Origin of the sequence: Streptomyces violaceoruber (assembly GCF_033406955.1) — a bacterium.
Lineage (GTDB): Bacteria > Actinomycetota > Actinomycetes > Streptomycetales > Streptomycetaceae > Streptomyces > Streptomyces violaceoruber.
The window spans coordinates 2,517,407-2,632,749 of the sequence record NZ_CP137734.1 but is presented as its reverse complement, the minus strand read 5'-3'; the positions used below and the strand labels follow the sequence as shown (position 1 = coordinate 2,632,749).

Sequence of the window (115,343 nt, the reverse complement as noted above, 5' to 3'; positions counted from 1 at the left end):
GCGCGCATGCGCGGGTCCTTGGCGTACTCCGCGTACATGTAGTCGCGTTCCTCGTCGGTGACCATCTCCAGGGTCAGCTCGTCGTGGTTGCGCAGGAAGATGCCCCACTGGCAGCCGGACGGGATGGCCGGGGTCTTGGCGAGGATTTCGGAGACCGGGTAGCGGGACTCCCTTCTGACCGCCATGAAGATGCGGGGCATGACGGGGAAGTGGAAGGCCATGTGGCACTCGTCGCCGCCCGCCGCGTAGTCGCCGAAGTAGTCGACCACGTCCTCCGGCCACTGGTTGGCCTCGGCCAGCACCACCGTGTCCGGGTACTGCGCGTCGATCTCCTTGCGCACCCGCTTCAGGAAGTCGTGCGTGCGCGGGAGGTTCTCGCAGTTGGTGCCCTCCTCTTGGTAGAGGTACGGCACCGCGTCCAGCCGGAACCCGTCGATGCCCAGGTCCAGCCAGAACTTCAGCGCGGAGATCATCTCCTCCTGCACGACCGGGTTCTCGTAGTTGAGGTCCGGCTGGTGGGAGAAGAACCGGTGCCAGTAGTACTGCTTGCGCACCGGGTCGTAGGTCCAGTTGGACGCCTCGGTGTCGACGAAGATGATCCGCGCGTCCTGGAACTGCTTGTCGTCGTCGGCCCAGACGTAGTAGTCGCCGTAGGGGCCGTCCGGGTTCTTGCGGGACTCCTGGAACCACGGGTGCTGGTCGCTGGTGTGGTTCATGACGAAGTCGATGATCACGCGCATGCCGCGCTGGTGTGCCGCGTCCACGAACTCCACGAAGTCGGCCAGGTCGCCGAACTCCGGCAGCACGGCGGTGTAGTCGGAGACGTCGTAACCGCCGTCGCGCAGCGGTGACTTGAAGAAGGGCGGGAGCCACAGGCAGTCCACGCCGAGCCATTGCAGGTAGTCCAGCTTGGCGGTCAGGCCCTTGAGATCACCGATGCCGTCGCCGTTGCTGTCCTGGAAGGAGCGGACGAGGACCTCGTAGAAGACGGCTCGTTTGAACCAGTCCGGGTCCCGGTCCTTGGCGGGGGTGTCCTCGAAGGTGTCCGGCACGGGCTCGTTGACGATCATGTGGTGTGTGACCCTCCGATCTGCGGGTGGGACGGTCGCAGAACCGTGCAGACGTGCGCGGGCGTACGGCCCGGCTCCAGGCGCACATAGTTGGCCCTGCCCCAGTGGTAGGTCTCGCCGGTCAGCTCGTCGCGTACCGGCACCGACTCGTGCCAGTCCAGGCCGAGTTGCGGCATGTCCAACGAGACCGTCGCCTCCTGGGTGTGGCGGGGGTCGAGGTTCACGACCACCAGAACCGTGTTCGACCCCTGCCGCTTCGAGTAGGCGATCACCTCTTCCTTGTCCGTGGGGTGGAAGTGCAGATCGCGCAGTTGGCGCAGAGCCGGGTTCTCGCGCCGGATGGTGTTGAGGCGGGTGACGAGGGGGGCGATGGTGGTGCCCTCGCGGGCGGCGCGGGTCCAGTCGCGGGGTTTGAGCTGGTACTTCTCGCTGTCGAGGTATTCCTCGCTGCCCTCGCGCAGGGGGGTGTTCTCGCAGAGTTCGTAGCCGCTGTAGATGCCCCAGGTGGGGGAGAGGGTGGCGGCGAGGACGGCGCGGACCTCGAAGGCGGGGCGGCCGCCGTGCTGGAGGTAGGCGTGCAGGATGTCGGGGGTGTTGGCGAACAGGTTGGGCCGCATGTACGCCGCCGCCTCGCCGGACAGCTCCTCCAGGTACTCGGTCAGTTCCTGCTTGGTGTTGCGCCAGGTGAAGTAGGTGTAGGACTGCTGGAAGCCGATCTGGGCGAGGGTGGCCATCATGGCGGGGCGGGTGAAGGCCTCGGCCAGGAAGATGACGTCGGGGTCCGTGCCGTTGATGTCGGCGATGACGCGTTCCCAGAAGGCGACGGGTTTGGTGTGGGGGTTGTCGACGCGGAAGATGCGCACGCCGTGGTCCATCCAGTGGCGCAGGATGCGGACGGTTTCGGTGGCGAGGCCGTCGGGGTCGGCGTCGAAGGCGATGGGGTAGATGTCCTGGTATTTCTTGGGCGGGTTCTCGGCGTGGGCGATGGTGCCGTCGGGGCGGTGGTGGAACCACTCGGGGTGTTTGTGGACCCAGGGGTGGTCGGGGGAGCACTGGAGGGCGAAGTCGAGGGCGATCTCCAGGCCGTGTCGGGCGGCTTCGGTGACGAAGTGGTCGAAGTCGTCGAGGGTGCCCAGGGCGGGGTGGATGCTGTCGTGGCCGCCTTCGGGGGAGCCGATGGCCCAGGGGACGCCGACGTCGTCACCGGTGGCGGAGAGGGTGTTGTTGCGGCCTTTGCGGTGAGTGGTGCCGATGGGGTGGATCGGGGGGAGGTAGACGACGTCGAAGCCCATGGCGGCGATGGCGGGCAGCCGGCGGGCGGCGGTGCGGAAGGTGCCGTGCGGGGTGTGGGGGGTGCCTTCGGAGCGGGGGAAGAACTCGTACCAGGCGCCGTAGAGGGCGCGTTCGCGTTCGACGAGCAGGGGGAGGGGGTCGGAGGAGGTGACCAGGTCCCGCAGCGGGTGGCGGGCCAGGACCGCGTCCACCTGAGGCGTCAACGCCGCCGCCAGCCTGGACGCGGCCGGCCTGCTCTCGTCCCGCAGCGCGTCCACGGCGGCCAGCAGTTCACGCCGGTCCTCGCGTCCGGGCACGTCGGCGGCGGCCCGCTCGTACAGCCGGGCGCCCTCCTCCAGGACCAGGTCCGTGTCCAGGCCCGCCGGGATCTTGATCCGGGCGTGGTGCCGCCAGGTGGTGACCGGATCGCCCCACGCCTCCACGGTGTACGACCACGTCCCGGTCTCGCCCGCGGTGACGGTGGCGCCCCAGCGGTCGGTGCCCGGGGCCAGCTCCCGCATCGGCGTCCAGGGGCCCGGCCGGCCCCGCGGATCTCTCAGGACGACGTTGGCCCCCACCGCGTCGTGCCCTTCCCGGAACACGGTGGCGGAGACCTCGAACGACTCACCGGTGACGGCCTTGGCCGGCCTGCGCCCCCGCTGGACGACCGGACGGACGTCCAGGACGGGGATGCGCCCGACGACCGTGGGGCGCTCCGCGGAGGTGGCTGACGAGTGGTGCGTGGCGGGCATGACCGCTCCTGTCCGCGTCAACTGGGTGGGCGGATGACTGCTGGGGAGGTGGGTCCTGCTTGGTGCGTGCGGGGCGTACCGCAGGAGCCTTCCCACACTCTTCCGGTGGGCAATCCGGCACTTTGTTAACTACTCGCGCGTATGTCGACATCACGACACACCACGCGATCTGACCGTCGCTTTCCCGGATGCCGCTCCCGCAATCAGCGTTCGTCGCGACATGTGCAGCTTTCCTTGCGGGCCGAAGCGCCACAAGAAGGCCGAGGGGGAAAGATCCGGCCATATCGACACGCCGTGCGCGTCAGTTCCCGTCCGGCGCATCAGGGCGAAGGCCCCAACAAGGGACACATCGCGCGGTAACGTCGTGAGGGTGAAGGCGATCCGTCGACTGACCGTCCGTCCCGTTCTCCCCGACCCCCTCCGGCCGCTCAGTGATCTGGCCCGCAATCTGCGCTGGTCCTGGCACCCGGAGACCCGCGACCTCTTCCACTCCGTCGACCCCGAGTGCTGGACCGCGTCCGGCGGCGACCCGGTACGGCTGCTCGGCACCGTCCGGCCCGCGCGTCTCGCGGAGCTGGCCGAGGACCGGCGCTTCCTGCGCCGGCTCACCGCGGTGGCCTACGACCTCGACCACTACATGACCGGCGACCGCTGGTACCAGGCCCAGTCCGGCCGACTCCCCGCCGCCGTGGCCTACTTCTCGCCCGAGTTCGGCATCACCGCCGCCCTGCCCCAGTACTCCGGCGGTCTCGGCATCCTGGCCGGCGACCACCTCAAGGCGGCCAGCGACCTGGGGGTGCCGCTCGTCGGCGTGGGCCTGCTCTACCGCCACGGCTACTTCCGCCAGTCCCTCTCCCGGGACGGCTGGCAGCAGGAGCACTACCCCGTCCTCGACCCCCACGAGCTGCCCCTCGCGCCCCTGAAGGAGCGCGACGGCACACCGGCGCACGTCGCCCTCGCGCTGCCCGGCGGCCGGGAGCTGCGGGCCCGCGTCTGGCTGGCCCAGGTCGGCCGGGTGCCGCTGCTGCTGCTCGACTCCGACGTCGAGGAGAACGACCCCGGCGAACGCGGCGTCACCGACCGGCTCTACGGCGGCGGCAGCGAGCACCGGCTCCTCCAGGAGATGCTGCTCGGCATAGGAGGTGTCCGGGCGGTACGGACGTACTGCCGGATCACCGGGCACCCCGCGCCGGAGGTGTTCCACACCAACGAGGGCCACGCCGGCTTCCTCGGCCTGGAGCGCATCGCCGAACTGTGCGACGCGGGTTCGGACTTCGGCTCGGCGCTGGAGGCGGTGCGGGCCGGCACCGTCTTCACCACGCACACTCCGGTCCCGGCCGGCATCGACCGCTTCGACCGCGAGCTGGTCGCCCGCCACTTCGGCCCCGACGCCGAACTCCCGCGCATCGAGGTCGAACGCGTCCTCAGGCTCGGCATGGAGACGTACCCGGGCGGCGAGCCGAACCTGTTCAACATGGCCGTGATGGGTCTCCGGCTCGCCCAGCGCGCCAACGGCGTCTCCGTGCTGCACGGCGGGGTCAGCCGGGGCATGTTCGCCGGGCTGTGGCCGGGCTTCGACGCCGACGAGGTGCCGATCACCTCCGTCACCAACGGCGTGCACGCACCGACCTGGGTGGCCCCCGAGGTGTTCCGGCTCGGCGCCCGGCAGATCGGCGTGCAGCGGGCCGAGGACGCGCTGGCCGTCGGCGGTTCGGACCGCTGGGACTCGGTCGCCGACATCCCCGACCGGGACATCTGGGAGCTGCGCCGCACCCTGCGCGCCCAGCTCGTGGAGGAGGTGCGCGAGCGGCTGCGCGCCTCCTGGCGGCAGCGGGGCGCCGGGACGGCGGAGCTGGGCTGGATCGACGACGCCCTCGACCCGGACGTGCTCACCATCGGCTTCGCGCGGCGCGTCCCGTCGTACAAGCGCCTCACGCTGATGCTGCGGGACCGGGAGCGGCTGACGGAGCTGCTGCTGCATCCCGAGCGGCCGATCCAGATCGTCGTCGCGGGCAAGGCGCACCCGGCGGACGACGGGGGCAAGCGGCTGGTGCAGGAGCTGGTGCGGTTCGCGGACGACGCACGGGTGCGGCACCGCATCGTGTTCCTGCCGGACTACGGCATGGCGATGGCGCAGAAGCTCTACCCGGGCTGCGACATCTGGCTGAACAACCCGCTGCGGCCGCTGGAGGCCTGCGGCACCTCCGGCATGAAGGCGGCGCTCAACGGCTGCCTCAACCTGTCGGTCCTCGACGGCTGGTGGGACGAGTGGTACCAGCCGGACTTCGGCTGGGCGATCCCCACCGCCGACGGCGCCGGCACCGACCCGGACCGGCGCGACGCCATAGAGGCCGACGCCCTCTACGACCTATTGGAACAGCGGATCACCCCGCGCTTCTACGAGCGGGGTGCGAGCGGGCTGCCCGACCGGTGGCTGGAGATGGTGCGCAGGACCCTCAGCCTGCTCGGCCCGAAGGTGCTGGCCGGCCGCATGGTCCGCGAGTACGTCGAGCGGCTCTACACCCCCGCCGCCGAGGCGCACCGTGCGATGGACCCGGACTCCGCGCGGGGGCTCGCCGAGTGGAAGGCGCGGGTGCGGGCGGCCTGGCCCGGGGTGAGCGTCGACCACGTGGAGACCTCCGCCGCCACCGCCAGCGCCGAACTCGGCACCACGCTCGCCCTGCGGGTGCGGGTGAAGCTCGGCGACCTCGCGCCGGAGGACGTGGAGGTGCAGGCGGTCTCCGGCCGGGTGGACTCCGAGGACCGGATCACCGACGCGGCGAGGACGCCGCTGAAACCGGTGGGCGGACCCGACCTGGAGGGCCGCTGGGCCTACGAGGGTCCGCTCGCCCTGGACCGCACCGGCCCCTTCGGCTACACGGTCCGCGTCCTGCCCGCGCACCGGCTGCTGGCCTCCGGTGTGGAGACCGGCCTGGTCGCGGTGCCCTCCGGCGACCTGGTGGAGGCGGCGGGCCTGCTGATGCGGTGACCGGAGCAGCCCGGCGGCAGCGGGCGGTGGCGACGAGGAGGGCTCAGTCCTGCTCGTCGCCACCGCTCAGCCGCCTGAGGACGGTGCCGCACCGGCGGGCGTAGGCGTGCTGGAAGGCGCGGGCCGCCGGTCCGCCGGCCTTGGCGTACCAGGTGGCCGGGCGGCTGAAGGCGTGCACCGTCAGCCAGACCGTCCCGTCACCCGTGCGGTCCACCACGAAGGCCTCCTCGCCGGACTCCGGGTGGCCGGGCAGCGTGCCGTAGGCCCAGCCGGCCCGGCGCGGCTCCTCCAGGGTCCACACCACCCGGCAGGGCGCCTTGATCAGGCCGGCGAGGGTGACGGTGACGTCGACGCCGGGCGCGGCGCGCTCCGCGCCCGCCTCGATGCCGACGCCCATCTCCCGGTGCATCTCCCAGGTCAGCACGGCCTCGGCCGCCCGCCGGAACACCGGTTCGCCCTCCCCGAGGCGGGTGCGTACGTGCATGGGGCGGAAGCCGGGCGGGCAGGCGCCCTGCTCGCGGGTGGCGCCGACGTCGTCGTACGTGAAGGACATGGGCACCAAGGGTAGGGCGGCACCCGGGAACCGCTGGTTCCGGGTGCCGCCGGTCATGTCGGTCGCGGGTCAGCTCACGTTGATCGCGGTCCAGGAGGCGCCCACCGTCTTGTACTCGGTGCTGTCGGCGCCGTACAGGTCGGACGCCGCGCTCAGGGTGGCCGTGCGGGCGTCGGCGTAGTCGGTCGTCGACGTCATGTACTCGGTCAGCGCCTTGTACCAGATCTGCAGGGCCTTGTCGCGGCCGATGCCGGTGACCGTGGAGCCGTCGGAGGTCGGGGAGTCGTAGTCCACCCCGTCGACCGTCCGCGCCCCGCTGCCCTCCGACAGCAGGAAGAAGAAGTGGTTGGCCGGACCGGACGAGTAGTGCACGTCGACGCCGCCGAGACCGGAGTCCCAGTAGTCCTTGGACGCGCCGTCCTTGCTGGGCTCGTCCATGTAGCGCAGCGGGGTGCCGTCGCCGTTGATGTCGATCCGCTCGCCGATGAGGTAGTCGCCCTTGTCGGCGGAGCTGTTCGCGAAGTACTCCACGCCGGTGCCGAAGATGTCCGACGTCGCCTCGTTGAGGCCGCCGGACTCCCCGCTGTAGTTGAGCCCCGCGGTGTTGGAGGTGACGCCGTGGCTCATCTCGTGCCCGGCCACGTCCAGCGAGGTCAGCGGGTTGGTGTTGCCCGTGCCGTCGCCGTAGGTCATGCAGAAGCAGCTGTCCGACCAGAAGGCGTTGACGTAGTTGCTGCCGTAGTGGACGCGGGAGTAGGCGGCCTTGCCGTCGTTCTTGATGCCGCTGCGCCCGAAGCTCTCCTTGTAGAAGTCCCAGGTGACCTGGGCGCCGTAGGCGGCGTCGACGGCGGCGGTCTGGTCCTGCGGGTCGCTGGAGGCGGCGCCGGTGCCCCAGGTGTCGTCGGCGTCGGTGAACAGCGTGCCGGTGCCGGAGGTCTTGCGGGCCAGGTTGTACGTCTTGTGGCCGCCGCGTCCGGTGTCGTAGAGCTGGTACGACGAGCCCGACCGGGTGGTGCCGAGTTCGACCGTGCCCGAGTAGAGGCTCTTGCCGGAGCCGGTCTCGATGCCCTGGTACTCGTACAGCTTGGCGCCGGTGTCGGCGTCGGTGATGACGTGCAGTTCGTTCGGGGTGCCGTCGTCCTGGAGGCCGCCGACCACGGTCTCGTAGGCGAGCACGGGCTTGCCCTGGGCGGCCCAGATCACCTTGCGGGGCGCGGAGTCGGCCGCGGTCTTCGACGACCCGGCGTCCTTGGCGGCGGACAGCGCCTGCTGCTCGGCCTTGGCCGCCTTCACCTTCGGGGTGACGGTGGCCACCTTGACGGCGGCCTCGGTCGCCTTGGTGACGCCTCTGGTGGCGCCGGACTCCGAGCGGTGCACGACGAGGTCGCCGCCGAGGACGGGCAGGCCGTCGTAGGTGCGCTCGTAGCGGGTGTGCACGGAGCCGTCGCGGTCCTTCACCACGTCCTTGACGACCAGCTTCTCCTTGGCGCCGAGGCCCATCTCCCGGGCGGTACCGGCCGCGCCGGCCTGCTGCTCCTGTATGAGCGCGCTGCGGGCGCTGCCCGACAGCAGGACGGGCGCACCCGGAAGCGCCGACGGCGCGGCGCTGTCGGCGGCGGCGTTGCCCGCGGTGAGGCCGGTGGTGAGCATCGCTCCGGCGGCGACCGCGGTGGCGAGGGCCAGAGTGGTGCGCTTGTGGCACGCGAAGAGGGAAGACACACAAGCTCCTTCGGTGGGGGGATCTCCGGACGGCGTGGGGTGTCCGGCCGGTTGCTGCGAAGTTGTGCTGTGGGTGACGGAAGACTGACACCGAAGGCGCGTACATGTCAGGAGGGCGCGATGATGTTGGCCGAAAACCGACGGCTGGGCGTCTGTTGCGGGAATGTGAAGGCCGTGTGACCTCGGTCAAGTGGCAACAAGGCCGGCGTAAGTGCTTGGCAAAAACCGGTAGTCGGCGGCGGACATGGAGAGGGCGCCGCTCCGGAGGATTCGAACCTCCGGAGCGGCGCCCTGACTTGGGGGTGGTGCGTCCGCGGGCCGGCCGGCCTACGGGAAGGTGAGCCGCCAGGCGTCGATGTAGCCGGTGTCCGCCGGGCCCTGGTCCTGGACGCGCAGCTTCCAGGTGCCGTTGGCCGATTCGGAGGAGGCGTTGACCGTGTACGTCTCGTGCACGTCCTCCGCCGGGTCGTAGCCGCTGTTCTTCAGGCGGTACGTCGACCCGTCGGGCGCGACCAGGTCGATCTGCAGGTCACCGCGCCAGGTGTGCTCGATGTCCACGCCCACCTGGAGGTTGCTCGGCGCGTTGCCGGTGCGTCCGGAGACCGTGAGGGACGAGGTCACCGCGGACCCGTAGTCGGGGATGTTCACGTTCGTGGTGCTCTCGAACGTGGTGCCGTCACCGGGGTCGCCGCCACCGGGCCGGGCGCCGACGTTGATGCCCGCCCACGCGTTCGCCACCGCGGTGTACTCGGCGCTGTCCGTGCCGTACAGCTCACCGGCCGCCGCGAGGGTGCCGGTGCGGGCGCCCGCGTAGTTGGTGGTCGACGTGAACTTGGTGGTGAGCGCGCGGAACCAGATCTTCTCCGCCTTGGCGCGGCCTATGCCGGTCACCGGGAGGCCGTCCGAAGTGGGCGAGTTGTACGTGACACCGTTGATGGTCTTGGTGCCGCTGCCCTCGCTGAGCAGGTAGAAGAAGTGGTTGGCCGGGCCGGACGAGTAGTGGACGTCCACCCCGCCGATCCCCGAGTACCAGGAGTCCTTGGACGCGCCGTCCTTGCTCGGCTTGTCCATGTAGCGCAGCGGCGTGCCGTCGCCGTTGATGTCGATCTCCTCGCCGATGAGGTAGTCACCGACGTCCGAGGAGTTGTTGGCGTAGAACTCGACCGCGGTCGCGAAGATGTCGGACGTGGCCTCGTTCAGACCGCCGGACTCGCCGCTGTAGTTGAGCCCCGCGGTGACGGAGGTGACGCCGTGGCTCATCTCGTGCGCGGCCACGTCGATGGACGTCAGCGGGTTGGCGTTGCCGGAGCCGTCGCCGTACGTCATGCAGAAGCAGCTGTCCTGCCAGAAGGCGTTGACGTAGTTGTTGCCGTAGTGGACCCGGGAGTAGGCGCCCACCCCGTCGCCGCGGATGCCCGAGCGGCCGTGCACGTTCTTGTAGTAGTCCCAGGTCAGCGCCGCGCCGTAGTGGGCGTCGGCGGCGGCGGTCTCCGCGTTGGAGGCGCTGCCGTTGCCCCACACGTCGTCGGAGCCCGAGAAGAGCGTCCCGGTGCCGGAGGTGCCGCGGTTGAGGTTGTACGTCTTGTGGTTGCCGCGCGCCGTGTCGGTCAGCGTGTACGACGAACCCGACTGCGCGGTGCCCAGCGTGACCGTGCCGCTGTAGAGGGTGTTGCCGGTGCCGTTCTCGACGCCCTGGTACTCGTACAGCTTGGCGCCGGTGGCGGCGTCGGTGATGACGTGCAGCTCGTTCGGGGTGCCGTCCTCCTGGAGGCCGCCCACGACCGTCTCGTACGCCAGGACCGGAGTGCCGCTCGCCGCCCAGATCACCTTGCGCGGGGCGCGGTCGGCGTCCGGCTGCTCGGCACCGGCGGCCTTCGCGGCGGACACCGCCTGGGACTCCGCCTTGGCGGCGGAGATCTTCGGCGTCACGGTGGCCGGCCTGAGCGCCTTCGCCGTGGCCTTCACGACCTGCTCGGTCTTCCCCGCGTCCGTGGCCACCACGAGGTCGCCGCCGAGGACGGGCAGACCGTCGTAGGTGCGCTCGTAGCGGGTGTGCAGGGTGCCGTCGCGGTCCTTGGCCACGTCCCGGACGACCAGCTTCTCCTTGGCGCCCAGACCCAGTTCGTCGGCGGTCTTCGCCTTGGTGGCGTCGGCGTCGCGGATCAGCTCGGCGCGCTGGGCCGGGCTGAGCCTGACCAGCTCGTTGCCCTTGGCGGGCGACGGGTCGGGGGCCGCGGTGGCGGTGCCGGACTGGACCGCCGTGGCGATCAGCGCGGCGACGCCGGCCAGCGCGACGGCCGCGGCACGGCGGTGCGCGGTACGGCGCGAGGTGTGGGAGGTGGTGTGGGAGGTGCGTCTGTGGGGAGTGCTGCTGCTCAACACTGACTCCTTCTGCGTGGCCACGGGTTGCGCGGCCAGGGGAGACCGGTCGGCGGGTGGCCGGCCGGGCGGAACTGTGCGGTACGCAGAAACCTGGTGCTAGGAGCTGGCCGCGGCACAGCGCTCGTGGGGAAGCTGTGGGGGCACTGTGAAGGGGCCGACGGAAGAGTGGCAGGAGAAAGCGCTACTTGTCAGGAGCGCGTCAGCAAGTTGGCTGGAAATGGTTCGTTGACCGGGCGTTCACGTTCGATAAACGGAATCGTTGCCGTCGCGGTGCGGTTACTGTCCGGTCAGTCAGTAACCGGCGGACGGCTCCCCGTGCCAGGAGCCCCACAGGGCCGCGTACGCCCCGCCCGCCGCCACCAGCTCGTCGTGCGTGCCCAGCTCGGTCAGCAGACCGTCCTCCATCACCGCCACCCGGTCGGCGTCGTGCGCGGTGTGCAGGCGGTGCGCGATGGCGATGACGGTGCGGCCCTTCAGCACGGCGGCCAGCGCCTGCTCCGTGTGCCGGGCCGTCGTCGGGTCCAGCAGGGCCGTGGCCTCGTCCAGGATCAGCGTGTGCGGGTCGGCCAGCACCACCCGGGCCAGGGCGAGCTGCTGGGCCTGCGAGCCGTCCGGGGAGTGCCCCTTCGCGCCCAGCTCGGCGCCCAGGCCCCCGGGCAGCTCCCGCACCCATCCCTCGGCGCCCACCGCGGCGAGCGCCGCCCACAACTCCTCGTCGGCGGCCGCCGGTTCGGCGATCAGGAGATTGTCGCGGACCGTCCCCAGGAACACATGGTGCTCCTGGGTGACCAGCACCACCTGCCGGCGCAGCCGCTCCGGACCCAGGGCGACCACGGGCACCCCGCCCACCGTCACCGAACCCTCCGTCGGCGCGTCGACGCCCGCCAGGAGCCTGCTCAGCGTCGTCTTGCCCGCCCCCGACGGCCCCACGACCGCCAGCCGCTCGCCCGGCCGCACGGTGAGGTCCACTCCGCGCAGCACCTCACCGCCCCGGTCGTAGGCGTACCGCACCCCGGACACGTCGATACGGTCGCCGTCCGGAACCGCCGCCTCGTCCGCCGTCGCCCGCGGGGCCCGCGCCAGCCCCTCCACCCGGGCGAACGAGGCGGCACCGGCCTGCAGTTGCTCGACCCGCATCAGCACCTCGTCGAGCGGCCCCGCCAGCTGCTGGAGATACACGGCGCAGGACACCACCGCGCCGAGGCTCGCCGACCCGTGCGCGTGCAGGACCCCGCCGAGCAGCAGCACGCCCGCCACGGGAAGGACGTAGGAGATGTCCACCGCCGGGAAGAACACACTGCGCAGGAACAGCGTCCGCAACCGGGTGCGCAGCGAGACCTCCAGCGCCCCGCGGTTGGTGGCGACGCGCCGCTCGGCCAGCCCGAACGCCTCGACCGTGCGGGCCCCCGCCACCGTGGCCGCCAGGCTCTCCGCGACGTCGGAGTTGGCCGCGCCCTCGGCGAGGTAGGCCGCCCGCGCCCGGCGCAGGTACCAGCGCAGCGCGATCCAGGACGGAGTCAGCCCCAGCACCCCGACCAGGCCGAGCAGCGGGTCGAGCACGAACACCGAGGCGGTGAGGAACAGTGCCTGCACCGCGTTGACCAGCAGCTCGGGACCGGCGTCGCGCAGCGTCGTGCCGACGGCGGTCACGTCGGCGGTGCCGCGTGTCGTCAGGTCCCCGGACCCCGCCCGCTCCACGACCGACGCGGGCAGCGCCAGCGCCCGTTCCACGTACCGCTCCCGCACCCGGGCGAGGGTCCGCTCCCCGAACCGGTGCCCCACGTACCGTGCCCAGCGGGCCAGCAGCAACTGCGCCAGCGAGCACAGCAGGATGGCGAGGGCCATCCGGTCCACGGCGCCGACCCCGCCCCCGCCGCGCACCTCGTCGACGATCCGGCCCAGCAGCCACGGACCCGCCAGGCCGGCCAGTGCGGCCAGCGCGTTGAGACCGAGGACGACCGCGAAGGACCTCCGGTCGGTGCGCACGAGGCCGGCCGCGGCCCGGCGGACGTCGGCGCCCTCGGCGACGGGCAGCTGTGTCATCGCGCCGGTTCCCCTTCTTCGGCGGCCTCGCCGTCCTCGGCGTCCCGTGCGACCAGAGCTCGGTAACCCGGTTCGGAGTCCAGGAGTTCGCGGTGCGTGCCGGTGGCGGCGACCTTGCCGTCGACCAGGTGGTGCACGACGTCCGCGCGGTCGAGGAGCAGGGGCGAGGTGGCGGCCAGTACGGTCGTACGGCCCTGGCGGGCCGCTCTGAGCCGGTCGGCCACGGTGGCCTCCGTGTGGGCGTCCAGGGCGGAGGTGGGTTCCGCGGCGAGGAGGACTTCCGGGTCGGTCAGAAGGGCGCGGGCGAGTCGGATGCGTTGGCGTTGTCCGCCGGACAGGTCTCGGGCCTGGGCCGCGACCTGGGTCTTCAGGCCGTCCGGGAGGGCGCGGACGATGTCCTCGGCGGCGGCCGCGTTTATGGCTGCGGTGAGATGCGGCGCCTCGTCTGCCCCGGTGGGTTGTTGGCCGGGTGCGGGTGTGGGTGCGTTGTGGCTTGTCGCGCGGTTCCCCGCGCCCCTCGGGTCAGTGTCCGGTACGCCTATCACAGCGCTCAGGGTGCCTGCGAAAAGGTCGGCTTCCGGGTCCGCCACCAGGATGCGTGCCCGTACCTGTGTCAGCGGGATCTCGGTCAGCGGGATGTCCCCCCAGGTCGCGTCCGACGGGGTGTAGCGGCCCAGCCGGTCCAGGATGCCGGTGGCGTCGGACGGGTGGGCCGTGACCAGGGCGGTCAGGCGGCCGGGGGTGATCCGGACGCCCGAGGCCGGGTCGTAGAGCACCGAGGGTTCCGCGGGGGCGTCCCGGATGCCTTCGTCCGGGGCCGGTTCCAGGCCCAGGAAGGCGACGACGCGGCGGGCGGCCACCACGCCGCGGCTGAGCTGGTGGCCCATCTCGATGAGGAACGCCACCGGCCAGCCCAGCGCGACGACGTAGCCGTACACCGACACCAGTTCGCCCACACTGATGTGACCCTGCGCGGCCTGGCGGGCGCCCAGCCAGGTCACCAGGGCCAGGAACAGCACCGGCAGCCCCACCCCGAGGGCCTGGATCCAGCTGGTCACCGCGCCGACCCGGTAGCCCTGCTCGCGCAGTCGGCCCGAGTCCCGGCGGAAGGCGTCCGCGACCAGGCCCTTGCCGCCCAGCCCGTTCAGCACCCGCAGCCCGCCCGCGAGGTCGCCGATCCGCGCGGTCAGGACGGACTGCCGCTCCCGGTACTCCGCCTCCCTGCCCTGGAGCCGTCCCATGAGCGGGCCGAGGAGCACCCCGAGCGCCGGGACCCCGAGCAGCACCACCAGGGCGAGCCGGGGCGACACCGACAGCATCAGTCCGCCGACCGCCGCATAGGCGACGACCGCGCCGACGCCCGGCCCCACGGCCGTCAGGGACGTGCTGATCGTCTGCACGTCGCCCACCCCGATGGTGACGACCTCGCCGGTCCCCACCTGCCCGCGCAGCGCCGCGCCGAGCCGCGTGGCGTGCCCGACGACCACCTTCACCGTGCGGAAGTTGGCATCCATCCGCACCTTCGTCATCGTGCGGTGCCGCATCATGCCCAGCCACGCGTTGACCCCGCCGACGGCGACCATGGCGCCCGTCCAGCCCGCCAGCGCGCCCAGGTCGCCGGGCTCCAGACCGTGGTCGACGGCGCGGGCCATCAGATACGGCGTCGCCGCCAGCAGCACCATCCAGACACTGGCCAGCACCGCCCCCGCCAGGCACCGGGGCCACTGGCGCCTCACCAGCCACGCCAGGTACCGCCAGCCGCCGCGGCGGTCCGGAGCACCGGGGTCCTCGTATGCGTCGATCCTCACGCCAGGCTGTCCCGCCAGGCGCGGTGCAGATCCGCGAACCGGCCCGTACCGGCGATGAGTTCGTCCGGCGCGCCGTCCTCGACGATCCGGCCGTGCTCCATCACCAGCACCCGGTCGGCGATCTCCACGGTGGAGAGCCGGTGCGCGATCACCACCGCCGTACGGCCCTTCAGCACCGTCGTCATCGCCCGCTGCACCGCCCGCTCCCCGGGGATGTCCAGCGAACTGGTCGCCTCGTCCAGGATCAGCACCGCCGGGTCGGCGAGCAGCGCCCGCGCGAACGCCACGAGCTGCCGCTGACCGGCGGAGATACGGCCGCCCCGCTTGCGTACGTCGGTGTCGTAGCCGTCCGGCAGCGCGGCGATGAAGTCGTGGGCGCCGATCGCCTTCGCGGCCCGCTCGATCTCCTCCCGCGTCGCCTCCGGACGGCCGATGGCGATGTTGTCGGCGACCGTGCCGGAGAACAGGAACGCCTCCTGCGTCACCATCACCACCCCGCGCCGCAGTTCGGGCACGGCCAGGTCGCGCAGGTCGGTGCCGTCCAGCAGGACCCGCCCTGCGGAGGGGTCGTAGAACCGGGCGAGCAGCTTGGCCAGCGTCGACTTGCCGGCGCCGGTCGAGCCCACGACGGCGACCGTCTGACCGGCCGGGAGCGTCAGCCCGAAGCGCGGCAGGACCTCACCGCCGGTGCGGTAGCCGAAGCTCACCGAGTCGAAGACGACCTCGCGGCCGGGGTGCTCCGACTCCAGCGGCGGCAGCTCCTTCGGCGCGATCGGCTCCGGCACCGACGGCGTCTGGGCCAGCAGCCCGGCGATCTTCTCCAGCGAGGCGGCCGCCGACTGGTACGAGTTGAGGAACATGCCCAGCCGGTCGATCGGGTCGTACAGCCGGCGCAGGTACAGCACCGCCGCCGCCAGCACCCCGAGCGCCAGCGTGCCGTCCGCGACCCGGTAGGCGCCCCAGAGCACGATGCCCGCGACGGCCGTGTTGGCGACCAGGCGGGAACCGACCACGTAACGCGCCATCTCCAGCAGCGCGTCGCCGTTGGTCCGCTCGTGCCGGTGGTTCAGCACCGCGAAGTCGGCGTCGTTGGCGGCCTCCCGGCGGAAGGCGCGCACCGGCCGGATGCCGTTCATCGTCTCCACGAACTTCACGATCACCGCCGCGATCGCCGTGGACCGCTGCCGGTACACCCGCCCCGCGCGCCGCTGGTAGAGCCGCACCAGCGCGTACAGCGGCACGAACGACGCCACCGCCACGGCGCCCAGGCCCAGGTCCAGCCAGAGCAGCAGCGCGGCGATGTAGACGAAGGACAGGATGACCGTCACCAGCTCCTGGAGCCCCTCGTCGAGCAGCTCGCGCAGGGACTCCACGTCCGTGGTGGAACGCGAGATGAGGCGGCCCGAGGTGTAGCGCTCGTGGAAGTCGACGCTCAGCGCCTGCGCGTGCCGGAAGATGCGCCCGCGCAGGTCGAGCAGCACGTCCTGGCTGACGCGGGCCGCCGCCGCGATGAAGGCGTACTGGAGTCCGCCCGCCGCCAGCGAGCACAGCAGGTAGCCGGCGCCCACCGCGATCAGCGGGCCGTGGTCGTCGTCCCGCAGGGCCGGCACGGCGTGGTCGATGGCGTACGCCACCAGCAGCGGGCCCGCCTGCACGGCCGCCTGCTGGAGCAGCAGGAGGAGGACGGTGAGGGCGACCCGGGCCTTCATGGGCATCAGCAGGGAGCGCAGCAGGGCGCCGGTCGCACCCGGCGGGCTGGGCAGGACGTCCTGGTCGAAGCCGTCGTCGGCGGTGGTGCCGGTCCCCGCCTCGGCCGGGTCCCCGGGCCCGGGGCGCTCCGGCTGTTCCCTGTCCGGCGCGATGGCCGTGGGCGCGGTCATCGGCCGTCTCCTTCCTGGGGCCCCTCGTCGCCCTCGTGCCCGTCGGACCCGGACATCAGATGGGCGTACTCGGGGCTGGTGCGCAGCAGTTCGTGATGGGTGCCGACGGCGGCGATGCGGCCCTCGGACAGCAGGGCGACGCGGTCGGCGAGCAGGACGGTGGAAGGGCGGTGGGCCACGATCAGCGCGGTGGTGTCCGCGAGGACCTGCCGCAGGGCGGCCTCGACGGCGGCCTCCGTGTGCACGTCCAGCGCGGACAGCGGGTCGTCCAGGACGAGGAACCTCGGTCTGCCCACCACGGCCCGCGCGAGCGCGAGGCGCTGACGCTGGCCGCCGGAGAGGCTGAGGCCCTGCTCGCCGACCTGGGTGCCGGTGCCCTGCGGGAGCGCGTGCGCGAAGTCGGCCTGCGCGACGGCGAGCGCGCGGTCCAGCGCCTCGTCGTCGGCGCCCTCACCCGCACCCATCAGCACGTTCTCACCGACGGTGGCCGAGAAGAGGGTGGGCTCCTCGAAGGCCACGGCGACCATCGAGCGCAGCTCCTCGCGGGACAGGGCGGTGATGTCCTCGCCGTCCAGCGTGATCCGGCCCTCGGTCACCTCGTGCAGGCGCGGGACGAGCGCGGTCAGCGTCGTCTTGCCACTGCCGGTGGCACCGACCAGGGCCATGGACTCGCCGGGACGGATGTGCAGGTCGACGTCCGTCAGGAGCGGCGTGGAGTCGGGAGCGGCGTCGGGATACCGGAACCGGACGTGCTCGAAGCGCAGGCCCTGTGGACGAACGGCGTTGGCGCTGACCTCGGGGAGGGGGCGCTGCTCGCTGGACGGTGCCTCCCCCGGTGCCCGGACGGCCTGGGAGGCACCCCCATCGCCCACCCTCCCCCGCTCTCGGCTTCGCTCGAGCGGGGGGACCCCCATCGCCCCGGCGGCACGACCGCCCGCAGCCGGGTCGGCTTCCACCTCCGCGTCCATCACCTCGAAGTACCGGTCCGTGGCCGTCGCCGCCTCCTGGCTCATCGCCAGCAGGAAGCCGATGGACTCCACCGGCCACCGCAGCGCCAGCGCCGTGGACAGGAACGCCACCAGCGTCCCCGCCGACAGCGCCCCGTCCGCCACCTGGACCGCCCCGACCACCAGCGCCGCCCCGATCGCCACCTCGGGCAGCGTCACGATGACCGCCCAGATGGCCGCGAGCAGCCGCGCCTTGCGCAGCTCCGTGCCGCGCAGTGTGTGCGACAGCTCGTGGAAGGCGCGGGCCTGGCTGCGGTGCCGGCCGAAGCCCTTGATGATCCGGATGCCGAGCACGCTCTCCTCGACCACGGTCGTCAGATCCCCGACCTGGTCCTGCGCGCGCCGCGCCACCGCGGAGTACTTCTTCTCGAAGATCCCGCAGGTGATCATCACCGGGATGGCGGGCCCCAGGATGACCAGCCCGAGCGTCCAGTCCTGGACCAGCATGATGCCCACGCCGACCAGGATCGTCACGCCGTTGACCAGCAGGAACGTCAGCGGGAAGGCGAGGAACATGCGGAGCAGCATCAGGTCGGTCGTCCCGCGCGACAGCAACTGCCCCGAGGCCCAGCGGTCGTGGAAGGCCACCGGCAGGCGTTGCAGACGCCGGTAGAGATCCGCCCGCATGCCCGCCTCGACACCCGCCAGCGGCCTGGCCACCAGCCACCGCCGCACACCGAACAGCAGCGCCTCCGCCAGCCCGAGGAGCAGCAGGTACAGCGCCCCGAGCCACACGCCCGCCGGATCACCGTCGGCGACCGGCCCGTCCACCATCCACTTCAGGACCAGCGGGATCACCAGACCCACGCAGGAGGCGAGGATCGCTATGACCGCGGCCGTCCCCAACCGCGCGCGCACCGGTCGCACATAGGGCCACAGCCGCAGCAGGGCACGTACGGTGGAACGCTTCTCGGCGGCGTCCGGGACGGCGTCCGGGGCGGCGTCCGGGACGAGATCCGTGGCGGGTGCAGGTTTCGTGGGCATCAGCAGCGAGCCTACGGTTTGCCACTGACACTGCCCACCGAGTTTTCGGGTCCGCCCGGGGTCGTACGGAAGCCTCGCCGGGGTCGTACCGGCGCATCAACCGATCGGCTGATGCGCCTTCGAGCGCGTCGGCCGATGTGCCGGACCCCGGCCCGCCGGGACGCTGGTGCCATGCCCGTCATCGAAGTCACCGACCTGCGCAAGTCCTACGGGGGCCGCCCCGTCGTCGACGGTGTGTCCTTCGCCGTCGAGGAGGGCGAGATCTTCGGCGTCCTCGGCCCCAACGGCGCCGGCAAGACCACCACCGTCGAGTGCGTCGAGGGACTGCGCGTCCCCGACGCCGGCCGGGTCCGGGTCACCGGCCTCGACCCCGTCGCCGACCACCGGCGGGTCGCCGAGGTCCTCGGCGCCCAGCTCCAGCAGAGCGAACTCCAGCCCAAACTCACCGTCCGCGAGGCGCTGGAGCTGTACGCCGCCTTCTACCCGAAGCCCGCCGACTGGCGCCCGCTCGCCGAGCGGCTCGACCTCGTCCCGATGCTGGACACCCGGTTCGCCAAGCTCTCCGGCGGCCAGAAGCAGCGCCTGTTCATCGCGCTGGCCCTGGTCGGCGACCCGCGCGTCGTCGTCCTGGACGAGCTGACCACCGGTCTCGACCCGCGCGCCCGCCGGGAGACCTGGCAGCTCATCGAGGACATCCGCGCGGGCGGCGTCACCGTCCTGCTGGTCACCCACTTCATGGAGGAGGCCCAGCGGCTGTGCGACCGGATCGCGGTGATCGACCGGGGGCGTATCGCCGCGCTGGACACCCCGGCCGGACTGATCCGGCGCTCGACCGGCGCCACCGTCATCAGCTTCACTCCGTCCGCGCCGCTGGACGAGGCGGACCTGCGCGCGCTGCCGGAGCTGGCCTCCGCCGAGTTCAGGGACGGCCGCGTCACCCTGTCCGGCACCGACGAGACCGTCAACGCCGTCATCACCCTGCTCGCCCGCACCCGCGTCACCGCGCACCAGCTCCGGGTCACCGACACCACGCTGGACGACGCCTTCCTGGACCTGACGGAGGCCACCGCATGACCACCGACGTCTTCGACACCGCCGTACTGAGGACCGAGCTGCGCCTGTTCCGCCGCGAACCCGGCGCGCTGTTCTGGATGCTGGTGTTCCCGACCCTGCTGCTGGCGATCCTCGGTTCCATCCCGTCCTTCCGCGAGGCCGACCCCTCCTTCGGCGGACTGCGCCCGGTCGACGCCTACGTGCCGGTGGCGGTGCTGCTCGGCCTGACCGTCGGCGGCCTCCAGGGCATGCCGCAGGTCCTCACCGGCTACCGGGAGCGGGGCATCCTGCGCCGGATGTCCGCCACCCCGGTGCGCCCGGCGGCGCTGCTGTCCGCCCAGATGGCGGTGTGCGGCGGGGCCGCCCTGGTCTCGGCGCTGCTCGCGCTCGCCGTCGGACGGCTCGCCTTCGACGTGAGCCTGCCCGAGCAGCCCCTCGGCTACCTCCTGGCACTGCTCCTCGCCGTGCTCGCCGCGCTCTCCCTGGGCGCCGTGCTCTCCGCCCTGTCCCGCACCACGAAGATCGCCGGCGCGATCGGGTCGGCCGCGCTGTTCCCGGCGATGTTCTGCGCGGGCGTGTGGCTGCCGGTGCAGGCCATGCCGGACCTGCTGGCCCGGATCGTGGGCTGGACCCCGTTCGGCGCGGCCGCCCAGGCCCTCAACGAGGCCGCGGCGGGCGACTGGCCGGACTGGTCCCACCTGGCGGTCCTGGTGGGCTGGACGGTGCTGCTCACCGCGGCGGCCGCGCGCTGGTTCCGCTGGGAGTGACCGGAGAGACCGGAGAGACCAGAGAGACCGGAGTGAGGGGAGTGAGGGGAGTGAGCGAGGAAGGCGGCCGCGTGTCCGACAATGACGCCATGACGCGGACGGTGGCGGTCGACGAGCGGTGGGCGGCGTTCCACCGCTGGGGCCCGTACGCGCTGCTGGCCGTCGGGACGCTGGTCGCCTGGTCGGCCGCCGACGCCATCGGCATGACGACCGGCGAGCGGCGGGCGAGCGGCGCACTGATCGGCGCGGCCGTCGTGCTGCAACTGTGGTGGAACCGGGCGGCGCGCACCCGCCCCGGGCCGTCCCCGGCCGGCACCTGCTACTACGCCGTCCGCTGGGCCATCGGCTTCGCCCTCACCTGGCTGAACCCGCTGTTCGCCTTCTACGCGGTCGTCGGCTACTTCGGCGCCCAGTACCTGCTGCCCCGCAGGCTGTGCCGGGCCGGGCTGTTCGCCACCGCCGTCACCCTCGCGGGTTCGCAGTCCGGCGGGCTGCCGCCGAACGGGGTCATGGGCTGGGTGCTCTTCGGTGCGATCCTCACCGTCAACAGCATGCTGGTGGCCCTCTTCGCGCACTTCGCCGCGCTGGAGGAGGCCCGCAGCCGCGCCCGCGTCGAGACCATCGCCGAACTGGAGCGCACCAACGCCGCCCTCCAGCAGGCCCTCGACGAGAACGCCGCCCTCCACGCCCAGCTCCTCGTGCAGGCCCGCGAGGCCGGGGTCGCCGACGAGCGCAGGCGGCTGGCCGCCGAGATCCACGACACCCTGGCCCAGGGCCTGACCGGCATCATCGCCCAGCTCCAGGTCGTGGCGGCCGCCCCGGACCCGGCGCTGGGCCGGGAGCACCTGGACCGCGCCCTCGCCCTGGCCCGGCACAGCCTCGGCGAGGCCCGCCGCTCCGTGCACAACCTCTCACCGGTCGCGCTGGCCGAGGACGGACTGCCGGACGCGCTGAAGAAGACGGTGACGGAGTGGGGCGCACGCACCGGCGTCCAGGCCCGGTTCACCGTCACCGGCACCGCCGAGCACCTGCACGACGAGGTCGCCGCCACGCTGCTGCGCATCGCCCAGGAGGCCCTGTCCAACACGGCCCGGCACGCGGCCGCCGACCGGGTGGGCGTCACCCTCTCCTACATGGGCGACGAGGTCACCCTCGACATCCGCGACGACGGCCGGGGCTTCGACCCGCTGACCGCGCGGGAGTGCGGCCCCGGCGGCGGTTTCGGCCTGGACGGCATGCGGGCCCGCGCCGAGCGCATCGCCGGTTCGCTCACCGTCGAGGCGGAACCGGGGCACGGCACCGCCGTCTCGGCTCGCGTACCGTTGGTCCGCCATGACCGATGACGAAGCGACCGCCGCCGCGGTGGCCGACGACGCCGTGATCTCCCTGCTCATCGTCGACGACCACCCCGTGGTCCGCGACGGCCTGCGCGGCATGTTCGAGTCCGCGCCCGGCTTCCGCGTCCTCGGCGAGGCGGCGGGCGGCACCGAGGCGGTGGAACGGGCCGCCGCGCTCGACCCCGACGTGGTCCTCATGGACCTGCGGATGCCGGGCGGTTCGGGCGTGGCCGCCATCCGTGAGCTGACCAGGCGCGGCGCCCGCGCGAGGGTGCTCGTGCTCACCACGTACGACACCGACTCCGACACGCTGCCCGCGATCGAGGCCGGCGCGACCGGCTACCTCCTCAAGGACGCGCCCCGCGACGACCTGTTCACCGCGGTCCGCGCGGCGGCCCAGGGGCGCACGGTGCTGTCCCCGGCGGTCGCCTCCCGCCTGGTCTCCGCCGTCCGCGCCCCGAAGACCCCCGGCGCCGAGCCCCTCTCCGCCCGCGAGCGCGAGGTGCTCGCCCTGGTGGCGCGCGGCACCTCCAACAAGGAGATCGCCCGGGAGCTGTTCATCAGCGAGGCGACCGTGAAGACCCACCTCACCCACCTCTACGCCAAGCTGGGCGTCAACGACCGGGCGGCGGCCGTCGCGACGGCGTACGACCGGGGCATCCTCGGCTGAACGGGCCCGCGCCGCGGCGCCGATGCGCCCCGGTCGGCCGGGCCCGCGCCCTCACCCCGCCCTCAGCAGCAGCACCGTCCGCGCCGGGACCGTGATCTCCGCTCCCGCGGGGTGTGCGGTGCCCGGTGCCTCGCCCTGTTCCTCCTGCCCGGTGTCGACGACCACCTCGTACCGCTCCGCCCACGGGGCGCCCGGCAGGACGAAGCCGGCCGGCTCCCCGCCCGCGTGCAGCACGGCCAGGAAGCTGTCGTCGACGACCGGGTCGCCGTGCTCGTCGCGGCCCGGGATGTCCCGCCCGGACAGGTACATGCCGAGGGTGGCGGCGGGGGCGTACCAGTCCCGCTCCGTCATCTCCGTGCCGCCCGCGGTGAACCAGGCCAGGTCGCGCAGGCCGTCCGCGGAGTGCGCGCGGCCGGAGAAGAAGGCCCGCCGGCGCAGCACCGGGTGCCGGTGGCGCAGGCCGATCAGCCGGGAGGCCAGCGCGAACAGGGGGGCCCACTCCGGGTCGTCCCGCAGGCTCCAGTCCACCCAGCCGGTCTCGTTGTCCTGGCAGTAGGCGTTGTTGCTCCCGCGCTGGGTGCGGCCCATCTCGTCGCCCGCCACCAGCATCGGCACCCCGGTCGACAGCAGCAGCGTGGTCAGCAGGTTGCGGAGCTGGCGCCGCCGCAGCGCGCGGACCTGCGCGTCGTCCGTCTCGCCCTCCGTGCCGCAGTTCCAGGACCGGTTGTCGTCCGTGCCGTCCCGGTTGCCCTCGCCGTTGGCCTCGTTGTGCTTGCGCTCGTACGACACCAGGTCGCGCAGCGTGAAGCCGTCGTGCGCGGTGACGAAGTTGACCGAGGCGTACGGCCTGCGTCCGCCCCACGCGTACAGGTCGCTGGAGCCCGACAGGCGGTAGCCCATCTCCCGGACGTCCGGCAGCGCGTGCCGCCAGAAGTCCCGGACCGCATTGCGGTAGCGGTCGTTCCACTCGGTCCACAGCGGCGGGAAGGCGCCGACCTGGTAGCCGCCCGAGCCCACGTCCCACGGCTCGGCGATCAGCTTCACCCGGCGCAGCACCGGGTCCTGCGCGATCACCGCGAGGAACGGGGAGAGCATGTCGACGTCGTGCATCGAGCGGGCCAGCGCCGCGGCCAGGTCGAAGCGGAAGCCGTCCACGCCCATCTCGGTGACCCAGTACCGCAGCGAGTCGGTGATCAGGCGCAGCACGTGCGGCTGGACCACGTGCAGGGTGTTGCCGCAGCCGGTGTAGTCGGCGTACCGGCGGGCGTCGGGCTGGAGACGGTAGTAGCCGCGGTTGTCGATGCCCTTCAGGGAGAGCGTCGGGCCCAGCTCGCCCGCCTCCGCCGTGTGGTTGTAGACCACGTCGAGGATCACCTCGATGCCGGCCGCGTGCAGCGCGCGCACCATCCGCTTGAACTCGCCGACCTGTTCACCGGTGGTGCCGGAGGCGGCGTAGCCGGCGTGCGGGGCGAAGTAGCCGACCGAGTTGTAGCCCCAGTAGTTTCTCAGGCCGCGCTCCAGCAGATGGCTCTCGTGCGCGAACTGGTGCACCGGCAGCAGCTCCACCGCCGTCACGCCCAGCCGCGTCAGGTGCGCGATCGCCGCCGGGTGGGCGAGGCCCGCGTAGGTGCCGCGCAGCTCGGGCGGGATCTCCGGGTGGAGCTTGGTGAAGCCGCGCACGTGCAGCTCGTAGATGACCGAGTCCGCCCACGGCGTCTTGGGCCGCCGGTCGTCCGACCAGTCGTCGTCGTCATGGACCACGACGCCCTTGGGGACGTGCGGCGCCGAGTCGCGGTCGTCGCGCACGGTGTCCGCGACCCGCTGCTCCGGCCAGTCCCGCACGTGGCCGTACACCTCGGGCGGCAGACCGAAGTCGCCGTCCACGGCGCGGGCGTACGGGTCGAGGAGCAGCTTCGCCGGATTCCAGCGGGCGCCGGTCCACGGGTCCCAGCGGCCGTGCACCCGGTAGCCGTAACGCTGCCCGGGCCGGACGCCCGGCACGAAACCGTGCCAGATCTCGTGCGTCAGCTCGGTCAGCCGCACCCGGCTCTCCCTGGCGCCGGGGCCCGGCCCGTCGAACAGGCACAGCTCGACCGCCTCCGCCCCGCCCGCCCACAGGGCGAAGTTGGTCCCCGCCACCTGGTCCGGGCCGGTCCGGAACCGGGCGCCCAGCGGCACCGGGGTGCCCGGCCGGGCCGGCACGGCGGGCGGCGGAGCGGCGCGCCGCGCACCATTGACCACGACGGCGGGGCGCCCGTCCGCGGCGGCCCGCTCCCCGGGCACCGCCTCCCGCTCGGCTGCGCTGGACACCTGTCGGCCTCCCACGGCTCGTGGAACGACGTCCGGCAGGAGGGCGCACGGCGTCCCGGCCGCTGCTCCCCGTCGCGTCGTCCTCCCCACAGTTCTGCCCACCGGGTGGCTCGCACTCACGTTTCCCCAGGGCCGACCGGTCGTTACGGGTGGATGTGAGGCACGTACACGAGCGCGCACGGCGCGCGGGCGCCGCTCTGGCCGCCCTTCTGACATGGGCAGGACTGCTGGCCGGGGCCACCGGATGCACCTCGGACGGCGGCGGCGTCGGTTCCGGCATCGGCTCGGGCATCGGCGAGATGTTCGGCAAGCAACCCGCCGCCGAGGACGTCATCCGCGTCACCCCCGACGACGGGAGCAAGGCCGTCCGGCCGGACGGGAAGCTGTCGGTGCGGGTGCCCGACGGGCGCCTGGAGTCGGTGCGGGTCGTCCGGTCGCAGGACGCGCAGGAGACCCCGGTGCCCGGCCGGATCTCCGAGGACGGCCTGTCCTGGCGGCCCGACGACGGCCGGCTCGCCCTCGCCGCCAAGTACACCGTCGACGCCGTCGCCCTGGACGGCGGCGGACACCGCTCGGCCCGGCACACCACGTTCACCACCCAGGTCCCCGAGGAGCGCTTCATCGCCTACGTCGCCCCCGAGAACCGCTCGGTCGTCGGCACCGGCATGATCGTCTCGCTGGAGTTCAATCGCGAGATCACCGACCGCGCCGCCGTCGAACGCGCCGTCACGGTCACCGCGGAGCCCGCCGCCGAGATCCGCCCCCACTGGTTCGGCAAGGACCGCCTCGACTTCCGCCCGAAGGCGTACTGGAAGCCCGGCACCGAGGTCACCGTCGACCTGGACCTGCGGGACGTCGAGGGGGCGAAGGGGGTCTACGGGCTCCAGCACAAGAAGGTCGCCTTCACCGTCGGCCGCAGCCAGGTCTCCCGCGTCGACGCGGTCGAGCGGACCATGCAGGTGCGCCGGGACGGCACCCTGCTGGCCACCGTGCCGATCACCGCGGGCGCTCCGACGACGCCCACCTACAACGGCCGGATGGTGATCACCGAGATGCTCGAGGTCACCCGCATGAACAGCCGCACGGTCGGCTTCGGCGGCGAGTACGACATCCCCGACGTCCCGCACGCCATCCGGCTGACCAGCTCGGGCACCTTCCTGCACGGCAACTACTGGGCGCCCGCCGACACCTTCGGCCGGGCCAACGTCAGCCACGGCTGCGTCGGGCTGCGCGACGACAAGGGCGGCGGTTCCGACACCCCGGCGGGCTGGTTCTTCGACCGCAGCCTCATCGGCGACGTCGTCGAGGTGGTCCACAGCAAGGACAGGACGGTGGCCCCCGACAACGGGCTGGGTGGCTGGAACATGAAGTGGAAGGAATGGAAGGCGGGCAGCGCGGTGAAGTGACGCCCGGACGTCCTGCGGCACTCCTTTGGCACCCGGCCGCCAACTCGGTACGGAACGGTGACAATTCACCTGTCCCTCAACCCCCTGGCCTGCGGTTACGATGCGCCGGTGCGCGCGGGCGCACTGGGGCGCGGGCCCGGCCAGGCCCGGCGAGGGGAGAACAAGGTGAACGTGCGTCCGATAGCGGGGGCGGTACTCGGGCTGCTGATGCTGACCGTCACCGCATGCGGTGGGGGCGGCTCGGGCCCGGGGGCCGGGGACGGCAAGGGGGACAAGGCCAAGGACGCCACCGCGGCACAGAGCGAGCAGTCCGAGGCCGTCGTCACCATCGCCCCCGAGAACGGGGCCAAGGCCGTCGACACCAGCGGCGCCCTGAGGATCGGCGCCGCGAAGGGCAGGCTCACCGAGGTCGTCGTCAAGGACGGCAAGGGCACGAAGGTCGACGGGAAGATAACCGGGGACGGCGCCAGTTGGACGCCGTCCACCCACCTGGCCGCCTCCACCACGTACAGCGTGCACGCGGTCGCCAAGGACTCCGAGGGCCGCACGGCCGCCGAGGACTCCCGCTTCACCACCCTGACGCCGAAGAACACCTTCGTCGGCACCTTCACACCGGAGGACGGCTCGAAGGTCGGCGTCGGCATGCCGTTCTCGGTCCGCTTCACCCGGGGCATCACCAACCCGGAGGACGTCGAGAAGGCCATCACCATCAAGACCGAGCCGGCCGTCGAGGTCGAGGGCCACTGGTTCGGCAACGACCGCCTCGACTTCCGGCCGGAGAAGTACTGGAAGGCCGGCACCAAGGTCACCGTCGACCTCAACCTCGACGGCGTCGAGGGCCGCGACGACGTCTACGGCAAGCAGGCCAAGACCGTCTCCTTCACCGTCGGACGCAGCCAGGTCTCCGTCGTGGACGCCAAGAAGCACACGATGCAGGTCGTGCGGGACGGCAAGACCGTCAAGACCGTCCCCGTCACCACCGGCGCGCCCGGCTACGAGACCTGGAACGGCCAGATGGTCATCACCGAGCGCCTCGCGGTGACCCGCATGAACGGCGAGACCGTCGGCTACGGCGGCGAGTACGACATCAAGGACGTGCCGCACGCCATGCGCCTGTCCACCTCCGGCACCTTCATCCACGGCAACTACTGGGGCGGCGACGCCTTCGGCAACCGCAACTCCAGCCACGGCTGCATCGGCCTGCGCGACGTACGCGGCGGCTGGGACAAGGGTGCGCCGGCCCGCTGGTTCTTCGAGAACTCGATCATCGGCGACGTGGTCGTGGTCAAGAACTCCGAGGACGCCACCATCGCCCCCGACAACGGCCTCAACGGCTGGAACATGTCCTGGGAGAAGTGGAAGGCGTGACGGGGGGCCACTGCCACCGCGCGTGAACGCCCGCTAACCTGCGGAGCATGACCGTACATCTCGAAGTCGCCGAGGGCGTCGGCACGCTGCGCCTGGACCGTCCGCCCATGAACGCACTGGACGTCGCCACCCAGGACCGGCTGAAGGAGCTGGCCGAGGAGATCACCCGGCGCGAGGACGTGCGCGCCGTGGTGATCCACGGCGGTGAGAAGGTGTTCGCGGCGGGCGCGGACATCAAGGAGATGCAGGTGATGGACCACGCGGCGATGATCGCGCGGTCCCGCGCCCTGCAGGACTCCTTCACCGCGGTGGCCCGCATTCCCAAGCCGGTGGTCGCGGCGGTGACCGGCTACGCGCTGGGCGGCGGCTGCGAACTCGCCCTGTGCGCCGACTTCCGCATCGCGGGGGAGAACGCCAAGCTGGGCCAGCCCGAGATCCTGCTCGGCCTGATCCCCGGCGCGGGCGGCACCCAGCGGCTGTCCCGGCTGATCGGCCCCTCCAAGGCCAAGGACCTGATCTTCACGGGCCGTCAGGTGAAGGCCGACGAGGCGCTGGCGCTCGGCCTGGTGGACCGGGTGGTCCCGGCCGCCGAGGTGTACGAGCAGGCGCACGCCTGGGCCGCGCGGCTCGCCAAGGGCCCCGCCATCGCACTGCGCGCGGCGAAGGAGGCGATCGACACGGGTCTGGAGACGGACATCGAGACCGGCCTCGCCGTCGAGCGCAACTGGTTCGCGGGCCTGTTCGCCACCGAGGACCGCGAGCGCGGGATGCGCAGCTTCGTGGAAGAGGGCCCCGGCAAGGCCACGTTCCTCTGACACCCCCGCAAGAAGTACAAGTTTCATCCGAAGTCGCGTTGCAGCACGTGCAATTGACGCGATGTCTGATCCGGGTCCCTCGTTGGGGCGGTTTATGGCAGCCTTAACGCACCATTAAGCGCGTCTTGTCGAGGGAGTCCGTCGCTTGTCTCCGGCCGAGCCGTTCGCGCAGGTCAAAGGGGCTGTTTCCGGCCCCGAACTGCCTGTGGCATATGCCGATCGACCGTCGTCCGACCGGGCTCCGGCGGAGGCGTATTCCCCGGGAACGGCCCCGGAGGCCCCCGGGGGCGGCCATGATGGGGGCATGGCGGGGCTGGATGGTACGGAACAGCCGCGGGGAGCCGGACGTGCGACCGCGGCGCGCTGGTCGCCGGCGGTCGAGGACGAGCGCGCGCTCAAGGCGCTGGACCTGTTCGGCAACCCGACGGAGCACGAAGTTCCGTTACCCTCCCGGCCCGAGTCCGCCGCCACCGCCCGCCGGCTGGCCCAGGTCGTCGCCCTGCGTCAGTGGCAGCTCGGCCCCAAGGTCACGGAGGACGCCGTCCTCCTCGTCTCCGAGCTGGTCGGCAACGCCGTACGCCACACCGGTGCCCGGGTCTTCGGCCTGCGCATGCGGCGCCGCCCCGGCTGGATCCGGGTCGAGGTCCGCGACCCCTCCCGGGGGCTGCCCTGTCTGATGCCGGTGCAGGAGACGGACATCAGCGGGCGTGGCCTCTTCCTCGTCGACAAGCTCTCCGACCGGTGGGGCGTCGATCTGCTGCCGCGCGGGAAGACCACGTGGTTCGAGATGCGGGTCCTGGACCGCTGAGGACCCCTCCTCCCATCTGCCGCTGACATCAACCCGGTTCGACGGACACGCCACCTACGGGTGAGAATCCGGAATGCGTCGCTCCGCGGCCGGGATCGTATCCGCATGATCACCACTAGTCTGCGCCGCCGGACCGCCGCCGCGGTCCTGTCGCTCTCCGCCGTCCTCGCCACCACCGCGGCCACCGCCCCCGGTGCCGCCCCGGCACCGTCGGCTGCCCCCGCCAAGGCCGCCCCGGCCTGCCCCCAGTTCGACGACCGGACCAAGGCCGCCGCCGACCGCGGCGTCGACGTCGACCGCATCACGCCCGAGCCGGTCTGGCGCACCACCTGCGGCACCCTCTACCGCAGCGACAGCCGCGGCCCGCAGGTCGTCTTCGAGGAGGGCTTCCACGCCAAGGACGTCCAGAACGGACAGTACGACGTCGAGAAGTACGTCCTGGTCAACCAGCCCTCGCCGTACGTGTCGACGAGCTACGACCACGACCTGTACAAGACCTGGTACAAGTCCGGCTACAACTACTACATCGACGCCCCCGGCGGCATCGACGTCAACAAGACCATCGGCGACACCCACAAGTGGGCCGACCAGGTCGAGGTCGCCTTCCCCGGCGGCATCCAGCGGAAGTACATCATCGGCGTCTGTCCGGTCGACCGGCAGACCAAGACCGAGATCATGAGCGACTGCGAGAGCAACCCGCACTACCAGCCCTGGCACTGACACCGGCCGTCCTGGCTCAGGGGCGCAGGAACAGCGCCTCCGAGCCCACCGGCCGGTAACCCGCCGCCTGGAACGCCCGCAGACTGCGGGCGTTCCCCGCCGAAACCTGCGCCCAGACCACCTCACCCCCGGCCAGCTGCCGCGCCGCCGTCACCAGCCGCCGCCCCAGCCCCCGGTGCCGGGCGCCCTCCGCCACCTCCACGGCGACCTCCAGCCGCCCGCCGACCCCGCGGCCCAGCACCAGCACCCCGCCGTCCGCCGCCCACACCCGCACCCCGTCGCGCCGCCGCCGGGCCGCGACCACCCGGGGATGCCCAGGATCGGCGACCTCCTCCAGCGCCCCCTCCGGGCGTCCGGGCAGCGGCGCCCCGGTCAGCAGCACGTCGATCGTGTCCGTCGCCCGGCCCGTGCGCTCGGCGAAGGCCGCCAGGAACCGGGCGTTCATCGTCGCGGCGAGGGGATCGCAGCCCAGCGACGCCAGCGTCCTGCGTACCCATCCCTCGTCCTCGTCGGTGAAGACCACCGAGTGCGCCGTGAAGGCGATGATCCCCGCGTCCCGGCCGCCGAACTGCGGCACGACGCTCGTGCCGCCGTCCGCCGCGGGGAACACGCCCCGCGCCGCCGCGTCCAGAATCTCCCGCAGGCTCTCCGCCACACCGCGCTCCTTGAGTCTCCACCCACTGGAAGGCCCACACTCCCAGACATGACCGACGACGGCACCGGCCTCATGACCATCGGCGAACTGGCCCGCACCACCGGCCTCACGGTGCGCACCATCCGCTACTGGTCCGACGAGGGCGCCCTGCCCCCGCACGCCCGCTCCGCGGGCGGCTACCGGCTCTACGACGCCGCGTCCGTCGCCCGCCTGGAGCTGATCCGCACCCTGCGCGAACTGGGCCTCGGCCTGGACGCCGTACGCCGTGTGCTGGCCGGCGAGACCACCGTCGCCCAGGTCGCGGCGGCGCACGTGAGCGCGCTGGACGCGCAGATCGCCGCGCTGAGGGTGACCCGGGCCGTGCTGTCGACCGTGGCGCGACGCGGTTCGACCGCCGAGGAGACGACGCTGATGAACAAGCTGGCACGACTGTCCACCACCGAACGCCGCCGGATCATCGAGGACTTCATGGCCGAGGTCTTCGCCGGCATCGACACCGCGGACCCCGACATCCGCACCCGCCTGCGCTTCGCCGCGGCCGACCTGCCCGACGACCCCACGGCGGAGCAGGTGGACGCCTGGGTGGAACTGGCCGAGCTGATCCAGGACCCGGAGTTCCGGGTCACGATGCGCCGGATGATCGAGTTCAACGCGGCGGACCGGGGGCCGGACGTCCCCGCGGGCTCCTCGCTCTGGTTCATGAGCCGCCTGGTGCGGCTCGCGGGCGGCGCGCTGCGCGAGGGCGTCGCACCGGACTCGCCCCGGGCCGCCGGCATCGTGCGCACGCTGATCGGCGACGCCGACCCGGCCGTCGTGCTGGAACGCCTCACCGCGGTGGCCAACGTCCGGCTCGCCCGCTACCGGGAACTGTCGGCGATCGTGAACGGCCTGGAGCCACCCTCCGCGCACGAGGACCAGTTCAGGTGGGTGGTCGCCGCACTGAGCGCTCGGAAGGCCGGTTAATCTGACCTGCGTCAGATGGACCCAATGCACGGAACGAGGGGCGGACCGGTGGCCGACATCGAGGAAGCACGCAAGCAGTTCGAGCGGATCGACACGGACGGTGACGGCCTCATCACCGCGGCCGAGTTCAAGACCGCGCTCGCCCAGGGCGGCGACTGGAACGTCACCGAGTCGGTGGCCGAGGCGATCATCGCCGGCCGCGACCTCGACGGCGACAAGCAGCTGTCGTTCGACGAGTTCTGGGCCCACCTGAACAAGTGACGGCACGGTGCGGGGCGCCCGGCGGTCACCCGGCGGGCGCCCCTTCGCCGTCCGGGCACGTTGCTGCGGAGGAGTGAAAGCCGGACGGCGGCGGAATAGCCCGCCCGGCCCGGAGGTTGCTGCTGCTCAACGGCAGGACACGACCTCCGAAAGGCCAGGCGAGTCAGCATCATGAAGATCGGCATCATCGGCGCGGGCAACATCGGCGGCAACCTCACCCGGCGGCTCACCGCACTCGGACACGACGTCTCCGTCGCCAACTCGCGCGGGCCGCACACGCTCGGCGCACTGGCCGAGGAGACCGGCGCCACCCCGGTAGCGGTGGAGGAGGCGGCGCGGGGCGCCGAGATCGTGGTCGTCACCGTCCCGCTGAAGCGGGTCCCGGACCTGCCGTCCGGCGTCCTGGACGGCGCGGCCGAGGGCGTCGCGGTCATCGACACCGGCAACTACTACCCGCAGCAGCGGGACGGCAGGATCGCGGGCATCGAGGACGAGGGCCTCACCGAGAGCCGCTGGACCGAACGCCACCTCGGCCACCCGGTGATCAAAGCCTTCAACGGCACCTACGCCCAGGACATCCTCGACCGCCCCCGTCCGGCCGGCGCGCCCGACCGCATGGCGCTCCCGGTGGCCGGCGACGACGAGGCGGCCAAGGCGAAGGTCCGCGCCCTGATCGACGAGCTGGGCTTCGACACCGTCGACGCCGGCGGCATCGACGACTCCTGGCGCCAGCAGCCGGACACCCCGGTCTACGGCCTGCGCGAGGGCGTCGACGGCGTCGTCAAGGCGCTGGCGGAGGCGCCCCGGGAGCGGCCCGCGGCCTTCCGGGGCTGACCCCGCCCTCAGGCGCTCTGGGCCCACTCCTTCAGTGCGGCCTTGCTCGCGAAGTCCGCCACGTTGGTGTCGACCGGGTCGTCGGTGTACTGGTGGAAGCGCCACTTGGCCTGGATGCGCGGCTTGCCCGCCGAGACGTAGTCGGCGATCCAGAGCCCGTCACCGGCGTACGAGGTGGTGTCGACGTTCAACCAGAAGTTCCGGTTGCAGTAGAGGACGACCCGGTTGTCCGGCCGCAGCGTCTTCAGCCGCCGGATGAAGCTGTCCTTCTCCGCGTTGCTCGGATGGGTGCCCTCGCCGTTCGTCTCCCAGTCGACGGCGAGGACGTCGCCCTTGCGGTCCGGGGCCTTGGAGACGAAGTACTCGGCCTGGGCGGTGAGGTTGCCCGGCCACAGGAAGTGGTAGAAGCCGACGACGAGTCCGGCGTCGCGGGCCCGCTCCGTCTGGGCCGCGAGTTTGGGGTTGACGTACGAACGGCCCTCCGTCGCCTTCACGAAGACGAAGGAGAGGCCGTCCGTGTCGTAGTTGGCGGACTGGTACGCGCTGACGTCGATGCCACGCAGCATGGGGCCTCCCTGAGGGGCTGTGGGGGGACGGGAGTTGGTTATTCCCCACGATGGCACGGGCGATCCCCGTCGGAAGCGGAAACGTCGACTTCGCTTCGCCGGGGCGCCATTGACGCGCGTAGCGCGGTGCCGCACGCTGGGCTCCGGTTCGAAGGACGACTCGACGGTCGGGAGGCCGGGATGTTCAGACGTGTGTCACGTCTCCTTCTCTCATTTGTCATGCTCATGGCCGGAGCGGTGGTCGGGGTGGGCGCCACCGCCGGCGCCGCGCACGCCGACTCCTGCTACACCTGGAACCGCACCCTCTCCCAGGGATCCTCCGGCAGCGACGTGACGCAGCTCCAGATCCGTGTCGCCGGCTGGGTCACCTCCGGCGAACGGCTCTCCTACGACGGCCAGTACGGTGCCAGGACCGCCGCCGCCGTCAAGAAGTTCCAGGCGGCCTACGGGCTGGGCGCGGACGGCGTCGCCGGCCCCGCGACCTTCAGCAAGATCTACGCGCTCCAGGACGCGGACTGCACGCCCGTCCACTTCACCTACGCCGAGCTCAACAAGTGCAACTCGGACTGGTCGGGCGGCGCGGTCTCCGCCGCCACCGCCAAGTCGAACGCGCTGAAGACCATGTGGAAGCTGGAGGCCATGCGGCACGCCCTCGGCGACGTGCCGATCACCATCTCCAGCGGCTTCCGCTCCCGCGCCTGCAACAGCGCGGTGGGCGGCTCGTCCACCAGCCGCCACCTCTACGGCGACGCCGCCGACCTCACCGGCTCGCCCAGCTTCTGCCGGCTCGCCCAGCAGGCCAGGACCCACGGCTTCTCGGAGATCCTCGGCCCGGGCTACCCCGGCCACAACGACCACACCCACGTGGCCTTCGACCCGTCGCCGTACTGGTCGGCACCCAACTGCGGCATCTGAGCCGCGGGAGCCAGTCCGGCGCGGACCCCGTGCGGGCCCCGTGCGGCCCCTGGATCAGGACACGGACGACGTCGCCGCGGCCGTCCGGGGGTCCTCGCCGGCGGGTGCGGACCCCTGCTCCTCCAGGGAGACGTCCTTGGTCTCCTTGGAGAGCAGGAGGGCGGCCAGCGTCAGCACGGCCATCGCCGAGAGGTACACGCCGACCAGCCACGGCGACCCGTCACCGGCCTCCCACAGCGCCACCGCTATGAAGGGGGCGACGGCCGCGCCGAGGATCGAGCTGACGTTGTACGAGATGCCCGACCCGGTGTAGCGCACACTCGTCGGGAACAGCTCCGGCAGCAGGGCGCCCATCGGGCCGAAGGTCATGCCCATCAGCGTGAAGCCGAGCACCAGCCAGAGCACCACGCCGAGCGTGCCCATGTCGATCAGCGGCACCCAGAGCAGCCCGAAGACCACGATGGCGACGGTGATCCAGACCAGGGTGGCGCGGCGTCCGTACCGGTCGGCGAGCGGGCCGGAGACCAGGGTGAACACGGCGAAGAACAGCACGCCGAAGATCATCATCAGGACGAACGTGGTGTAGCTGTAGCCCAGTCCCGGCACGTCGGCGTCCTTGGCGGCGCGCCCGTAGCTCAGCGAGAACGTGGTCATGAGGTAGAAGAGCACGTACGTCGCCAGCATGATGAACGTGCCCAGGACCAGCTGCTTCCAGTGGCCCTGGACCACGGTGGCCAGCGGAAGCTTCCGCACCTTCCCGGCCTCGCGGGTCCGGGTGAACACCGTCGACTCGACGAGCCGTGAGCGCACCCACAGGCCGATCGCGACCATCACGGCGGAGAACAGGAACGGGATGCGCCAGCCCCAGTTCGCGAAGGCCTCGGACGGCTGCGTGGGGTCGGCACCGCTCTCGGAGGGCAGCAGCGCCCCGATGATCAGGAACAGGCCGTTGCCGATGATGAAGCCGAGCGGCGCGCCGAGTTGGGGGAAGGTCCCCCACAGGGCCCGCTTGCCGCGGGGCGCGTTCTCGGTCGCGACCAGCGCGGCCCCGCTCCACTCGCCGCCGAGCGCGAAGCCCTGGGCGAGCCGCATCAGCACGAGCAGCGCGGTGGCGACCCAGCCGGCCTGCGCGTAGGTGGGCAGTGCGCCGATGAGGAAGGTGGCGATGCCCATGGTGAGCAGCGAGACGACCAGCGTCTTCTTGCGGCCGAGCCGGTCACCGAGGTGCCCGAAGAAGACGGCGCCGATCGGCCGGGCGACCATCGCGGCGCCGAAGACCGCGAACGACGACAGCAGCGCCGTGGTGGGGTCACTGCTCGGGAAGAAGAGCTTCGGGAAGACGAGGACGGCGGCGGTCGCGTAGATGTAGAAGTCGTAGAACTCGATCGTCGTCCCCATGAGGCTGGCGACGAGGACCCGCGACCGGGGATTGACCGGCGTCTGCGGTGCGGGGACGGAAGCTGGTGCGGGCATGGCCAGATCTTTCACGTGCGAAACATGTACTCCGCAACGATCTCAGCCGTCTTGCTTTTCGGAAAGCGGGTGTCACGATGTGAGACACCCGCCTCCTCTCCGACCCGGGGCGCCGCTCAGCACTCGATGATGTTGACCGCGAGCCCGCCCCGCGCCGTCTCCTTGTACTTGACCGACATGTCGGCGCCGGTCTCCTTCATGGTCTTGATGACCTTGTCGAGGGAGACCTTGTGCGAGCCGTCGCCGCGCATCGCCATCCGGGCCGCGGTGACCGCCTTGACCGCGGCCATGCCGTTGCGCTCGATGCAGGGGATCTGGACCAGACCGCCGACGGGGTCGCAGGTGAGGCCGAGGTTGTGCTCCATGCCGATCTCGGCGGCGTTCTCCACCTGCTCCGGGGTGCCGCCGAGAACCTCGGCGAGGGCGCCGGCCGCCATCGAGCAGGCCGAGCCGACCTCGCCCTGGCAGCCGACCTCGGCGCCGGAGATGGAGGCGTTCTCCTTGAAGAGCATGCCGATGGCGCCGGCGGCGAGGAGGAAGCGGACCACGCCGTCCTCGTCGGCGCCGGGCACGAAGTTCACGTAGTAGTGCAGGACCGCGGGGATGATGCCGGCCGCGCCGTTGGTCGGGGCGGTGACGACCCGGCCGCCGGCCGCGTTCTCCTCGTTCACGGCCATCGCGTAGAGCGTGATCCACTCCATGGCCAGGGCCTGCGGGTCGCCCTCGGAGCGCAGCTTGCGCGCGGTGTTCGCGGCGCGGCGGCGGACCTTCAGGCCGCCCGGCAGGATGCCCTCGCGGGTCATGCCGCGCTCCACACACGCACGCATCACGCGCCAGATCTCCAGCAGGCCCTCGCGGATCTCGTCCTCGTCGCGCCAGGCCCGCTCGTTCTCCAGCATCAGGGCGGAGATGGACAGGCCCGTCTCGCGGGCCAGGCGCAGCAGCTCGTCGCCGGTGCGGAAGGGGTACTTCAGGACGGTGTCGTCCAGAACTATGCGGTCGGCGCCGACCGCGTCCTCGTCGACGACGAAGCCGCCGCCGACCGAGTAGTAGGTCTTGGTCAGCACCTCGGCGCCCTCGGCGTCGTACGCCCACAGCGTCATGCCGTTGGCGTGGTAGGGAAGGGCCTTGCGGCGGTGCAGGACCATGTCGTCGTCGTAGGCGAAGGCGATCTCGTGATCGCCGAGGAGGCTGATCCGGCCGGAGGATTTGATCGTCTCGACGCGGTCGTCGGCGCTCTCCACGTCCACCGTGCGCGGTGAGTCGCCCTCCAGGCCGAGCAGCACCGCCTTGGGGGTGCCGTGGCCGTGGCCGGTGGCGCCGAGCGAGCCGTACAGCTCGACGCGGACCGAGGCGACGGAGTCCAGCAGCTCCTCGTTGCGCAGGCGGCGGGCGAACATGCGGGCCGCGCGCATCGGGCCGACCGTGTGCGAGCTCGACGGGCCGATGCCGATCGAGAACAGGTCGAAGACCGAGATGGCCACGGGGACTCCTCAGAACGGGGGTGGTGCAGAGGGTGGGGCACTCCGGGTGGGGCGACGGGCCGCTTGTGGCGGACGCGGCGCCCCACCCGGAGGTGTGGTGTCTACTTGTTCAGACCCGGGTACAGCGGGTGCTTGTCGGCCAGGGTCTTCACCCGGGCCTTGAGGGCCTCCGCGTCGTAGGACGGCTTCAGCGCCTCGGCGATCACGTCCGCGACCTCGGCGAAGTCCTCGGCGGTGAAGCCGCGGGTCGCCAGGGCCGGCGTACCGATGCGCAGACCGGAGGTCACCATCGGCGGGCGCGGGTCGTTCGGGACGGCGTTGCGGTTGACCGTGATGCCGACCTCGTGGAGGCGGTCCTCGGCCTGCTGTCCGTCCAGCTCGGAGTCGCGCAGGTCCACCAGGACCAGGTGGACGTCCGTGCCGCCGGTCAGGACGGAGACGCCCGCGGCCTTCGCGTCGTCCCGCACCAGGCGCTCGGCCAGGATGCGGGCACCCTCCAGCGTACGGCCCTGGCGCTCCTTGAAGTCCTCGCTCGCGGCGACCTTGAAGGCGACGGCCTTGGCGGCCACCACGTGCTCCAGCGGGCCACCCTGCTGACCGGGGAAGACGGCGGAGTTGATCTTCTTGGCCAGCTCGGCCGTGGAGAGGATCACACCGCCGCGCGGACCGCCCAGCGTCTTGTGGGTGGTCGTGGTGACGACGTGGGCGTGCGGGACCGGGTTCGGGTGCAGGCCCGCCGCGACCAGACCGGCGAAGTGCGCCATGTCGACCATCAGGTACGCGCCGACCTCGTCCGCGACCTTGCGGAACGCGGCGAAGTCCAGCTGACGCGGGTAGGCCGACCAGCCCGCCACGATCAGCTTCGGCTTGGTCTCCTTGGCCAGGCGCTCCACCTCGGCCATGTCGACCTGGCCGTCGTCGCCGACGTGGTAGGGGACCACGTTGTAGAGCTTGCCGGAGAAGTTGATCTTCATGCCGTGGGTCAGGTGCCCGCCGTGGGCGAGGTTCAGACCCATGATCGTGTCGCCGGGCTTGAGCAGCGCGAACATCGCGGCCGCGTTGGCCTGGGCGCCCGAGTGCGGCTGCACGTTGGCGTGCTCGGCGCCGAAGAGCGCCTTGACCCGGTCGATGGCGATCTGCTCGATCACGTCGACGTGCTCGCAGCCGCCGTAGTAGCGGCGGCCGGGGTAGCCCTCGGCGTACTTGTTGGTGAGGACCGAGCCCTGGGCCTCCATGACCGCGACCGGGGCGAAGTTCTCCGACGCGATCATCTCGAGGGTGGACTGCTGGCGGTCCAGCTCGGCGTCGACGGCGGCGGCGACGTCCGGGTCCAGCTCGTGCAGGGGTGTGTTCAGAAGCGACATGCGATCGTGACTCCTCAGGCGCCGGCGAAGGCGGTGTACTCGTCGGCGGAGAGCAGGTCGGCCGGCTCGTCCGTGACCCGCACCTTGAACAGCCAGCCGCCCTCGAAGGGGGCGCTGTTCACCAGCGACGGGTCGTTGACGACGTCCTCGTTGACCTCGGTGATCTCACCGGAGACGGGGGAGTACAGGTCGGAGACGGACTTGGTCGACTCCAGTTCGCCGCAGGTCTCGCCCGCGGTCACCGAGTCGCCGACCTCGGGGAGCTGCACGAAGACGACGTCACCGAGCGCGTTGGCCGCGTGCTCCGTGATGCCGACCGTCGAGACGCCGTCCTCGGCGCCCGACAGCCACTCGTGCTCCTTGCTGTAGCGCAGCTGCTGGGGGTTGCTCATGGCCTGAATTCTCCTGTACGCGAGGAAGTGGCTGGTGAAGGGGGTGACGAGGGAGGGATGAGTGACTCGCGTGACCCGGGGGCTGCCGCGGAGGGGCGGCGCCCCGTGTCCACTGTCTGCTTCTGTCTACTTCTGGCGCTTGTAGAACGGCAGCGCCACGACCTCGTACGGCTCGTGGCTGCCCCGGATGTCCACGCCCACGCCCTCGGTGCCCGGGGCCGCGTGTGCGGGGTCGACGTACGCCATGGCGATCGGCTTGCCCAGCGTCGGGGACGGAGCGCCGGAGGTGACCTCGCCGATCACCTCGCCGCCCGCGACGACCCGGTACCCGGAGCGCGGGACCCGGCGGCCCTCGGCGACCAGGCCGACCAGGACGCGGGGCGGCCGGGAAGCGGCGCGCTCGGCGGCCTCGGTCAGCGCGGCGCGCCCGACGAAGTCGCCCTCCTTCTCGAACTTCACCACCCGGCCCAGACCGGCGTCGAACGGCGTCAGCGCGGTCGACAGCTCGTTGCCGTACAGCGGCATGCCCGCCTCCAGGCGGAGCGTGTCCCGGCAGGACAGACCGCACGGGATCAGCCCCGCGGCCTCGCCCGCCCCGGTCAGCGCCTGCCACAGCCCGACGGCGTGCTCCGGCTTCACGAACAGCTCGAAGCCGTCCTCGCCGGTGTAGCCGGTGCGCGCGATCAGCGCCGGGACGCCGGCGACCGTTCCGGGCAGACCGGCGTAGTACTTCAGGCCGTCCAGATCGGCGTCGGTGAGCGACGCGAGGATGCCCGGGGACTCGGGGCCCTGCACGGCGAGCAGCGCGTAGGCGTCGCGGTCGTCGCGCACCTCGGCGTCGAACCCGGCCGCCCGCTCGGTCAGCGCGTCCAGGACGACCTGGGCGTTGGAGGCGTTGGCGACGACCATGTACTCGGCCTCTTCGAGCCGATAGACGATCAGGTCGTCCAGGATGCCGCCGTCCTCGCGGCAGATCATGGTGTAGCGCGCCCGGCCCGGCTTCACGGTGCCGATGTTGCCGACCAGCGCGAAGTTCAGCAGCTCGGCCGCCTGCGGGCCGGTGACGGTGATCTCACCCATGTGCGACAGGTCGAAGAGACCGGCGCGGGTGCGCACCGCGACGTGCTCCTCGCGCTCGGAGCCGTAGCGCAGCGGCATGTCCCAGCCGGCGAAGTCGGTCATCGTCGCGCCCAGCGCGCGATGCGTGGCATCGAGCGCGGTACGGCGCAGTTCGGTACTGCTCATCGGTCGGTCGTCTCCCAGGACAGGACGGGGCGAGGTCGGTCCTCCCCATCTGTCATCGGAACCTGAGAGGTTCGCCACGGCCACCGGAGTACGGCGATCAGGGCTTGCACCTTGGGTGGGACCGCCGTCGGGGGCGGTCCGCTTTTCAGATGTGCCTCGCCCGCGCGGTAACGGTGCCTGAGAGATTCAAGGGAGGGACTTGCTCCTTCGGCGCCCCGGCGCGGCCGGGGACTCTCCCGCGCGGATTCAAACGGCCGGTATGCAGTTGGCGCCGCCATCATTGCACGCCCGGGCGATCCGTGGCAGACCGTGATCTGTAACCGGCTTGTGGCAGTAAGCGAACGAAAACGCGAGACCCGCGCATTACCTTCTCTTTACACTCGACGGGGAGGTACTCGTGTACCGCCCCAGGGGAGGACGATCACGGTGAACAGGACCACGGCGTACGCCACGACCTCGGGACTCGCGCTGCCCAAGCAGCCGGCCGCCCCGGCACCCGAGGCATGCGCCCCACTGACCGCACCCGTCGTCCGCGACCTGAGGGACCGCGACGGCCGCAGCCCGCACGCCCTGCTCTTCGGACCCCGGGACCTGGTGGTGATCACCGGCCTGCCCGGCAGCGGCAAGTCCACGCTGATGCGGCGCACCGTGCGCGGCGGCCGCATCGACTCCCAGGACACCCGCGACCGCTGGGACCGCCGAGTGCCGCGCCTCCTGCCGTACACGCTCTACCGCCCCTTCGTCCGCCTCGCCCACTACGCCGGACTGCGCCGCGCGCTGCGCTCCGGCGAGGGCGTCGTCGTGCACGACTGCGGCACCCAGGCCTGGGTGCGCGGCTGGCTGGCCCGCGAGGCCCGCCGCCGGGACGGCACCCTGCACCTGCTGCTCCTCGACGTCGCTCCCGGCGAGGCCCTGGCCGGCCAGCGCGAGCGCGGCCGGGGCGTCTCGCGGTACGCGTTCCTGCGGCACCGCGCGGCCAACTCCCGCCTGCTGCGCGCGGTGACCGAAGGCACCCTGCCCGCGGGCTGCTCCTCGGCGGTCGTCCTCGACCGGGCGGCGGCCGACACCCTGCGGCGGATCGCCTTCACGGGGTGACGCACGGTAGGGCTCCGGGGCCGAACGGGTTAGCCTTTCAGCCACGAACGGCGGTACCAGGCAGGCGGTAGGTAGGCAGATGGACTTCCCGGCACAGACGCACCCCCACCCGCACGGCGGGTGGCCCGGCAACGAGCTGGAGGAGGTGCTGTCCGCCTCCCTCGGCATCCCGTCGGCCGGTGGCCGGATCGTGGAGGTCCTCGGCCGCAGCTTCCTGTGGGTCCCCCTGCCGAACGGCGGCGGCCCGCACAGCGGCCCCCTCGACCTGCCCTCGCTGGAGATCGACGGCCAGGCCTACGTGCCGGTGTTCAGCTCGGAGGAGCAGCTCCGCCAGGTCGCGGGCGCGCACATGGCGTACACCATCGCCCCCGCCGCGGAGTTCGCCCGCGGCCTGCCACCGCAGGTCGGCATCGCGGTGAACCCGGAGGGCGTGGTCGGCATCCCGCTGCCGCCGCCCGCCGTGGCCGAGCTGTGCCGGGCCGGGCGCACCCCGCTGGACGGGCCCTCCTCCGGCGGCCGGGTCCGTCTCTTCGAGCCGGACTGGCAGGACGATCCGGTGGACTTCCTGGCCGCGGCCTCCGCCGAGTTCGCCGCCACCGGCGTCGTACGCAGCGCGCGCCGCTGCCTGGCCGCCGTCGAGACCGCCGACCCGGTCCTGTTCGTCGGCGTCGAACTGACCCACTGGGAGGGCGACGCCCGCACCCTGCCCCTGGACGCCCTCGGCCGGGCCCTCGCCAAGTCCCCCCTGAAGTACCAGGTCAACCTGGTCCTCCTGGAAGCAGCCCAGGACCCGGTCTGCGACTGGATGCGGGAGAGGGTCAGGCCCTTCTACGACCGGGACTTGTAGACGCGGGCCCGGGCGAGCGCCCCTTCGGGGGCGCGGGGCCGTGACATGTGCGGCTCCGCCGCGCGGGCGCGACAAGCCACGACGTACCCGCAGCCGCACGACGACAGCACACCCCGAGCTCATAGGCCCCCCGCACCCGGCGGAGCCTTAAGCTGGTCCCCACACCGGGGGAACTTCTCGAAGGGGCGATACGCGTGAGCGCCAGCGGCACCACGACCGGACAGGTCGAGCACATGCTGCGCCAGGTGACGCCCGGGCGCTACGACGCCTACGAGGCCCTGCTGCGCGCCCTCGCCACCCCCACTTCCGGCCAGGTCTGGATGCTGCTGTGGCACGGCCAGGCCGGCTCCCCGGACGCCCAGTACGGGAACATGGAGGTCGAGGGCTACGGCTACGCGCCCTGTGTGACCTCCGCCCAGGAGCTCTCGGCCAGCGGCTGGAACCGGTCGTACGAAGTGGTCGACGGCCTGGAGGCGGCCCGCGCCCTGTACCCGGACCACTACGGCCTGTGGCTCAATCCGCACGCCCCCGGCGGCGGCGTCGGCATCCCCTGGCTCGACCTGCGCCGCATCGCCTCCGGCCTGGACCGCCATCCCGCCGGGCCCCTGCGGCTGTCCGAACCGGCCATCGAGATCCCCCAGTTCTACGCCCTGCTCGCACAGAACGCCCACCGCACCCCGGCGGTCCGCGCGCTGCGCCGCGCCTGGGTGCAGCCGGCGCTCGGAGCGCCGTACCTCGCCATCGGCCTGGACGTGTACGACACCTCCCCGCCGGCCGTCGACGCGGTGCGCGCGATGATGCAGCAGTCCGTCGGCGCGGTGCCGGACGGGCTGCCGGTGTCGACGGTGGCGATGACCGACGCCCACGACCCGGTCGCCCTGTGGCTGCGCGCCAACGCGCGCCCGTTCTACGACCGCGAGGCCCACGCGCCGGCCCCCGCCCAGGCGCCGGCGGGCGGGTACGGATACCCTCCGGCCGGTAGCCGGTACTGACGGCGGCGGGGTCCTTCTCCCTGTCGGAAGAGGCGATCTTCGCGCGTAGATGAGGACGCAAAGCGCCACCTTGTCCCTGATGTCCCAACTCGCCCGCGTCCGGCCCCCGTTACCCACTGTCCGGATAACGGAACACCTCAAACAGCATCACGGTTGCGCATCCATTCCCCGTCAAGTCTGGCTACAGATCGCCAAAGCGTTGAAGACTCCCGCAACAAGGGGTGGATGCTCGCCTCTTTGTACGACGGACTGATCACGCCGCTACAGCGGCAAGTGCGGGCCGGCTACCGCCGGTTGAGAGGGGTCCCTGCCAGATGACGGCACCATTGCACGAGCCGACCGCGGAAGCGGCCCCGAGTGCGGCAGAGGAAGCGGCGGTCGCCGGCGCCGAGGCCAAGTCGGTACAAGGGCGTTCCCTGGGCCGGATCGCCTGGGAGCGCCTGAAGCGGGACAAGCTGGCCCTCGCGGGCGGCATCGTCGTGCTGGTCCTCATCGTGGTCGCCGTGTTCGCGCCCTTGATCACCTCGCTCTACGGGCAGGACCCCAACGCGTACAACGAGGACATGATCGACCCGCTGTTCGGTACCCCCACGGGTTCCCTGGGCGGCCTCGGCGGCGAGCACTGGCTCGGCGTGGAGCCGGTCAACGGCCGCGACATCTTCGCCCGTATCGTCCACGGCGCCCGGATCTCGCTGCTGGTCGGCTTCCTGTCCGCGATGGTCGCCGTGGTCCTCGGCACCGTCCTCGGGGTCCTCGCGGGCTTCTTCGGCGGCTGGGTCGACTCCCTCATCTGCCGCATCATGGACGGCCTGCTGGCCTTCCCGCAGCTGCTCTTCATCATCGCCCTGGTCTCCGTCATGCCGGACAACATGCTCGGACTGAGCGGCACGGGCGTGCGCCTGCTCATGATGATCGTGGTCATCGGCTTCTTCGGCTGGCCCTACATCGGTCGCGTGGTCCGCGGTCAGACACTCTCGATGCGTGAACGGGAGTACGTCGAGGCGGCCCGGTCGCTGGGGGCCGGACGGTTCTACATCCTGTTCAAGGAACTGCTGCCCAACCTGGTGGCGCCGATCATCGTGTACACGACGATGATGATCCCCACCAACATCCTCACCGAGGCGGCGCTCAGCTTCCTGGGTGTGGGCGTCAAGCCGCCCACGTCGTCGTGGGGGCAGATGCTCTCGAGCGCGATCGACTACTACAAGTCGGACCCCATGTACATGGTGGTCCCCGGTGTGGCGATCTTCATCACCGTTCTTGCCTTCAACCTCTTCGGTGACGGCGTGCGCGACGCGCTGGACCCGAAGGGGTCCCGCTGACCCTGCCGTACCGCAAAGCGACCCGTGGCACCTGCACGGGGTCTCTCATCTAATCCGGAGGATCCGAGATCGTGACTACCCAACGCACCTCAGGGCGGCGCAAGCAGGCTTTGGCCGCTGCCGCAGTGGTCGCCGCGCTGCTGACCACGGCGGCGTGCGGCGGAGGCGGCGACGACGACAGCGGCGGCGGTTCGAAGAACGGCGCGGCCGGCTACGACGCGGCCAACAACAAGGTCGCCCAGGCCTCCGAGGCCAAGAAGGGCGGCACGCTGAAGTTCGCCAGCACGCAGGACGCCGACTCGTGGGACACCACGCGCGGCTACTACGGCTTCATGTGGGACTTCTCCCGCTACTACAGCCGCCAGCTGGTCACGAACAAGACCGAGCCGGGTGCCGCCGGCGCCGAGACCACCCCCGACCTCGCCACCGACGTCGCCAAGGTCTCGGAGGACGGCAAGACCTACACGTACACCCTGCGTGACGGCGTCACCTGGGAGGACGGCAAGCCGATCACCTCCAAGGACGTCAAGTACGGCATCGAGCGCGTCTGGGCGCAGGACGTGCTGTCCGGCGGCCCGACGTACCTCAAGGAGGTGCTCGACCCCAAGGGTGAGTACCAGGGCCCGTACAAGGACACGTCCAAGGACAAGCTCGGTCTGAAGGCGATCGAGACGCCGGACGACAAGACCATCGTCTTCCACCTGCCGCAGGCCAACTCGGACTTCGAGGAGATGCTCGCGCTGACCTCGGCGTCCCCGGTCCGCCAGGACAAGGACACCAAGTCCAAGTACGGCCTGCACCCGTTCTCCTCGGGTCCGTACAAGTTCGAGTCCTACAACCCCGGCAAGGACCTGACCCTGGTCCGCAACACCGAGTGGAAGCAGGCGTCGGACCCGGTCCGCAAGGCGTACCCGGACAAGATCACGATCAAGTTCTTCACCAACGCCAACGACATGGACGCCCGCCTCATCGCCGGCGACTACGACATCGACCTGGCGCAGACCGGTCTGTCCCCGCAGGGCCGCACCACCGCCCTGAAGGAGCACAAGGCCAACCTGGACAACCCGGTCTCGGGTTACATCCGGTACGCGGCCTTCCCGCAGAACGTGAAGCCGTTCGACAACATCCACTGCCGCAAGGCCGTGCTCTACGGGGCCGACCACGTCTCCCTGCAGACCGCGCGCGGCGGCCCGGTCGCCGGCGGTGACATCGGCACCAACATGCTGCCGCCCGCCGTCCCGGGCTCCGAGGGTCAGAAGTACGACCCGTACGAGATGTCCGGTGCCAACAAGAAGGGCAACGTCGAGAAGGCCAAGGAAGAGCTGAAGGCCTGCAACCAGCCGAACGGCTTCAAGACCACCATCGCGGTCCGCAACAACAAGCCGGTCGAGGTCGCCACCGCCGAGTCCCTCCAGGCCTCGCTGAAGAAGGTCGGCATCGACGTCGAGATCGACCAGTACGACGGCTCGCAGTACGCCAGCGTCATCGGCAGCCCCTCGAACGTGCAGAAGAAGGGCTACGGCATCATCATCATGGGCTGGGGCCCGGACTTCCCGTCCGTGCAGGGCTACGGTCTGCCGCTGTGGCACAGCGACTACATCCTCGACAGCGCGAACAACAACTTCGCGATGATCGACGACCCGAAGATCGACGGTCTCTTCGCCGACTACCTGACGGCCAAGGACGACGCGGGCAAGAAGCAGATCGCCACGGAGATCAACCACAAGGTGATGGAGGGCGCGTACTACCTGCCCTTCGTCTTCGAGAAGTTCATCAACTGGCGCTCCAGCAACATCGCGAACGTGTACACCACCGACGCCTACAGCGGTATGTACGACTTCGTGAACATCGGTCTGAAGAACCCCAAGAAGTAACCGGTACACCCGCCGTACGGCACGAAAGGCAGGTGAAGGCCGGCGCGGCGTGACCGCGGGCCGCCGGACAACCTCCGGCGGCCCGCGGGACGCAGCGGGCCGCAACCCGTGCTCGCTTACCTCATCAGGCGGCTGTTCGCCGCCGCAGTGATGCTCGTGGTCATCATCCTGGTGGTCTTCTGCATCTTCTTCCTCGTCCCCAAGTGGGCCGGGGTCGACATCGCCCTGAACTTCGTCGGCAAGCAGGCGGACCCCGCCGCCGTCGAGGGTGTGCGGGAGAAGCTGGGTCTGGGCGACCCGGTCTTCGTCCAGGCCTGGGAGTTCTTCAAGGGCATCTTCGCGGGTCGCACCTACGCGGCCGGCGGCGACGTGACCCACTGCGCCGCGCCCTGCTTCGGCTACTCCTTCAAGACCGAGCAGTCGGTCTGGCCGGTGCTGACCGAGCGTTTCCCGGTGACCCTGGCTCTCGCGCTCGGTGCCGCCGTGCTGTGGCTGATCTTCGGCGTGGCCGCCGGTGTGCTCTCCGCCCTCAAGCGCGGCACGCTGTGGGACCGCGGCGCCATGGTCGTCGCCCTGGCGGGTGTCTCCCTCCCCATCTACTTCACCGGTCTGCTGAGCCTGGCGATCTTCTCCTACGGCCTCGGCTGGATCGACGGCGAGTTCGTACCGCTCGAGGACAGCCTCACCGGATGGCTCGGCGGCATGATCCTGCCCTGGATCACCCTGGCCTTCCTGTACGCCGCGATGTACGCCCGGATCACCCGCGCCACCATGCTGGAGATCCTCGGCGAGGACTACATCCGCACCGCGCGGGCCAAGGGACTCAAGGAACAGGTCGTCATCAGCAAGCACGCGATGCGATCGACCCTGACCCCCCTGCTCACCATGCTCGGCATGGACCTCGGCGCCCTGATGGGCGGCGCGATCCTGACCGAGACCACGTTCAGCCTCCCCGGCCTCGGCCAGAAGGTGCTGGACGCGATCAAGAACCACGACCTGCCCTTCATCCTGGGCGTCGTCCTGATCACTTCTCTCGCGGTGCTGATCGCCAACCTCGTGGTGGACATCCTGTACGCCGTGATCGACCCCCGAGTGAGGCTCGCATGACCGAACTGAGCAAGAGCGGGGCAGCGGTGGGCGAGCCCACCGGCAGCTCGCCCGCGCCGACCGCCTTCCTGGAAGTACGCGACCTCAAGGTCCACTTCCCGACCGACGACGGCCTGGTCAAGTCCGTGGACGGGCTCTCCTTCCAGCTGGAGAAGGGCAAGACCCTCGGCATCGTGGGCGAGTCCGGCTCCGGCAAGTCGGTGACCTCGCTCGGCATCATGGGCCTGCACACCGCCGGCCAGTACGGCAAGCGCAAGGCGCGGATATCGGGCGAGATCTGGCTGGACGGCACCGAGCTGCTGTCCGCCGACCCCGACCACGTGCGCAAGCTGCGCGGCCGCGAGATGGCGATGATCTTCCAGGACCCGCTGTCCGCGCTGCACCCGTACTACACGATCGGCCAGCAGATCGTGGAGGCGTACCGCATCCACCACAAGGTGGACAAGAAGACCGCCAAGCGGCGCGCGGTCGAGATGCTCGACCGGGTCGGCATCCCGCAGCCGGACAAGCGGGTGGACAGCTACCCGCACGAGTTCTCCGGCGGTATGCGCCAGCGCGCGATGATCGCGATGTCGCTGGTGAACAACCCCGAGCTGCTCATCGCGGACGAGCCGACCACCGCCCTGGACGTCACCGTCCAGGCGCAGATCCTCGACCTCATCCGGGACCTGCAGAAGGAGTTCGGCTCCGCGGTCATCGTCATCACCCACGACCTGGGCGTCGTCGCCGAGCTGGCCGACGACCTCCTGGTGATGTACGGCGGCCGGTGCGTGGAGCGCGGTCCGGCCGAGAAGGTGTTCTACGAGCCCCGGCACCCCTACACCTGGGGTCTGCTCGGCTCGATGCCGCGGCTCGACCGCGACCAGCAGGAACGCCTCATCCCGGTCAAGGGCTCGCCGCCCTCCCTCATCAACCTCCCGTCCGGCTGCGCCTTCAACCCGCGCTGCCCGTACGCCGACGTGCCCAAGGACGACGTCACCCGCACGGTCCGCCCCGAGCTGACCGAGGTCGGCAGCAAGCACTGGGCCGCCTGCCACATGTCGCAGGAGCAGCGGGAGCGTATCTGGACCGAAGAGATTGCGCCGAAGCTGTGAGCGACGAAGCCAAGGACGAAGCGGTGGCCATCCCCGCGCAGAGCGACGGCACCGAGAGCACGTCCGCCGGGGCCGCCACCCTCACCAAGGGTGCGGCCCCCGGCGAGACCCTGCTCAAGGTGACCGGGTTGCAGAAGCACTTCCCCATCAGGAAGGGCCTGCTGCAGCGCCAGGTCGGCGCCGTCCGCGCCGTCGACGGCATCGACTTCGAGGTCCGCTCGGGTGAGACCCTCGGCGTCGTGGGTGAGTCCGGCTGCGGCAAGTCGACCATGGGCCGGCTGATCACCCGGCTCCTCGAACCGACGGCCGGCAAGGTCGAGTTCCAGGGCAAGGACATCACCCACCTCGGGGTCGGCGGCATGCGTCCGCTGCGCCGCGACGTGCAGATGATCTTCCAGGACCCGTACTCCTCGCTGAACCCGCGCCACACCATCGGCACGATCGTCAGCGCCCCCTTCAAGCTCCAGGGCGTCCAGCCCGAGGGCGGGGTCAAGAAGGAGGTCCAGCGGCTGCTGTCGGTGGTCGGGCTCAACCCCGAGCACTACAACCGCTACCCGCACGAGTTCTCCGGCGGACAGCGCCAGCGCATCGGCATCGCCCGCGCGCTCGCGCTCAACCCGAGGCTGGTCGTGGCCGACGAGCCGGTCTCCGCGCTCGACGTGTCGATCCAGGCCCAGGTCGTCAACCTGCTCGACGACCTCCAGCAGGAGCTGGGCCTGACGTACGTGATCATCGCGCACGACCTCTCGGTGGTCCGGCACGTCTCGGACCGCATCGCGGTGATGTACCTCGGCAAGATCATGGAGCTGGCCGACCGCGACCTGCTCTACAAGACGCCGATGCACCCGTACACCAAGGCGCTGATGTCGGCGGTGCCGATCCCGGACCCGGCGCGGCGCGGCGCGAAGAGTGAGCGCATCCTGCTCAAGGGCGACGTGCCCTCACCGATCGCCCCGCCGAGCGGCTGCCGCTTCCACACCCGGTGCTGGAAGGCGACGCAGATCTGCACGACCACCGAGCCGCCGCTCAAGGAGCTGCGGCCGGGCCAGCAGGTGGCCTGCCACCACCCGGAGAACTTCGAGGACCAGGCTCCGCAGGACGTCGTCCTGCTCACCGCCGCGAAGGAGGCGGCGGAGCTGGTGTCGGAGGACGCGCTGGCCGAGTCGGCGGCGACCTCGGCGGCGGTGGCCGCGGAGGTCGAGGCTTCGGAGGCCGAGGCTTCGGAGGAGACCGCGTCGGAGGACGCTGTCTCGGACGGTGCCGCGCCGAAGGAAGCCGCGTCGAGCGATGCCGCCTCGGACGGTGCCGGGTCGAGCGATGCGGCCTCGGACGACTCCGCGTCGGACGATGCCGCGTCGGACGGCGACGAGCCCGCTGCCGAGAGTGCCGGGAGCACCGACGAGGAGCCTCCCGCCAAGGAGAAGTGACCTCGTTCACTAGGCCCCGCCCAGAGCCCCCGCCTTTGTTTGTAAGGCGGGGGCTCTTTGGCAGGTAAGAATGGAAGGGTGTACGAGCAACTCTTCAGCCCCACCGTCCAGCACACGCTCGACCTGGTCGGCATCTTCGTGTTCGCCATCTCCGGCGCGCTGCTGGCCGTACGCAAGAACTTCGACGTCTTCGGCATCGCCGTCCTCGCCGAGGTCACCGCGCTCGGCGGCGGGCTGTTCCGGGACCTGGTGATCGGCGCGGTGCCGCCCGCCGCCTTCACCGACCTCGGGTACTTCCTCACACCGCTGCTGGCGACGCTGCTGGTCTTCTTCCTCCACCCCCACGTGGAGCGCCTCCAGACCGGCGTGAACATCTTCGACGCGGCCGGGCTCGGCCTGTTCTGCGTCGCCGGCACCACCAAGGCGTACGACTACGGCCTCGGGCTGACCGCCTCCGCCTGTCTGGGCCTGACCACCGCGGTCGGCGGCGGCGTCCTGCGCGACGTGCTCGCCAACGAGGTGCCCTCACTGCTGCGCTGGGACCGCGACCTGTACGCCGTCCCGGCGATCGTCGGCTCCGCGATGGTCGCCCTGTGCATCCGCTACGAGGCGCTCACCCCGTTCACCAGCGGGCTCGCGGTCGTCACGGCCTTCGTTCTGCGGCTGCTCGCCCTGCGCTTCCACTGGCGGGCGCCGCGCGCCTGGAACCGCCGGTCGACGGTGGTGGAGGGGGACTGACCGCCGGCTCCGCTCACGGGTGCGGCATGTCCCCGACGAAGACGAGGCCGTCGACCGGGTCCGGGTGGCCGGGGTCGAGCGGGGCGCAGCCGAACCAGGCCGTCCGTCCTCGACCGGGTGCGGTCGGCCGGGGGAGTGGAGCCGCTGGAGGCCGCCCTGCGCGAGTGGCACGACCGCGTCTCCGCCCGCGGCCGGGCGATGGCGACCGGTTCGGCGCGCCTGGAGAGCTGTCTGCGCGCGAGGGAGGAGCGAGAGAGAAAGCTACCGCTTAGTAGTTTCCTGTTGTACCGTGCAGTCATGCCAGAAGCAGCCTCCGCAGCGGCCGTACGGGCCACCATCGGCGACAGCGAGTTCGACCGCGACACCGCCGTCACCCGACGCGCCCCCGGCGTCTACGACATCGACCTGTCGGCCGGCTGGACGATCATCAGCGCCGTCAACGGCGGCTATCTGCTGGCCGTCCTGGGCCGGGCCCTCGGCGACGCGCTCCCGCACCCCGACCCCTTCACCATCTCGGCGCACTACCTCACCGCCTCCCGGCCGGGCCCGGCCGTGGTGCGCACCGAGACCGTCCGCACGGGGCGCTCCCTCTCCACCGGCCAGGCCTCCCTCCTCCAGTACGACGACGAGGGCAACGAGGTCGAGCGCATCCGCGTCCTCGCCTCCTACGGCGACCTCGACGCGCTGCCCGACGACGTCCGCACCTCGGCGAAGCCGCCCGCGATGCCGCCGATGGACCAGTGCTTCGGCCCGGAGGACGGCCCCGCCCCGGTCGAGGGCAGCTCGGCCATCGCCGACCGGCTGATGCTCAAGCTGGACCCCGCCACCCTGGGCTGGGCGCTCGGGCAGCCCTCGGGCCGCGGGGAGATGCGGGCCTGGTTCGGCCTCGCCGACGGCCGCGACGCCGACCCGCTCTCGCTGCTCCTCGCGGTGGACGCGCTGCCGCCGACCGCCTTCGAGCTGGGGCTCAAGGGCTGGGTGCCGACGGTCGAGCTGACCGCGCACGTGCGGTGCCGCCCCGCACCGGGCCCGCTGCGGGTCTCCATCACCACCCGCAACCTCGCCGGCGGCTTCCTGGAGGAGGACGCCGAGGTCTGGGACAGCACCGACCGCCTGGTCGCCCAGTCCCGCCAGCTGGCCCGGGTCCGGCTCGGCTGACCCGGCGGCTCCTCGGGCCGGCCGGTACTCAGTCCAGCCAGTGCGTGCGGCCGACGCTGATCAGCCGCAGTTGCCGCCGTGCCGTCTCGACGGCCCGGCGGCGCTCCTCTTCCGGGGCGTCCAGAGTCTCCAGGAAGAGGGAGGCCGTGATCAGCATCTGGTCGACGTAGAGGCCCGCCAGCATGCGCAGGTCGGTCTCGCTCCAGCCCGCCGCCGACGCGTCCGTGGCCAGCTCGGCCCGCACCTCCTCGGCGAACCGCGCCAACTGCTCGCGTATCGCCCGGCGCACCGGCTGCACACCGCCGTGCCGCTCCCGCGCGATGAAACGGACGTGGGCCGGGTGTGCGGCCACATGACCGGCGATCAACTCGACCGCGCGGGCGATGCGTTCGTCGTCGTCCTCGGCCGGTGACATGGTGGTCCGGATCATCGGGTGCAGGCTGCCCAGCGCCTCCTCGACCAGCGCCACGCCGAGATCCGCCGTGGAGTGGAAGTGCCGGTAGAAGGCGGTCGGGGCGACCCCCACGGCACGGGTGACCTCGCGCAGTCCCAGGCTGCTCAGACTCTGCTCCTCCAGCAGGCCGAGCGCCGCGTCCAGGAGCGCCTGCCGGGTCTTCCGCTTCTGCGCCTGCCGAACACCGGGGGTGTGACTCATGCCATGCAGTTAACAACTGTTCTCCGGAATTGAAAAGCCGTGCGGCGCGCTAGACTGAAAAGTCAGTGAACAACTGTAACCACAACCGTTCACCGAAGCGTCCACGCAAGGTTGGGGGACCCGTTCCATGCTGTTTCTCGTAGTCGCACTTCTGCTCCTCGGAGTGGTCCTGGGCGCCGTCGCCCACGCACCGCTGACCTTCTCCGTCGCGGCCGGCCTGGTCATCGCCGTCTGGCTCGGCATCTTCGCGGTCCGCGAGCGGCACGGCCGCCGGCGGGGCACCTCCGCCCACTGACACACCTCCACCGACACCCGGCAGGGAGAACACCATGCAGCTCACCGCACCGGCCGACCGCACCACCGAGAGCCCCCGCACCACCCGTCGTACCGGCATCCACGACACCGACGGCATGGCCGTCGCCTCCTTCGTCCTCGGACTCCTCGGACTGCTGGTCCTCAACGTCTTCCTCGGCCCGGTCGCCATCGCCCTGGCCGGCATCGCCCTGTGGCGCGGCACCGCCCGCCGCGGCCGGGCCCTCCTCGGTCTCGGCCTGGGCGTCGCCGACCTGCTGGTCCTGGTCGCCTTCATGTCCGCCGACAGCACCCTGTCCTGGAGTCTGTGAACCGCCTCACCGTCTCGTCCCGGCCGCGGTCCGACGAGACCGGCCTTGGTCCGAGGCCGGGCGGAACCGCCCCGTAGAATCGGCCGCACCATGGCTTACCTCGACCACGCCGCGACCACCCCGATGCTTCCCGAGGCGGTCGAGGCGCTCACCGCGCACCTGAGCGCCACCGGCAACGCCTCCTCCCTGCACGCGTCCGGCCGCCGGGCGCGGCGCACCGTCGAGGAGGCCCGCGAGAACCTCGCCGAGGCGCTCGGCGCCCGCCCCAGCGAGGTGGTCCTCACCTCCGGCGGCACCGAGGCCGACAACCTCGCCGTCAAGGGCCTGTACTGGGCCCGACGCGACGCCGACCCGGCCCGCACCCGGGTCCTGGCCAGCCCCGTCGAGCACCACGCGGTCCTCGACGCCGTCCACTGGCTCGGCGAGCACGAGGGCGCCACCGTCGAGTACCTGCCGGTCGACGCCCAGGGCCGGGTCCACCCCCAGGCGCTCCGCGAGGCCATCGCCCGCGACCCCGGGAACGTCGCCCTCGCCACCGTCATGTGGGCCAACAACGAGATCGGCACCATCATGCCGGTCCGGGAACTCGCCGACGTGGCCGCCGAGTTCGACGTGCCGCTGCACGCCGACGCGGTCCAGGCCTTCGGCCAGCTCCCGGTCGGCTTCGCCGACTCCGGGCTCGCCGCCATGACCGTTTCCGGCCACAAGATCGGCGGCCCCTACGGCATCGGCGCGCTGCTGCTCGGCCGGGAGTACAGCCCCGTCCCCGTCCTGCACGGCGGCGGCCAGGAACGCCACGTGCGCTCCGGCACCCTCGACGTCCCCGCCGTCGCCTCCTTCGCGGTCGCCGGGCGTCTCGCCGCCGAGCAGCGCGAGTGGTTCGCCCGCGAGATCGGCGCCCTGCGCGACGACCTGGTCGACGCCGTCCGTACGGCCGTCCCGGACGCCATCCTCGGCGGCGACCCGTCACCCGGGGGACGCCTGCCGGCCAACGCCCACTTCACCTTCCCGGGTTGCGAGGGCGACTCGCTCCTCCTGCTGCTCGACGCCCAGGGCATCGAGTGCTCCACCGGCTCCGCCTGCACCGCGGGCGTCGCCCAGCCCAGCCACGTCCTGCTGGCCACCGGAACCGATCCCGACCTGGCCCGCGGCACCCTGCGCTTCTCCCTGGGGCACACCTCGACCGAGGCCGACGTGGAGGCGGTCGCCAAGGCGATCGGCCCCGCGGTGGAACGCGCCCGGGCGGCGGGGCTGTCGTAGGAGCCGGCGTACGTGCCGTACGGGCTGCCGCGGGGCTCAGGCCTTGGTCGGCGGCTTCGACGGACCGCTCGTGGCCGCCCGCCGCACCAGCTCCAGATACCGGTCCCAGTCCCAGTGCGGCCCCGGGTCGGTGTGGTCGGTGCCCGGCACCTCCACGTGGCCCAGGATGTGCTTGCGGTCCACGGGTATGCCGTACCGCGCGCAGATCCCCGCCGTCAGCCGCGCCGAGGCGGCGTACATCGCGTCGGTGAAGTCCTGCGGGCGGTCCACGAAGCCCGCGTGCTCGATGCCGACACTGCGTTCGTTGTAGTCGCGGTTGCCCGCGTGGTAGGCCACGTCCAGCTCGCGGATCATCTGGGTGACGCGCCCGTCCTGCCCGACGATGTAGTGCGCGGCCGCCTTGTGCCCCGGGTCCTGGAAGGCCCGCACCGCGCTGTCGAAGCTGCCCTGTGTGACATGGACGATCACCATGTCGATGCCGAAGTCGTCCGGCCGGTCCGCCCGCCGCCAGTTCGCGTCCGACGCCGCCACCCAGCGCGCGCCCGCGTAGTCGACCACGCCGTCCTCGCGGGGCCGCTCGACGCCCGGTATCCGCCACCACAGCCGGGACAGCTCGTCGCGGGCCAGCACACCGGTGCCCACGGCCGCCGCCGCCCCGCCGACGATCAGCGCGCGGCGGCCGATACGGCGGTCGCCGTCCGCGGACCCGCCGCCGGCCGGCCCGCCCGGTGTGGACCCGCTCGTGGATCCCTGCTTCGCCCCCATGCGATCTTCAACGCATACTCGCGCGCTCCGGTTCCCGCTTCCCCCGTACTCTGGAGGAGTTATGACTGAGACCCCGCAGCGCACCCGCCCCCTCCGCGTCCTCGCCGCCATGTCGGGCGGAGTCGACTCCGCCGTCGCCGCCGCCCGCGCGGCCGAGGCGGGGCACGACGTGACCGGCGTCCACCTGGCCCTCTCCGCGAACCCGCAGTCCTTCCGCACGGGCGCCCGGGGCTGTTGCACCATCGAGGACTCACGGGACGCTCGCCGCGCCGCCGACGTCATCGGCATCCCGTTCTACGTGTGGGACCTCGCCGACCGCTTCCGGGAGGACGTGGTCGAGGACTTCGTCGCCGAGTACGAGGCCGGCCGCACCCCCAACCCGTGCCTGCGCTGCAACGAGAAGATCAAGTTCGCGGCCCTCCTGGACAAGGCCCTCGCGCTCGGCTTCGACGCCGTCTGCACCGGCCACTACGCCCAGGTGATCCTGCGCGAGGACGGCGTCCGCGAGCTGCACCGCGCCTCCGACATGGCCAAGGACCAGAGCTACGTCCTCGGGGTGCTCGACGACCGGCAGCTCGCCCACGCCATGTTCCCGCTCGGCGACACGGTCACCACCAAGGACGAGATCCGCGCGGAGGCCGAGCGCCGGGGCCTCGCGGTCGCCAAGAAGCCCGACTCGCACGACATCTGCTTCATCGCCGACGGCAACACCCAGGGCTTCCTCGCCGACCGGCTCGGCAAGGCGGAGGGCGACATCGTCGACGAGGCGGGCAACCGGCTCGGCACCCACGAGGGCGCCTACGGCTACACCATCGGCCAGCGCAAGGGCCTCCGCATCGGCACCCCGGCCCCCGACGGCAAGCCGCGCTACGTCCTGGACATCTCCCCGGTGAACAACACCGTGACGGTCGGCCCGGCCGAGGCCCTCGACGTCGACGCCCTCCGCGCGATCAAGCCCCGCTGGTGCGGCGCCGCCCCCACCGGCCCCGGCACCTACACCGCCCAGCTCCGCGCCCACGGCGGCGAGACCGAGGTCCGCGCCGAACTCGTCGACGGCACCCTGGAGGTGACCTTCAGCGAGCCGGTCCGGGGCGTCGCCCCCGGCCAGGCGATCGTGCTGTACGACGGCACGCGTGTGGTGGGCTCGGCGACCATCGCGTCGACGACGCGCGCGACGGCCGGAGCCGCCTGAGCCGTCCGCCCGGACGCAGGGGGCGACCTCGAAGGCGCCGGCTCAGCCCGCGAGGAACTCCGCGAGCACCGGCGCCAGTACGCCCGGCTCCACCATGTGGGTCTGCCGGTCCACGGTGCCGTACCTGCCGTCGGGAGCCGCCTCCGCGATCGCCCGGGCCGCCTCGTGCCACCACGCGTCGCTCGCGCCGCCCGCGAGGACCAGCAGCGGCACGGTGATCGCGGCGATCTCGGAGCGGGGCACCCGGCCGTCGCCCAGCACGGCGTCGTCGTACGCGAGGCTCGGCGCCACCGACTCCATCCCGGCCCACATGGGGGACTGCCGGGCGCCCCGGATCATCTCCTCGCCCAGCCCCGTGTGGCGGAGGAACAGCTCCACCGCGTCCCCGCGCCGGCCCTGCCCCAGCGCCTCGGCCAGCCGCCCGGTGTACTGGGCCGCGGCCCGTACGGCGGCGTCGTCCATGGCGTACGGCACCTCGTAGACGGCGACCCGGCGCACCGGCAGACCGCTCGCCGCCGCCCGGAGCACCAGCGCGCCGCCCGACGACATCCCGTACAACGACGCCTCGCCGCCCAGCGCCTCGATCAGCGCCGCCAGGTCCTCGATCTCGCGTTCCACCGCGTAGGGCGCGGTGTCGCCGCTCTCGCCGCGCCCCCGGCGGTCGTACACGGTGACGTCGAAACGGCCCGACAGCTCGGCGGCCAGGGGCGCCGTCGTGGCCCCCGTCGACATCGCGCCGCTGACGAGCACGACCGCCGGCCCCTGCCCGGAGCGTTCGTAGGCGATGCGGGTGCCGTCACGCGAAACAGTCGTCATCTCCATGCCAGTGCAGACTGCCCTACGGCAGGTGATTCATCGCTCAGGACACCTCGACTTCGTAGAAACAGAGGTGGTCCTTGATCTCCGCGACCTCCGGCTTCGGGTCCGGGTACGCCCACACCAGGTCCGCCGCGCCGGGCAGCGACCAGTAGGACGCGTCGCCCTTGAAGGGGCAGTGGGTCTGCGTGTCGGACGGCGTCAGCAGGTCGAGGCGTACGTCCTGGGGCGGGATGTAATACCGGTCAGGCAAGCCCGTCTCGTGGAGCACCAGCGCCCCGTCGCTCTCCGCCAGCACCTGCCCGCCGTGCACCACGCGCACGTGCCGCTCGCTCGGTTCGACGGTGATGCGGTGTCCCCCGAGTCCCTTGGGTCCCTTGGTCACGATCGTCCTCCTCGGTGGCAGTGGTCTTCGTCACTACAGCGTGCCCGGACGCCCGGTTCTTCCCGTCCCGGCGGGCCGTACGGTGGACGCCATGAACATCTGCGTCTTCCTCTCCGCCGCCGACCTCGACGAGCACTACACGCGCCCCGCCAAGGAGTTCGCCGAACTGCTCGGCAAGGGCGGGCACACCCTCGTCTGGGGCGGCTCCGACGTCGGTCTGATGAAGGTGGTCGCCGACGGCGTGCAGGAGTCCGGCGGAAAGCTGCTCGGGGTCTCGGTGGACTTCCTGGCCGCCAAGGCGCGCGAGGGCGCCGACGAGATGGTGATCGCGAAGGACCTGGCCGAGCGCAAGCGGCTGCTGCTGGAGAAGGCCGACGCCGTGGTCATCATGGTGGGCGGCACCGGCACGCTCGACGAGGCCACCGAGATCCTGGAGCTGAAGAAGCACGGGCACACCGACAAGCCGGTCGTCCTGCTGAACACCGCGGGCTTCTACGACGGCCTCAAGGAGCAGTTCCGCCGCATGGAGGACGAGGGCTTCCTGCCCCGCCCCCTCACCGAGCTGGTCTTCTTCGCCGAGGAGCCGGTGGGCGCGCTCGCCTACCTGGAGGAGAGCCAGGGCATCGAGTAGCACGCCGGTGGTGCGAGCATGGCGGGCATGGCTACACATGTGATCACCGGAGCGGGCTCCGGCATCGGCGCGGCCGTCGCCCGCCGCCTGCACGAACGCGGTGACGAGGTCGTGCTCCACGCGCGCGACGCGGGCCGCGCGAAGGAACTCGCCGCCGCGCTTCCCGGTGCGAAGACGCTGGTCGGCGATCTGTCCGACCCCGGCAAGCTGTCCTGGGCCCTCTCCCACCAGAGCCTGCCCGACCGGGTGGACTCGCTGCTGCACATCGCCGGGGTCGTCGACCTCGGCCCGGTCGGCGACCTCACCCCGAAGACCTGGCTCCACCAGCTCAGCGTCAACCTCGTCGCCCCCGCCGAGCTGACCCGCCTGCTGCTGCCCCAGCTCCGGGTGGCCCAGGGCCAGGTGATCTTCGTCAACTCCGGCTCGGGCCTCAACGCCCACGCCGGCTGGGCCGCGTACGGCGCCTCCAAGCACGGCCTGAAGGCGCTTGCCGACGCCCTGCGCCAGGAGGAGCACGCCAACGGCGTCCGCGTCACCTCGGTCTACCCCGGCCGCACCGCCAGCCCCATGCAGGCCAAGGTCCACCAGCAGGAGGGCAAGGACTACGACCCGGCGAAGTGGATCGACCCCGAGTCCGTCGCCACGACCATCCTGATGGCCCTGGACCTCCCGAGGGACGCGGAGGTCAACGACCTGACGGTACGCCCGGGACGGTGAGCGCCCTTCCGGAACCCCGGACCGGATCACTCAGCCCGTCCGGCGTTTGAGGACGAGGCCGTCCAGGCCGAAAGCGGGGGGTCTGGGGGCGGCAGCCCCCAGGGTCGGGGACGGGAAGGGGCGGCGGGGGCGAAATCAAGCCCCGCGCCCCTGCGTACGCTTGCCCCGTGAACGACACCTTCGCCCCCGCCACCGGCATCGGCAGCCTCCCGGGCCACGACGCCCGAGAGGCCGCCAAGACCGCCACCGGCAGCTTCGAGGACTTCCCCTTCCTCCCCGAGCTGCCCGCCCGCGGCCCCGGCGCCGACATGATCGGCCGCACCGCCGGCATGCTCGTCGAGCTGTACGCGCGCGTGGAGCCCAGCGGCTGGCGGCTCGGCGACCGCCCGGGCCGGGACACCAAGCGGGCCCGGGCCTGGCTGGGCGAGGACCTCGACGCCCTGGAGGAGTTCACCCAGGGCTACGAGGGCCCGCTCAAGGTCCAGGCCGTCGGCCCGTGGACCCTCGCCGCCGCCCTGGAACTGCGGGGCGGCGAGGCGGTCCTCTCCGACCCCGGCGCCTGCCGCGACCTCGCCGCCTCGCTCGCCGAGGGCCTGCGCCTGCACCTGGCGGAAGTACGGCGCCGCGTGCCGGGTGCCCGTGTCGTCCTCCAGCTCGACGAACCCTCCCTCACCGCGGTCCTGCGCGGCCGGATCCGCACCGCCAGCGGCTACCGCACCCACCGCGCCGTCGACCGCCAGGTCGTGGAGGGATCCCTCCGCGAGGTCGCCGGGGTGCACGACGGCGGCCCCGTCGTGGTCCACTCCTGCGCGCCGGACGTGCCGTTCGCCCTGCTGCGCCGGGCGGGTGTCGCGGGTGTCTCCTTCGACTTCTCGCTTCTCACCGAGCGTGACGACGACGCCATCGGCGAGGCCGTCGAGGGCGGCACCCGGCTCTTCACCGGTGTCGTGCCGGGCACGGACACCGCATTGTCAGACCCTGCCGGTAGCGTCAGGGGTGTCAGAACGCTGTGGCGCAGGCTGGGGCTGCGTCCGGAGCTGCTCGCGGAGGCGGTCACCGTCACTCCGGCGTGCGGACTCGCGGGTGCCTCCCCGGACTACGCCCGGCGCGCGCTCGCCCACTGCGTCCGGGCGGCAAGATCTCTCGCGGACAACCCAGAGTAACGGGAGGACATACGGTGGCCGGCGACAAGCAGGGCGACAAGCAGGCGGAGACGACGAGTGTGCCCGCCGAGGCGCGGGAGCGGCACGCGCAGCTCGCCGAGCAGATCGAGGAGCACCGCTTCCGGTACTACGTGAACGACGCGCCCGTCGTCAGCGACGCGGAGTTCGACCGGCTGCTGCGCACCCTGGAGGAGCTGGAGGAGCGGCACCCGGAGCTGCGCACCCCCGAGTCCCCGACCCAGAAGGTCGCCGGCGCCTACGCGACCGAGTTCACGGCCGTGCAGCACCCCACGCGGATGCTCTCCCTGGACAACACCTTCAACGACGACGAGCTGGCCGCCTGGTTCGAGCGCATCGCCCGGGAGCTGGGCGAGCAGGAGTACCACTTCCTGTGCGAGCTGAAGGTCGACGGACTCGCCGTCAACCTCACCTACGAGCGCGGCCGCCTCGTCCGCGCCGCCACCCGCGGCGACGGCCGCACCGGCGAGGACATCACGCCCAACGTCCGCACCATCGCCGAGATCCCCGACCGCCTGGCGGGCGACAAGGTCCCCGACCTGGTGGAGATCCGGGGCGAGGTCTACTTCCCGATGGAGAAGTTCCAGGAGCTCAACGCCCGGTTGAACGAGGCGGGGGACAAGCCCTTCGCCAACGCGCGCAACGCGGCGGCCGGTTCGCTGCGCCAGAAGGACCCGCGCGTCACCGCCTCCCGCCCGCTGCACATGGTGGTCCACGGCATCGGCACCCTGGAGGGCTACTCGGGCCTGACCCGCCTCTCCCAGGCGTACGACCTGCTGAAGGCCTGGGGCCTGCCCACCTCCCCGCACAACCGGGTGGTCGACGGCCTGGACGGCGTACGCGAGTTCATCGCGTACTACGGCGAGAACCGGCACTCCGTCGCGCACGAGATCGACGGCGTCGTCGTCAAGGTCGACGAGATCCGCCTCCAGGGCCGGCTCGGCTCCACCGCCCGCGCGCCCCGCTGGGCCATCGCCTACAAGTACGCGCCGGAAGAGGTCAACACCAAGCTGGTCGACATCAAGGTGGGCGTCGGCCGCACCGGCCGCGTCACGCCGTACGCGCAGGTCGAGCCGGTCACGGTGGCCGGCAGCGAGGTGGAGTTCGCCACCCTGCACAACCAGGAGGTCGTCAAGGCCAAGGGCGTGCTCATCGGCGACACCGTGGTGCTGCGCAAGGCCGGTGACGTGATCCCGGAGATCCTCGGGCCGGTCGCCGACCTCAGGGACGGCAGCGAGCGGGAGTTCGTGATGCCGGCCGAGTGCCCCGAGTGCGGGACGCCGCTGAAGGCGATGAAGGAGGGCGACATCGACCTCCGCTGCCCCAACGCCCGCGCCTGCCCGGCCCAGTTGCGCGAGCGGGTCGCCTACCTCGCGGGCCGGGAGTGCCTGGACATCGAGCACTTCGGCGGGGTCGTGGCGGCCGCGCTGACCGGGCCGCTGGAGCCGTCCGAGCCGCCCCTGGTGGACGAGGGCGACCTCTTCGACCTCACCGTCGAGAAGCTGCTGCCCATCAAGGCGTACGTCCTGGACCCCGACAGCGGGCTGCCCAAGCGCGACCCCAAGACCGGCGAGGAGAAGATCGCCACGGTCTTCGCCAACAAGGAGGGCGAGCCGAAGAAGAACACCCTCGCGCTGCTCCAGCACATCGAGGAGGCCAAGACCCGCCCGCTGGCCCGCTTCATCAACGGCCTCTCCATCCGGTACGTCGGGCCGGTCGCCGCCCAGGCCCTCGCCCGCGAGTTCCGCTCCATCGACCGCATCGAGCAGGCCACCGAGGAGGAGCTTGCGAGCACGGACGGGGTGGGCGGCACCATCGCCACCGCCGTCAAGGAGTGGTTCGCGGTGGACTGGCACCGCGAGATCGTGCGCAAGTGGAAGGCGGCCGGGGTCCCGTTGGAGGACCGGTCGACGGGGGAGGACGAAGGGCCGCGCCCGCTCGAAGGACTCACCGTCGTCGTCACCGGCACCCTGGAGAACTTCACCCGGGACGGCGCCAAGGAAGCCCTCCAGAGCCGGGGCGCGAAAGTGACCGGATCGGTGTCCAAGAAGACGTCGTTCGTCGTGGTCGGTGACAACCCCGGTTCGAAGTACGACAAGGCGATGCAACTGAAGGTGCCGGTTCTGAACGAGGACGGTTTCGCCGTTCTGCTCGAACAAGGACCCGAAGCGGCGGCGGATGTCGCGCTTTCGGCTGAGGAATAGCGGTTGAAGGCCACCCGATCGGCGCATATCAGATGCATACGGGTGGCCGGGTGGCATTCGGGCAACCGTCGACGACCAGTGCCCCTGGAAGCCTTCCGCGGCCTACTGTTGAGGTGTGCGCCCGCCGTGCCCAGCTGCGGTCGGGGCACCCCCCTGCCCCCAGTGACAGGGGGAGGGGTCTTTGACGCGGAGCCGTTGAAGGTGGTCGAGGCGGGGGCCGCGTGGCGTGGGCACCGCCGGCTGTGAGAGGGACGGGAATGGAACCGACCGAGAGCGCCGCCGCGGGCTCACGGCTGCGCCTGCGTCGCATGGCGGACGCGTGGCACGTGAGCCGGTGGCTCGGGCAACGCGATGGTGGCGTCCCGTCTTCCGTGACGGGCACCCGCGTGCCGCAGGCCGTCGGCCGCCCCCACGGCCACCCGCAAGGACACCCCCACGGCCTCGTCGATCCGGACGGCGAACGGCACCTGTCCTGGCCCGCGTTGCCCGCGGCCGTCGTCGCGACCGCCGCCTTCGTCCTGGGCGCCGGTTTCTACCGGGCGTTCAGCGACGGACACGCACTCTTCCCGGCCGGCACCGTCGGCTGGTCCCTGGCCGTGCTGTCCGGCATCGTCGTCGGCCACCTGGTCATGCTGGGCCGCTCCCGCTGGTGGGGCGGCACCGGTTCGGGCGCCGCCCTCACCCTCGCCGTCCTGCTGCTGTACGGCTGGATTCCGGCCGGCATGGTCAGCCTCACCGTCGTCGTCCTGGTCGGCATAGCCCGCCGGGGCCGCTGGCGGCAGGGCGTCCTGCACGGCGCGGTGGACATCCTCGGCATCGCCGCGGGCGCCGTGGTCCTCGGCGTCTGCGGCTCCGTACCGTCCGTGGAGCGCCCCTGGGACCCCGAGACCTGGGGGGTGTACGCGGCGCCCAAGGTGGTGCTCGTCGCCGTCGCCTACCTCGCCGTCACCCGTGCCCTGCTCTGGTACATCCAGACCCCGCGCCCCGGCCTGCCCACGGCCGCCCGCACCGCCCTGGTCCGACACGGCCTGGTCGCGGTCGCCCTGCTCGGCATCGCGCCGCTGATCTGCGTCGTCGCCGTCGCCAAGCCGCTGCTGCTGCCGCTGTTCGCCATCCCGCTCATCGCCCTCGACTCCACGCTGTGGATCGCCCGCGCCCGCGCCGAGGAGCAGTTGCGCGACCCGCTCACCGGCCTGCCCAACCGGCAGTGGCTCCTGGAGCGCACCTGGACCGCGCTGGACGACGCCGAGCGCATCGGCGCCCGCGCCGCCCTGATGCTGATCGACCTCGACCGTTTCCGGTCGGTCAACGACACACTCGGGCATCTCGCCGGCGACCGGCTGCTGCTGCAGACCGCCGACCGGCTGCGGCAGGCCCTGCCGCGCGGGGCGGAGGCCGCGCGGCTCGGCGGTGACGAGTTCGCCGTCTTACTGCCCGTCGCCGACTCCACCACGTCGGCGACCCGGATCGCCCGGAGCCTGGTGGGCGCCCTCAGCTCCCCCATGGACCTGGACGGGCTCACCCTCGTCCTGGAGGCCAGCGCCGGCGTCGCCGTCTTCCCCGACCACGCGCTGGACGCCGAGGGACTGCTGCGCCGTGCCGACGTGGCGATGTACCAGGCGAAGCGGGACCGCACCGGCGTGGAGGTCTACGAGTCCAAGCGGGACTCCAACACCCCGGACCGGCTCGGCCTCCTCGGCGACCTGCGCCGGGCCCTGGACGCCCACGAGGTCCAGCTGCACTACCAGCCCAAGGTCCGCTTCGACGGCCAGGTCGCGGGCCTGGAGGCCCTGGTGCGCTGGGTGCACCCCGAGCGGGGCAAGGTGCCGCCGGACGAGTTCATAGCGATCGCCGAGTCCTCCGGGCTGATGCCCCACCTCACCGAGTACGTACTGGAGACGGCGCTCGGCCAGGTCGCCCGGTGGCGCGCCCAGGGGCTGTTCGTGCCGGTCGCGGTCAACGTCTCCCCGCGCGACGTCCACACCCCCGGCTTCGCGGGCTCGGTGGCCGCCCGGCTCGCCCGGCACGGAGTGCCCGCGGGAGCGCTCCAACTCGAGATCACGGAGCACGTCCTCCTGGAGGACCCGCAGCGCGCGGCCGACACCCTCAACGCGCTGACCGGACACGGCGTCAAGATGTCCCTGGACGACTTCGGCACCGGTTACTCCTCCCTCGTCCACCTGCGCAGGCTGCCCGTCAGCGAGCTGAAGATCGACCGCTCGTTCGTGGCCCGGCTGGCCATCGACAACGAGGACGCCGAGATCGTGCGCTGCACCGTCGACCTCGCCCACTCGCTCGGCCTGCTCGTCGTCGCCGAGGGCGTGGAGGACGACGAGACCTGGGAGCGCCTGCGGGACCTCGGCTGCGACGCCGTACAGGGCTGGCTGGTCGCGGCCGCGATGCCGCCGGAGGAGACCACCGCCTGGCTGCTCGCCCGCGGCTCCCGCGGCTGGGTCCGGGCCGCCGCCGCCCTGCCCGCGGCGGCGAGCGACGAGTGACCTGACCACCACGACCACACCACGCGACCCGGCCCGCTCGCCGCGGCGGCGGGCGGGGCAGGCCTGAGCCGGGCAGAGGTGAGCCGGGCAGGCCTGGGCCGGGCGTCGGCGGTGTCCCGTGCGCGCCCCCGGCCGCCGCGGTCGAGACCCGCGGGTCGACCGGCAGCTCCTCGCAGCCCGTACCCCGGCCACGCTCCCGGCGCGGGTGGATCGTCACGACCTTCAATCTAGCAGCGCTAGCCATTCTGTCGTCGATCTGTTAGCGTCACTCTTGTCCCTAGCGCTGCTAGCAAGGAGAAGCCGTGACCGTCACCGCGTACACCCTGGCCGTCGTGCTCAACCTGTTCTGCCTGTTCCTGGGGTACCGCTTCCTGTTCCAGCCCGCCTCCGCCGCCACCGGCTACGGTGTCCCGGCCGACGCCGGCGGCGACGCCGCCGCCTACCTGACGGTCAAGGGCGTCAGGGACGGCACGCTCGGTGTGGTGGGGCTGGCGCTGCTGGTCTTCGCCGGTGCCCGCCCCGAGGCGTGGTTCATGCTCTGCGTCGCCCTCGTCCCGCTCGCCGACACGCTCATAGTGCTGCGCCACGGGGGTACGAAGGCGGTGGCCTTCGGGATCCACTTCGCCACCGCGATCGTTGTCCTCATCAGTGCCGGACTGCTCTTCGCGGTCTGAGCGCACCCAATCGTCTTCAGGGGGTTCGAGAATGTCGCTGTTCGTTCCGAAGTTCGACGAGTCCGTGGTCGTCCGCGAGGCCGAGGCCGAGGTCGTCGGCCGCGCGCCCACCGCCGTGCGCCTGCTGGCCGACAGCAGCTCCACCGGCGGCGCCCTGTCCACCCAGCGCGTCACCCTCACCGCGGGCGCCGACGGCGCCAAGCCGCACTGGCACGACAACTCCGCCGAGATGTTCTTCCTCCTCGACGGCGCCGCCGACGTGCTCTCCGGCGACGAGGTCCTCACCGCGGGCCCCGGCGACCTGATCGTCGTCCCGCCCGGCAAACCGCACGCCTTCGCCGCCGTGCCGGGCGCCGACGCCGACCTGCTCATCGTCCTCGCACCCGGCGTCGAACGCTTCGAGTACTTCCGCCATCTCCAGCGCATCGCCCTCGGCGAGGCCACCCCGGAGAGCCTGCTGGAGGTCCAGGAGCTGTACGACAACCACTTCCTGAGCAGCGCAGCCTGGGACGCGCGGCGCGGGTGAGCCGCCCCCCGGGGGAAACCGTTTAACGGCCACGGGGCCCGGCCCCATAGGATTGGGCCAAACCGATTGGGCCGAATCGACGGGGACAAGCGACTTGTCCCGGCCGAAGTGCCCCGACCACACACTCACCCAGAGGAACGCTGCATGCCTGGCATCACGCGCGAGGAGGTCGCCCACCTCGCCCGGCTGGCGCGTCTGGAGCTGAAGCCCGAAGAGCTCGAGCACTTCGCGGGACAGCTGGACGACATCATCGGCGCGGTCGCCCGCGTCAGCGAGGTCGCCGACCAAGACGTACCGCCGACCTCGCACCCGCTCCCGCTGACGAACGTCATGCGGCCGGACGAGGTCCGTCCGTCGCTCACGCCCGAGCAGGCGCTCTCCGGCGCCCCGGCCCAGGAGCAGCAGCGTTTCAAGGTGCCGCAGATCCTGGGGGAGGAGTAAGCCATGAGCGACATCATCAAGCTCACCGCGGCCGAGATCGCCGCGAAGATCGCCTCCGGCGAGCTGACCGCCGTCCAGGTCACCGAGGCCCACCTGGCCCGCATCGAGGCCGTCGACGAGAAGGTGCACGCCTTCCTGCACGTGGACCGCGAGGGCGCGCTGGCCCAGGCCCGCGCCGTCGACGAGAAGCGCGAGCGCGGCGAGAAGCTCGGTCCGCTGGCCGGCGTCCCCCTCGCGCTCAAGGACATCTTCACCACCGAGGGCATCCCCACCACCGTCGGCTCGAAGATCCTCGAGGGCTGGATCCCGCCGTACGACGCGACCGTCACCAAGCGCCTCAAGGCCGCCGACGTCGTCATCCTCGGCAAGACCAACATGGACGAGTTCGCCATGGGGTCCTCCACCGAGAACAGCGCCTACGGCCCGACCGGCAACCCCTGGGACCTCACCAAGATCCCCGGCGGCTCCGGCGGCGGCTCCTCCGCGGCCCTCGCCGCCTTCCAGGCCCCGCTCGCCATCGGCACCGACACCGGCGGTTCCATCCGCCAGCCCGCGTCCGTCACCGGCACGGTCGGCGTCAAGCCGACGTACGGCGGCGTCTCCCGCTACGGCATGGTGGCCTTCTCCTCCTCCCTCGACCAGGGCGGCCCCTGCGCCCGCACGGTCCTGGACGCGGCCCTGCTGCACGAGGTGATCGCCGGCCACGACCCGATGGACTCCACCTCCATCGACGCCCCCGTCCCCGCGGTCGTCGAGGCCGCCCGCAACGGCAGCGTCGACGGCATGCGCGTCGGCGTCGTCAAGCAGTTCCGCGGCGAGGGCTACCAGGCCGGTGTCGTCCAGCGCTTCGACGAGTCCGTCGAGCTGCTGAAGTCGCTGGGCGCCGAGATCGTCGAGCTGGACTGCCCGTCCTTCGACCTCGCGCTCTCCGCGTACTACCTGATCGCCCCGTCCGAGTGCTCCTCCAACCTCGCCCGCTTCGACGGCCTGCGCTACGGCGCGCGCGTCGGCGACGACGGCACGCACTCCGCCGAGGAGGTCACCTCCCTGACCCGCGAGGCCGGCTTCGGCCCCGAGGTCAAGCGCCGCATCATGCTCGGCACGTACGCCCTGTCGAGCGGGTACTACGACGCGTACTACGGCAGCGCCCAGAAGGTCCGCACCCTCATCAAGCAGGAGTTCGAGCGGGCCTTCGAGCAGGTCGACGTGATCGTCTCCCCGACGACCCCGACCACCGCCTTCGCGATCGGCGAGCGCGCCGACGACCCGATGGCGATGTACCTGGCCGACCTGTGCACCATCCCCACCAACCTGGCGGGCAACGCGGCCATGTCGCTGCCCTGCGGCCTCGCGCCGGAGGACAACCTGCCGGTGGGTCTGCAGATCATCGCCCCCGCCATGAAGGACGACCGGCTCTACAAGGTCGGCGCCGCCGTCGAGGCCGCCTTCGTGGAAAAGTGGGGCCACCCGCTGATCGAGGAGGCTCCGTCGCTGTGAGTGCACTGACCAAGGCCAAGGGCTTCAAGAAGTCCAAGTCCGGTCTGTACGTCTCGATGGCCACGTCGGCGTTCGGCGCCGTCGGGGTCTACAAGCAGATCAAGAAGGCCCGTGGCGAGAGCGACACGCTGCGACTGCTCGACGCCGTCGTCACCGGAGCCGCCGTCGTCACCAACCTCGCCATCCTGTACCGCGAGCTGAAGCGTCTCGGCGACGACGACGTCCTGCTGGGCTGAGAGGGAAGTTTCACCGTGACCACCACGACCGACCTGGTGTCGTACGAGGACGCACTCGCGTCGTACGACCCCGTCATGGGCCTCGAGGTCCATGTCGAACTCGGCACCAAGACCAAGATGTTCTGCGGCTGTTCGACCGCGCTCGGTGCGGACCCGAACACCCAGACCTGCCCCGTCTGCCTCGGCATGCCCGGCGCGCTCCCGGCCGTCAACGCGACCGGCGTCGAGTCGGCGATCAAGATCGGCCTCGCGCTGAACTGCGAGATCGCCGAGTGGTGCCGCTTCGCCCGGAAGAACTACTTCTATCCGGACATGCCGAAGAACTTCCAGACCTCCCAGTACGACGAGCCGATCGCCTTCGACGGCTACCTCGACGTGCAGCTGGAGGACGGGGAGACCTTCCGCGTCCAGATCGAGCGCGCCCACATGGAGGAGGACACCGGCAAGTCGCTGCACGTCGGTGGCGCGACGGGCCGCATCCACGGCGCCTCGCACTCCCTGCTCGACTACAACCGCGCCGGCATCCCGCTCATCGAGATCGTCACCAAGCCGATCGAGGGAGCGGGCGAGCGGGCCCCCGAGGTCGCCCGGGCGTACGTCCGTGAGCTGCGCGAACTCATCCGTGCCCTCGGCGTGTCCGAGGCCCGCATGGAGATGGGCCAGATGCGCTGCGACGTCAACCTGTCGCTGCGCCCGCACGGCCGGGAGAAGTTCGGCACCCGCAGCGAGACCAAGAACGTCAACTCGCTGCGCTCCGTCGAGCGGGCCGCCCGCTTCGAGATCCAGCGGCACGCCGCCGTGCTGAACGACGGCGGCACGATCATCCAGGAGACCCGCCACTTCCACGAGGACACGGGGTCCACCACCTCGGGCCGCGTGAAGGAGGAGGCCGAGGACTACCGGTACTTCCCGGAGCCCGACCTGGTGCCCGTCGCTCCCTCCCGCCAGTGGGTCGAGGAGATCCGTTCCGGGCTGCCCGAGCTGCCGCTGGTGCGCCGCAACCGGCTCCGCGAGGAGTGGGGCATCTCCGGCAACGACATGCAGTCCATCCTCAACGCCGGAGCCCTGGACCCGATCGTCGCCACGATCGACGCCGGTGCCGACGCGGCCTCCGCCCGCAAGTGGTGGATGGGCGAGCTGGCCCGCAGCGCCAACGAGTCGGGCAAGGCGCTCGACGAGCTGGCGATCACGCCGGTCCAGGTCGCCCGTGTCGCCGAGCTGGTGACCAAGGGCGAGCTGAACGACAAGCTGGCCCGCCAGGTCATCCTCGGCGTCCTCGCCGGTGAGGGCACGCCGGACGAGGTCGTCGACAAGCGCGGCCTGAAGGTCGTCTCCGACGAGGGCGCGCTGACCACCGCCGTCGACGAGGCCATCGCCGGCAACCCGGGCGTCGCGGACAAGATCCGCGGCGGCAAGGTGGCGGCCGCCGGCGCCCTGGTCGGCGCGGTCATGAAGGCGACCAGGGGCCAGGCGGACGCGGCCCGCGTCAAGGAGCTGATCCTGGAGAAGCTGGGCGTGGCCGAAGGCTGACACCCGCACACGCAAGGCCCTGGGGGGACGCGCCGAGCACGGCGGGTTCCCCCAGGGCCGTTGTTGTGAATAAGGACACTAAGTCCGCAAAGGATCACTTCTGCCTGCAAGAGTGATTCCGCATTGCTCATGCGTTCTTTGCGGTCTGTTCGCACCATGGACGGCCATTCCCGGTCTTCCCGGCTTCACGGGTGTTCCCGGTCAAAGATCCACAATTCAGACACCCCCCGGGAGCACGTTCGTGGCAGCCCTCGCACGCTGGTGTGTTCAACGTCGCCTCGTCACCGTCCTGCTCTGGCTGCTCGCCCTCGGCGGCGTCGCCACGGCGGCCACGGTCGCCGGGTCCGCGTACTCCAACGACTACGGCATCCCCGGCACCGGCTCCGACCGCGCCTCCCGGCTGCTCGAATCCCGCTTCCCCGACCTCGGCGGCGACAGCGACACGATCGTCTGGCACACCACGTCCGGCACCGTCCGCGCCGCCGACGTCGAACAGGCCATGACCCGCACCCTGGACCGCATCGCGGACCTGCCCGGGGTGGCCGCGGTCAGCAACCCGTACCACGACGCCGACTCGCCCCTGATCAGCGAGAACGCCGACACCGCGTACGCCACCGTCACCTTCGAGGACGCCTCCCAGGACCTCGACCCGGGCCAGGCACGGGCCGTCGTCGACACCGCAGAGGCCGCCGAGACCGGCGGACTCCGGATCGAACTGGGCGGTGGCGCCATAGCGCTCACCGAGTCCGGCGGCAGCCACCTCGCCGAGGCCGTCGGCGTGGCCGTGGCCGCGGTCGTCCTGTTCCTCGCCTTCGGCTCCGTCGCCGCCGCGCTGCTGCCCATCGCCACCGCGCTGGTCTCCGTCGGCACCGCCTACGCCGGCATCACGCTCCTCGGCCACGCCATGACCGTCGCCGACTTCGCCCCCATGCTCGGCACCCTCATCGGACTCGGTGTGGGGATCGACTACGCGCTGTTCATCGTCACCAGACACCGGCGCGGGCTGAAACGGGGCCTGTCCGTGGCGGACGCCGCCGCCGACGCCGTGGCGACCACCGGACGAGCCGTGGTGTTCGCGGGTGCCACCGTCTGCATCGCCCTGCTGGGCATGCTGATCCTCCGGCTGAGCTTCCTCAACGGCGTCGCCGTCGCCGCCTCGCTGACCGTGCTCCTCACCGTCGCCGCCTCCGTGACGCTGCTGCCCGCCCTGCTGTCGTACATCGGCCCGCGCGCCCTGAGCCGGCGCGAGCGGCGCCGGCTGGCCGAGCACGGCCCCGAGCCCGAGGTGCCGACCGGGTTCGCCGCCCGCTGGTCGGCCTTCGTCGAGCGCCGTCCGAAACTGCTCGGCGCGCTCGCCCTGGTCGTCATCACCGTCATCGCCCTGCCCACCCTCGGCCTGCGCCTCGGCACCTCCGACCAGGGCAACGACCCCCAGGGCACCACCACCCGCCAGGCCTACGACCTCCTCGCCGACGGCTTCGGCCCCGGCGTCAACGGCCCGCTGACCCTGGTCACCGAGGTCCGCGGTGCCGAGGACCGCCTCGCCCTGGACAACCTGGACGCCACCCTGCGCACCACCGAGGGCGTCTCCTCGGTGACGCCGGTCATGTACAACTCCGGGGGCGACGCCGCGTACCTCACCGTCGTACCCGAGTCGGCGCCGCAGTCCGAGGACACCAGCGACCTGGTCGAGCGGCTGCGCTCCGAGGTGCTGCCGCGCGCCGAGGCCGGCACCGCGCTCGACGTGCACGTCGGCGGCGTGACGGCGGGCTACGACGACTTCGCCGACGTCATCGTCGGCAAGCTGCCCCTCTTCGTCGGCGTCGTCATCGGCCTCGGCTGCCTCCTGCTCCTGCTGGCCTTCCGGTCCGTCGGCATCCCCCTCAAGGCCGCCGCCATGAACGTGGCCGCGGTGGCCGCCGCCTTCGGCGTGGTCGTGGCGATCTTCCAGTGGGGCTGGGGAAGCGAGCTGCTCGGCCTCGGCAGCGCGGGGCCCATCGAACCCTTCCTGCCCGTGATCATGGTCTCGGTGCTCTTCGGGCTCTCCATGGACTACCAGGTCTTCCTCGTCAGCCGGATGTACGAGGAGTGGCTGGAGACCGGCGACAACCGCCGGGCCGTCCGGGTCGGGCTCGCCGAGACCGGCCGCGTGATCAACTCCGCCGCCGTCATCATGATCTCGGTCTTCCTCGCCTTCGTCCTCAGCGGCGACCGGGTGATCGCCATGTTCGGCATCGCGCTGGCCGCCGCGGTCGCCCTGGACGCCTTCGTGCTGCGCACCCTCCTGGTGCCCGCCCTGATGCACCTGCTCGGCCGCGCCAACTGGTGGCTGCCGCGCCGCCTGGACGCCCTCCTGCCGCGCATCAGCATCGAGCCGCCCGAGTGCCGGGCCGCCCATGAGAGGCTGGCCGCGGCGACGGACGCGGAGGTGGCGGACGTCCTTGCGGAGGAGGAACGGCAGCGGGATGTACGCGATACCACTGGGTGACGACGGAGCCGAACTGCGCCCCCTGGAGACCTGGCACGCCGAGGAGTTCCTGGCCCACCTGGACCGGGGCCGGGACTTCATCACCGAGCACATCCCCTTCGGGGCGAAAGCCACCGACGTTGACTCCGCGCGCGAGGTGCTCCAGGCCTACGCCGACCGGCACGCCGCGGACAGCGGCTTCCTGCACGGGCTGTGGCTGGACGGCACCCTCGTCGGCGGCCTGCTCTACCGCGTCTTCGACGCCGCCACCGGCGTCTGCGAGATCGGCTGCTGGCTGGAGCCCGCCGGAACGGGCCGCGGCCTGGTCACCCGCGGTGCCCGCGTACTGATCGACTGGGCCTTCGACGAGCGCGGCATGCACCGCGTGGAGTGGTACGCCTCGACGGCGAACACCCCGAGTGCCAACGCCGCGCGGCGACTCGGCATGATGCGTGAGGGCGTGCTGCGCGAGAGCTTCCCCCACCGGGGCACGCGCCAGGACATGGAGGTGTGGGCGGTGCTCGCACCCGAGTGGCGGGCCGCACGGGAAGCACGCGCGCGTGCCGCTCAAAGGGATCATTAAGGGACCTCTCAGACAGCGTCCGTACGGTGCGAGGCATGGGAACGAAGACAGTGGACGAGACCGGCGTGAAGACCGACGAGCACAAGACGGACGAGGCGGCCGACGCGGCCGAGGCGACCGAGGCGACCGAGGCCCCCGAGTCCATTGACGTCACCAAGGCGGCCGAGGCCCCCGAAGCGGCCGGGACCGACACCCCCGAGGACGCCGACGCGTCGACGGACGAGGACACGGACGAGGGCCCGGACGGCACCGGCACCGCAGGGACCGGGGCGGCCCCCACCGGCGTCGGCCAGGGCGCGGGCGCCGTGGTCTCCGCCGGTCTCGGCATCGTCTCCCTGACCGGGAGCTGGGTCGGCACCGTGGCCTCCGCGCGCGAGTCGCTGATGGGCCAGCTGCAGACGTCCTCGTCGTCGGACGTCGGCACGCTGATCGAGAAGGGCTACGGCAACGCCTGGCAGGCCACCGCGATGTGGGGCGGCATCTTCGCCCTGGTCGCGCTGATCGTCGGCGTCGTCGTGCTGGCCCGTCCCGCGTTCGGCGCGCCCGGCCGCCCGCAGGCCCCGTGGATCAAGTCGGTCGCCTGGGCGGGCGTCGCCCTCGGCGTCATCGGCCTGCTGCTGGCCGTCCTGAAGTACACGGACGTCCTGCTGGGGCTGCCCGCCACCGGCTGACCAGGCATTCCCGAGGGGTCTTAGGACGGTCGCCCGCCTGTGGCGCGCGCCCTAAGACCCCTCAGGCGCGTCTAAGGCCCCGCGCGGCGCCGAAGATGCGGAACTTACCCGATGTGGCCCACCCCCCTGGGAGACGAAGGTTGAGGCATCGCAAGCAAGCGAAGCCGAAACCGAAGCGAAGCCGAGGGGCACACCATGTACGAGTACGAGTTCCAGCAGTACCGCTCCGCCGAACTGATCCGCCGCGCCGACGAGGCCCGGCTGGCCCGCGAGGTGGTCCGGGCCCGCCGCGCCGCCCGCCGCCAGGCCCGGCACGGTGGTGCCGTGGCCGAGAGCCATACACCGCGCCGACGCGGGCACCGGTTCGCCCGGACCGCGTGAACGGGGGAGCCGGGGAGGGGGGCCGCACGGCCTCCCTCCCCGCCGTCGTTCCCGCCGCCGTCGCGGGGGTTGTCCACCTGCCGAAAACCGGTGACCCGCTGTCGTACCCGCGTGCGATGCTCGCTTCCGTGGAGACCAGGTCCGTCAGTCCCGTGTTCGTCGGCCGCACCGGCGAACTGGACACGTTGAACGACGCGCTCGCCCGCGCCACGGGCAGCGACACCGCCGGGGCGACCGCCGCCGGGGCGACCGCCACCAGGGCGTCAGCCACCGGCGGAGAGCCGCAGGCACTGCTGCTCGGCGGCGAGGCCGGCGTCGGCAAGACCCGCCTCGTCGAGGAGTTCGCCGCCGCGGCGGACCGGCGCGGCGCCGTCGTCGCGCTGGGCGGCTGCGTGGAGATCGGCGCCGACGGGCTGCCCTTCGCACCCTTCTCCACCGCGCTGCGCGCCCTGCGCCGCCACCTGCCCGAGGAGCTGGCCGCCGCGGCCGCCGGCCAGGAGGAGGAACTGGCCCGGCTGCTGCCCGAACTGGCCGAGGGCACGGCGGTCACCGGCGGCGGCCGGCACGACGAGGAGAGCATGGCCCGGCTCTTCGAACTCACCGCCCGCCTCCTGGAGCGCGTCGCCGCCCGGCACACGGTCGTCCTCGTCCTGGAGGACCTGCACTGGGCCGACGCCTCCACCCGCCACCTGATCGCCTACCTCTTGCGCACCCTGCGCACCGGCCGCCTCGTCGTCCTCGCCACCTACCGCTCCGACGACATCCACCGCCGCCACCCGCTGCGCCCCCTGCTCGCGGAGCTGGACCGGCTGCGCACCGTCCGCCGCCTCGAACTCGGCCGCTTCACCCGCGACGAGGTGGGCCGCCAGATCGCCGGGATCCTCGCCCACGAGCCCGACCAGCTCCAGGTCGACGAGATCTTCGAACGCTCCGACGGCAACGCCTTCTTCGTCGAGGAACTCGCCGTCGCCGCACGCGTCGGCAGCTGCACCGGCCTCACCGACTCTCTGCGCGACCTGCTCCTGGTCCGCGTCGAAGCCCTGCCCGAGAGCGCCCAGCGGGTCGCCCGGATCGTCGCCGAGGGCGGCTCCACCGTCGAGTACCGGCTGCTCGCCGCCGTCGCCCGGCTCGCCGAGGACGACCTCATCGAGGCGCTGCGCTCCGCGGTGAACGCCAACATCCTGCTCCCCGCGCCCGACGGCGACGGCTACCGCTTCCGGCACTCCCTGGTGCGCGAGGCCGTCGGCGACGACCTGCTCCCCGGCGAACGCTCCCGCCTCAACCGGCGCTACGCCGAAGCCCTGGACGCCGATCCCACGCTGGTGCCCGCCGCCGAGCGCGTGATGCGCCTGGCCAGCTACTGGTACCACGCCCACGCCCCCGCCAAGGCCCTGCCGGCCGTCCTGGACGCCTCCGTCGAGGCCCGCCGCCGGCATGCCTACTCCGAACAGCTGCGGCTGCTGGAGCGCGCGATGGAACTGTGGGACTCCGCCCCCGACGACGTACGGGCCACCTTGCGCCCCGTCGACTGCACCGAGGTCTACCCTCCCCGCGCCTGCGACCCCGCCACCACGCCCCTGCGCTACCTGGACCTGATGGCCGAGGCCGCGGTCGCCGGGCGGCTGTGCGGGGAGCGCGAACGCGCCATGAAGATCACCAAACGGGCGCTGCGCCTCCTGGAGGACGAACAGGACACGGGCACCGGGGCGGGGGCGAGCGGCCGCGACCCGCAGCGCGCGGCCTGGTTCTGGACCCAGCGCTCGCTGCTGGTGCAGGCACAGGGCCGCGGCGACGGCTGGCGGGAGCTGGGCATCGCCCAGGAACTGGTCCGCGGCCTGCCGCCGTCCCAGGTGCACGCCGAGGTGCTCGCCATGTCCGCCAACTGGTCGATGCTCCACAGCCCCGGCCCCGACGCGATGACGGCAGCCGAACGGGCCGTCGAGTACGCCCGCATGGTGGGCGCCGAGGAGATCGAGCTGAACGCCCGGCTCACCCTCGGCGGCCTGATGGTGGACGCCGGGCAGATCGACGCCGGACTCGCCGAGATGTTCCAGGTCAGGGACCTGGTGGTGGCCCAGGACCGGTCCGCCGTGGTGGCTCGCAGCCACGTCAACCTGCCCTCGTCCCTGGAAGGCGTCGGCCGCTCGCGGGACGCGCTCGGCATCCTGCGCGAAGGCATCGACCTCACTCGGCGCAGGGGGCTGCTGGAGTCCGAGGCCTGGGTCTGGGGCAACCTCGCCGAGTCGCTCATCTCCCTGGGCCGCTGGGACGAGGCCCTCGAAGCGGCGGACCGGGCCGGAGCACCGGGCCGCAGCCCCGCGCCACGCGGCGGCGCCGCACTCAAACGCGCCGTCGTCGCCCTCGCCCGCGGCGAGCGGGCCGAGGCCGCCGGACTGCTCGCCGAGGCCCGCGCCGCCTACGGGACCCACGACCCGATGCCGCAGCACCGCCTGCCGCTGGCGGCCCTCGCCGTCGGCGTCGCCGCGGCCGAGGGACGCCTCCCGGACGCCCGGGCCGAACTGGTCCGCGTCCTGGACGCGGGCTTCCCGCCCGGCACCCAGCGCTTCGGCTGGCCGCTGCTGCTGTCCGCCGCCGCGGCGGAGGCCGACGCGCGTGCCCTGCCGGCCGCCGAGGAGGGCCGCGCCGACCTCCTCGACCGCCTCGCCGAGGCCGCGAAGCACCTGACGACGGGCGCCCCGGTCTGGGTCGCCCACGAGCGCTGGGTCCGCGCCGAACTCCACCGCGCCCGGGGCCGCGACACCCCCCGGCTCTGGTCGGAGGCGGTCACCGCCTTCGAATGCCTGGAGCGTCCCTACGACCTCGCCCGCGTCCGGTACCGGCTGGCCGACGCCCTCCTGGCCACCGGCGGCGACGACGAGCGCGCCCGCGCCACGGAGCTGCTGCGTCTGGCCCGCACCGTCGCCGACCACCTCGGCGCGCGCCCGCTGTCCGACGCGGTCGCCGTGCTCGGCCGGCGTGCCCGTCTCACCCTCGGCCGCGCCGCCGGACCGGTACCCGCGTCCGGGCCCGCCGACCCGGCAGACGCCCTCGGCCTCACCGGCCGGGAGCGGGACGTCCTGCGGCTGGTCTCCGACGGCCGCACCAACCGGCAGATAGCCGAGGAGCTCTTCATCTCGCCCAAGACGGCCAGCGTCCACGTCTCCAACATCCTGGCCAAGCTCGGCGTCTCCGGCCGCGGCGAGGCGGCGGCGGTGGCCCACCGGCTGGCGCTGTTCCCCGCCGAACGGCTCACGTCCCCTTCGCCGGAGTGAGGCTTACGCTGTAAGGACGCCGACCGACGGAGGCCCGATGTTCAACGCATTCGAGGAACTGTTCTCGCCCGGCCGCAAACACACCAACGACGAGCAGAACCGCCTCGAACTGACCCGCGAGGACGTGGGCGACGGCGACCCCGGTCACGGCCCCATAGACCTCACGTCGGGCAAGGTCGTCGTCCACCGGCCGCGCACCGACGAGGAGGCCGAGGAGCCCGGGACCCCGTCCCCGGAAGACGAGTAGCCGGCCGCCTACTCCACCTCCAGCTCCAGAATCCGGTCGTCGCCGCCCTTCGCGTCGCCGCGGCCGTCCGTGTTGCTGGTCACCAGCCACAGCTTGTCGCCGCCCGCCGGGGCCACCGTGCGCAGCCGGCCGTACTCGCCCTCCAGGAACGCCTGCGGATCGGCCGCGGCCGCCGTCCCCTTCAGCGGAATCCGCCACAGCCGCTCACCGCGCAGCCCCGCCATCCACACGGAGCCCTCGGCATACGCGATGCCGCTGGGGGAGGCCTCGTCGGTGCTCCACTGCGCGACCGGGTCGTGGAAGCCGGAGCCGCCGCCCTTGCCCTCCGCCTCGGGCCAGCCGTAGTTGTCGCCCGGCTTGATCGCGTTCAGCTCGTCCCAGGTGTCCTGACCGAACTCCGAGGCGAACAGCCGCTGCTTGTCGTCCCAGGCCAGCCCCTGCACGTTCCGATGGCCGTACGAGTACACGGGGGAGTCGGGGAAGGGGTTGCCGGGCGCCGGTTCGCCGTCCGGGGTCATCCGCAGGATCTTGCCGCCGAGGGACTTCCTGTCCTGCGACAGACCGGTGTCACCGCTCTCGCCCGTGCCCGCGTAGAGCATCTTGTCCGGTCCGAAGGCGATCCGCCCGCCGTTGTGGATCACCCCCTTGGGGATGCCCCGGAAGACCGTGTCCGGTGCGCCCAGCTGCTCGCCCGACGGCTTCTTCTCGTCGTACAGCATGCGCACGATGCGGTTGTCCGAGGCGGAGGTGAAGTACGCGTAGACCATGTGGTCCGAGGCGTAGTCGGGGGAGAGCGCGATACCGAGCAGGCCGCCCTCGCCGGACGGGGACACCCCGGGCACCTCGCCCAGCTCGGTCTTCCTGCCCGTCTTCGCGTCGACGCGCGTGATCGTGGCCTCGTCGCGCGAGGACACCAGCAGGTCGCCGCCCGGCAGGGGGGCCAGGCCCCAGGGGCTGTTCAGCCCCGTGGCGACCGTGCGGAGCACCTTGACCGAGCCCTTCGCGGGCGGTGCCTGCTCGGTGGGCGATCCGGCGGGCGAGGACTGCGCCGCCGTACTGGTGGGGGAGGCGCCGCGGTCCGTTTTGGACGGGTCCGCGCCGTCGGAGGAGCCGGAGGAGCAGCCGGCCGTCAGCAGGAGAGCGGCGGCCAGCACGGCCGGCACGGCTCGACGTTGCACGATCTTGGTCCCTTCGACGCGGCGGGTTCTCCCTGTCATACACCGCAGGGGCTCCCCAGGTTCCCGATCGCCGAATCCCGAACCGCGAACCGCGAACCGCGAACCGCGAGCCGCGAACCCCGAACCCCGGCCCCCGACTCCGGCCGACCGGGTGCCGCCGGCCTCACTCCCAGGAACCCTGCCCCGGCGGCAGCACCCGCACCTCCGCCAGGTCCCGCTCGGTCAGCCGCAGCCGGGCCGCTCCCGCGTTCTGCGTCACCCAGCGCTCCTGCTTGGTGCCCGGCACCGGCACCACGTGCCGCCCCTGCGCCAGCACCCAGGCCAGCGCCACCTGCGCGGCGGTGACCCCGTCGCCGTGCCGGGCCGCGATCCGGCGCAGCGCGGCCACGATCGGCTGGTTGGCGGCCATCATCTCGGCGGTGAAGCGGGGGTGCCGGGCCCGCAGGTCCTCCGGTTCGAAGCCCTGGCCGGGCGTCAGCGTGCCGGTCAGGTAGCCGTTGCCCAGCGGCATCGCGGCCAGGAAACCGACGCCGCGCGAGACGCACCACGGCAGCAGGGTCCGCAAGGCCTCCGGCGACCACACCGACAGCTCGGCCTCCACCGCGCTCACCGGGAAGACCTGCTGCACCCGCTCCAGTTGGCGGATCGTCGCGTCGTGCAGACGTGCCCCCGGCCGCCGGGCCGAGCGCGCCCCGACCGCGCAGAGGCCGAGCGCCCGCACCTTCCCGGCCCGCACCAGCTCCGCCATCGCGCCCCAGGTCTCCTCGACGGGTATCTCCGGGTCGGCGCGGTGCAGTTGGTAGAGGTCGATGACGTCCGTCTGGAGCCGGCGCAGGGACGCGTCGCAGGCACGCCGCACATAGCCGGGGCGGCCGTTGGCCACGATGTGCTGCTCACCCACCAGCAGGCCGACCTTGGTCGACACGAAGGCCTCGGACCGCCGCTCCCTCAACACCCGGCCCAGCAGCAGCTCGTTGGTGAACGGGCCGTACATGTCCGCCGTGTCCAGCAGGGAGACACCGAGGTCGAGGGCCCGGTGCACGGCCCTGAGCGACTCGTCGCCCCGCTGCCGCGAGGCGCTGTACGCCCAGTTCATCGGCATGCACCCCAGTCCGACGGCCCCCACCGCGAGTGCCGTCGCGCCGATCGTCCTGCGCTCCACCGGTCGTGACCCTCCCTTGTCGGACCACCCAACCTAACCTTTGCCTCTCCGCCCCCTGACATAGCCTCCTGACCATGACTGCTGACGTGTGGCTGCCCATCCCGCCGGACGAGATCGAGGGCCTTCCCGAGGGTCCCGCCTACCGCCACTGGGACGGCGAGGAGGCCTTCCCCGCCGACCCGGCCGACTGCGCCTTCTACGTCGTGCCCTACATGAAGCCCAGCACGGTGGGGGTACGCCCGCTGCCCGGGATGCGCTCCGTCCAGGTCGTCCAGACCCTCTCCGCGGGCATCGACCACGTCGAACCCGGCCTCGGGCACCTGCCCGCCGGCGTACGGCTGTGCAACGCGCGCGGTGTGCACGAGGCCAGCACCGCGGAGCTGACCCTGGCCCTGATCCTGGCCTCGCTGCGCGGCATCCCGGACTTCGTGCGGGCGCAGGACCGCGGCGAGTGGCTCGGCGGGTTCCGGCCCGCGCTCGCGGACCGGACGGTCCTCATCGTCGGGTACGGGTCGATCGGCGCCGCGATCGAGGACCGGCTCGTGCCGTTCGAGGTCGCGCCGGTGGTGCGCGTCGCGCGCTCCGCCCGCACCACGGAGCGCGGCCCCGTGCACCCGCTCACCGAGCTTCCCCGCCTGCTCCCGCAGGCCGACGTCGTCATCCTGTCCACCCCGCTCACCGAGGCCACCCGGGGACTGGCCGGCGCCGAGTTCCTGGCCCGGATGAAGGACGGCGCCCTGCTCGTCAACGTGGCGCGCGGACCGGTCGTGGACACGAAGGCGTTGCTCGCCGAACTGGAGAGCGGACGCCTCACCGCGGCCCTCGACGTGACCGACCCCGAACCGCTGCCGCCGGGCCACCCCCTGTGGCATGCTCCCGGCATAGTCGTCAGCCCGCACGCGGGCGGTCCGACCTCCGCCTTCCTGCCGCGCGCCGAGCGGCTGCTGGTGGACCAGTTGACCCGGTTCGTGAACCGGGAGCCGCTGCGCAACGTGATCCTGACGACGGGCTCGTAATCCGTCTCGAGCACCCTCCGCGACTCCCCGGATGCGGTGGGTGCCCGCATATCCGCTGGTCGTCACGGAGCGTAGAGAACCTATGTCCCTGAGTGACGAGACTGGTGTATCGTCCGACAGGGGACGCGCCGCGCACCGTACGGCGCCGGGGATGGACATCTCAGACTGTGGAGGGGGGCGACGGGCGATGCACGGCCTATGGACCGACGATCCGACGCGGCGGAGCCGCCGCCGGCGACCCTGGCGCACGGCCACGACCACGACCACGACCGCGCGCCGACGGGGTCGGGCCGGCCACCACGGCGGCCGGCCCGCTCCGCGCTGCCCCCACCCGCACCGACCGGACGACCGCAGCAGGCAGGACCGGCCGGTCCACCGGTGCGCGCGGGACGCGGGAGCGGTGCGGACCCGGAGGCCCCGGTGAGTCCGCCCCCCGCGCCCACGCTGGACGGAGCGCTGCGCGGACAGGCCGGGCCCGGGCCGCTGCTGCCCCGGCCGTCGGCCGCCGCCGGTGGGCCACCCCTCGTCCGCCAGCTCGTGCTCGCCCTGGTCTGCGCGGCCTACGCCGTTGGTGCCGCGCTCGGCTGGGGTTCGCAGTACGTCGCCAAGATCATGGGCGACTTCGGGCTGAGCGCCGCCGCGGCCGCCGCCGCCGTCTCCTGCTTCCTCTACGCCCGCGGACGCCGCGTCCGCTTTCGACCGGCCTGGCTGCTCTTCGCCCTCTCCTCGGCGATGGCGTCCCTGGGCAATCTGGTCTGGGGGTGGTACGAGGTCGTGCTGCGGGTGCCGGTGCCCAACCCCAGCTACGCGGATCTGTTCTTCCTGTGCTTCGCCCCGCCCTCCATCGTGGGGCTCCTCGTGCTGGCCAAGCGGCCGGTGACCAAGGCCGGCTGGATCTGCCTGGGCCTGGACGCCTGGCTGATCGGCGGTTCGCTGCTGACCCTGGCCTGGAGCCTGGCGCTCGCCCAGGCGGCCAAGGCCGAGGGCGGGTCCAGCGTGGCGCACGCCGCGCTCTCGGTGGCCTACCCGCTGCTCGACATCGCCCTCGTCAGCATGGTGCTCGCCCTGCACTTCCGGCGGTCGCCCGTCTGCAGATCCGCCGTCAACACCGCCATCGGCGCGCTCGCCCTGACCGTGGTGTGCGACGCCCTGTTCACCTCGCCGCTGCTGCACAACAGCTACCGCTCCGGGCAGTTGCTCGACGCGGGCTGGTTCGCCGGCTCCCTGCTGCTCGCGTACGCCCCCTGGGCCGCGTCCCGGCGCGGGCGGGCGACGCCGGACGAGACGGGGACCGGCGGCCACACCCGCGTGGTGCGCGAGCACGTGCCCGGCCAGCGCGGCAGCGGTCACCAGCCCCCGCCCCCCTCGGCACCGTCCGCCCCGCCACCGCCGGCACCGACCGCCCCGCCCCCGTCGGCACCGACCGCCCCGCCCCCCGCCCTGCCCGGACCCGGGCAGGGCGGCGAACGGGGCCGCTATCCGGCCGCCCGCCCCATCGCCGGGTCCCTGGCCGCGCTCACGCCGTACCTCGCGGCCGCCGTCTGCACCCTGGGCATCCTCTACAACGTGCTCAACGGCCGCAGCGTCGACCGCGTGGTCCTGCTGACCGGCGGCACCGTCGTGCTCGCGCTCGTCGTCAGGCAGGGCATCATGCTGCTCGACAACATCGTCCTCACCCAGGAACTGGCCCAGAAGGAGAACCACTTCCGCTCCCTGGTCCAGGGCTCCAGCGACGTCATCATGATCGCCGCGCCCAACGGCATCCTCCGCTACGTCTCCCCGGCCGCCGCCGGGGTCTACGGACGGCCCGCGGAGGAGCTGGTGGGCACCGAACTGGCCGGGCTCATCCACCCCGAGGACCTCGGCTGCGTGGTGCACGAGGTACGCCGGTTCCTGGCCGCCAACCCGGTCGAGGAACCCACCACACGCATCGAGTGCCGCTTCCGTTCCGGGGGCGGGGGAGGGTGGCTCAACGTCGAGTCCACCGTCAACCGGCACCACGGCGGCCTCATCTTCAACAGCCGGGACGTGACCGAGAGAGTGCGCCTCCAGGCGCAGCTCCAGCACAACGCCGAACACGACCCGCTCACCGACCTGCCCAACCGCGCCCTGTTCACCCGGCGCGTCCAGCAGGCCCTCTCCGGCCGCCGCGCCTCGGACCGGGGCGCCGCCCTGCGCGGGACGGCGGTGCTCTTCATCGACCTCGACGGCTTCAAGGGCGTCAACGACACCATCGGGCACCAGGCCGGGGACGAGCTGCTCGTCCAGGCCGCCCGCAGACTCCACGAGGCCGTCCGCAAGGGCGACACCGCCTCCCGACTGGGCGGTGACGAGTTCGCGGCCCTCATCGTCGGGGACGGCGCCCGGGACCGGGCCGCCCGCGAGGGCCACATCCGCGAGTTGGCCGACCGGCTCAGACTGACGCTCTCCCAGCCCTACCTCATCGACGGCAACGAAGTCCGGGTCAACGCCTCCATCGGCGTCGCCTTCGCCGAACCGGGTCTGGGCGCCGGCGAGTTGCTGCGCAACGCCGACCTCGCCATGTACCGGGCCAAGGCGGGCGGCAAGGGGCGCGTCGAGCTGTACCGACCGCAGATGCAGCAGGACGTCGTACGCAAGGCCGAGCTGGCCACCCGGCTGCGGGCCGCGCTGCACGACGGCGAGTTCGCCCTGCTGCACCAGCCCGTGGTCTCGCTGACGGACGGCCGGATCACGTCGGTGTGCGCCCAGGCGCGCTGGCGCTCCTCGCAGGGCGTGCTGTTCACCCCCGCCGAGTTCCTGCGGGTGACCGAGGAGGGCGACAGAACCGCCGAACTCGACCGCTGGGTGCTGCGCGAGGCCGTCGAGCAGGCCGCCGAGCGCGCGGCGGCCGGGCTGTCCGTGTCCGTGGCCATACGCATCGGCGCCCGCCGCCTGCTGGACCGTTCCATGCCGCTGGGCTCCGTGGAGGCCCTGCTGACCCGGCACGGACTGCCCCCGGGCTCCCTTGTGATCGAGCTGTCGGACATTGACCCACGGGTCGGCCTCGACGAGCTGGACCGCCGGCTGAACGCCCTGCGCAGGGTCGGCGTCCGGATCGCCCTGGACGGCTTCGGCAGCGGCTACGCGGCGATCACGGCGCTGCGGCGCCTGCCCGTGGACGTCCTGAAGCTCGACCGGGGCCTGGTCGAGGGCGTCGTGGAGTCCGCGCGGCTGCACAAGATCACCAGTGGTCTGCTGCGCATCGCCACCGACCTCGGACTGAAGTCCGTGGCCGACGGTGTCGACCTGCCCGAGCAGATCGTCGCCCTGCGCGCGATGGGCTGTACGCACGGACAGGGCATGGCGTTCTCCGGGGCCCTGGACGAGTACCGGCTGCGCAGAGCGCTCGCGGCCGGTCACTACCCGGTGCCCCACGGGCCGGCCGAGCCGGCCTTCGCGGGCGGCGGTGCCGGGGTCTACGCCAAGGGTGTCGGCGGCCCGGGCCCGGGTCAGGTCACGGGCGGTGTTCCCTCCGGACTGCCGGCCGTTCTGAGTGGTGGCACGGCCCTTCGCTCACATAATGAGACTCCCGTCCCACCCACTTGACAGTGAGTGTGCGCCGGAGGGAAGGTCAGTGCCATGCGCACCCGAATTCTCGTACTTGGAAAGCGCGTCGGCTGAAGCTGGTGACGTCCGGACCGACCCGGACTCCCCGCGACCCACACCGACGCGCTCCCCTCGCTTGCCTTACGGCACGAGGGGTTTTTTGTTGCACAGGCACCTGCCGAGCAGCAGCACAGATCGTCCGAATCTCGCAAAAACCCTCAGCATCGAGAAGAGAACGCCGATGACCGAGCAGGCCACCGGGGCTCACCCGCAGCCCCGGCCCCGATCCGGAGGACAGTCCGCCCCCGAGCACGTCACGGGTGCGCAGTCCCTCATTCGCTCTCTCGAGGAGGTCGGCGCCGACACCGTATTCGGCATCCCCGGAGGCACCATCCTTCCGGCCTACGACCCGCTGATGGACTCCACCAGGGTGCGCCACGTCCTGGTCCGCCACGAGCAGGGCGCCGGCCACGCGGCCACCGGCTACGCGCAGGCCACCGGCAAGGTCGGCGTCTGCATGGCGACCTCGGGCCCCGGGGCCACCAACCTGGTGACCCCGATCGCCGACGCCAACCTGGACTCCGTGCCGCTGGTCGCGATCACCGGGCAGGTGGTCTCCTCCGCGATCGGCACGGACGCCTTCCAGGAGGCGGACATCGTCGGCATCACCATGCCGATCACCAAGCACAGCTTCCTGGTCACCAAGGCCGAGGACATCCCCCGGGTGATCGCGCAGGCGTTCCACATCGCCTCCACCGGCCGCCCCGGCCCCGTCCTGGTCGACATCCCCAAGGACATCCTCCAGAAGAAGACCACCTTCTCCTGGCCGCCGGTCATGGACCTGCCCGGCTACCGCCCGGTCACCAAGCCGCACGCCAAGCAGATCCGCGAGGCGGCCAAGCTGATCTCCGCGGCGAAGCGGCCCGTGCTCTACGTCGGCGGCGGCGTCCTCAAGGCGAAGGCCACCGCCGAGCTGAAGGTCCTCGCCGAACTCACCGGAGCGCCCGTCACCACCACCCTGATGGCGCTCGGCGCGTTCCCCGACAGCCACCCGCTGCACGTGGGAATGCCGGGCATGCACGGTGCGGTCACCGCCGTCACCGCGCTGCAGAAGGCCGACCTGATCGTCGCCCTCGGAGCCCGCTTCGACGACCGCGTCACCGGCAAGCTGGACAGCTTCGCCCCGCACGCCAAGATCGTCCACGCCGACATCGACCCGGCCGAGATCGGCAAGAACCGCGCCGCCGACGTGCCGATCGTCGGCGACGCCCGCGAGGTCGTCGCCGACCTCGTGCAGGCCGTCCAGAAGGAGCACGACGAGGGCAACAAGGGCGACTACAGCGCCTGGTGGAAGGACCTGAGCCGCTGGCGCGACACCTACCCCCTCGGCTACGACCAGCCCGAGGACGGCTCGCTCTCCCCGCAGCAGGTCATCGAGCGCATCGGGCAGCTGGCACCCGAGGGCACGATCTTCGCGGCGGGCGTCGGCCAGCACCAGATGTGGGCCGCGCACTTCGTCCAGTACGAAAAGCCCGCCACCTGGCTGAACTCGGGCGGCGCGGGGACCATGGGCTACGCGGTCCCGGCGGCCATGGGCGCCCAGGCCGGCATGCCCGGCCGCACCGTCTGGGCGATCGACGGCGACGGCTGCTTCCAGATGACCAACCAGGAACTGACCACCTGCGCCCTGAACAACATCCCGATCAAGGTCGCCGTCATCAACAACGGCGCCCTCGGGATGGTCCGCCAGTGGCAGACCCTGTTCTACAACCAGCGGTACTCCAACACGGTGCTGCACTCCGGCCCGGACGACGTCAACCCGGAGGCCCGCGGCACCCGCGTCCCCGACTTCGTGAAGCTGTCGGAGGCCATGGGCTGCTACGCCATCCGCTGCGAGGACCCCGCCGACCTCGACAAGGTGATCGAGGAGGCCAACTCCGTCAACGACCGCCCCGTCGTCGTCGACTTCATCGTCCACGAGGACGCCATGGTCTGGCCGATGGTCGCCGCCGGCACCTCCAACGACGAGATCCTGGCCGCCCGGGACGTCCGCCCCGACTTCGGCGACAACGAAGACGACTGAGCGAGAGAGACCGAAGAGACCATGTCCAAGCACACGCTCTCCGTCCTGGTGGAGAACACCCCCGGCGTCCTGGCGCGGATCACCGCCCTCTTCTCCCGCCGCGGCTTCAACATCGACTCGCTCGCCGTCGGCGTCACCGAGCACCCCGACATCTCCCGCATCACCATCGTGGTGAGCGTCGAGGACTTCCCGCTGGAGCAGGTCACCAAGCAGCTCAACAAGCTGGTGAACGTGCTCAAGATCGTCGAGCTGGAGCCCACCCAGGCCGTCCAGCGCGAACTCGTTCTGGTGAAGGTGCGCTCCGACAACGAGACGCGCTCCCAGATCGTCGAGATCGTCCAGCTGTTCCGCGCCAAGACGGTCGACGTCTCCCCGGAGGCCGTCACCATCGAGGCCACCGGCAGCAGCGACAAGCTGACCGCCATGCTCCGGATGCTGGAACCGTACGGCATCAAGGAGCTCGTCCAGTCCGGCACGATCGCCATCGGCCGCGGCGCCCGTTCGATCACGGACCGCTCGCTGCGCGCACTCGACCGGTCCGCGTAACGGCGGAAACGGTCCGCACAACGACGGAAACGGGCGGCCGGGACACCGCCGGCCGCCCGCATTCCGAGACCCCGAAACTTCGCCTCCCCCCACCGGCATACGGTGGGACGCAACACCTGCACACAAGGAGAGAACCCAGTGGCCGAGCTGTTCTACGACGCCGACGCCGACCTGTCCATCATCCAGGGCCGCAAGGTCGCGGTCATCGGGTACGGCAGCCAGGGCCACGCCCACGCCCTGTCGCTGCGCGACTCCGGTGTCGACGTGCGCGTCGGTCTGCACGAGGGCTCCAAGTCCAAGGCCAAGGCCGAGGAGCAGGGCCTGCGCGTCGTGCCGGTGGCCGAGGCCGCCGCCGAGGCCGACGTCATCATGATCCTGGTCCCGGACCCGATCCAGGCCGAGGTCTACGAGAAGGACATCAAGGACAACCTGAAGGACGGCGACGCGCTGTTCTTCGGTCACGGTCTGAACATCCGCTACGGCTTCATCAAGCCCCCGGCCGGCGTGGACGTCTGCATGGTCGCCCCCAAGGGCCCGGGCCACCTGGTGCGCCGTCAGTACGAGGAGGGCCGCGGCGTTCCCTGCATCGCCGCCGTCGAGCAGGACGCCACGGGCAACGCCTTCGCGCTGGCCCTGTCGTACGCCAAGGGCATCGGCGGCACCCGCGCCGGCGTCATCAAGACGACCTTCACCGAGGAGACCGAGACCGACCTCTTCGGTGAGCAGGCCGTCCTGTGCGGTGGCACGGCCGCGCTGGTCAAGGCGGGCTTCGAGACGCTGACCGAGGCCGGTTACCAGCCGGAGATCGCCTACTTCGAGTGCCTGCACGAGCTGAAGCTGATCGTGGACCTCATGTACGAGGGCGGCCTGGAGAAGATGCGCTGGTCGATCTCCGAGACCGCCGAGTGGGGCGACTACGTCACCGGCCCGCGGATCATCACCGACGCCACCAAGGCCGAGATGAAGAAGGTCCTCGCCGAGATCCAGGACGGCACGTTCGCCAAGAACTGGATGGACGAGTACCACGGCGGTCTGAAGAAGTACAACGAGTACAAGAAGCAGGACTCCGAGCACCTCCTGGAGACCACCGGCAAGGAGCTGCGCAAGCTCATGAGCTGGGTCGACGAAGAGGCGTAGGTCTTTGCCCCGCGGGGGCGCCCGGCGCGCCGGGCGCCCCCGCGGGATCCACTTCCGGGTGATGCTTCCGCAGAGGCGCAGGACACTGCCCGCCACGCCACTAGACTGCTGAACACATACGCGTCAGGCCCACAGCGTCGTGCGTCTTCCACGCGGCTAGCAACCCTCCGCATGCGGCCGTCGGGACGGCCGTCCGCATTGGACTTGTGAGGACTCACGTGAGCTCGAAACCCGTCGTACTCATCGCTGAAGAGCTGTCGCCCGCGACCGTGGACGCACTCGGCCCCGACTTCGAGATCCGCCACTGCAACGGCGCGGACCGGGCCGAACTGCTCCCCGCCATCGCCGACGTGGACGCGATCCTGGTCCGCTCCGCGACCAAGGTCGACGCCGAGGCCGTGGCCGCCGCCAAGAAGCTCAAGGTCGTCGCGCGCGCCGGGGTCGGCCTGGACAACGTCGACGTCTCCGCCGCCACCAAGGCCGGCGTGATGGTGGTCAACGCCCCGACCTCCAACATCGTCACCGCCGCCGAGCTGGCCTGCGGCCTGATCGTCGCCACCGCCCGCAACATCCCGCAGGCCAACGCCGCGCTGAAGAACGGCGAGTGGAAGCGCAGCAAGTACACCGGCGTGGAGCTGGCCGAGAAGACCCTCGGCGTCGTCGGCCTCGGCCGCATCGGCGCGCTCGTCGCGCAGCGCATGTCGGCCTTCGGCATGAAGGTCGTCGCCTACGACCCCTACGTGCAGCCCGCGCGGGCCGCGCAGATGGGCGTCAAGGTGCTGTCCCTGGACGAGCTGCTGGAGGTCTCCGACTTCATCACGGTCCACCTGCCCAAGACCCCCGAGACCCTCGGCCTGATCGGCGACGAGGCGCTGCGCAAGGTCAAGCCGAGCGTCCGCATCGTCAACGCCGCGCGCGGCGGCATCGTCGACGAGGAGGCGCTGTACTCGGCGCTCAAGGAGGGCCGCGTCGCCGGCGCCGGCCTCGACGTGTACGCCAAGGAGCCCTGCACCGACTCGCCGCTGTTCGAGTTCGACCAGGTGGTCGCCACCCCGCACCTCGGCGCCTCCACCGACGAGGCCCAGGAGAAGGCCGGCATCGCCGTCGCCAAGTCGGTCCGCCTGGCCCTCGCCGGTGAGCTGGTCCCCGACGCGGTCAACGTCCAGGGCGGTGTCATCGCCGAGGACGTCAAGCCCGGTCTGCCGCTCGCCGAGCGCCTCGGCCGCATCTTCACCGCGCTCGCGGGTGAGGTCGCCGTCCGCCTCGACGTCGAGGTCTACGGCGAGATCACCCAGCACGACGTGAAGGTGCTGGAGCTGTCCGCCCTCAAGGGCGTCTTCGAGGACGTCGTCGACGAGACGGTGTCGTACGTCAACGCCCCGCTGTTCGCCCAGGAGCGCGGCGTCGAGGTCCGGCTGACCACCAGCTCGGAGTCCCCGGAGCACCGCAACGTCGTCATCGTGCGCGGCACCCTCTCGGACGGCGAGGAGGTGTCGGTCTCCGGCACGCTGGCCGGCCCGAAGCACCTCCAGAAGATCGTCGCCATCGGCGAGTACGACGTGGACCTCGCCCTCGCCGACCACATGGTCGTCCTGCGCTACGAGGACCGTCCCGGCGTCGTCGGCACCGTCGGCCGGATCATCGGCGAGGCGGGTCTCAACATCGCCGGCATGCAGGTCGCCCGCGCGACGGTCGGCGGCGAGGCGCTGGCCGTCCTCACCGTCGACGACACGGTGCCCTCCGGGGTTCTGGCGGAGGTCGCGGCGGAGATCGGCGCCACGTCCGCCCGGTCCGTCAACCTCGTCTGAGGCGGCCGTACCCGGGGGCCGCCGCCCCCGGGACCCCCGCTCACGGCCCTGAGCGGGCCTCGTCCTCAGACGCCGGACGGGCTGAGCGAGTCAGCCTGTCCGGCGTTTTCCGTGGCCGCGTTCTCGCGCACCCGGATGCCGCGCAGTGCGCGCGCCGCCGGGAGCGCCGCCGCCAACAGCAGCACCGCGCCCGCGATCGAGGCGCCCCGCATGCCGTCGGTGAAGGCCTCCCGCGCCGCCGTCGCCAGGGCCTCTCCCGCGGACCCCGGCAGCCGTGCGGCGACCGACAGCGCGCCGCCCAGGGTTTCCCGAGCCGCGTCCGGTGCCGAGGCCGGCATCTCGTGGTGGTAGACGGCCGTGCCGACGGAGCCCAGGACCGCCATGCTCAACGCGCCGCCGAACTCGGTGCCGGTCTCCATCAGGGAGGACGCCGCGCCCGCCTTCTCCACCGGGGCGGAGCTGAGCGCCAGGTCGGTGAGCTGGGACATCACCGCGACAATGCCGCCCGCCATGACGCCGCAGGCCGCCAGCACCAGCCACAGGGAGTCGGTGCCGGCGCAGGCCAGGAGGGCGTAACCGCACGCCGCGACCACGAAACCGCCCGCCACCACGTACGCCCGCTCCACACCCAGCTGGACCAGCCGCATGGCGAGCGGCGCGGCGAAGCCGATGAAGACCGACGGCAGCAGGGCCCACAGCGCGGCCTCCAGCGCGCTCTTGTCCAGCACGGACTGGAGGTACTGGGTGGTGAAGTAGGAGGACCCCATCATCCCGAAGGCCGACACCAGGTTGAGGACGACGGCCGGGGTGAAACCGTGCCCGCGGAAGAGGGCGGGCGAGATCATCGGCGAGGCCGCGGTGCGCTGGCGGTGCACGAACAGCGCCGCGAAGAGCAGACCGACGGTGATGGAGACGACGTAGCGGACGTTCCAGCCCTCGGAGGGCAGCTCCTTGAGGCCGTAGACCACGGGCAGGACCGCCGCCATCGACAGCGGGACGCTCAGCAGGTCGAAGCGCCCGGGTGAGGGGTTCTTGGACTCCGGGAGCAGCATCGGACCGAGGATCAGCAGCAGCGCCATCGCGGGCAGGTTCACCAGGAAGACCGAGCCCCACCAGAAGTGCTCCACGAGGACGCCGCTCATCACCGAGCCGAGCGCGATCCCGGCCGTCATCACCCCGGACCACAGCCCGATCGCCTTCGCCCGCTGGGCGGGGTCGGTGAACATCGTGCGGACCAGCGCCATCGTCGACGGCATCAGGGTGGCGCCGCCGATGCCGAGGACCGCGCGGGCCGCGATCAGGGTCTCGGCGGTGTGCGCGTAGGCGGCGAGCAGGGAAGCCGCGCCGAAGGCCGCCGCGCCGACGAGGAGGAGCCTGCGACGGCCGATGCGGTCGCCCAGGGACCCCATCGTCATCAGGAGCCCGGCCAGTACGAAGCCGTAGATGTCGAAGATCCACAGTTGCTGGGTGCCGCTCGGCTCCAGATCGGCGCTGATCTCCGGGATCGCGAAGAACAGAACGGAGACGTCCATCGAGACCAGCAGCAACGGGAGCATCAGCACGGCGAGCGCGGTCCACTCGCGGCGCCCTGCGCGGGGCGGGTTCGTTGTCATGGCAGCGACTGTACGCACGTATTATACGCGTGTCTAGAACATTGTCTAAGACGCTCGTATGGCGGTGCGGGTAGGGTGGGCGCATGGGACACCGTGAGGATCTGCTCGAGGGCGCCAAGCGCTGCCTGCTGGAGAAGGGGTTCGCGCGCACGACCGCGCGGGACATCGTCAAGGAGTCGCGGACCAACCTGGCGTCCATCGGCTACCACTACGGGTCGAAGGACGTCCTGCTCGCCCAGGCGTACATCGAGCTGATCGAGGGGATGGGGGGCGCCTTCGAGGGGGAGGGCCCCGCTCTGGACGACACCGAACCGGGCTCGGTCGAGCGGTTCCAGCAGGTGTGGTCCAACATCATCGGCACCATGCGGGAGCCCGGCTCCATCTGGCGCCTCAGCATGGAAGTGCTGGTCATGGGCGACCGGATGCCCGAGCTGCGCGACCACCTCGGCCGCGCCCAGCGCGAGGCCGGGCGCGGCATCATCCCCCTGCTCATGGGCGGCAGGGAGGAGGACGTCACGGACGAGACGACGGACACCCTGGGCACGTTCTACGTCACCCTGATGACCGGTCTCATCGCCCAGTGGACCTTCGACCCGAAGAGCGCACCCGACGCCGACGCGCTGACCGAGGGCCTGCGCCGGGTGATCGGGGCCGCTACAGGCGACGCGCCTTGAGCGCCATGTGCAGCAGCAGCCGGTCCTCGCCGTCGTCCAGGTCCAGGCCCGTCAGCTGTTCGACGCGGGACAGCCGGTAGTACAGCGTCTGGCGGTGGACGCCCAGCTCGGCGGCGGTGCGGCCGGCCTGGCCCGCGCAGTCCAGGTACACCTCCGCCGTGCGGGCGAGTTCGCGGTGGGCGGGGGAGAGCAGGGCGCGTACGGCGGGATCGTCGGCGGAGCGCGGGGGCAGCGAGGTCAGCAGGCGGAACGCCCCGATCGACGTCCACTGCGCGACCGGCCCGAACCGCTCCTCCGCCCGCGCCGCCCGGGCCGCCGCCGACGCCTCCGACCAGGCCGCCCCCAGGTCGGCGAGACCCGTGCGCGGCGCGGAGACACCGGCCGCGACACCGCCCGCCGCGCCCGAAGGCCCGCCCACGCCCAGGGCTCCCGCCCGCTCCAGCAGCCGCCCCGCCGCCGACGTCGCCGGGGTCTGCACCTCCGCCGAGCGCAGCCGGACCAGCAGCGCCAGCGACACGGCCGAGACCCCCCACGGCACCGTGCACAGTGCCGTGGCGCCCGGCACCGTACGGACCGAGGGCGCGTCGTCGGGATCGGCCGAGGGCCAGGGCGCCACGCACACCACCGCGTGCGGGGTCTCGGCCCGGGCGCCCAGCGCGCTGCGCAGCTCCGCCACCGCCATGTCCCGCTGCCAGTCCCGCTCCGCCGTCAGTACCGCCCGCAGCTCCCGGCTCAGGTCCGCGCCGTGCTGCGCCTCGTCGGCGAGCAGTGCGCCGATCCGCCCCGTGACCTCCATGGCCGCCGCCAGCTGCCGCTCGGTCGGCCCCGGGTCGGTGTCCAGGAGCCAGACATAGCCGAGGACCACACCCCGATGGCGTACCGGCAGGCAGGTGCGCCCCCGGTACACCCCCGCCTCCGGGGTCGGCGGGATGCGGACCGGTCCGGTCGCGCGGGTGATGCCGAAGCTCTCGAACCACGCCCGGACGGCGGCGGTGGAGCGCCGGGTCAGGATCGAGCGGGTGCGCACCGGGTCCAGGGCGGACGGGTCGAGGTCGCCCTCGCTGTCGTAGGCGCCGAAGGCGATCAGCTCGAAGTCGCGGTTCTCCAGGGTCGCGGGTGCGCCCAGCAGCTCGGACAGCTCGTCGACCAGCTCCTGGTAGTCACCACGCGTACCACCGGTGCCTGCGGAACCTCTGGAATCGGACGTCACCCGGGCATTCTGCCGCATATACGCGCGCCCTTCATACATCTGTCTGAGATCCGCGGCACGGATGCGTGACAGCTGTCGATGGCCGACGATCGGGTGGATCCTTAGATTTCACGGTGGTTCTCCGTGCCGTTCCCCCTCCGTCGGGCAGCGGCCCCTGTGTTGGTTGGTAAGTGGAGGTGCCCCGTGCTGGGTCCCGTGATTCTCGCCGCGTCGCGCAGCGACCGGATGCGTCGTCTCGTCTCGGCCGCGCCCGTGACCAAGCCGGTCGTCGACCGGTTCATCCCCGGCGAGACGGTCGACCAGATCGTGCCGATCGTCCGGGACCTGACCGATCAGGGCCTGGAGCTGACGATGGACGTCGTCGGCGAGGACATCACCACCCCCGCGCAGGCCGAGGCCGCCCGCGACGCCTACCTGGAGCTGATCGACCGGCTCAAGCCGCTGGAGCTCGGCACCCGCGCCGAGATGTCCGTGAAGCTCTCCATGTTCGGCCAGGCGCTGGACGGCGGCCACGAGCTGGCCCTCGCCAACGTCCGCCCGGTCGTCGAGGCCGCCGCCGAGATCGGCACCACCGTCACGCTCGACGCCGAGGACCACACCACCCTCGACTCGATGTTCGCCATCCACGAGGAGCTGCGGAAGGACTTCCCGCAGACCGGCTGCGTCATCCAGGCCTACCTCTTCCGCACCGAGGCCGACGCGCGCCGGCTCGCCGACAGCGGCTCTCGCGTACGGTTGGTGAAGGGCGCCTACAAGGAGCCCGCCGAGGTCGCGTACCAGCAGCGCCACGAGATCGACAAGGCGTACGTCCGCATCCTGCGCACGCTGATGGAGGGCGAGGGCTACCCGATGATCGGGTCGCACGACCCGCGCCTGATCTCCATCGGCCAGGAGCTGGCCCGCACGGCCGGACGCAAGCTCGACGAGTACGAGTTCCAGATGCTGTACGGCATCCGCGGCGACGAACACCTGCGGCTGGCCGCCGAGGGCCACCGCATGCGCGTCTACACCGCGTACGGCACCGACTGGTACGGCTACTTCATGCGCCGTCTGGCGGAGAAGCCGGCCAACCTCCGGTTCTTCGCCCGCTCGATGGTCAGCAAGGGCTGAGCCCACCCGCTCGCAAGACCGCTCAGTTAAAGGAGTTACGGAACCCATGGACGCTGTGACCCAGGTCCCCACCCCCGTCAACGAACCGGTGCACGGCTACGCGCCCGGTTCGCCCGAGCGCGCCCGTCTGGAGGCCAAGCTCAAGGAGCTGGCCGACAACCCGATCGACCTGCCTTGCACCATCGGTGGCGAGAAGCGGATGGGCGGCGGCGAGCGCTTCGACGTCGTGCAGCCGCACAACCACAAGTCCCGCCTGGGCACGTACGCCAACGCCACGCAAGCGGACGCCCAGGACGCGATCGACGCCGCCCTGGCCGCCGCCCCCGCGTGGCGCGCGATGTCCTTCGACGACCGCGCGGCGATCATCCTGCGCGCCGCCGAGCTGCTGTCCGGCCCGTGGCGCGAGACCATCGCCGCCTCCACCATGCTCGGCCAGTCCAAGACCGCCCAGCAGGCCGAGATCGACAGCCCCTGCGAGCTGATCGACTTCTGGCGCTTCAACGTGCACTACGCGCGGAACATCCTCGCCGAGCAGCCCCCGGCCAACTCCCAGGGCGTGTGGAACCGTATGGACCACCGCCCGCTGGAGGGCTTCGTCTACGCGATCACGCCGTTCAACTTCAGCGCGATCGCGGCCAACCTGCCCACCGCCCCGGCCCTGATGGGCAACGTCGTGGTGTGGAAGCCGTCCCCGACGCAGACCCACGCCGCCGTGCTGCTCATGCAGCTGCTGGAGGAGGCCGGACTGCCCAAGGGCGTCATCAACCTGGTCACCGGCGACGGCATCGCGGTCTCCGAGGTCGCCCTGGAGCACCGGGACCTCGCGGGCATCCACTTCACCGGTTCGACCAAGACCTTCCAGCACCTGTGGAAGACGGTCGGCAACAACATCGAGAAGTACCGCACCTACCCGCGCCTGGTCGGCGAGACCGGCGGCAAGGACTTCCTGGTCGCCCACCCGAGCGCCGACCGCGCCGTCCTCAAGACGGCCCTGACCCGCGGTGCCTTCGAGTACCAGGGCCAGAAGTGCAGCGCCACCTCCCGCGCGTACATCCCGGCGTCGATCTGGAACGACGGGTTCAAGGAGGAGTTCGCCGCCGAGGTCGACTACCTCACCATGGGTGACGTCACCGACCTGTCGAACTTCATCGGCGCGGTCATCGACGAGCGGTCCTTCGCCAAGAACAAGGCCGCCATCGACCGGGCCAAGGAGGACGAGACCTGCACGATCGTCGCGGGCGGCTCCTACGACGACTCGGTCGGCTACTTCGTCCGCCCGACCGTCGTCGAGTGCACCGACCCGGAGAACGAGGTCTTCCGCACCGAGTACTTCGGCCCCTTCCTCGCCGTGCACGTGTACGACGACAGCGCCGACGACGCGTACGACGCGATGCTGACCCAGATGGAGTCGGTCTCGGACTACGCGCTCACCGGCTCGGTGATCTCCAACGACCGCGCGGCGGCCGCGTACACGATGGAGAAGCTGCGCTACGCGGCGGGCAACTTCTACATCAACGACAAGTCGACCGGTGCCGTGGTCGGCCAGCAGCCCTTCGGCGGCGGCCGCGCCTCCGGCACCAACGACAAGGCCGGCGCCCCGCAGAACCTGATGCGCTGGACGCTGACCCGCGCCATCAAGGAGACGCTGGTCGCACCGACCGACTACACGTACCCGCACATGGGCTGACGCCCGCGCGCGAATCGCCCGGCGGGGCCAGGTCGACCGACCTGGCCCCGCCGGGCTTTTCCGCAGGTCGGAGCGGTGTGCGCCGGGGCGCCGTCTCAGATAGTAGGAAGTCCGAGTAATTGTGGAGACAGACGCTCCGCGCTCCCTTAACTTTGTAGGAGCCGAACGTCCCGCTCGATCGAGCGAATGGCGGTCGTGAGCCCGTGCCCGTGCAGGCAACCCCTGCGGTACCGTGCTCCCCGCCCCTTCCGGCGTCTCTCACCACCCTCGCTTTCCGCGCTCCCTTTGTGCCGAAGGAGTCGATTCCCATGGCCGAGACGACCGTCCGCCGCCGAGTCCGCCACCTCTCCCGTACGAGCGACTCCGACCGCAAGAACGCCGCGGCCGCCCTCCAGCGCTCCCTCGACCGCCGGGACAACGGCGGCGCCACCGGTCACTGAGCCGCGCGGACGACCGAGGCGTCCGCATGGCGGACACCTCGTGTCATCCCGTGGGACGAGCGATAGGGTGCCGTCATGTCTCGCAGCCTCAATCTCGCAGTGATCCCCGGTGACGGCATCGGCCAGGAGGTCGTGGCCGAGGGTCTCAAGGTCCTCTCCGCCGTCCTTCCGCAGGATGTGAAGCTGGAGACCAAGGAGTTCGACTTCGGCGCCCGGCGCTACCACGCCACCGGTGAGACCCTCACCGACGCCGACCTCGACGCCCTCAAGGCGCACGACGCCATCCTGCTCGGCGCCATCGGCGACCCCTCGGTGCCGTCCGGCGTGCTGGAGCGCGGCTTCCTGCTCAAGCTCCGCTTCGCCTTCGACCACCACGTCAACCTGCGGCCGAGCAAGCTCCTGCCCGGCGTCGCCACCCCGCTCGCCGGCCAGCCCGAGATCGACTTCGTCGTCGTCCGCGAGGGCACCGAGGGCCCGTACACCGGCAACGGCGGCACCATCCGCAAGGGCACCGAGCACGAGGTCGCCACCGAGGTCTCCGTCAACACGGCCTACGGCGTCGAGCGCGTCGTCCGCGACGCCTTCGCCCGCGCCCAGGCCCGCCCGCGCAAGAAGCTCACGCTGGTCCACAAGAACAACGTGCTGACCTTCGCGGGCCACCTGTGGACCAACATCTTCAACAAGGTCGCGGCGGAGTACCCCGAGGTCACCACCGACTACCTCCACGTCGACGCCGCGACCATCTTCCTGGTCACCGACCCGGCCCGGTTCGACGTGATCGTCACCGACAACCTCTTCGGCGACATCATCACCGACCTCGCCGCGGCCGTCTCCGGCGGCATCGGCGTCGCCGCCAGTGGGAACATCAACCCGTCCGGCGACTTCCCCTCGATGTTCGAGCCGGTGCACGGCTCCGCGCCGGACATCGCCGGCCAGGGCAAGGCCGACCCCACCGCCACGGTCCTGTCCGTCGCCCTGCTGCTGCGCCACCTCGGGTACGAGGACGAGGCCGCCCGGATCGAGGACGCCGTCTCCGCCGACCTCGGCGAGCGCGGCGACCTGCCCGCCCGCAGCACCTCCGAGATCGGCGACACTCTCGCCGCACGAGTAGCGGGCTGACGCCCGCCGCGCCACTCGATCGAAACCCTTTCGAAGCCGCCGGGCCGCAAAACAAGGCACCCGGCGGCTTTCTCCTGCGTCCGCCAGGTGCGACCATCGAATCCTGGGCCGCATTCACCCCGTTTCATCCGCCGTCGGCCGCGCGCGATAATCGAACGCGAAGCGGCGACCCCAGGGAATGCTCGGACGTCCTAGCACCGGCCACCGGCCGTACGGGCGTGACCGCGGTCCGTCACAACTCATACCGGTGAAGGACAGCCATCCATGACGACGCCCACGATCGAGCTCAAGCCCTCTGCCCACCCGCTCTCGGACTCCGAGCGCGCGGCGATTCTGGCCAACCCCGGGTTCGGCCGCCACTTCACCGACCACATGGTGACGATCAAGTGGACCGAGGGCCGCGGCTGGCACGACGGCCAGCTGGTGCCGTACGCCCCGCTCTCCCTCGACCCGGCCACCATGGTCCTGCACTACGCGCAGGAGATCTTCGAGGGCCTGAAGGCCTACCGGCGGCCCGACGGCTCCGTCGCCACCTTCCGCCCGGAGAAGAACGGCGCCCGCTTCCAGGCGTCCTCGCGCCGCCTGGGCATGCCCGAGCTTCCCGTGGACACCTTCATCGAGGCCTGCGACGCGCTGGTCGCGCAGGACGAGAAGTGGGTGCCGGCGCACGGCGGCGAGGAGTCCCTGTACCTGCGCCCCTTCATGATCGCGACCGAGGTCGGCCTGGGCGTCAGGCCGGCCAACGAGTACCTCTTCATCGTCATCGCCTCCCCGGCCGGCGCCTACTTCCCGGGCGGGGTCAAGCCGGTCTCCATCTGGGTCTCCGAGGACCGCGTCCGCGCCGTCCCCGGCGGCATGGGCGACGCCAAGACCGGCGGCAACTACGCGGCCTCCCTGCTCGCCCAGGCCGAGGCCGCCGCCAAGGGCTGCGACCAGGTCTGCTACCTCGACGCCATCGAGCGCAAGTGGGTCGAGGAACTGGGCGGCATGAACCTGTACTTCGTGTACGGCAACAAGATCGTCACGCCCTCCCTCACCGGCTCCATCCTGGAGGGCGTCACCCGCGACTCCCTGCTCACCGTCGCCCGCGACCTCGGTTACGAGGCCGAGGAGGGCCGCGTCTCGGTCGACCAGTGGCAGCGCGACTCGGAGAACGGCACCCTCACCGAGGTCTTCGCCTGCGGCACCGCGGCCGTGATCACCCCCGTCGGCACGGTCAAGCGGGCCGGCGCGCAGTGGCAGCAGAGCGGGGGCGAGACGGGTGAGGTGACGCAGCGGCTGCGGGACGCGCTGCTCGACATTCAGCGCGGGACGGTCGCCGACCCGCACGGGTGGATGCACACGCTGGCCTGACGCGACCCCGGCGTGGGTGCGGGCCGCTGGGGGCTGCCGCCCCCAGACCCCGCTTCGGCCTGAACGGCCTCGTTCAAACGCCGGACGGGCTGAGATTCCCGACCCCGGGCTCCTTCGGCGAGGCAGCCCGGGGCTGCGGCAACAGCACGTACACCGCCCCGCCCACCAGCCCCGACAGCAGGAAGCTGCAGTCCACCCCGCCGGTGAGGGACAGCAGCGGACCCTCGTACGACGGCAGGGACACCGCCAGCACGCCGACCAGCGCGCCCACCGCCCAGGCGGCCGTCGCGGGGACGTTCCAGCCGGACCGGTACCAGTAGATCCCGCCCCGTGCCCGGCGGTTGAAGACCTGGAGGGCGTCCGCGTCGTACACCCCGCCGCAGCGCACCGAGCCGATCATCGTGATGACCGCCCACGGGGTGCCGATCGCCGTCAGCAGCAGCACGAAGGACGTCATCGCCGACTGCGCCTGCCAGGCGTAGTGCCCGGCGAAGACGCAGGCCGTGGCGACGACGGCGACCGCGCAGGTGGCACGGGCACGGGAGGCGCGCGGCAGGATGGCGTCCAGGTCCAGGCCCATCGAGTACAGCATCAGCCCCGCGTTGCCGACCGAGCCGGCCGAGGCGGCGAGCAGCAGCGGGACCAGGTACCAGGTGGGGGAGGCGTCGACCAGCGGCCCCGCGTAGTCCAGGGCGGCGCCGGCGGCGTACGCCGTGAAGGTGCCGAAGAGCTGCGGGACCAGCAGGCCCAGCGTCAGCCCCAGCCAGGTCGCGCGCAGCACCCGGCGGGAGGAGTGGCGGGCCGGCGAGATGTAGCGGGTGTAGTCGCCGAGCAGCGTGATGAAGGCGATCGGCCCGGAAAGGCCCGCGGCCACGGCGGCCAGCAGCCACGTCGGCCAGAACCCGCCCAGCAGGTACCCGCCCGCCTCCGGCAGTGCGGCGGTGGTGAAGTCGGGGGCGTAGGCGATCACACCGAGGACCAGCAGGGCGGTCATGCCGTAGGCCAGCACCCGCGACATGGCGAGCAGCACCCGGTACCCGTACACCGCGCCCGCGACGGTCGCGGCGGCGAGCAGACCGTAGACGACGGCGTACGTCGCACCGCCCTGCGGCAGGCCGAACAGCCGCCCGAGCACGCCCGCCATCACGTCCCCGCCGATCCACACGGTCAGCGCGGTGTAGCCGAGCGCGAGGAGCAGACCGACCACCGAGCCGACCAGCCGCCCGCGCACCCCGAACTGGGCGCCGGAGGACGTGGACAGGTTGGTGCCGGTACGCAGGGAGATCAGGGCCAGCGGGGCCGTGAACACCGTGCCGACGACCGTCCCCGCCACCACCGAGCTCACCGACGCCCACCAGCCGAGGCCGAAGGACGGCGGCAGCCAGCCGAAGACGATCACGCCCAGGCAGAGGTTGGACCCCAGCAGGATCGAGACCAGGTCCCGGGGCCCGCTGGTGCGTTCCGCCTCCGGGATGGTGTCGACTCCGCGCTGTTCTATCGGCATGGCTGGTCTCCTTCGACGGCCGCCTGAGGTTTAGAGCGACGTTCAATGTGACGTCTGTCCTGCGTGCTCGTCAACGGTTCCGTGGCATGGAATTGGTGTTTAGAGTGATGCTCTAATCTCGGTATGGCAAGGAGGTGCCGCGACGTGAGACTGACCCCCACGGAACGTGACCGGCTGCTGCTGTTCGGGGCGGCCGAGCTGGCCCGCGCCCGACGGGCCCGCGGGCTCAGGCTGAACGTGCCGGAGGCGACCGCGCTGATCGCGGACACCGTGTGCGAGGCCGCCCGCGACGGAGCGCGCCTCGCGCAGGCCATCGAGCGTGCCCGGTCCGTGCTCGGCCCGGACGACGTCCTGCCCGGCGTCGCCGACGTGGTCACCGAGGTGCACGTGGAGGCCGTCTTCGACGACGGCTCCCGCCTCGCGGTCGTCGCCGATCCCGTCGGAGGCGGCGGGCTCGGCGACGACGCCCCCGGGGCGCTGCTGCCGGGGCACGACCGTCCCGAGCCCGAGGCGGCGCTGCGGCTCCCGGTCACCAACACCGCGACCGTGCCGGTCTCCGTCACCTCCCACTTCCACTTCTTCGAGGCCAATCCGCGCCTGGACTTCGACCGTGGGCGCGCCTACGGCATGCGCCTGGCCGTCCCGGCCGGCTCCTCGGTCCGCTTCGGCCCCGGCGAGCGCGTCGAGGTGGGGCTCGTGCCGATCGGCGGAGCACGCGTCGCCATCGGGTTCGCCGGGCTCGTCGACGGCCCGCTGGACGCGCCGGGAGCCAGGGACGAGGCCCTGCGCCGGGCCGCCGCCTGCGGATACCTGGGGGCAGACCGATGACCATCGACCCGTACGCCTACGCCGCCGCCCACGGCCCGCGCGCCGGCGACCGGCTCCGCCTCGGCGACTCGGGGCTGGTGATCCGCGTCGAGTCCGACGCGCAGCACTACGGCGACGAGTTCCTCGCCGGCTTCGGCAAGACCGCCCGGGACGGACTGCACCTCAAGGCCGCCGCCGTCCGCGACACCTGCGACGTCGTGATCAGCAACGTGGTCGTGATCGACGCCGTGCAGGGCATCCGGAAGGTGTCGATCGGCATCCGCGAGGGGCGCGTCCACGCCATTGGCCGGGCCGGGAACCCGGACACCCTCGACGGCGTCGACGTCGTGGTCGGCACCGGCACCTCCATCGTGTCCGGGGAGGGGCTCATCGCCACCGCCGGGGCCGTGGACACCCACGTCCATCTGCTCTCCCCGCGGATCATGGAGGCCTCGCTCGCGTCCGGCGTGACGACGATCATCGGGCAGGAGTTCGGCCCCGTGTGGGGCGTCGGCGTCAACTCGCCCTGGGCACTGAAGCACGCGTTCGGCGCGTTCGACGCCTGGCCGGTGAACATCGGCTTCCTCGGCCGGGGCTCCTCGTCCCACGAGGCCCCGCTGATCGAGGCGCTGGCCGAGGGCGGCGCATCCGGCTTCAAGGTGCACGAGGACATGGGCGCCCACACCCGCGCCCTCGACACCGCGCTGCGCGTCGCCGAGGAGCACGACGTCCAGGTCGCCCTGCACAGCGACGGGCTGAACGAGTGCCTGTCCGTCGAGGACACCCTCCGGGTCCTGGACGGCCGCACCATCCACGCCTTCCACATCGAGGGCTGCGGCGGGGGACACGTCCCCAACGTGCTGAAGATGGCCGGTGTCCCCCACGTCATCGGCTCCTCCACCAACCCCACCCTGCCCTTCGGCCGGGACGCGGTCGCCGAGCACTACGGCATGATCGTCTCCGTCCACGACCTCAAGACCGACCTGCCGGGCGACGCCGCCATGGCCCGCGACCGCATCCGCGCCGGGACCATGGGCGCCGAGGACGTGCTGCACGACCTGGGCGCCATCGGCATCACCTCCTCCGACGCGCAGGGCATGGGCCGGGCCGGCGAGACCGTCCGCCGTACCTTCGCCATGGCCGGGAAGATGAAGGCGCAGTTCGGCGCCGAGGGCGACGACGACAACGCACGCGTCCTGCGCTACATCGCCAAGCTGACCATCAACCCCGCCCTCGCCCACGGTCTCGCGCACGAGGTCGGCTCCATCGAGGTCGGCAAGCTCGCCGACCTCGTGCTGTGGCGCCCGGACCACTTCGGCGCCAAGCCGCAACTGGTCCTCAAGTCGGGCTTCCCGGCGTACGGCGTGGTCGGCGACCCCAACGCGGCCACCGACACCTGCGAACCCCTGGTCCTCGGGCCCCAGTTCGGCGCGCACGGCGCCACACCCGCCGAGATCTCGGTGGCCTTCGTCGCGCAGGCCGCCCTCGACCAGGGCGGCGACACCATGCCGACCCGCCGACGCCGGGTGGCCGTGCGCGGCACCCGCGGCATCGGACCGGCCGACCTGCGGCTCAACTCCCGCACCGGCGCGGTCGACGTCGACCAGCGCACCGGCCTGGTCACCCTCGACGGCGACCCGCTGCGCTCCGAACCCGCCGAGTCGGTCTCCCTCAACCGCCTCTACTTCCTCTGACCTCTCTTCGGCCCTTCTCCGGCCTCTCTCCCGACCCCCTGGACATCTCCATGACCTTCCGCATGCCGCCCGAGTGGGCCCCGCACGAACGCACCTGGATGGCCTGGCCGGGCCCCAACGCGACGTTCACCGACGCCGAGGAGCTGGCCGGGGCTCGTGCCGCCTGGGCCTCCGTCGCCCGCGCGGTGCGCCGTTTCGAGCCGGTGACGATGGTGCACGGGCCGGGCCAGGCCGCCACCGCGCGCGAGCTGCTCGGACCGGACGTCGACCTGGTGGAGCGCGAGCTGGACGACGCCTGGATGCGGGACATCGGCCCGACCTTCGTGACGGACGGGCGGGGCGGGCTCGCGGCCGTGGACTGGGTGTTCAACGGCTGGGGCGCCCAGGACTGGGCCCGCTGGGAGCACGACGCCGAGATCGCCCGCCACGTCGCGGACCTCGCCGCCGCCCCCGTGCTGAGCAGCCCGCTCGTCAACGAGGGCGGCGCGATCCACGTCGACGGCGAGGGCACGGTCCTGCTGACCGACACCGTCCAGCTCGGCTCCGGCCGCAACCCCGGCTGGAGCCGCGAGGAGGTCGAGGCGGAGATCCACGCCAAGCTCGGCACCACCACGGCGATCTGGCTCCCGCACGGACTGGCCGGCGACTACGGCAGGTACGGCACCCAGGGCCACGTCGACATCGTGGCGGCCTTCGCACGGCCGGGCACCGTCGTCGTGCACAGCCAGCGCGACCCCCGGCACCCCGACCACGAGCGCTCACAGCTGTACCTGGAGATCCTGCGCGGCCGGACCGACGCCAGGGGCCGCCGCCTGGAGGTCGTCGAGGTGCCCGCCCCGACCGTCCTGAAGGACGAGGAGGGCGAGTGGGCCGACTACTCGTACATCAACCACTACGTGTGCAACGGCGGCGTCGTCCTGTGCGCCTTCGGCGACCCGAACGACGAACTCGCCGCGGGCATCTTCCGCCGCCTGTTCCCGGAGCGGACGGTGACCCTGGTGGACGCGCGTACGATCTTCGCGGGTGGCGGGGGCATCCACTGCATCACGCAGCAACAGCCGAGGACCTGCAGGACCTAGAAGACCCGGGAGTGGACATGGCCGGTGGTGGGCGCAGGCAGGCCCCGCCGCGCGAGGACGTGCTCGCCGCCGCCATGGAGATGATCGCCGAGCGCGGGCTGGAGAAGCTCACCATGGCGGCGCTCGGCCGCGAGGTCGGCATGAGCAGCGGCCACCTCCTGTACTACTTCGGCTCCAAGGACGAACTGCTGCTGCGCACCCTGGAGTGGAGCGAGGGCCGCCTCGGCGCCGAGCGCGGCCGCCTGCTCACCCGGCCCGGCACCGCCCGCGAACGCCTGGGCGCCTACGTCGACCTGTACGTCCCCGACGGCCACCGCGACCCGCACTGGACGCTGTGGCTGGAGGTGTGGAACCACTCACAGAACGCCCCCGACGAGGCCCGCGACCGGCAGGCCGCCATCGAGGGCGCCTGGCACCGCGACCTGACCGCCCTGCTCGCCGAGGGCATCTCGCGCGGCGAGTTCCGCGCCGTGGACCCGGACCGCTTCGCGTCCCGGCTGCGGGCCCTCCTCGACGGCTTCGCCATTCACGTGGCGATCGGCCTGCGGGGGACGGACCGGGAGCAGGTGCTCGGTCACGTACGGGACTTCCTGGCCGACGGCCTCTACGGGCGGGACTGAGTCCACGCCCGCGGACGGCCGCCGTTCGCATCCTGAGACGGGCGGTGGACAGGGGGACGGAGTGTGCCAGACTGCCTCCGTGCTCTCGTTCGCCATGATTATTGGCAGCAGGCGCGCCGGTCCGCAGTGACCACCACGTACGACCAGGTACGGGTGGACACCGTCGTCCTCGACCCGCGCGCAGACCTCTCGCACCCGCGAGAGGTTTTTCGCTTTCCTGGCCCACCCCGAGCCGGGAAGAGAGCGCGAGGGATCATAGACGGACGGTGGAACCGGTCATTCCGGTAGACCGAGATCCCCAACAGGAGCCTTCAGATCATGACCGCAACCAGCGAACTCGACGATTCGTTCCACGTCTTCGACACCACCCTGCGCGACGGCGCGCAGCGCGAGGGCATCAACCTCACGGTCGCGGACAAGCTGGCCATCGCACGGCACCTGGACGACTTCGGGGTGGGCTTTATCGAGGGCGGCTGGCCCGGCGCCAACCCGCGGGACACCGAGTTCTTCGCCCGCGCCCGGCAGGAGATCGACTTCAAGCACGCCCAGCTGGTCGCCTTCGGCTCCACCCGCCGCGCGGGCGCGAACGCCGCCGAGGACCACCAGGTCAAGGCGCTGCTCGACTCCGGCGCCCAGGTGATCACCCTGGTCGCCAAGTCGCACGACCGGCACGTCGAACTGGCCCTGCGCACCACGCTGGACGAGAACCTCGCGATGGTGGCCGACACGGTCTCGCACCTGAAGGCGCAGGGCCGCCGGGTCTTCGTCGACTGCGAGCACTTCTTCGACGGCTACCGCGCCAACCCCGAGTACGCGAAGTCGGTCGTGCGCACCGCCTCCGAGGCCGGCGCCGACGTCGTCGTCCTGTGCGACACCAACGGCGGCATGCTCCCGGCGCAGATCCAGGCGGTGGTCGCCACGGTGCTCGCCGACACCGGCGCCCGGCTCGGCATCCACGCCCAGGACGACACCGGCTGCGCCGTCGCCAACACCCTCGCCGCCGTCGACGCGGGCGCGACCCACGTCCAGTGCACGGCCAACGGCTACGGCGAGCGGGTCGGCAACGCCAACCTGTTCCCCGTCGTGGCCGCGCTGGAGCTGAAGTACGGCAAGCAGGTGCTGCCCGAGGGCCGGCTGCGCGAGATGACCCGCATCTCCCACGCCATCGCCGAGGTCGTCAACCTCACGCCCTCCACCCACCAGCCCTACGTGGGCGTCTCCGCCTTCGCCCACAAGGCCGGCCTGCACGCCTCCGCGATCAAGGTCGACCCGGACCTCTACCAGCACATCGACCCCGAACTGGTCGGCAACACCATGCGGATGCTGGTCTCCGACATGGCGGGACGTGCCTCCATCGAGCTGAAGGGCAAGGAGCTCGGGATCGACCTCGGCGGCGACCGCGAGCTGGTCGGCCGGGTCGTGGAGCGGGTCAAGGAGCGCGAGCTGGCCGGCTACACCTACGAGGCCGCCGACGCGAGCTTCGAGCTGCTGCTGCGCGCCGAGGCCGAGGGCAGGCCGCTGAAGTACTTCGAGGTCGAGTCCTGGCGCGCGATCACCGAGGACCGCCCCGACGGCAGCCACGCCAACGAGGCCACGGTCAAGCTCTGGGCCAAGGGCGAGCGCATCGTCGCCACCGCCGAGGGCAACGGCCCGGTCAACGCCCTGGACCGGTCGCTGCGCGTGGCCCTGGAGAAGATCTACCCCGAGCTGGCCAAGCTCGACCTGGTCGACTACAAGGTCCGCATCCTGGAGGGCGTGCACGGCACCCAGTCCACCACCAGGGTCCTCATCTCCACGTCCGACGGCACGGGGGAGTGGGCCACGGTGGGTGTCGCGGAGAACGTCATCGCCGCCTCCTGGCAGGCCCTGGAGGACGCGTACACGTACGGGCTGCTGCGGGCGGGGGTCGCGCCCGCCGAGTGAGCGGAGCGGGTAATGGATCCGCGCTTTATGTCTGATTGAGGTCCATTCGGGTACGTTCGAACGTATGAAGGGCGTTCGTGCGCAAGTCCTCATACGCCTCCTGGTCGCGCCGGTCGTCGCCGCGCTGGCGGTGCTGCTCGCCGGTGCGCCCGGCGCGCAGGCGGAGACCGGTGTCTCCGAGATCGGCGCGGCCCTGCGCGAGAGTCCGGTGTACGTGGACCCGGCCGCCTCCGACCTGCTGTCCAGGTCGGACGCGGACGCGCTCGCCGACAAGATCGAGGACGCGGGCGAACCGGTCTTCGTGGCGGTCCTCCCGGCCGGCTACCCGACCGAGAACCTCTTCCAGAACCTCCGCACCGAGACCGGCATCACCGGTCTGTACGGCGTCCGCCTCGGCGACCGCTTCGACGCCCGCGCCGACAGCAGCGTGCTGAGCCGCCAGGGCGTGCACAACCTGGTCACCGCCGTCCAGGGCGCGGGTGATCCCAAGGCCCAGCTGAACGACTTCGTCGACGACGCGCTGCGCAGCGTGCGCGGCTCCGCCCCCTCGTCCTGGGACTCCGGCGGTGGCTCCGCGCCCACGGGCGCCCTGATCACCGCGGGCGCGGTGGTGGTCCTCGGCGGCGCGGGCATGTACGCGGTCTCCCGGCGCAGCCGCCACCGCCGCGAGGCGGAGCAGCGGGCGGCGCTGGAGCGGCTGCGGGTGGTGGTCGACGAGGACATCACGGCCTTCGGCGAGGAGCTGGACCGCCTCGACTTCCACCCGGCGGAACCGGGCGCCGACGACGCGATGCGGGCCGACTACGAGCGCGCCCTGGACGCCTACGAGCAGGCCAAGACGTACATGGCCGACGCCCGCAAACCCGAGGACGTGCGTGCCGTCACCCAGGCGGTGGAGGACGGCCGCTTCTCACTCGCTCAGCTCGCCGCCCGCCGCGAGGGAAGGCCACTGCCCGAACGCCGTCCGCCCTGCTTCTTCGACCCGCGCCACGGCCCGTCGGTCGCCGACGCGACCTGGACCCCGCCGGGCGGCACCACCCGCCGGGTCCCGGTCTGCGCCGCCGACCAGGCCCGGCTGTCCGACGGGCGGGACCCGATGATCCGCGAGGTGGACACCGAGTACGGCCGCCGCCCCTACTGGGACGCGGGCCCGGCCTACGGCCCCTGGGCGGGCGGCTACTTCGGCGGCGGCATCCTGCCCGGCCTGCTGGTCGGCACCATGCTCGGCGGCATGATGGCGGGCCCCGCCTACGGAGCCGGTTACGGCACCGGGTACGGAGACTTCGGCGGCTACGAGGGCGGCGACGTCTCGGGCGGCGACTTCGACCCCGGTGACTTCGGGGGCGGCTTCGGCGGCGGTGACTTCGGCGGTGGCGGCGGCTTCGGCGGCGGAGGGGACTTCGGCGGCGGCTTCTGAGGCGCCCGCGACGGGTCTCAGCGCCTGTCCGCCGTCGGCCTGTCGGTCGACCCGGCCGCCGTCGGCCTGTCGGTCGGCCTGTTCGTCGGCTGGTCCGCCGTCGGCCCTCCGGCCGCCGGACGGTCCGCGCCGGACCGCACGGGCCGCTCCCGGCGCGCGCCGCCCCCGCGCCGGACGACGACCACGGCCGCGAGGCCGACCGCCAGGCCGAGGGCGGTCTGGACGCCGAACGGCTCACCGAACATGAGGGCGCCCCACACGGCCGTGACCGGGGCCATGAGGAACATGAGGGTGTTGACCTCGGTGATGCCGGACCGGCGCAGGATCAGCCAGTACAGGCCGTAGCCGCCGAAGGTCGGCAGGACCACCAGCCAGGCGGTCGCCAGCCAGAACGAGGAACCGGCCGGCGGTGCCGCCGCCCCGAGGCCCAGGGCCAGTCCGGAGAAGAGGACGGCACTGGTCGCACAGTGGATCGTCAGGGCGACGCGGGGCGCGACCGGCACCCTTGTGCGGCCCTCCAGGAAGGTGGCCGCCACCAGCGACAGCATGCCGAGGAACGGGACGAGATACGCCCACCAGGCCACCTCCGCGCCCGCTGCCCCGGCGTCGGCGACCGTCACGGTGGCCACGCCGGACAGCCCCAGCCACAGTCCGAGCCACTGCCCGCGCGAGACGTACTGGCGCAGCAGGGGACCGGCGAGCGCGCCGGCGACGAGTGGCTGGACGCCGTCGATCAAGGCGGTGGTGCCGCTGGAGACGCCCAGTTCGATGGCGTAGTAGACGCTGAGCAGATAGCCGCTCTGCGACAGGGCGCCGATGGCGATCTGCCGGCCGGCGTCCCGCGGTGTCAGGCCCCGCCAGGCGGCCCGGGAGACGGCCGCCGCGGCGATCAGGGCCACGGCGAGCGGCAGGAAGCGCCACATCAAGAGGGTGGGTGTGGCCGCGGTCTGAGCACCGAGCTTGGCGCCGATGAAGCCGGAGCTCCAGCACAGAACGAAGGCGGCCGAGAGCAGGACGTTCACGTCGACCCCATCCAGAGTAGACAGATCGGTTTACTCGTCTAGGGTGCCCACTATACAGACCGGTATACTTGTCGGCATGGGTGCAGAGGTCATGGGTCCGCAGGAGAAGCCGCGCCGGGTACGGATGACGCCCGGCGCGCGGCGGGTGCTGGCAGCCGCCGAGCGGCTGTTCTACGAGCACGGCATCCACGCCGTCGGCGTGGACACCATCGCCGCCGAGGCGGGGGTGACCAAGAAGACGCTGTACGACCGCTTCGGTTCGAAGGAGCAGATCGTCGTCGAGTACCTGGCCGGACGCGACGAGCGCTGGCGGGAACTGCTCGCCGGCCGGCTGGCGGCGGCGGGGGAGGGGCCCGCCGCCCGGGTGGTGGCCGTCTTCGAGGCGTCGCGCGCGTGGTCGGAGCTGTACGGGGCCAAGGGGTGCAGCATGATCAACGCACACGCGGAGATCAGTGATCCGGGCCATCCGGCGTATCCGGTCATCACCGGGCAGAAGCGGTGGATGCTCGACCTGTTCACCGGCCTGGCCCGGGACATCGACGCGGCCGGTGCCGACCGGCTGGCGCGGACGCTCGTGCTGCTGCACGAGGGGGCGCTGGTCTCTCACGGGGTGGGCGTCCTGCCCGACCCCTTCGGTGCCGCCCTCGACCAGGTGCGGGAGCTGCTGGACGGGTGAGCCGGGCGGCGGGCAGGCGTGGCGGCGCTACGGCGAGCGCATGCCGCCACCCGTCGCACTCCTCGTCATCGACGGTCGCGGGACGTCAGGCCTGCCTGATCGCCGAGATGTCGAAGTTCAGCTTGATCTTGTCGGAGACCAGTACGCCGCCCGTCTCCAGCGCCGCGTTCCAGGTGAGCCCCCACTCCGAGCGCTTGATCTCCGCCTTGCCCTCGAAGCCGACGCGCTCGTTGCCGAACGGGTCCTTGGCGGCGCCGTTGAACTCCAGGTCGATGGTGAGCGGCTTGGTCGTGCCGAGGATCGACAGGTCACCGGTGATGCGGTAGTCGTCGCCGCCCAGGGACTCCGCCTTGGTGGAGCGGAAGATCATCGTCGGGTACTCGCCCGTGTTGAAGAAGTCCGAGCTCTTCAGGTGCCCGTCACGGTCGGGGGAGCCCGTGTCGATGCTGTCCATCGTGATGTCCAGCGACGCCGTGGAACGGGACGGGTCGGCGCCGTCCAGGTGCAGTGTGCCGGTGAAGTCGAGGAACTTGCCCTTGACGTTGGTCACCATCGCGTGGCGCGCGGTGAAGCCGATCGTCGTGTGGGCGGGGTCGACGGTGTAGTCGCCGGTCAGCGTGGAGAGGTCGGGGGTGGTGGTCATGGTGTCCTCCGGGAACGCCTTGATGTTGAATGTTCAACCAGTCCAACGAGCTCGACTCTAGACCTATTCCACGCCGCCATCAACCGCTTCGCACCACGTGTCGCGGCGCCGTTCCCCTCCCGTCGCCGACGTGATAGACGGCATGAGCATGACCCCACAGCGCCCCACCGCCCCCTCCCGCCGCGCGGTCCTGCTCGCCGCGGCGGCCGCCGCCGCCCTCACCACCGTCCCCCGTGCCGCGGCCGCCACCGCCGACCCCTACGACGCCCTCCGCCGCCGCTGGCTCGGCATCACCCTCGGCACCGGCTACGACCCGGCAGCCGAGCCGTACGCCTCCCGCCTCGCCGAGACCGGCGAGCGGGCCCGCGAGCACCGCGCCACCATGGCCCCCACCCCCACCTCCCTGTGGCCGGGCCACCCCTTCGACCCGCCGGCCGGCATCACCTTCGCCTACGGCCGCCTGTGGACGATGACCGAGGCGTACGTGCAGGAGGGCACCGGCGCCACCGGCGACCCCGCCCTCCTCGCCGACATCCTGCGCGGCCTCGACCATCTCTCGGCCACCGTCTACCACCCGGCCACCACCCGCTACGGCAACTGGTGGGAATGGCAGATCGGCAGCCCCCGGCTCCTGATGGACATCACGGCCGCCCTGTACGACCACCTCGGCGCCGACCGCGTGGCCGCCGCCTGCGCCGCCGTCGACCACTTCGTCCCCGACGCGATGCTCGGCGCCTACACCGGCACCTCCACCGGCGCCAACCGCGTCGACCTGTGCCGCTCCGTCGCCCTGCGCGGCGTCCTGGGCCGGGCGCCCGCCAAGATCGCCCTGGCCCGCGACGCCCTCTCGCCGGTCTTCCCGTACGTCACGAAGGGCGACGGGCTCTACGCCGACGGCTCCTTCGTCCAGCACACCTGGGTCGCCTACTCGGGGACGTACGGCCAGGTCATGCTGGACGGCCTCGGCCGGCTGTTCACCCTGCTGGCCGGCTCCGAGTGGGAGGTGACCGACCCGGGCAGGCAACTCGTCCTCGACAGCGTCGAGCACGCCTACGCGCCCCTGATCCACGACGGCCTCGTCATGGACACCGTCAACGGGCGGGCCATCAGCCGGGGTTACCTCAAGAGCGACGACCTGCACGTCATGCGCAGCGACCACTTCCACGGCCAGCAGCTCATCGCCGCCATGGCGGTCCTCGCGGGCGGGGCGAGCAACGCCGAGCGCGAGCGCTGGCACGCCCGGATCAAGGGCTGGATCGAACGGGACACCGTCACCCCTGTCCTGACCGCGCCCCAGTTCCCGGTCGCCGACCTGACCCGGCTGCACGCGATCGCCGACGCCCCCGGCGAGGCCGCCCCCGAACCCGTCGGACACCACCTCTTCGCGGCCATGGACCGCGCCGTGCACCGCCGCCCCGCCTTCACCGCGGGCCTCGCCATGGCCAGTGACCGCATCGCCCACTACGAGTGCGGCAACGGCGAGAACCCGCGCGGCTGGCACACCGGCGCGGGCATGCTCACCTGGTGGGCGAACGGGACGAGGGCGGATCAGTACACCGACTGGTTCTGGCCGACCGTCGACTGGTACCGGCTGCCCGGCACCACCGTCTCCACCAAGCGCCTGGCCGACCGGGCGGGCGGCGAGTGGGGCGCACCCAAACCGGACGTGCGATGGGTCGGCGGCGCGACCGACGGCGAGTACGCGGCCGTGGGCCAGCACCTCAAGGGGCTCGGCTCCACACTGGAGGCCCGCAAGTCCTGGTTCTTCCTCGACGACGCCGTGGTCTGCCTGGGCGCGGGCATCACGTGCGCGGACGGCGTACCGGTCGAGACGGTCGTGGACAACCGCAACCTGGGGGAGGGCGGCACCCAGGCCCTGGTGCGCGGCCGGCACTGGGCCCACCTGGAGGGACACGGCGGCTGGATCGTGCCCGGGGGCGCCCTGCGGACCCTGCGCGAGGACCGCACCGGTGCCTGGTCCGACATCAACACCACCAGCACGACCGAGCGCCGCACCCGCCGCTGGCAGACCCTCTGGCTCGACCACGGCACCGATCCGGCCGGCGCCGACTACGTCTACACCGTCATGCCGGGCGCCTCCCGGGCGGCCCTCGCCCGCCGCGCCGCGGACCGCCACTGGCTCACGGTCCTCGCCAACGACGACCGCCGCCAGGCGGTGAGCGTCCCCTCCCTCGGTCTGACGGCCGCCAACTTCTGGCAGGCCGGCACCGCGGGCCCGCTCACCACCACGGCCGGGGCGAGTGTGCTCGTCCGCCGCCGCGGCCGTACCGCTACGCTCCGGGTGAGCGAACCGCCGCGCACGGGAGAGGCCCTGGAGATCGTCTGGGACCACCCGGTGGGCGCGGTGCTGCGGGCCGACGAGACGGTCGAGATCCTCGCGACGGGCCGCCGACTGCACCTCCGCGTCACTCCAGGGGTGGTATGTACCACCCATGAATGTGAGGTGACTCTCAGCTGACGGCTTTGTGTGACCTCTACAAGCCAGAGGCCCTCTGAGCAGTCGGAAGCGCTGCACGGGGTGGGAGTTCTGTTCGGTGCTACCAGGAAAACGGGCCGGAGACTGTACGGAGTCGACGGCTCGCAATCCTTGCTCGGCTTCGTAGAGTCGCTACATGACCGTTTTGGATGAGGCGCCGGGCGAGCCGACGGACGCGCGCGGGCGGGTGGCCGAGCTGCACGGGATCCGTGCAGCGGCGCTCGCCGGGCCGAGTGAGAAGGCGACGGCGGCGCAGCACGCCAAGGGCAAGCTGACGGCACGTGAGCGCATCGAGCTGCTCCTGGACCCCGGCTCCTTCCGCGAGGTCGAGCAGCTGCGCCGGCACCGGGCGACCGGGTTCGGCCTGGAGGCCAAGAAGCCGTACACCGACGGTGTCATCACCGGCTGGGGCACGGTCGAGGGCCGCACGGTCTTCGTCTACGCCCACGACTTCCGGATCTTCGGCGGCGCGCTGGGCGAGGCCCACGCCACGAAGATCCACAAGATCATGGACATGGCCATCGCGGCCGGTGCCCCGCTGGTGTCGCTGAACGACGGCGCCGGCGCCCGTATCCAGGAGGGCGTCAGCGCGCTCGCCGGGTACGGCGGCATCTTCCAGCGCAACACCAAGGCGTCCGGCGTCATCCCGCAGATCAGCGTGATGCTCGGCCCCTGCGCGGGCGGCGCGGCCTACAGCCCCGCCCTCACCGACTTCGTCTTCATGGTCCGCGACACCTCGCAGATGTTCATCACGGGCCCGGACGTCGTCAAGGCGGTCACCGGCGAGGAGATCACGCAGAACGGTCTGGGCGGCGCCGACGTGCACGCCGAGACGTCCGGCGTGTGCCACTTCGCCTACGACGACGAGGAGACCTGCCTCGCCGAGGTCCGCTACCTCCTCTCCCTCCTCCCGCAGAACAACCGGGAGAACCCGCCCCGCGCCGAGTCCTCCGACCCCGTGGACCGCCGCTCGGACACCCTCCTCGACCTGGTCCCGGCGGACGGCAACCGCCCGTACGACATGACCAAGGTCATCGAGGAACTCGTCGACGAGGGCGAGTACCTGGAGGTCCACGAGCGTTGGGCCCGCAACATCATCTGCGCGCTGGCCCGTCTCGACGGGCGGGTCGTGGGCATCGTCGCCAACCAGCCGCAGGCCCTGGCCGGTGTCCTGGACATCGAGGCGTCGGAGAAGGCGGCCCGCTTCGTCCAGATGTGCGACGCCTTCAACATCCCGATCATCACTCTTCTGGACGTACCCGGCTTCCTGCCCGGCGTCGACCAGGAGCACGGCGGGATCATCCGCCACGGCGCCAAGCTGCTCTACGCGTACTGCAACGCGACCGTGCCCCGGATCTCGCTGATCCTGCGCAAGGCGTACGGAGGTGCTTACATCGTCATGGACAGCCAGTCCATCGGCGCCGACCTCACCTACGCCTGGCCGACCAACGAGATCGCCGTCATGGGCGCGGAAGGTGCCGCGAACGTCATCTTCCGCCGGCAGATCGCCGACGCCGAGGACCCCGAGGCCATGCGGGCGCGCATGGTCAAGGAGTACAAGTCCGAGCTGATGCACCCCTACTACGCGGCCGAACGCGGTCTGGTCGACGACGTCATCGACCCCGCCGAAACCCGCGAGGTGCTGATCACGTCCCTGGCGATGCTCCACACCAAGCACGCCGACCTGCCCTCCCGCAAGCACGGCAACCCGCCGCAGTGACCCGAGGAGCCACTTCCATGTCCCCTGCCGACATCCGCGTCGAGAAGGGCCACGCCGAGCCCGAGGAAGTCGCCGCCATCACGGCCCTCCTCCTGGCCCGCGCCGCCGCCCGCCCCGCCGAGATCGCGCCGACCCACGGCGGCGGCCGCGCCCGCGCCGGCTGGCGCCGCCTGGAACGCGAGCCGGGCTTCCGCGCCCCGCACAGCTGGCGCTGACCCGAACGACAAGAGAGGCCCCTCCACTCGGAGGGGCCTCTCTTGTTACGCCGGGCCCGGTGAACGCTTCAGGGGCACGGGCTGTGTCGACATGCGGCTCCGCCGCGTGGGCGCGACCAGCCACGTACGGCCCGCACCCGGCAACGAAACCGCCCCCGGCAGCCCAGTGGCCGCAGGGGGCGTCACGCAACCCGGCGCTGACGGGGGCGCCGCCTGCGCCCACCCGTGCCGCCCTGGGGGGGACCTCTCAGGCCCTCAGGGCACTGGGGAGGCACGATTGCCCGCAGGGTGCGGCGCAGCCCTCAGCGCAACCGCGCCATCAGCGCGTGCTCCACGAGAGTGATGAGCGCCGACTTCGCGTCGGCCCGATGCCGCGCGTCCGTCGTGATGATCGGAGTGTCCGGACCGATCTGCAGCGCCTCCCGGACCTCGTCCGGGTTGTACGGCTGCTGCCCGTCGAAGCCGTTCAGCGCGATGACGAACGGCAGACCGCTGTTCTCGAAGTAGTCGACCGCGGGGAAGCAGTCGGCGAGCCGCCTCGTGTCGACCAGGACGATCGCCCCGATGGCGCCGCGCACCAGGTCGTCCCACATGAACCAGAACCGGTCCTGGCCGGGCGTACCGAACAGGTACAGGATCAGGTCCTGGTCGAGCGTGATGCGGCCGAAGTCCATGGCGACCGTCGTGGTCGTCTTGTCCCCCGTGTGGGTGAGGTCGTCGATGCCCGCGGACGCGGATGTCATCACGGCCTCGGTGCGCAGCGGATTGATCTCCGAGACAGCGCCGACGAACGTGGTCTTGCCCACGCCGAAGCCGCCCGCCACCACGATCTTCGCGGAAGTGGTGGAGCGG

At 71.9% G+C, this 115,343-nt stretch carries 95 protein-coding genes, 1 pseudogene and 2 riboswitches (2 of these 98 running past the window's edge); of the genes and pseudogenes, 67 read left to right on the top strand and 29 right to left on the bottom strand.

Annotated features, from left to right (window positions below):
- Together treS and R2E43_RS11330 are read right to left on the bottom strand one after the other, a co-directional pair.
- Positions 1–1,070 carry the 5' portion of a maltose alpha-D-glucosyltransferase gene (gene treS, locus R2E43_RS11335; RefSeq protein WP_093457022.1) on the bottom strand. 631 nt of this gene lie to the left of the window's left edge, so only the first 1,070 of its 1,701 coding nucleotides appear in the window; its start codon is at positions 1,068–1,070; the stop codon falls past the left edge of the window.
- Entirely contained in the window at positions 1,067–3,094 is a 2,028-nt protein-coding gene (locus R2E43_RS11330) for an alpha-1,4-glucan--maltose-1-phosphate maltosyltransferase (protein ID WP_332056155.1), read from the bottom strand. The genes treS and R2E43_RS11330 overlap by 4 nt, the downstream gene beginning before the upstream one ends.
- A gap of 370 nt (positions 3,095–3,464) precedes the next feature.
- Between R2E43_RS11330 and R2E43_RS11325 the strand changes: the two genes are divergently transcribed.
- On the top strand, positions 3,465–6,083 hold the full coding sequence (locus tag R2E43_RS11325) for a glycosyltransferase family 1 protein (protein ID WP_332056154.1): 2,619 nt from the start codon (positions 3,465–3,467) through the stop codon (positions 6,081–6,083).
- A gap of 43 nt (positions 6,084–6,126) precedes the next feature.
- Here the strand turns inward: R2E43_RS11325 and R2E43_RS11320 are convergent, their stop codons facing one another.
- The 7 genes from R2E43_RS11320 to R2E43_RS11290 all read right to left on the bottom strand — a co-directional run bounded on the left by R2E43_RS11320 (position 6,127) and on the right by R2E43_RS11290 (position 18,459).
- On the bottom strand, positions 6,127–6,636 hold the full coding sequence (locus tag R2E43_RS11320) for a DUF1990 family protein (RefSeq protein WP_173943975.1): 510 nt from the start codon (positions 6,634–6,636) through the stop codon (positions 6,127–6,129).
- Between the two features lie 69 nt (positions 6,637–6,705).
- Entirely contained in the window at positions 6,706–8,355 is a 1,650-nt protein-coding gene (locus R2E43_RS11315) for a M4 family metallopeptidase (RefSeq protein WP_011030250.1), read from the bottom strand.
- A gap of 327 nt (positions 8,356–8,682) precedes the next feature.
- A complete protein-coding gene (locus R2E43_RS11310; protein WP_003973551.1) occupies positions 8,683–10,734 on the bottom strand; it encodes a M4 family metallopeptidase in 2,052 nt (683 codons plus the stop codon).
- Positions 10,735–11,028: 294 nt separating this feature from the next.
- Positions 11,029–12,780, bottom strand: coding sequence for an ABC transporter ATP-binding protein (locus R2E43_RS11305; protein WP_332056153.1), 1,752 nt, complete (start codon positions 12,778–12,780; stop codon positions 11,029–11,031).
- A complete protein-coding gene (locus tag R2E43_RS11300) occupies positions 12,777–14,588 on the bottom strand; it encodes an ABC transporter ATP-binding protein (protein WP_003973549.1) in 1,812 nt (603 codons plus the stop codon). The genes R2E43_RS11305 and R2E43_RS11300 overlap by 4 nt, the downstream gene beginning before the upstream one ends.
- Positions 14,585–16,468, bottom strand: a complete 1,884-nt coding sequence (locus R2E43_RS11295) for an ABC transporter ATP-binding protein (RefSeq protein WP_332056152.1) — start codon at positions 16,466–16,468, stop codon at positions 14,585–14,587. Before R2E43_RS11295 ends, R2E43_RS11300 begins: the two co-directional genes overlap by 4 nt.
- A complete protein-coding gene (locus R2E43_RS11290) occupies positions 16,465–18,459 on the bottom strand; it encodes an ABC transporter ATP-binding protein (RefSeq protein WP_030870024.1) in 1,995 nt (664 codons plus the stop codon). Before R2E43_RS11290 ends, R2E43_RS11295 begins: the two co-directional genes overlap by 4 nt.
- 171 nt (positions 18,460–18,630) lie before the next feature.
- Between R2E43_RS11290 and R2E43_RS11285 the strand changes: the two genes are divergently transcribed.
- The 4 genes from R2E43_RS11285 (at position 18,631) to R2E43_RS11270 (ending at position 22,286) form a co-directional block, all read left to right on the top strand.
- Positions 18,631–19,533: an ABC transporter ATP-binding protein gene (locus R2E43_RS11285; RefSeq protein WP_016327302.1), complete on the top strand. Its 903-nt coding sequence runs from the start codon at positions 18,631–18,633 to the stop codon at positions 19,531–19,533.
- Positions 19,530–20,279 (top strand): ABC transporter permease, encoded by a 750-nt coding sequence (locus R2E43_RS11280; protein WP_003973545.1) that lies wholly within the window; start codon positions 19,530–19,532, stop codon positions 20,277–20,279. Before R2E43_RS11285 ends, R2E43_RS11280 begins: the two co-directional genes overlap by 4 nt.
- A gap of 89 nt (positions 20,280–20,368) precedes the next feature.
- The gene (locus tag R2E43_RS11275; RefSeq protein ID WP_265699714.1) at positions 20,369–21,622 is read left to right on the top strand and encodes a sensor histidine kinase; all 1,254 of its coding nucleotides are present in this window, start codon (positions 20,369–20,371) and stop codon (positions 21,620–21,622) included.
- On the top strand, positions 21,612–22,286 hold the full coding sequence (locus tag R2E43_RS11270) for a response regulator (RefSeq protein ID WP_003973543.1): 675 nt from the start codon (positions 21,612–21,614) through the stop codon (positions 22,284–22,286). Before R2E43_RS11275 ends, R2E43_RS11270 begins: the two co-directional genes overlap by 11 nt.
- Positions 22,287–22,337: 51 nt before the next feature.
- On the opposite strand, the gene glgX is transcribed toward R2E43_RS11270, so the two are convergent.
- The gene (glgX, locus tag R2E43_RS11265) at positions 22,338–24,596 is read right to left on the bottom strand and encodes a glycogen debranching protein GlgX (RefSeq protein WP_193486968.1); all 2,259 of its coding nucleotides are present in this window, start codon (positions 24,594–24,596) and stop codon (positions 22,338–22,340) included.
- A gap of 155 nt (positions 24,597–24,751) precedes the next feature.
- Between glgX and R2E43_RS11260 the strand changes: the two genes are divergently transcribed.
- The 5 genes from R2E43_RS11260 to R2E43_RS11240 all read left to right on the top strand — a co-directional run bounded on the left by R2E43_RS11260 (position 24,752) and on the right by R2E43_RS11240 (position 29,713).
- A complete protein-coding gene (locus tag R2E43_RS11260; RefSeq protein ID WP_106517758.1) occupies positions 24,752–26,002 on the top strand; it encodes a L,D-transpeptidase in 1,251 nt (416 codons plus the stop codon).
- A gap of 165 nt (positions 26,003–26,167) precedes the next feature.
- Positions 26,168–27,370, top strand: coding sequence for a L,D-transpeptidase (locus tag R2E43_RS11255; RefSeq protein ID WP_003973540.1), 1,203 nt, complete (start codon positions 26,168–26,170; stop codon positions 27,368–27,370).
- Between the two features lie 47 nt (positions 27,371–27,417).
- On the top strand, positions 27,418–28,185 hold the full coding sequence (locus tag R2E43_RS11250) for an enoyl-CoA hydratase/isomerase family protein (RefSeq protein WP_030870035.1): 768 nt from the start codon (positions 27,418–27,420) through the stop codon (positions 28,183–28,185).
- A gap of 304 nt (positions 28,186–28,489) precedes the next feature.
- Positions 28,490–28,993 (top strand): ATP-binding protein, encoded by a 504-nt coding sequence (locus tag R2E43_RS11245; RefSeq protein WP_016327305.1) that lies wholly within the window; start codon positions 28,490–28,492, stop codon positions 28,991–28,993.
- Positions 28,994–29,098: 105 nt separating this feature from the next.
- Positions 29,099–29,713: an ADP-ribosyltransferase gene (locus tag R2E43_RS11240; protein ID WP_193486963.1), complete on the top strand. Its 615-nt coding sequence runs from the start codon at positions 29,099–29,101 to the stop codon at positions 29,711–29,713.
- Positions 29,714–29,729: 16 nt separating this feature from the next.
- On the opposite strand, the gene R2E43_RS11235 is transcribed toward R2E43_RS11240, so the two are convergent.
- Positions 29,730–30,368: a GNAT family N-acetyltransferase gene (locus tag R2E43_RS11235; RefSeq protein ID WP_332056151.1), complete on the bottom strand. Its 639-nt coding sequence runs from the start codon at positions 30,366–30,368 to the stop codon at positions 29,730–29,732.
- 48 nt (positions 30,369–30,416) lie between these two features.
- On the opposite strand from R2E43_RS11235, the gene R2E43_RS11230 reads away from it, so the two are divergent.
- The 3 genes and pseudogenes from R2E43_RS11230 to R2E43_RS11220 form a co-directional block, all read left to right on the top strand.
- On the top strand, positions 30,417–31,331 hold the full coding sequence (locus R2E43_RS11230) for a MerR family transcriptional regulator (RefSeq protein ID WP_332056150.1): 915 nt from the start codon (positions 30,417–30,419) through the stop codon (positions 31,329–31,331).
- Between the two features lie 48 nt (positions 31,332–31,379).
- On the top strand, positions 31,380–31,592 hold the full coding sequence (locus R2E43_RS11225) for an EF-hand domain-containing protein (protein ID WP_003973534.1): 213 nt from the start codon (positions 31,380–31,382) through the stop codon (positions 31,590–31,592).
- A gap of 153 nt (positions 31,593–31,745) precedes the next feature.
- Positions 31,746–32,426: pseudogene (locus R2E43_RS11220) on the top strand (NADPH-dependent F420 reductase); the annotation flags it as partial.
- 8 nt (positions 32,427–32,434) lie between these two features.
- Here R2E43_RS11220 and R2E43_RS11215 read toward each other — a convergent pair.
- Positions 32,435–32,992 (bottom strand): glycoside hydrolase family 25 protein, encoded by a 558-nt coding sequence (locus R2E43_RS11215; RefSeq protein ID WP_003973532.1) that lies wholly within the window; start codon positions 32,990–32,992, stop codon positions 32,435–32,437.
- Positions 32,993–33,172: 180 nt separating this feature from the next.
- On the opposite strand from R2E43_RS11215, the gene R2E43_RS11210 reads away from it, so the two are divergent.
- Positions 33,173–33,907 carry a D-Ala-D-Ala carboxypeptidase family metallohydrolase gene (locus tag R2E43_RS11210; protein WP_016327308.1) on the top strand — a complete coding sequence of 245 codons (735 nt, stop codon included), beginning with the start codon at positions 33,173–33,175 and terminating at the stop codon, positions 33,905–33,907.
- A 54-nt stretch (positions 33,908–33,961) separates the two neighbouring features.
- On the opposite strand, the gene R2E43_RS11205 is transcribed toward R2E43_RS11210, so the two are convergent.
- The 5 genes from R2E43_RS11205 to gcvT all read right to left on the bottom strand — a co-directional run bounded on the left by R2E43_RS11205 (position 33,962) and on the right by gcvT (position 39,865).
- Complete coding sequence (locus R2E43_RS11205) at positions 33,962–35,380, bottom strand: MFS transporter (RefSeq protein ID WP_093457036.1); 1,419 nt, start codon at positions 35,378–35,380, stop codon at positions 33,962–33,964.
- 116 nt (positions 35,381–35,496) lie between these two features.
- Entirely contained in the window at positions 35,497–36,864 is a 1,368-nt protein-coding gene (locus tag R2E43_RS11200) for an L-serine ammonia-lyase (protein ID WP_332056149.1), read from the bottom strand.
- Positions 36,865–36,965: 101 nt separating this feature from the next.
- Positions 36,966–38,228 carry a serine hydroxymethyltransferase gene (glyA, locus tag R2E43_RS11195; protein WP_115744316.1) on the bottom strand — a complete coding sequence of 421 codons (1,263 nt, stop codon included), beginning with the start codon at positions 38,226–38,228 and terminating at the stop codon, positions 36,966–36,968.
- A gap of 14 nt (positions 38,229–38,242) precedes the next feature.
- A complete protein-coding gene (gene gcvH / locus R2E43_RS11190; protein ID WP_193486959.1) occupies positions 38,243–38,620 on the bottom strand; it encodes a glycine cleavage system protein GcvH in 378 nt (125 codons plus the stop codon).
- A 126-nt stretch (positions 38,621–38,746) separates the two neighbouring features.
- Entirely contained in the window at positions 38,747–39,865 is a 1,119-nt protein-coding gene (gene gcvT, locus R2E43_RS11185; protein ID WP_030870044.1) for a glycine cleavage system aminomethyltransferase GcvT, read from the bottom strand.
- A gap of 39 nt (positions 39,866–39,904) precedes the next feature.
- A riboswitch (glycine riboswitch) is annotated at positions 39,905–40,020 on the bottom strand.
- A riboswitch (glycine riboswitch) is annotated at positions 40,021–40,114 on the bottom strand.
- A gap of 177 nt (positions 40,115–40,291) precedes the next feature.
- Here gcvT and R2E43_RS11180 point away from each other — a divergent pair.
- The 10 genes from R2E43_RS11180 (at position 40,292) to R2E43_RS11135 (ending at position 51,519) form a co-directional block, all read left to right on the top strand.
- Positions 40,292–40,960 (top strand): AAA family ATPase, encoded by a 669-nt coding sequence (locus R2E43_RS11180; protein ID WP_003973525.1) that lies wholly within the window; start codon positions 40,292–40,294, stop codon positions 40,958–40,960.
- A 79-nt stretch (positions 40,961–41,039) separates the two neighbouring features.
- Positions 41,040–41,807, top strand: a complete 768-nt coding sequence (locus R2E43_RS11175) for an enhanced serine sensitivity protein SseB (RefSeq protein WP_003973524.1) — start codon at positions 41,040–41,042, stop codon at positions 41,805–41,807.
- A gap of 194 nt (positions 41,808–42,001) precedes the next feature.
- A complete protein-coding gene (locus R2E43_RS11170; RefSeq protein WP_003973523.1) occupies positions 42,002–42,799 on the top strand; it encodes an enhanced serine sensitivity protein SseB C-terminal domain-containing protein in 798 nt (265 codons plus the stop codon).
- Between the two features lie 314 nt (positions 42,800–43,113).
- Positions 43,114–44,121, top strand: coding sequence for an ABC transporter permease (locus tag R2E43_RS11165; protein WP_003973522.1), 1,008 nt, complete (start codon positions 43,114–43,116; stop codon positions 44,119–44,121).
- A 71-nt stretch (positions 44,122–44,192) separates the two neighbouring features.
- Complete coding sequence (locus R2E43_RS11160; RefSeq protein WP_003973521.1) at positions 44,193–45,995, top strand: ABC transporter substrate-binding protein; 1,803 nt, start codon at positions 44,193–44,195, stop codon at positions 45,993–45,995.
- A gap of 108 nt (positions 45,996–46,103) precedes the next feature.
- Positions 46,104–47,102 carry an ABC transporter permease gene (locus R2E43_RS11155; protein WP_003973520.1) on the top strand — a complete coding sequence of 333 codons (999 nt, stop codon included), beginning with the start codon at positions 46,104–46,106 and terminating at the stop codon, positions 47,100–47,102.
- Positions 47,099–48,196, top strand: coding sequence for an ABC transporter ATP-binding protein (locus R2E43_RS11150; protein WP_003973519.1), 1,098 nt, complete (start codon positions 47,099–47,101; stop codon positions 48,194–48,196). Before R2E43_RS11155 ends, R2E43_RS11150 begins: the two co-directional genes overlap by 4 nt.
- Before the next feature lie 23 nt (positions 48,197–48,219).
- Complete coding sequence (locus R2E43_RS11145; protein WP_406134151.1) at positions 48,220–49,623, top strand: ABC transporter ATP-binding protein; 1,404 nt, start codon at positions 48,220–48,222, stop codon at positions 49,621–49,623.
- 78 nt (positions 49,624–49,701) lie between these two features.
- On the top strand, positions 49,702–50,361 hold the full coding sequence (locus R2E43_RS11140) for a trimeric intracellular cation channel family protein (RefSeq protein ID WP_003973517.1): 660 nt from the start codon (positions 49,702–49,704) through the stop codon (positions 50,359–50,361).
- 297 nt (positions 50,362–50,658) lie between these two features.
- On the top strand, positions 50,659–51,519 hold the full coding sequence (locus tag R2E43_RS11135) for a thioesterase family protein (RefSeq protein WP_162495252.1): 861 nt from the start codon (positions 50,659–50,661) through the stop codon (positions 51,517–51,519).
- 28 nt (positions 51,520–51,547) lie between these two features.
- Here the strand turns inward: R2E43_RS11135 and R2E43_RS11130 are convergent, their stop codons facing one another.
- Positions 51,548–52,174 (bottom strand): TetR family transcriptional regulator, encoded by a 627-nt coding sequence (locus R2E43_RS11130; RefSeq protein WP_003973515.1) that lies wholly within the window; start codon positions 52,172–52,174, stop codon positions 51,548–51,550.
- Between the two features lie 127 nt (positions 52,175–52,301).
- On the opposite strand from R2E43_RS11130, the gene R2E43_RS11125 reads away from it, so the two are divergent.
- The 3 genes from R2E43_RS11125 (at position 52,302) to R2E43_RS11115 (ending at position 54,057) form a co-directional block, all read left to right on the top strand.
- On the top strand, positions 52,302–52,469 hold the full coding sequence (locus R2E43_RS11125; RefSeq protein WP_003973514.1) for a membrane protein: 168 nt from the start codon (positions 52,302–52,304) through the stop codon (positions 52,467–52,469).
- Positions 52,470–52,503: 34 nt separating this feature from the next.
- Positions 52,504–52,797, top strand: a complete 294-nt coding sequence (locus R2E43_RS11120; protein ID WP_003973513.1) for a hypothetical protein — start codon at positions 52,504–52,506, stop codon at positions 52,795–52,797.
- 90 nt (positions 52,798–52,887) lie between these two features.
- Complete coding sequence (locus R2E43_RS11115) at positions 52,888–54,057, top strand: cysteine desulfurase family protein (protein WP_319129899.1); 1,170 nt, start codon at positions 52,888–52,890, stop codon at positions 54,055–54,057.
- Between the two features lie 36 nt (positions 54,058–54,093).
- Here R2E43_RS11115 and R2E43_RS11110 read toward each other — a convergent pair whose 3' ends face one another.
- Positions 54,094–54,822, bottom strand: coding sequence for an N-acetylmuramoyl-L-alanine amidase (locus R2E43_RS11110; protein ID WP_003973511.1), 729 nt, complete (start codon positions 54,820–54,822; stop codon positions 54,094–54,096).
- A 61-nt stretch (positions 54,823–54,883) separates the two neighbouring features.
- On the opposite strand from R2E43_RS11110, the gene mnmA reads away from it, so the two are divergent.
- Positions 54,884–56,014, top strand: a complete 1,131-nt coding sequence (gene mnmA, locus R2E43_RS11105) for a tRNA 2-thiouridine(34) synthase MnmA (protein ID WP_003973510.1) — start codon at positions 54,884–54,886, stop codon at positions 56,012–56,014.
- 42 nt (positions 56,015–56,056) lie between these two features.
- On the opposite strand, the gene R2E43_RS11100 is transcribed toward mnmA, so the two are convergent.
- Together R2E43_RS11100 and R2E43_RS11095 are read right to left on the bottom strand one after the other, a co-directional pair.
- Entirely contained in the window at positions 56,057–56,836 is a 780-nt protein-coding gene (locus R2E43_RS11100; RefSeq protein ID WP_003973509.1) for an alpha/beta fold hydrolase, read from the bottom strand.
- Positions 56,837–56,873: 37 nt separating this feature from the next.
- A complete protein-coding gene (locus R2E43_RS11095; protein ID WP_003973508.1) occupies positions 56,874–57,215 on the bottom strand; it encodes a DUF427 domain-containing protein in 342 nt (113 codons plus the stop codon).
- 91 nt (positions 57,216–57,306) lie between these two features.
- Between R2E43_RS11095 and R2E43_RS11090 the strand changes: the two genes are divergently transcribed.
- The 17 genes from R2E43_RS11090 (at position 57,307) to R2E43_RS11010 (ending at position 76,971) form a co-directional block, all read left to right on the top strand.
- The gene (locus tag R2E43_RS11090) at positions 57,307–57,846 is read left to right on the top strand and encodes an LOG family protein (RefSeq protein ID WP_003973507.1); all 540 of its coding nucleotides are present in this window, start codon (positions 57,307–57,309) and stop codon (positions 57,844–57,846) included.
- Between the two features lie 27 nt (positions 57,847–57,873).
- Positions 57,874–58,563: an SDR family oxidoreductase gene (locus R2E43_RS11085; RefSeq protein WP_030870060.1), complete on the top strand. Its 690-nt coding sequence runs from the start codon at positions 57,874–57,876 to the stop codon at positions 58,561–58,563.
- 167 nt (positions 58,564–58,730) lie between these two features.
- Positions 58,731–59,726: a methionine synthase gene (locus R2E43_RS11080; protein WP_011030277.1), complete on the top strand. Its 996-nt coding sequence runs from the start codon at positions 58,731–58,733 to the stop codon at positions 59,724–59,726.
- Between the two features lie 14 nt (positions 59,727–59,740).
- On the top strand, positions 59,741–61,948 hold the full coding sequence (gene ligA, locus R2E43_RS11075; RefSeq protein WP_003973504.1) for an NAD-dependent DNA ligase LigA: 2,208 nt from the start codon (positions 59,741–59,743) through the stop codon (positions 61,946–61,948).
- Between the two features lie 257 nt (positions 61,949–62,205).
- Positions 62,206–64,446: a cyclic Di-GMP phosphodiesterase RmdB gene (rmdB, locus tag R2E43_RS11070; RefSeq protein WP_016327316.1), complete on the top strand. Its 2,241-nt coding sequence runs from the start codon at positions 62,206–62,208 to the stop codon at positions 64,444–64,446.
- A 302-nt stretch (positions 64,447–64,748) separates the two neighbouring features.
- Positions 64,749–65,120, top strand: a complete 372-nt coding sequence (locus R2E43_RS11065) for a DUF4267 domain-containing protein (protein WP_093457046.1) — start codon at positions 64,749–64,751, stop codon at positions 65,118–65,120.
- 31 nt (positions 65,121–65,151) lie between these two features.
- Complete coding sequence (locus tag R2E43_RS11060) at positions 65,152–65,646, top strand: cupin domain-containing protein (protein ID WP_319129901.1); 495 nt, start codon at positions 65,152–65,154, stop codon at positions 65,644–65,646.
- A 144-nt stretch (positions 65,647–65,790) separates the two neighbouring features.
- Positions 65,791–66,087 carry an Asp-tRNA(Asn)/Glu-tRNA(Gln) amidotransferase subunit GatC gene (gatC, locus tag R2E43_RS11055; RefSeq protein ID WP_003973500.1) on the top strand — a complete coding sequence of 99 codons (297 nt, stop codon included), beginning with the start codon at positions 65,791–65,793 and terminating at the stop codon, positions 66,085–66,087.
- 3 nt (positions 66,088–66,090) lie between these two features.
- Positions 66,091–67,584: an Asp-tRNA(Asn)/Glu-tRNA(Gln) amidotransferase subunit GatA gene (gatA, locus tag R2E43_RS11050; protein ID WP_003973499.1), complete on the top strand. Its 1,494-nt coding sequence runs from the start codon at positions 66,091–66,093 to the stop codon at positions 67,582–67,584.
- A complete protein-coding gene (locus R2E43_RS11045; protein ID WP_007444751.1) occupies positions 67,581–67,820 on the top strand; it encodes a hypothetical protein in 240 nt (79 codons plus the stop codon). The genes gatA and R2E43_RS11045 overlap by 4 nt, the downstream gene beginning before the upstream one ends.
- A gap of 15 nt (positions 67,821–67,835) precedes the next feature.
- Positions 67,836–69,350 carry an Asp-tRNA(Asn)/Glu-tRNA(Gln) amidotransferase subunit GatB gene (gene gatB, locus R2E43_RS11040; RefSeq protein WP_011030281.1) on the top strand — a complete coding sequence of 505 codons (1,515 nt, stop codon included), beginning with the start codon at positions 67,836–67,838 and terminating at the stop codon, positions 69,348–69,350.
- A gap of 241 nt (positions 69,351–69,591) precedes the next feature.
- A complete protein-coding gene (locus tag R2E43_RS11035; protein WP_003973496.1) occupies positions 69,592–71,838 on the top strand; it encodes an MMPL family transporter in 2,247 nt (748 codons plus the stop codon).
- Positions 71,816–72,400, top strand: coding sequence for a GNAT family N-acetyltransferase (locus R2E43_RS11030; protein ID WP_003973495.1), 585 nt, complete (start codon positions 71,816–71,818; stop codon positions 72,398–72,400). Before R2E43_RS11035 ends, R2E43_RS11030 begins: the two co-directional genes overlap by 23 nt.
- A gap of 35 nt (positions 72,401–72,435) precedes the next feature.
- Positions 72,436–73,071: a hypothetical protein gene (locus R2E43_RS11025; protein WP_030870079.1), complete on the top strand. Its 636-nt coding sequence runs from the start codon at positions 72,436–72,438 to the stop codon at positions 73,069–73,071.
- 195 nt (positions 73,072–73,266) lie between these two features.
- Positions 73,267–73,452, top strand: a complete 186-nt coding sequence (locus tag R2E43_RS11020; protein ID WP_003973493.1) for a hypothetical protein — start codon at positions 73,267–73,269, stop codon at positions 73,450–73,452.
- A 116-nt stretch (positions 73,453–73,568) separates the two neighbouring features.
- Complete coding sequence (locus tag R2E43_RS11015; RefSeq protein WP_332056148.1) at positions 73,569–76,724, top strand: helix-turn-helix transcriptional regulator; 3,156 nt, start codon at positions 73,569–73,571, stop codon at positions 76,722–76,724.
- 37 nt (positions 76,725–76,761) lie between these two features.
- Positions 76,762–76,971 carry a DUF6191 domain-containing protein gene (locus R2E43_RS11010; protein ID WP_093457049.1) on the top strand — a complete coding sequence of 70 codons (210 nt, stop codon included), beginning with the start codon at positions 76,762–76,764 and terminating at the stop codon, positions 76,969–76,971.
- A gap of 8 nt (positions 76,972–76,979) precedes the next feature.
- On the opposite strand, the gene R2E43_RS11005 is transcribed toward R2E43_RS11010, so the two are convergent.
- Both R2E43_RS11005 and R2E43_RS11000 read right to left on the bottom strand, forming a co-directional pair.
- Positions 76,980–78,188, bottom strand: coding sequence for a PQQ-dependent sugar dehydrogenase (locus tag R2E43_RS11005; protein WP_093457050.1), 1,209 nt, complete (start codon positions 78,186–78,188; stop codon positions 76,980–76,982).
- A gap of 124 nt (positions 78,189–78,312) precedes the next feature.
- Positions 78,313–79,311, bottom strand: coding sequence for an aldo/keto reductase (locus tag R2E43_RS11000; protein ID WP_030870088.1), 999 nt, complete (start codon positions 79,309–79,311; stop codon positions 78,313–78,315).
- 74 nt (positions 79,312–79,385) lie between these two features.
- On the opposite strand from R2E43_RS11000, the gene R2E43_RS10995 reads away from it, so the two are divergent.
- From R2E43_RS10995 to serA, 6 genes are all read left to right on the top strand, one after another.
- Positions 79,386–80,327: a 2-hydroxyacid dehydrogenase gene (locus R2E43_RS10995; protein WP_011030286.1), complete on the top strand. Its 942-nt coding sequence runs from the start codon at positions 79,386–79,388 to the stop codon at positions 80,325–80,327.
- A gap of 420 nt (positions 80,328–80,747) precedes the next feature.
- A complete protein-coding gene (locus R2E43_RS10990) occupies positions 80,748–83,894 on the top strand; it encodes a putative bifunctional diguanylate cyclase/phosphodiesterase (RefSeq protein ID WP_332056147.1) in 3,147 nt (1,048 codons plus the stop codon).
- A gap of 241 nt (positions 83,895–84,135) precedes the next feature.
- Positions 84,136–85,977, top strand: coding sequence for an acetolactate synthase large subunit (locus tag R2E43_RS10985; RefSeq protein WP_003973484.1), 1,842 nt, complete (start codon positions 84,136–84,138; stop codon positions 85,975–85,977).
- A 21-nt stretch (positions 85,978–85,998) separates the two neighbouring features.
- Positions 85,999–86,523, top strand: coding sequence for an acetolactate synthase small subunit (gene ilvN, locus R2E43_RS10980; RefSeq protein ID WP_003973483.1), 525 nt, complete (start codon positions 85,999–86,001; stop codon positions 86,521–86,523).
- Positions 86,524–86,661: 138 nt separating this feature from the next.
- Complete coding sequence (gene ilvC / locus R2E43_RS10975; protein WP_003973482.1) at positions 86,662–87,660, top strand: ketol-acid reductoisomerase; 999 nt, start codon at positions 86,662–86,664, stop codon at positions 87,658–87,660.
- A gap of 218 nt (positions 87,661–87,878) precedes the next feature.
- Positions 87,879–89,468, top strand: coding sequence for a phosphoglycerate dehydrogenase (gene serA / locus R2E43_RS10970; RefSeq protein ID WP_003973481.1), 1,590 nt, complete (start codon positions 87,879–87,881; stop codon positions 89,466–89,468).
- Between the two features lie 65 nt (positions 89,469–89,533).
- On the opposite strand, the gene R2E43_RS10965 is transcribed toward serA, so the two are convergent.
- The gene (locus tag R2E43_RS10965) at positions 89,534–91,081 is read right to left on the bottom strand and encodes an MFS transporter (RefSeq protein ID WP_003973480.1); all 1,548 of its coding nucleotides are present in this window, start codon (positions 91,079–91,081) and stop codon (positions 89,534–89,536) included.
- 83 nt (positions 91,082–91,164) lie between these two features.
- Here R2E43_RS10965 and R2E43_RS10960 point away from each other — a divergent pair, with 83 nt between their 5' ends.
- Positions 91,165–91,755, top strand: coding sequence for a TetR/AcrR family transcriptional regulator (locus R2E43_RS10960; protein ID WP_003973479.1), 591 nt, complete (start codon positions 91,165–91,167; stop codon positions 91,753–91,755).
- On the opposite strand, the gene R2E43_RS10955 is transcribed toward R2E43_RS10960, so the two are convergent.
- Positions 91,736–92,983: a PucR family transcriptional regulator gene (locus tag R2E43_RS10955; RefSeq protein ID WP_003973478.1), complete on the bottom strand. Its 1,248-nt coding sequence runs from the start codon at positions 92,981–92,983 to the stop codon at positions 91,736–91,738. The genes R2E43_RS10960 and R2E43_RS10955 overlap by 20 nt on opposite strands.
- A 165-nt stretch (positions 92,984–93,148) precedes the next feature.
- On the opposite strand from R2E43_RS10955, the gene R2E43_RS10950 reads away from it, so the two are divergent.
- From R2E43_RS10950 to R2E43_RS10930, 5 genes are all read left to right on the top strand, one after another.
- Entirely contained in the window at positions 93,149–94,075 is a 927-nt protein-coding gene (locus R2E43_RS10950; RefSeq protein WP_003973477.1) for a proline dehydrogenase family protein, read from the top strand.
- Between the two features lie 46 nt (positions 94,076–94,121).
- A complete protein-coding gene (gene pruA / locus R2E43_RS10945; RefSeq protein ID WP_003973476.1) occupies positions 94,122–95,762 on the top strand; it encodes an L-glutamate gamma-semialdehyde dehydrogenase in 1,641 nt (546 codons plus the stop codon).
- Positions 95,763–96,070: 308 nt separating this feature from the next.
- Positions 96,071–96,202, top strand: coding sequence for a hypothetical protein (locus R2E43_RS10940; protein ID WP_011030289.1), 132 nt, complete (start codon positions 96,071–96,073; stop codon positions 96,200–96,202).
- Positions 96,203–96,277: 75 nt separating this feature from the next.
- A complete protein-coding gene (locus R2E43_RS10935) occupies positions 96,278–97,321 on the top strand; it encodes a 3-isopropylmalate dehydrogenase (protein ID WP_011030290.1) in 1,044 nt (347 codons plus the stop codon).
- Positions 97,322–97,585: 264 nt separating this feature from the next.
- A complete protein-coding gene (locus R2E43_RS10930) occupies positions 97,586–98,674 on the top strand; it encodes a branched-chain amino acid aminotransferase (protein WP_011030291.1) in 1,089 nt (362 codons plus the stop codon).
- A gap of 73 nt (positions 98,675–98,747) precedes the next feature.
- On the opposite strand, the gene R2E43_RS10925 is transcribed toward R2E43_RS10930, so the two are convergent.
- Positions 98,748–100,178, bottom strand: a complete 1,431-nt coding sequence (locus R2E43_RS10925) for a cytosine permease (RefSeq protein ID WP_011030292.1) — start codon at positions 100,176–100,178, stop codon at positions 98,748–98,750.
- A gap of 144 nt (positions 100,179–100,322) precedes the next feature.
- On the opposite strand from R2E43_RS10925, the gene ureA reads away from it, so the two are divergent.
- The 6 genes from ureA (at position 100,323) to R2E43_RS10895 (ending at position 107,718) form a co-directional block, all read left to right on the top strand.
- Entirely contained in the window at positions 100,323–101,006 is a 684-nt protein-coding gene (ureA, locus tag R2E43_RS10920) for an urease subunit gamma (RefSeq protein ID WP_003973471.1), read from the top strand.
- On the top strand, positions 101,003–102,679 hold the full coding sequence (locus R2E43_RS10915; RefSeq protein WP_011030294.1) for an urease subunit alpha: 1,677 nt from the start codon (positions 101,003–101,005) through the stop codon (positions 102,677–102,679). Before ureA ends, R2E43_RS10915 begins: the two co-directional genes overlap by 4 nt.
- Before the next feature lie 50 nt (positions 102,680–102,729).
- The gene (locus R2E43_RS10910; RefSeq protein ID WP_030870105.1) at positions 102,730–103,758 is read left to right on the top strand and encodes an agmatine deiminase family protein; all 1,029 of its coding nucleotides are present in this window, start codon (positions 102,730–102,732) and stop codon (positions 103,756–103,758) included.
- Positions 103,759–103,775: 17 nt separating this feature from the next.
- Positions 103,776–104,378: a TetR/AcrR family transcriptional regulator gene (locus R2E43_RS10905; protein ID WP_030870108.1), complete on the top strand. Its 603-nt coding sequence runs from the start codon at positions 103,776–103,778 to the stop codon at positions 104,376–104,378.
- A 318-nt stretch (positions 104,379–104,696) separates the two neighbouring features.
- Complete coding sequence (gene cimA / locus R2E43_RS10900; protein WP_011030295.1) at positions 104,697–106,301, top strand: citramalate synthase; 1,605 nt, start codon at positions 104,697–104,699, stop codon at positions 106,299–106,301.
- A 64-nt stretch (positions 106,302–106,365) separates the two neighbouring features.
- Positions 106,366–107,718 (top strand): hypothetical protein, encoded by a 1,353-nt coding sequence (locus R2E43_RS10895; protein ID WP_136207565.1) that lies wholly within the window; start codon positions 106,366–106,368, stop codon positions 107,716–107,718.
- Positions 107,719–107,735: 17 nt separating this feature from the next.
- On the opposite strand, the gene R2E43_RS10890 is transcribed toward R2E43_RS10895, so the two are convergent.
- On the bottom strand, positions 107,736–108,740 hold the full coding sequence (locus R2E43_RS10890) for a DMT family transporter (RefSeq protein WP_016327331.1): 1,005 nt from the start codon (positions 108,738–108,740) through the stop codon (positions 107,736–107,738).
- Positions 108,741–108,816: 76 nt separating this feature from the next.
- On the opposite strand from R2E43_RS10890, the gene R2E43_RS10885 reads away from it, so the two are divergent.
- The gene (locus R2E43_RS10885; protein ID WP_003973464.1) at positions 108,817–109,416 is read left to right on the top strand and encodes a TetR/AcrR family transcriptional regulator; all 600 of its coding nucleotides are present in this window, start codon (positions 108,817–108,819) and stop codon (positions 109,414–109,416) included.
- Positions 109,417–109,501: 85 nt separating this feature from the next.
- Here R2E43_RS10885 and R2E43_RS10880 read toward each other — a convergent pair whose 3' ends face one another.
- On the bottom strand, positions 109,502–110,059 hold the full coding sequence (locus tag R2E43_RS10880) for a YceI family protein (protein WP_136207564.1): 558 nt from the start codon (positions 110,057–110,059) through the stop codon (positions 109,502–109,504).
- Positions 110,060–110,207: 148 nt separating this feature from the next.
- On the opposite strand from R2E43_RS10880, the gene R2E43_RS10875 reads away from it, so the two are divergent.
- The 3 genes from R2E43_RS10875 (at position 110,208) to R2E43_RS10865 (ending at position 114,491) form a co-directional block, all read left to right on the top strand.
- Positions 110,208–112,538, top strand: a complete 2,331-nt coding sequence (locus R2E43_RS10875; RefSeq protein ID WP_011030298.1) for a polysaccharide lyase 8 family protein — start codon at positions 110,208–110,210, stop codon at positions 112,536–112,538.
- Between the two features lie 154 nt (positions 112,539–112,692).
- Positions 112,693–114,276 (top strand): acyl-CoA carboxylase subunit beta, encoded by a 1,584-nt coding sequence (locus tag R2E43_RS10870; RefSeq protein WP_003973461.1) that lies wholly within the window; start codon positions 112,693–112,695, stop codon positions 114,274–114,276.
- A 17-nt stretch (positions 114,277–114,293) separates the two neighbouring features.
- Positions 114,294–114,491 carry an acyl-CoA carboxylase epsilon subunit gene (locus R2E43_RS10865; RefSeq protein ID WP_011030299.1) on the top strand — a complete coding sequence of 66 codons (198 nt, stop codon included), beginning with the start codon at positions 114,294–114,296 and terminating at the stop codon, positions 114,489–114,491.
- 302 nt (positions 114,492–114,793) lie between these two features.
- Here R2E43_RS10865 and R2E43_RS10860 read toward each other — a convergent pair whose 3' ends face one another.
- On the bottom strand, positions 114,794–115,343 hold the 3' portion of the coding sequence (locus R2E43_RS10860; RefSeq protein WP_009314218.1) for a GTP-binding protein. 32 nt of this gene lie beyond the right edge of the window; only the last 550 of its 582 coding nucleotides appear in the window; its start codon lies beyond the right edge, outside the window; its stop codon occupies positions 114,794–114,796.

Bases quoted from the DNA above. Each gene is read 5' to 3' on its own strand.
- R2E43_RS11330 (WP_332056155.1), bottom strand. From the start codon at position 3,094: ATGCCCGCCACGCACCACTCGTCAGCCACCTCCGCGGAGCGCCCCACG.
- R2E43_RS11320 (WP_173943975.1), bottom strand. From the start codon at position 6,636: ATGTCCTTCACGTACGACGACGTCGGCGCCACCCGCGAGCAGGGCGCC.
- R2E43_RS11305 (WP_332056153.1), bottom strand. From the start codon at position 12,780: ATGACACAGCTGCCCGTCGCCGAGGGCGCCGACGTCCGCCGGGCCGCG.
- R2E43_RS11295 (WP_332056152.1), bottom strand. From the start codon at position 16,468: ATGACCGCGCCCACGGCCATCGCGCCGGACAGGGAACAGCCGGAGCGC.
- R2E43_RS11290 (WP_030870024.1), bottom strand. From the start codon at position 18,459: ATGCCCACGAAACCTGCACCCGCCACGGATCTCGTCCCGGACGCCGCC.
- R2E43_RS11285 (WP_016327302.1), top strand. From the start codon at position 18,631: ATGCCCGTCATCGAAGTCACCGACCTGCGCAAGTCCTACGGGGGCCGC.
- R2E43_RS11280 (WP_003973545.1), top strand. From the start codon at position 19,530: ATGACCACCGACGTCTTCGACACCGCCGTACTGAGGACCGAGCTGCGC.
- R2E43_RS11275 (WP_265699714.1), top strand. From the start codon at position 20,369: ATGACGCGGACGGTGGCGGTCGACGAGCGGTGGGCGGCGTTCCACCGC.
- R2E43_RS11270 (WP_003973543.1), top strand. From the start codon at position 21,612: ATGACCGATGACGAAGCGACCGCCGCCGCGGTGGCCGACGACGCCGTG.
- R2E43_RS11250 (WP_030870035.1), top strand. From the start codon at position 27,418: ATGACCGTACATCTCGAAGTCGCCGAGGGCGTCGGCACGCTGCGCCTG.
- R2E43_RS11245 (WP_016327305.1), top strand. From the start codon at position 28,490: ATGGCGGGGCTGGATGGTACGGAACAGCCGCGGGGAGCCGGACGTGCG.
- R2E43_RS11240 (WP_193486963.1), top strand. From the start codon at position 29,099: ATGATCACCACTAGTCTGCGCCGCCGGACCGCCGCCGCGGTCCTGTCG.
- R2E43_RS11230 (WP_332056150.1), top strand. From the start codon at position 30,417: ATGACCGACGACGGCACCGGCCTCATGACCATCGGCGAACTGGCCCGC.
- R2E43_RS11215 (WP_003973532.1), bottom strand. From the start codon at position 32,992: ATGCTGCGTGGCATCGACGTCAGCGCGTACCAGTCCGCCAACTACGAC.
- R2E43_RS11210 (WP_016327308.1), top strand. From the start codon at position 33,173: ATGTTCAGACGTGTGTCACGTCTCCTTCTCTCATTTGTCATGCTCATG.
- R2E43_RS11205 (WP_093457036.1), bottom strand. From the start codon at position 35,380: ATGCCCGCACCAGCTTCCGTCCCCGCACCGCAGACGCCGGTCAATCCC.
- glyA (WP_115744316.1), bottom strand. From the start codon at position 38,228: ATGTCGCTTCTGAACACACCCCTGCACGAGCTGGACCCGGACGTCGCC.
- gcvH (WP_193486959.1), bottom strand. From the start codon at position 38,620: ATGAGCAACCCCCAGCAGCTGCGCTACAGCAAGGAGCACGAGTGGCTG.
- gcvT (WP_030870044.1), bottom strand. From the start codon at position 39,865: ATGAGCAGTACCGAACTGCGCCGTACCGCGCTCGATGCCACGCATCGC.
- R2E43_RS11175 (WP_003973524.1), top strand. From the start codon at position 41,040: ATGGACTTCCCGGCACAGACGCACCCCCACCCGCACGGCGGGTGGCCC.
- R2E43_RS11165 (WP_003973522.1), top strand. From the start codon at position 43,114: ATGACGGCACCATTGCACGAGCCGACCGCGGAAGCGGCCCCGAGTGCG.
- R2E43_RS11150 (WP_003973519.1), top strand. From the start codon at position 47,099: ATGACCGAACTGAGCAAGAGCGGGGCAGCGGTGGGCGAGCCCACCGGC.
- R2E43_RS11135 (WP_162495252.1), top strand. From the start codon at position 50,659: ATGCCAGAAGCAGCCTCCGCAGCGGCCGTACGGGCCACCATCGGCGAC.
- R2E43_RS11130 (WP_003973515.1), bottom strand. From the start codon at position 52,174: ATGAGTCACACCCCCGGTGTTCGGCAGGCGCAGAAGCGGAAGACCCGG.
- R2E43_RS11125 (WP_003973514.1), top strand. From the start codon at position 52,302: ATGCTGTTTCTCGTAGTCGCACTTCTGCTCCTCGGAGTGGTCCTGGGC.
- R2E43_RS11120 (WP_003973513.1), top strand. From the start codon at position 52,504: ATGCAGCTCACCGCACCGGCCGACCGCACCACCGAGAGCCCCCGCACC.
- R2E43_RS11115 (WP_319129899.1), top strand. From the start codon at position 52,888: ATGGCTTACCTCGACCACGCCGCGACCACCCCGATGCTTCCCGAGGCG.
- R2E43_RS11110 (WP_003973511.1), bottom strand. From the start codon at position 54,822: ATGGGGGCGAAGCAGGGATCCACGAGCGGGTCCACACCGGGCGGGCCG.
- mnmA (WP_003973510.1), top strand. From the start codon at position 54,884: ATGACTGAGACCCCGCAGCGCACCCGCCCCCTCCGCGTCCTCGCCGCC.
- R2E43_RS11100 (WP_003973509.1), bottom strand. From the start codon at position 56,836: ATGGAGATGACGACTGTTTCGCGTGACGGCACCCGCATCGCCTACGAA.
- R2E43_RS11090 (WP_003973507.1), top strand. From the start codon at position 57,307: ATGAACATCTGCGTCTTCCTCTCCGCCGCCGACCTCGACGAGCACTAC.
- R2E43_RS11085 (WP_030870060.1), top strand. From the start codon at position 57,874: ATGGCTACACATGTGATCACCGGAGCGGGCTCCGGCATCGGCGCGGCC.
- rmdB (WP_016327316.1), top strand. From the start codon at position 62,206: ATGGAACCGACCGAGAGCGCCGCCGCGGGCTCACGGCTGCGCCTGCGT.
- R2E43_RS11060 (WP_319129901.1), top strand. From the start codon at position 65,152: ATGTCGCTGTTCGTTCCGAAGTTCGACGAGTCCGTGGTCGTCCGCGAG.
- gatC (WP_003973500.1), top strand. From the start codon at position 65,791: ATGCCTGGCATCACGCGCGAGGAGGTCGCCCACCTCGCCCGGCTGGCG.
- gatA (WP_003973499.1), top strand. From the start codon at position 66,091: ATGAGCGACATCATCAAGCTCACCGCGGCCGAGATCGCCGCGAAGATC.
- R2E43_RS11030 (WP_003973495.1), top strand. From the start codon at position 71,816: ATGTACGCGATACCACTGGGTGACGACGGAGCCGAACTGCGCCCCCTG.
- R2E43_RS11025 (WP_030870079.1), top strand. From the start codon at position 72,436: ATGGGAACGAAGACAGTGGACGAGACCGGCGTGAAGACCGACGAGCAC.
- R2E43_RS11020 (WP_003973493.1), top strand. From the start codon at position 73,267: ATGTACGAGTACGAGTTCCAGCAGTACCGCTCCGCCGAACTGATCCGC.
- R2E43_RS11015 (WP_332056148.1), top strand. From the start codon at position 73,569: ATGCTCGCTTCCGTGGAGACCAGGTCCGTCAGTCCCGTGTTCGTCGGC.
- R2E43_RS11010 (WP_093457049.1), top strand. From the start codon at position 76,762: ATGTTCAACGCATTCGAGGAACTGTTCTCGCCCGGCCGCAAACACACC.
- R2E43_RS11005 (WP_093457050.1), bottom strand. From the start codon at position 78,188: ATGACAGGGAGAACCCGCCGCGTCGAAGGGACCAAGATCGTGCAACGT.
- R2E43_RS10995 (WP_011030286.1), top strand. From the start codon at position 79,386: ATGACTGCTGACGTGTGGCTGCCCATCCCGCCGGACGAGATCGAGGGC.
- R2E43_RS10985 (WP_003973484.1), top strand. From the start codon at position 84,136: ATGACCGAGCAGGCCACCGGGGCTCACCCGCAGCCCCGGCCCCGATCC.
- ilvN (WP_003973483.1), top strand. From the start codon at position 85,999: ATGTCCAAGCACACGCTCTCCGTCCTGGTGGAGAACACCCCCGGCGTC.
- R2E43_RS10965 (WP_003973480.1), bottom strand. From the start codon at position 91,081: ATGACAACGAACCCGCCCCGCGCAGGGCGCCGCGAGTGGACCGCGCTC.
- R2E43_RS10960 (WP_003973479.1), top strand. From the start codon at position 91,165: ATGGGACACCGTGAGGATCTGCTCGAGGGCGCCAAGCGCTGCCTGCTG.
- R2E43_RS10955 (WP_003973478.1), bottom strand. From the start codon at position 92,983: ATGCGGCAGAATGCCCGGGTGACGTCCGATTCCAGAGGTTCCGCAGGC.
- pruA (WP_003973476.1), top strand. From the start codon at position 94,122: ATGGACGCTGTGACCCAGGTCCCCACCCCCGTCAACGAACCGGTGCAC.
- R2E43_RS10940 (WP_011030289.1), top strand. From the start codon at position 96,071: ATGGCCGAGACGACCGTCCGCCGCCGAGTCCGCCACCTCTCCCGTACG.
- R2E43_RS10935 (WP_011030290.1), top strand. From the start codon at position 96,278: ATGTCTCGCAGCCTCAATCTCGCAGTGATCCCCGGTGACGGCATCGGC.
- R2E43_RS10930 (WP_011030291.1), top strand. From the start codon at position 97,586: ATGACGACGCCCACGATCGAGCTCAAGCCCTCTGCCCACCCGCTCTCG.
- R2E43_RS10925 (WP_011030292.1), bottom strand. From the start codon at position 100,178: ATGCCGATAGAACAGCGCGGAGTCGACACCATCCCGGAGGCGGAACGC.
- R2E43_RS10915 (WP_011030294.1), top strand. From the start codon at position 101,003: ATGACCATCGACCCGTACGCCTACGCCGCCGCCCACGGCCCGCGCGCC.
- R2E43_RS10910 (WP_030870105.1), top strand. From the start codon at position 102,730: ATGACCTTCCGCATGCCGCCCGAGTGGGCCCCGCACGAACGCACCTGG.
- R2E43_RS10905 (WP_030870108.1), top strand. From the start codon at position 103,776: ATGGCCGGTGGTGGGCGCAGGCAGGCCCCGCCGCGCGAGGACGTGCTC.
- cimA (WP_011030295.1), top strand. From the start codon at position 104,697: ATGACCGCAACCAGCGAACTCGACGATTCGTTCCACGTCTTCGACACC.
- R2E43_RS10895 (WP_136207565.1), top strand. From the start codon at position 106,366: ATGAAGGGCGTTCGTGCGCAAGTCCTCATACGCCTCCTGGTCGCGCCG.
- R2E43_RS10885 (WP_003973464.1), top strand. From the start codon at position 108,817: ATGGGTGCAGAGGTCATGGGTCCGCAGGAGAAGCCGCGCCGGGTACGG.
- R2E43_RS10880 (WP_136207564.1), bottom strand. From the start codon at position 110,059: ATGACCACCACCCCCGACCTCTCCACGCTGACCGGCGACTACACCGTC.
- R2E43_RS10875 (WP_011030298.1), top strand. From the start codon at position 110,208: ATGACCCCACAGCGCCCCACCGCCCCCTCCCGCCGCGCGGTCCTGCTC.
- R2E43_RS10870 (WP_003973461.1), top strand. From the start codon at position 112,693: ATGACCGTTTTGGATGAGGCGCCGGGCGAGCCGACGGACGCGCGCGGG.
- R2E43_RS10865 (WP_011030299.1), top strand. From the start codon at position 114,294: ATGTCCCCTGCCGACATCCGCGTCGAGAAGGGCCACGCCGAGCCCGAG.